General features: G+C 69.5%; 113 protein-coding genes (2 of these 113 only partly in view). 72 read left to right on the plus strand and 41 right to left on the minus strand.

The window, feature by feature from the left end:
* The 3 genes from ACYVIO_RS38965 to ACYVIO_RS38975 all read left to right on the plus strand — a co-directional run.
* A protein-coding gene (locus tag ACYVIO_RS38965; RefSeq protein WP_460656031.1) for a DUF2330 domain-containing protein crosses the window boundary here: on the plus strand, nt 1-658 show its 3' portion. 362 nt of this gene lie to the left of the window's left edge; only the last 658 of its 1,020 coding nucleotides appear in the window; its start codon lies off the left edge, out of view; it ends in the stop codon at nt 656-658.
* A 54-nt stretch (nt 659-712) separates the two neighbouring features.
* Nucleotides 713-1,411 (plus strand): prepilin peptidase, encoded by a 699-nt coding sequence (locus tag ACYVIO_RS38970; RefSeq protein ID WP_460656032.1) that lies wholly within the window; start codon nt 713-715, stop codon nt 1,409-1,411.
* Between the two features lie 101 nt (nt 1,412-1,512).
* Nucleotides 1,513-3,099 (plus strand): FAD-binding oxidoreductase, encoded by a 1,587-nt coding sequence (locus ACYVIO_RS38975; RefSeq protein ID WP_460656033.1) that lies wholly within the window; start codon nt 1,513-1,515, stop codon nt 3,097-3,099.
* Between the two features lie 93 nt (nt 3,100-3,192).
* Here the strand turns inward: ACYVIO_RS38975 and ACYVIO_RS38980 are convergent, their stop codons facing one another.
* Complete coding sequence (locus tag ACYVIO_RS38980) at nt 3,193-4,317, minus strand: ADP-ribosylglycohydrolase family protein (RefSeq protein WP_460656034.1); 1,125 nt, start codon at nt 4,315-4,317, stop codon at nt 3,193-3,195.
* Nucleotides 4,318-4,413: 96 nt separating this feature from the next.
* Here ACYVIO_RS38980 and aroC point away from each other — a divergent pair, with 96 nt between their 5' ends.
* From aroC to aroB, 3 genes are read left to right on the plus strand one after another with little or no spacing between them, the layout of a single operon-like run.
* Nucleotides 4,414-5,619, plus strand: a complete 1,206-nt coding sequence (aroC, locus tag ACYVIO_RS38985; protein WP_460656035.1) for a chorismate synthase — start codon at nt 4,414-4,416, stop codon at nt 5,617-5,619.
* Nucleotides 5,616-6,119: a shikimate kinase gene (locus tag ACYVIO_RS38990; protein ID WP_460656036.1), complete on the plus strand. Its 504-nt coding sequence runs from the start codon at nt 5,616-5,618 to the stop codon at nt 6,117-6,119. The genes aroC and ACYVIO_RS38990 overlap by 4 nt, the downstream gene beginning before the upstream one ends.
* Nucleotides 6,116-7,210 carry a 3-dehydroquinate synthase gene (gene aroB, locus ACYVIO_RS38995; RefSeq protein WP_460656037.1) on the plus strand — a complete coding sequence of 365 codons (1,095 nt, stop codon included), beginning with the start codon at nt 6,116-6,118 and terminating at the stop codon, nt 7,208-7,210. The genes ACYVIO_RS38990 and aroB overlap by 4 nt, the downstream gene beginning before the upstream one ends.
* 3 nt (nt 7,211-7,213) lie before the next feature.
* Here the strand turns inward: aroB and ACYVIO_RS39000 are convergent, their stop codons facing one another.
* From ACYVIO_RS39000 to ACYVIO_RS39010, 3 genes are read right to left on the minus strand one after another with little or no spacing between them, the layout of a single operon-like run.
* Nucleotides 7,214-8,218 carry a hypothetical protein gene (locus ACYVIO_RS39000; protein WP_460656038.1) on the minus strand — a complete coding sequence of 335 codons (1,005 nt, stop codon included), beginning with the start codon at nt 8,216-8,218 and terminating at the stop codon, nt 7,214-7,216.
* The gene (locus tag ACYVIO_RS39005) at nt 8,215-8,853 is read right to left on the minus strand and encodes an RNA polymerase sigma factor (protein WP_460656039.1); all 639 of its coding nucleotides are present in this window, start codon (nt 8,851-8,853) and stop codon (nt 8,215-8,217) included. Before ACYVIO_RS39005 ends, ACYVIO_RS39000 begins: the two co-directional genes overlap by 4 nt.
* Before the next feature lie 37 nt (nt 8,854-8,890).
* Nucleotides 8,891-10,891, minus strand: coding sequence for a HelD family protein (locus ACYVIO_RS39010; RefSeq protein WP_460656040.1), 2,001 nt, complete (start codon nt 10,889-10,891; stop codon nt 8,891-8,893).
* 75 nt (nt 10,892-10,966) lie between these two features.
* On the opposite strand from ACYVIO_RS39010, the gene ACYVIO_RS39015 reads away from it, so the two are divergent.
* Both ACYVIO_RS39015 and aroQ read left to right on the plus strand, forming a co-directional pair.
* Nucleotides 10,967-11,551, plus strand: a complete 585-nt coding sequence (locus ACYVIO_RS39015) for a TetR/AcrR family transcriptional regulator (protein ID WP_460656041.1) — start codon at nt 10,967-10,969, stop codon at nt 11,549-11,551.
* A 31-nt stretch (nt 11,552-11,582) separates the two neighbouring features.
* On the plus strand, nt 11,583-12,023 hold the full coding sequence (aroQ, locus tag ACYVIO_RS39020) for a type II 3-dehydroquinate dehydratase (RefSeq protein ID WP_460656042.1): 441 nt from the start codon (nt 11,583-11,585) through the stop codon (nt 12,021-12,023).
* On the opposite strand, the gene ACYVIO_RS39025 is transcribed toward aroQ, so the two are convergent.
* Complete coding sequence (locus tag ACYVIO_RS39025) at nt 12,020-12,490, minus strand: MarR family winged helix-turn-helix transcriptional regulator (RefSeq protein ID WP_460656043.1); 471 nt, start codon at nt 12,488-12,490, stop codon at nt 12,020-12,022. The two genes, aroQ and ACYVIO_RS39025, sit on opposite strands and share 4 nt — an antisense overlap.
* A 132-nt stretch (nt 12,491-12,622) precedes the next feature.
* Here ACYVIO_RS39025 and ACYVIO_RS39030 point away from each other — a divergent pair, with 132 nt between their 5' ends.
* Nucleotides 12,623-13,048 (plus strand): Rid family hydrolase, encoded by a 426-nt coding sequence (locus ACYVIO_RS39030; RefSeq protein ID WP_460656044.1) that lies wholly within the window; start codon nt 12,623-12,625, stop codon nt 13,046-13,048.
* 385 nt (nt 13,049-13,433) lie between these two features.
* Entirely contained in the window at nt 13,434-14,102 is a 669-nt protein-coding gene (locus tag ACYVIO_RS39035; RefSeq protein WP_344173415.1) for a response regulator transcription factor, read from the plus strand.
* Between the two features lie 196 nt (nt 14,103-14,298).
* Here the strand turns inward: ACYVIO_RS39035 and ACYVIO_RS39040 are convergent, their stop codons facing one another.
* Nucleotides 14,299-17,268 (minus strand): ATP-binding protein, encoded by a 2,970-nt coding sequence (locus ACYVIO_RS39040; RefSeq protein ID WP_460656045.1) that lies wholly within the window; start codon nt 17,266-17,268, stop codon nt 14,299-14,301.
* Nucleotides 17,269-17,419: 151 nt separating this feature from the next.
* On the opposite strand from ACYVIO_RS39040, the gene fxlM reads away from it, so the two are divergent.
* Together fxlM and ACYVIO_RS39050 are read left to right on the plus strand one after the other, a co-directional pair.
* Nucleotides 17,420-18,655, plus strand: a complete 1,236-nt coding sequence (fxlM, locus tag ACYVIO_RS39045; RefSeq protein WP_460656046.1) for a methyltransferase, FxLD system — start codon at nt 17,420-17,422, stop codon at nt 18,653-18,655.
* A 9-nt stretch (nt 18,656-18,664) separates the two neighbouring features.
* Nucleotides 18,665-19,099: a VOC family protein gene (locus tag ACYVIO_RS39050; RefSeq protein WP_460656047.1), complete on the plus strand. Its 435-nt coding sequence runs from the start codon at nt 18,665-18,667 to the stop codon at nt 19,097-19,099.
* Between the two features lie 22 nt (nt 19,100-19,121).
* On the opposite strand, the gene ACYVIO_RS39055 is transcribed toward ACYVIO_RS39050, so the two are convergent.
* Nucleotides 19,122-19,970: a hypothetical protein gene (locus tag ACYVIO_RS39055; protein WP_460656048.1), complete on the minus strand. Its 849-nt coding sequence runs from the start codon at nt 19,968-19,970 to the stop codon at nt 19,122-19,124.
* Between the two features lie 140 nt (nt 19,971-20,110).
* On the opposite strand from ACYVIO_RS39055, the gene efp reads away from it, so the two are divergent.
* On the plus strand, nt 20,111-20,674 hold the full coding sequence (gene efp / locus ACYVIO_RS39060) for an elongation factor P (RefSeq protein WP_460656049.1): 564 nt from the start codon (nt 20,111-20,113) through the stop codon (nt 20,672-20,674).
* Between the two features lie 33 nt (nt 20,675-20,707).
* The gene (gene nusB, locus ACYVIO_RS39065) at nt 20,708-21,118 is read left to right on the plus strand and encodes a transcription antitermination factor NusB (RefSeq protein WP_184795649.1); all 411 of its coding nucleotides are present in this window, start codon (nt 20,708-20,710) and stop codon (nt 21,116-21,118) included.
* Between the two features lie 464 nt (nt 21,119-21,582).
* Here nusB and bldD read toward each other — a convergent pair whose 3' ends face one another.
* Entirely contained in the window at nt 21,583-22,098 is a 516-nt protein-coding gene (bldD, locus tag ACYVIO_RS39070; protein ID WP_184795648.1) for a transcriptional regulator BldD, read from the minus strand.
* 216 nt (nt 22,099-22,314) lie between these two features.
* Here bldD and pyrR point away from each other — a divergent pair, with 216 nt between their 5' ends.
* The 15 genes from pyrR to coaBC all read left to right on the plus strand — a co-directional run bounded on the left by pyrR (nt 22,315) and on the right by coaBC (nt 36,429).
* Nucleotides 22,315-22,947 (plus strand): bifunctional pyr operon transcriptional regulator/uracil phosphoribosyltransferase PyrR, encoded by a 633-nt coding sequence (pyrR, locus tag ACYVIO_RS39075; RefSeq protein ID WP_460656050.1) that lies wholly within the window; start codon nt 22,315-22,317, stop codon nt 22,945-22,947.
* Nucleotides 22,947-23,891 (plus strand): aspartate carbamoyltransferase catalytic subunit, encoded by a 945-nt coding sequence (locus ACYVIO_RS39080; protein ID WP_460656051.1) that lies wholly within the window; start codon nt 22,947-22,949, stop codon nt 23,889-23,891. The genes pyrR and ACYVIO_RS39080 overlap by 1 nt, the downstream gene beginning before the upstream one ends.
* Before the next feature lie 76 nt (nt 23,892-23,967).
* A complete protein-coding gene (locus ACYVIO_RS39085) occupies nt 23,968-25,260 on the plus strand; it encodes a dihydroorotase (RefSeq protein WP_460656052.1) in 1,293 nt (430 codons plus the stop codon).
* Complete coding sequence (locus ACYVIO_RS39090; RefSeq protein WP_460656053.1) at nt 25,257-25,748, plus strand: PH-like domain-containing protein; 492 nt, start codon at nt 25,257-25,259, stop codon at nt 25,746-25,748. The genes ACYVIO_RS39085 and ACYVIO_RS39090 overlap by 4 nt, the downstream gene beginning before the upstream one ends.
* Nucleotides 25,745-26,866: a glutamine-hydrolyzing carbamoyl-phosphate synthase small subunit gene (carA, locus tag ACYVIO_RS39095; protein ID WP_460656054.1), complete on the plus strand. Its 1,122-nt coding sequence runs from the start codon at nt 25,745-25,747 to the stop codon at nt 26,864-26,866. Before ACYVIO_RS39090 ends, carA begins: the two co-directional genes overlap by 4 nt.
* The gene (gene carB / locus ACYVIO_RS39100) at nt 26,866-30,189 is read left to right on the plus strand and encodes a carbamoyl-phosphate synthase large subunit (protein ID WP_460656055.1); all 3,324 of its coding nucleotides are present in this window, start codon (nt 26,866-26,868) and stop codon (nt 30,187-30,189) included. Before carA ends, carB begins: the two co-directional genes overlap by 1 nt.
* Nucleotides 30,190-30,193: 4 nt before the next feature.
* A complete protein-coding gene (locus ACYVIO_RS39105) occupies nt 30,194-31,243 on the plus strand; it encodes a quinone-dependent dihydroorotate dehydrogenase (protein ID WP_460656056.1) in 1,050 nt (349 codons plus the stop codon).
* Nucleotides 31,240-32,097 carry an orotidine-5'-phosphate decarboxylase gene (pyrF, locus tag ACYVIO_RS39110; protein ID WP_460656057.1) on the plus strand — a complete coding sequence of 286 codons (858 nt, stop codon included), beginning with the start codon at nt 31,240-31,242 and terminating at the stop codon, nt 32,095-32,097. Before ACYVIO_RS39105 ends, pyrF begins: the two co-directional genes overlap by 4 nt.
* Entirely contained in the window at nt 32,097-32,522 is a 426-nt protein-coding gene (locus ACYVIO_RS39115) for a hypothetical protein (protein WP_460656058.1), read from the plus strand. The genes pyrF and ACYVIO_RS39115 overlap by 1 nt, the downstream gene beginning before the upstream one ends.
* 186 nt (nt 32,523-32,708) lie before the next feature.
* Nucleotides 32,709-33,077, plus strand: a complete 369-nt coding sequence (locus ACYVIO_RS39120; protein ID WP_460656059.1) for a hypothetical protein — start codon at nt 32,709-32,711, stop codon at nt 33,075-33,077.
* Nucleotides 33,078-33,209: 132 nt separating this feature from the next.
* On the plus strand, nt 33,210-33,581 hold the full coding sequence (locus ACYVIO_RS39125; RefSeq protein WP_460656060.1) for a hypothetical protein: 372 nt from the start codon (nt 33,210-33,212) through the stop codon (nt 33,579-33,581).
* A gap of 59 nt (nt 33,582-33,640) precedes the next feature.
* Nucleotides 33,641-33,955: an integration host factor, actinobacterial type gene (mihF, locus tag ACYVIO_RS39130; RefSeq protein WP_184795637.1), complete on the plus strand. Its 315-nt coding sequence runs from the start codon at nt 33,641-33,643 to the stop codon at nt 33,953-33,955.
* 44 nt (nt 33,956-33,999) lie between these two features.
* Entirely contained in the window at nt 34,000-34,692 is a 693-nt protein-coding gene (gene gmk, locus ACYVIO_RS39135) for a guanylate kinase (RefSeq protein WP_460656061.1), read from the plus strand.
* A gap of 2 nt (nt 34,693-34,694) precedes the next feature.
* Nucleotides 34,695-35,009 carry a DNA-directed RNA polymerase subunit omega gene (gene rpoZ / locus ACYVIO_RS39140; RefSeq protein ID WP_460656062.1) on the plus strand — a complete coding sequence of 105 codons (315 nt, stop codon included), beginning with the start codon at nt 34,695-34,697 and terminating at the stop codon, nt 35,007-35,009.
* Between the two features lie 10 nt (nt 35,010-35,019).
* Nucleotides 35,020-36,429, plus strand: coding sequence for a bifunctional phosphopantothenoylcysteine decarboxylase/phosphopantothenate--cysteine ligase CoaBC (gene coaBC, locus ACYVIO_RS39145; RefSeq protein ID WP_460656063.1), 1,410 nt, complete (start codon nt 35,020-35,022; stop codon nt 36,427-36,429).
* A 157-nt stretch (nt 36,430-36,586) separates the two neighbouring features.
* On the opposite strand, the gene ACYVIO_RS39150 is transcribed toward coaBC, so the two are convergent.
* Nucleotides 36,587-36,985: a VOC family protein gene (locus ACYVIO_RS39150; RefSeq protein ID WP_460656064.1), complete on the minus strand. Its 399-nt coding sequence runs from the start codon at nt 36,983-36,985 to the stop codon at nt 36,587-36,589.
* Between the two features lie 89 nt (nt 36,986-37,074).
* Between ACYVIO_RS39150 and ACYVIO_RS39155 the strand changes: the two genes are divergently transcribed.
* Both ACYVIO_RS39155 and ACYVIO_RS39160 read left to right on the plus strand, forming a co-directional pair.
* A complete protein-coding gene (locus ACYVIO_RS39155; protein ID WP_460656065.1) occupies nt 37,075-38,055 on the plus strand; it encodes a helix-turn-helix transcriptional regulator in 981 nt (326 codons plus the stop codon).
* Between the two features lie 91 nt (nt 38,056-38,146).
* Nucleotides 38,147-39,118: a hypothetical protein gene (locus ACYVIO_RS39160; RefSeq protein WP_460656066.1), complete on the plus strand. Its 972-nt coding sequence runs from the start codon at nt 38,147-38,149 to the stop codon at nt 39,116-39,118.
* Here ACYVIO_RS39160 and ACYVIO_RS39165 read toward each other — a convergent pair.
* The 3 genes from ACYVIO_RS39165 to ACYVIO_RS39175 are packed head-to-tail and all read right to left on the minus strand — an operon-like array spanning nt 39,115 to nt 41,629.
* Complete coding sequence (locus tag ACYVIO_RS39165) at nt 39,115-39,891, minus strand: ABC transporter permease (RefSeq protein ID WP_460656067.1); 777 nt, start codon at nt 39,889-39,891, stop codon at nt 39,115-39,117. The two genes, ACYVIO_RS39160 and ACYVIO_RS39165, sit on opposite strands and share 4 nt — an antisense overlap.
* Nucleotides 39,888-40,652 carry an ABC transporter permease gene (locus ACYVIO_RS39170; protein ID WP_460656068.1) on the minus strand — a complete coding sequence of 255 codons (765 nt, stop codon included), beginning with the start codon at nt 40,650-40,652 and terminating at the stop codon, nt 39,888-39,890. The genes ACYVIO_RS39165 and ACYVIO_RS39170 overlap by 4 nt, the downstream gene beginning before the upstream one ends.
* Nucleotides 40,649-41,629: an ABC transporter ATP-binding protein gene (locus tag ACYVIO_RS39175; RefSeq protein WP_460656069.1), complete on the minus strand. Its 981-nt coding sequence runs from the start codon at nt 41,627-41,629 to the stop codon at nt 40,649-40,651. The genes ACYVIO_RS39170 and ACYVIO_RS39175 overlap by 4 nt, the downstream gene beginning before the upstream one ends.
* A gap of 63 nt (nt 41,630-41,692) precedes the next feature.
* Between ACYVIO_RS39175 and ACYVIO_RS39180 the strand changes: the two genes are divergently transcribed.
* From ACYVIO_RS39180 to ACYVIO_RS39190, 3 genes are read left to right on the plus strand one after another with little or no spacing between them, the layout of a single operon-like run.
* Nucleotides 41,693-42,613, plus strand: coding sequence for a helix-turn-helix transcriptional regulator (locus ACYVIO_RS39180; RefSeq protein WP_460656070.1), 921 nt, complete (start codon nt 41,693-41,695; stop codon nt 42,611-42,613).
* A 42-nt stretch (nt 42,614-42,655) separates the two neighbouring features.
* On the plus strand, nt 42,656-43,663 hold the full coding sequence (locus tag ACYVIO_RS39185) for a 1-aminocyclopropane-1-carboxylate deaminase (protein ID WP_460656071.1): 1,008 nt from the start codon (nt 42,656-42,658) through the stop codon (nt 43,661-43,663).
* Nucleotides 43,664-43,700: 37 nt separating this feature from the next.
* Entirely contained in the window at nt 43,701-44,864 is a 1,164-nt protein-coding gene (locus tag ACYVIO_RS39190; protein WP_460656072.1) for a winged helix DNA-binding domain-containing protein, read from the plus strand.
* On the opposite strand, the gene ACYVIO_RS39195 is transcribed toward ACYVIO_RS39190, so the two are convergent.
* Nucleotides 44,842-45,393, minus strand: coding sequence for a carboxymuconolactone decarboxylase family protein (locus ACYVIO_RS39195; protein ID WP_460656073.1), 552 nt, complete (start codon nt 45,391-45,393; stop codon nt 44,842-44,844). The genes ACYVIO_RS39190 and ACYVIO_RS39195 overlap by 23 nt on opposite strands.
* 91 nt (nt 45,394-45,484) lie before the next feature.
* Here ACYVIO_RS39195 and ACYVIO_RS39200 point away from each other — a divergent pair, with 91 nt between their 5' ends.
* The 4 genes from ACYVIO_RS39200 to ACYVIO_RS39215 all read left to right on the plus strand — a co-directional run bounded on the left by ACYVIO_RS39200 (nt 45,485) and on the right by ACYVIO_RS39215 (nt 50,711).
* Nucleotides 45,485-45,823: a winged helix-turn-helix transcriptional regulator gene (locus tag ACYVIO_RS39200; RefSeq protein ID WP_460656074.1), complete on the plus strand. Its 339-nt coding sequence runs from the start codon at nt 45,485-45,487 to the stop codon at nt 45,821-45,823.
* A gap of 202 nt (nt 45,824-46,025) precedes the next feature.
* Entirely contained in the window at nt 46,026-47,219 is a 1,194-nt protein-coding gene (gene metK, locus ACYVIO_RS39205; RefSeq protein WP_460656075.1) for a methionine adenosyltransferase, read from the plus strand.
* Between the two features lie 119 nt (nt 47,220-47,338).
* Complete coding sequence (locus ACYVIO_RS39210; RefSeq protein WP_460656076.1) at nt 47,339-49,369, plus strand: primosomal protein N'; 2,031 nt, start codon at nt 47,339-47,341, stop codon at nt 49,367-49,369.
* 727 nt (nt 49,370-50,096) lie between these two features.
* On the plus strand, nt 50,097-50,711 hold the full coding sequence (locus ACYVIO_RS39215) for a hypothetical protein (protein ID WP_460656077.1): 615 nt from the start codon (nt 50,097-50,099) through the stop codon (nt 50,709-50,711).
* A gap of 1 nt (nt 50,712) precedes the next feature.
* On the opposite strand, the gene ACYVIO_RS39220 is transcribed toward ACYVIO_RS39215, so the two are convergent.
* Nucleotides 50,713-51,786: an ArsR/SmtB family transcription factor gene (locus tag ACYVIO_RS39220; RefSeq protein WP_460656078.1), complete on the minus strand. Its 1,074-nt coding sequence runs from the start codon at nt 51,784-51,786 to the stop codon at nt 50,713-50,715.
* Between the two features lie 93 nt (nt 51,787-51,879).
* Between ACYVIO_RS39220 and ACYVIO_RS39225 the strand changes: the two genes are divergently transcribed.
* On the plus strand, nt 51,880-53,109 hold the full coding sequence (locus tag ACYVIO_RS39225) for an MDR family MFS transporter (RefSeq protein ID WP_460656079.1): 1,230 nt from the start codon (nt 51,880-51,882) through the stop codon (nt 53,107-53,109).
* 79 nt (nt 53,110-53,188) lie between these two features.
* Nucleotides 53,189-53,431: a hypothetical protein gene (locus ACYVIO_RS39230; protein ID WP_460656080.1), complete on the plus strand. Its 243-nt coding sequence runs from the start codon at nt 53,189-53,191 to the stop codon at nt 53,429-53,431.
* A 41-nt stretch (nt 53,432-53,472) separates the two neighbouring features.
* Here ACYVIO_RS39230 and ACYVIO_RS39235 read toward each other — a convergent pair whose 3' ends face one another.
* Nucleotides 53,473-54,729, minus strand: coding sequence for an MFS transporter (locus ACYVIO_RS39235; RefSeq protein ID WP_460656188.1), 1,257 nt, complete (start codon nt 54,727-54,729; stop codon nt 53,473-53,475).
* Nucleotides 54,726-54,854, minus strand: coding sequence for a hypothetical protein (locus tag ACYVIO_RS39240; RefSeq protein WP_460656189.1), 129 nt, complete (start codon nt 54,852-54,854; stop codon nt 54,726-54,728). The genes ACYVIO_RS39235 and ACYVIO_RS39240 overlap by 4 nt, the downstream gene beginning before the upstream one ends.
* 97 nt (nt 54,855-54,951) lie before the next feature.
* Here ACYVIO_RS39240 and ACYVIO_RS39245 point away from each other — a divergent pair, with 97 nt between their 5' ends.
* Nucleotides 54,952-55,929 (plus strand): Lrp/AsnC family transcriptional regulator, encoded by a 978-nt coding sequence (locus ACYVIO_RS39245; protein ID WP_460656081.1) that lies wholly within the window; start codon nt 54,952-54,954, stop codon nt 55,927-55,929.
* Nucleotides 55,930-55,939: 10 nt separating this feature from the next.
* The gene (locus ACYVIO_RS39250; RefSeq protein ID WP_460656082.1) at nt 55,940-56,563 is read left to right on the plus strand and encodes an HAD-IA family hydrolase; all 624 of its coding nucleotides are present in this window, start codon (nt 55,940-55,942) and stop codon (nt 56,561-56,563) included.
* On the opposite strand, the gene ACYVIO_RS39255 is transcribed toward ACYVIO_RS39250, so the two are convergent.
* Both ACYVIO_RS39255 and ACYVIO_RS39260 read right to left on the minus strand, forming a co-directional pair.
* Nucleotides 56,560-57,741: a hypothetical protein gene (locus tag ACYVIO_RS39255; protein ID WP_460656083.1), complete on the minus strand. Its 1,182-nt coding sequence runs from the start codon at nt 57,739-57,741 to the stop codon at nt 56,560-56,562. The two genes, ACYVIO_RS39250 and ACYVIO_RS39255, sit on opposite strands and share 4 nt — an antisense overlap.
* Nucleotides 57,738-59,165, minus strand: a complete 1,428-nt coding sequence (locus ACYVIO_RS39260; RefSeq protein ID WP_460656084.1) for a C39 family peptidase — start codon at nt 59,163-59,165, stop codon at nt 57,738-57,740. Before ACYVIO_RS39260 ends, ACYVIO_RS39255 begins: the two co-directional genes overlap by 4 nt.
* Nucleotides 59,166-59,377: 212 nt before the next feature.
* Between ACYVIO_RS39260 and def the strand changes: the two genes are divergently transcribed.
* The 4 genes from def to ACYVIO_RS39280 are packed head-to-tail and all read left to right on the plus strand — an operon-like array spanning nt 59,378 to nt 63,315.
* A complete protein-coding gene (gene def, locus ACYVIO_RS39265; protein ID WP_460656085.1) occupies nt 59,378-59,926 on the plus strand; it encodes a peptide deformylase in 549 nt (182 codons plus the stop codon).
* Nucleotides 59,923-60,852, plus strand: a complete 930-nt coding sequence (fmt, locus tag ACYVIO_RS39270; RefSeq protein ID WP_460656086.1) for a methionyl-tRNA formyltransferase — start codon at nt 59,923-59,925, stop codon at nt 60,850-60,852. The genes def and fmt overlap by 4 nt, the downstream gene beginning before the upstream one ends.
* Nucleotides 60,849-62,270, plus strand: coding sequence for an RsmB/NOP family class I SAM-dependent RNA methyltransferase (locus ACYVIO_RS39275; RefSeq protein WP_460656087.1), 1,422 nt, complete (start codon nt 60,849-60,851; stop codon nt 62,268-62,270). Before fmt ends, ACYVIO_RS39275 begins: the two co-directional genes overlap by 4 nt.
* 49 nt (nt 62,271-62,319) lie before the next feature.
* A complete protein-coding gene (locus tag ACYVIO_RS39280) occupies nt 62,320-63,315 on the plus strand; it encodes a DMT family transporter (RefSeq protein ID WP_460656088.1) in 996 nt (331 codons plus the stop codon).
* Between the two features lie 22 nt (nt 63,316-63,337).
* On the opposite strand, the gene ACYVIO_RS39285 is transcribed toward ACYVIO_RS39280, so the two are convergent.
* From ACYVIO_RS39285 to ACYVIO_RS39315, 7 genes are all read right to left on the minus strand, one after another.
* Nucleotides 63,338-64,117: an SDR family NAD(P)-dependent oxidoreductase gene (locus ACYVIO_RS39285; protein ID WP_460656089.1), complete on the minus strand. Its 780-nt coding sequence runs from the start codon at nt 64,115-64,117 to the stop codon at nt 63,338-63,340.
* A gap of 4 nt (nt 64,118-64,121) precedes the next feature.
* Nucleotides 64,122-64,922 (minus strand): alpha/beta hydrolase, encoded by an 801-nt coding sequence (locus ACYVIO_RS39290; RefSeq protein WP_460656090.1) that lies wholly within the window; start codon nt 64,920-64,922, stop codon nt 64,122-64,124.
* 82 nt (nt 64,923-65,004) lie between these two features.
* Nucleotides 65,005-65,328, minus strand: coding sequence for a YciI family protein (locus ACYVIO_RS39295; RefSeq protein WP_460656091.1), 324 nt, complete (start codon nt 65,326-65,328; stop codon nt 65,005-65,007).
* A 31-nt stretch (nt 65,329-65,359) separates the two neighbouring features.
* Nucleotides 65,360-66,181, minus strand: a complete 822-nt coding sequence (locus tag ACYVIO_RS39300; RefSeq protein ID WP_460656092.1) for a phosphotransferase — start codon at nt 66,179-66,181, stop codon at nt 65,360-65,362.
* A gap of 60 nt (nt 66,182-66,241) precedes the next feature.
* Nucleotides 66,242-66,898 carry a hemerythrin domain-containing protein gene (locus ACYVIO_RS39305; protein WP_460656093.1) on the minus strand — a complete coding sequence of 219 codons (657 nt, stop codon included), beginning with the start codon at nt 66,896-66,898 and terminating at the stop codon, nt 66,242-66,244.
* Nucleotides 66,899-66,947: 49 nt separating this feature from the next.
* Nucleotides 66,948-67,925 carry a DMT family transporter gene (locus ACYVIO_RS39310; protein ID WP_460656094.1) on the minus strand — a complete coding sequence of 326 codons (978 nt, stop codon included), beginning with the start codon at nt 67,923-67,925 and terminating at the stop codon, nt 66,948-66,950.
* A gap of 76 nt (nt 67,926-68,001) precedes the next feature.
* Nucleotides 68,002-68,796, minus strand: coding sequence for an NAD(P)H-binding protein (locus tag ACYVIO_RS39315; protein WP_460656095.1), 795 nt, complete (start codon nt 68,794-68,796; stop codon nt 68,002-68,004).
* A 94-nt stretch (nt 68,797-68,890) separates the two neighbouring features.
* Here ACYVIO_RS39315 and ACYVIO_RS39320 point away from each other — a divergent pair, with 94 nt between their 5' ends.
* The 6 genes from ACYVIO_RS39320 to ACYVIO_RS39345 are packed head-to-tail and all read left to right on the plus strand — an operon-like array spanning nt 68,891 to nt 75,826.
* A complete protein-coding gene (locus ACYVIO_RS39320; RefSeq protein WP_460656096.1) occupies nt 68,891-69,262 on the plus strand; it encodes a winged helix-turn-helix transcriptional regulator in 372 nt (123 codons plus the stop codon).
* Nucleotides 69,263-69,311: 49 nt separating this feature from the next.
* Nucleotides 69,312-70,502: a cysteine desulfurase-like protein gene (locus tag ACYVIO_RS39325; RefSeq protein WP_460656097.1), complete on the plus strand. Its 1,191-nt coding sequence runs from the start codon at nt 69,312-69,314 to the stop codon at nt 70,500-70,502.
* 18 nt (nt 70,503-70,520) lie between these two features.
* The gene (locus ACYVIO_RS39330; RefSeq protein ID WP_460656098.1) at nt 70,521-71,540 is read left to right on the plus strand and encodes a hypothetical protein; all 1,020 of its coding nucleotides are present in this window, start codon (nt 70,521-70,523) and stop codon (nt 71,538-71,540) included.
* A 24-nt stretch (nt 71,541-71,564) separates the two neighbouring features.
* The gene (locus ACYVIO_RS39335) at nt 71,565-73,166 is read left to right on the plus strand and encodes an alpha-amylase family protein (RefSeq protein ID WP_460656099.1); all 1,602 of its coding nucleotides are present in this window, start codon (nt 71,565-71,567) and stop codon (nt 73,164-73,166) included.
* Between the two features lie 30 nt (nt 73,167-73,196).
* Nucleotides 73,197-74,522: an ROK family transcriptional regulator gene (locus ACYVIO_RS39340; RefSeq protein WP_460656100.1), complete on the plus strand. Its 1,326-nt coding sequence runs from the start codon at nt 73,197-73,199 to the stop codon at nt 74,520-74,522.
* A gap of 32 nt (nt 74,523-74,554) precedes the next feature.
* Nucleotides 74,555-75,826, plus strand: coding sequence for a glycoside hydrolase family 125 protein (locus tag ACYVIO_RS39345; RefSeq protein ID WP_460656101.1), 1,272 nt, complete (start codon nt 74,555-74,557; stop codon nt 75,824-75,826).
* Here the strand turns inward: ACYVIO_RS39345 and ACYVIO_RS39350 are convergent.
* The 6 genes from ACYVIO_RS39350 to ACYVIO_RS39375 all read right to left on the minus strand — a co-directional run bounded on the left by ACYVIO_RS39350 (nt 75,823) and on the right by ACYVIO_RS39375 (nt 80,994).
* Complete coding sequence (locus tag ACYVIO_RS39350) at nt 75,823-76,617, minus strand: PIG-L deacetylase family protein (protein WP_460656102.1); 795 nt, start codon at nt 76,615-76,617, stop codon at nt 75,823-75,825. The two genes, ACYVIO_RS39345 and ACYVIO_RS39350, sit on opposite strands and share 4 nt — an antisense overlap.
* A 2-nt stretch (nt 76,618-76,619) precedes the next feature.
* Complete coding sequence (locus tag ACYVIO_RS39355; RefSeq protein WP_460656103.1) at nt 76,620-77,465, minus strand: ABC transporter permease subunit; 846 nt, start codon at nt 77,463-77,465, stop codon at nt 76,620-76,622.
* On the minus strand, nt 77,455-78,372 hold the full coding sequence (locus tag ACYVIO_RS39360; RefSeq protein ID WP_460656104.1) for an ABC transporter ATP-binding protein: 918 nt from the start codon (nt 78,370-78,372) through the stop codon (nt 77,455-77,457). The genes ACYVIO_RS39355 and ACYVIO_RS39360 overlap by 11 nt, the downstream gene beginning before the upstream one ends.
* A 90-nt stretch (nt 78,373-78,462) precedes the next feature.
* On the minus strand, nt 78,463-79,128 hold the full coding sequence (locus ACYVIO_RS39365; RefSeq protein ID WP_460656105.1) for a response regulator: 666 nt from the start codon (nt 79,126-79,128) through the stop codon (nt 78,463-78,465).
* 25 nt (nt 79,129-79,153) lie between these two features.
* On the minus strand, nt 79,154-79,813 hold the full coding sequence (locus tag ACYVIO_RS39370; protein WP_460656106.1) for a response regulator: 660 nt from the start codon (nt 79,811-79,813) through the stop codon (nt 79,154-79,156).
* 14 nt (nt 79,814-79,827) lie between these two features.
* Nucleotides 79,828-80,994 (minus strand): sensor histidine kinase, encoded by a 1,167-nt coding sequence (locus ACYVIO_RS39375; protein WP_460656107.1) that lies wholly within the window; start codon nt 80,992-80,994, stop codon nt 79,828-79,830.
* A gap of 161 nt (nt 80,995-81,155) precedes the next feature.
* On the opposite strand from ACYVIO_RS39375, the gene ACYVIO_RS39380 reads away from it, so the two are divergent.
* Entirely contained in the window at nt 81,156-81,587 is a 432-nt protein-coding gene (locus ACYVIO_RS39380; protein WP_460656108.1) for a DUF6069 family protein, read from the plus strand.
* 13 nt (nt 81,588-81,600) lie between these two features.
* Entirely contained in the window at nt 81,601-82,152 is a 552-nt protein-coding gene (locus ACYVIO_RS39385) for a class I SAM-dependent methyltransferase (protein WP_460656109.1), read from the plus strand.
* Here ACYVIO_RS39385 and ACYVIO_RS39390 read toward each other — a convergent pair.
* The gene (locus ACYVIO_RS39390) at nt 82,142-83,014 is read right to left on the minus strand and encodes a FadR/GntR family transcriptional regulator (protein WP_460656110.1); all 873 of its coding nucleotides are present in this window, start codon (nt 83,012-83,014) and stop codon (nt 82,142-82,144) included. The two genes, ACYVIO_RS39385 and ACYVIO_RS39390, sit on opposite strands and share 11 nt — an antisense overlap.
* An 81-nt stretch (nt 83,015-83,095) precedes the next feature.
* On the opposite strand from ACYVIO_RS39390, the gene ACYVIO_RS39395 reads away from it, so the two are divergent.
* The gene (locus ACYVIO_RS39395) at nt 83,096-84,307 is read left to right on the plus strand and encodes an alpha-hydroxy acid oxidase (RefSeq protein ID WP_460656111.1); all 1,212 of its coding nucleotides are present in this window, start codon (nt 83,096-83,098) and stop codon (nt 84,305-84,307) included.
* Here the strand turns inward: ACYVIO_RS39395 and ACYVIO_RS39400 are convergent.
* From ACYVIO_RS39400 to ACYVIO_RS39410, 3 genes are all read right to left on the minus strand, one after another.
* On the minus strand, nt 84,287-85,438 hold the full coding sequence (locus ACYVIO_RS39400) for a sensor histidine kinase (protein WP_460656112.1): 1,152 nt from the start codon (nt 85,436-85,438) through the stop codon (nt 84,287-84,289). The two genes, ACYVIO_RS39395 and ACYVIO_RS39400, sit on opposite strands and share 21 nt — an antisense overlap.
* A 78-nt stretch (nt 85,439-85,516) precedes the next feature.
* Nucleotides 85,517-86,155, minus strand: a complete 639-nt coding sequence (locus ACYVIO_RS39405; protein ID WP_460656113.1) for a pyridoxamine 5'-phosphate oxidase family protein — start codon at nt 86,153-86,155, stop codon at nt 85,517-85,519.
* On the minus strand, nt 86,155-87,381 hold the full coding sequence (locus ACYVIO_RS39410; protein ID WP_460656114.1) for an MFS transporter: 1,227 nt from the start codon (nt 87,379-87,381) through the stop codon (nt 86,155-86,157). The genes ACYVIO_RS39405 and ACYVIO_RS39410 overlap by 1 nt, the downstream gene beginning before the upstream one ends.
* A 119-nt stretch (nt 87,382-87,500) precedes the next feature.
* Between ACYVIO_RS39410 and ACYVIO_RS39415 the strand changes: the two genes are divergently transcribed.
* On the plus strand, nt 87,501-88,016 hold the full coding sequence (locus ACYVIO_RS39415; RefSeq protein ID WP_460656115.1) for a hypothetical protein: 516 nt from the start codon (nt 87,501-87,503) through the stop codon (nt 88,014-88,016).
* A 22-nt stretch (nt 88,017-88,038) separates the two neighbouring features.
* Here the strand turns inward: ACYVIO_RS39415 and ACYVIO_RS39420 are convergent, their stop codons facing one another.
* Nucleotides 88,039-88,683: an alpha-ketoglutarate-dependent dioxygenase AlkB gene (locus ACYVIO_RS39420; RefSeq protein WP_460656116.1), complete on the minus strand. Its 645-nt coding sequence runs from the start codon at nt 88,681-88,683 to the stop codon at nt 88,039-88,041.
* 175 nt (nt 88,684-88,858) lie between these two features.
* Between ACYVIO_RS39420 and ACYVIO_RS39425 the strand changes: the two genes are divergently transcribed.
* From ACYVIO_RS39425 to ACYVIO_RS39445, 5 genes are all read left to right on the plus strand, one after another.
* The gene (locus ACYVIO_RS39425) at nt 88,859-90,193 is read left to right on the plus strand and encodes an amidohydrolase (protein ID WP_460656117.1); all 1,335 of its coding nucleotides are present in this window, start codon (nt 88,859-88,861) and stop codon (nt 90,191-90,193) included.
* Between the two features lie 76 nt (nt 90,194-90,269).
* Nucleotides 90,270-90,716 carry a hypothetical protein gene (locus ACYVIO_RS39430; RefSeq protein WP_460656118.1) on the plus strand — a complete coding sequence of 149 codons (447 nt, stop codon included), beginning with the start codon at nt 90,270-90,272 and terminating at the stop codon, nt 90,714-90,716.
* Complete coding sequence (locus ACYVIO_RS39435; protein WP_460656119.1) at nt 90,706-91,212, plus strand: hypothetical protein; 507 nt, start codon at nt 90,706-90,708, stop codon at nt 91,210-91,212. The genes ACYVIO_RS39430 and ACYVIO_RS39435 overlap by 11 nt, the downstream gene beginning before the upstream one ends.
* Before the next feature lie 154 nt (nt 91,213-91,366).
* On the plus strand, nt 91,367-91,960 hold the full coding sequence (locus tag ACYVIO_RS39440; RefSeq protein ID WP_460656120.1) for a dihydrofolate reductase family protein: 594 nt from the start codon (nt 91,367-91,369) through the stop codon (nt 91,958-91,960).
* Between the two features lie 76 nt (nt 91,961-92,036).
* A complete protein-coding gene (locus ACYVIO_RS39445) occupies nt 92,037-92,927 on the plus strand; it encodes an aminoglycoside phosphotransferase family protein (protein WP_460656121.1) in 891 nt (296 codons plus the stop codon).
* A 63-nt stretch (nt 92,928-92,990) separates the two neighbouring features.
* Here ACYVIO_RS39445 and ACYVIO_RS39450 read toward each other — a convergent pair whose 3' ends face one another.
* Nucleotides 92,991-95,840, minus strand: coding sequence for a S8 family serine peptidase (locus tag ACYVIO_RS39450; protein WP_460656122.1), 2,850 nt, complete (start codon nt 95,838-95,840; stop codon nt 92,991-92,993).
* Nucleotides 95,841-95,998: 158 nt separating this feature from the next.
* Between ACYVIO_RS39450 and ACYVIO_RS39455 the strand changes: the two genes are divergently transcribed.
* Together ACYVIO_RS39455 and ACYVIO_RS39460 are read left to right on the plus strand one after the other, a co-directional pair.
* Complete coding sequence (locus tag ACYVIO_RS39455) at nt 95,999-96,340, plus strand: YciI family protein (RefSeq protein WP_460656123.1); 342 nt, start codon at nt 95,999-96,001, stop codon at nt 96,338-96,340.
* Between the two features lie 80 nt (nt 96,341-96,420).
* Nucleotides 96,421-97,227, plus strand: coding sequence for a dienelactone hydrolase family protein (locus ACYVIO_RS39460; RefSeq protein WP_460656124.1), 807 nt, complete (start codon nt 96,421-96,423; stop codon nt 97,225-97,227).
* On the opposite strand, the gene ACYVIO_RS39465 is transcribed toward ACYVIO_RS39460, so the two are convergent.
* Nucleotides 97,228-98,445: an epoxide hydrolase family protein gene (locus ACYVIO_RS39465; protein ID WP_460656125.1), complete on the minus strand. Its 1,218-nt coding sequence runs from the start codon at nt 98,443-98,445 to the stop codon at nt 97,228-97,230.
* A 7-nt stretch (nt 98,446-98,452) separates the two neighbouring features.
* Entirely contained in the window at nt 98,453-98,884 is a 432-nt protein-coding gene (locus ACYVIO_RS39470) for a MarR family winged helix-turn-helix transcriptional regulator (RefSeq protein ID WP_460656126.1), read from the minus strand.
* A 334-nt stretch (nt 98,885-99,218) separates the two neighbouring features.
* On the opposite strand from ACYVIO_RS39470, the gene ACYVIO_RS39475 reads away from it, so the two are divergent.
* Nucleotides 99,219-100,301 carry a hypothetical protein gene (locus ACYVIO_RS39475; RefSeq protein WP_460656127.1) on the plus strand — a complete coding sequence of 361 codons (1,083 nt, stop codon included), beginning with the start codon at nt 99,219-99,221 and terminating at the stop codon, nt 100,299-100,301.
* A gap of 9 nt (nt 100,302-100,310) precedes the next feature.
* Here the strand turns inward: ACYVIO_RS39475 and ACYVIO_RS39480 are convergent, their stop codons facing one another.
* Nucleotides 100,311-101,189 carry an AraC family transcriptional regulator gene (locus ACYVIO_RS39480; protein ID WP_460656128.1) on the minus strand — a complete coding sequence of 293 codons (879 nt, stop codon included), beginning with the start codon at nt 101,187-101,189 and terminating at the stop codon, nt 100,311-100,313.
* 132 nt (nt 101,190-101,321) lie between these two features.
* Between ACYVIO_RS39480 and ACYVIO_RS39485 the strand changes: the two genes are divergently transcribed.
* On the plus strand, nt 101,322-102,395 hold the full coding sequence (locus ACYVIO_RS39485; RefSeq protein WP_460656129.1) for an aldo/keto reductase: 1,074 nt from the start codon (nt 101,322-101,324) through the stop codon (nt 102,393-102,395).
* Between the two features lie 49 nt (nt 102,396-102,444).
* Here ACYVIO_RS39485 and ACYVIO_RS39490 read toward each other — a convergent pair whose 3' ends face one another.
* On the minus strand, nt 102,445-103,968 hold the full coding sequence (locus ACYVIO_RS39490; protein ID WP_460656130.1) for a glycoside hydrolase family 71/99-like protein: 1,524 nt from the start codon (nt 103,966-103,968) through the stop codon (nt 102,445-102,447).
* 216 nt (nt 103,969-104,184) lie between these two features.
* Between ACYVIO_RS39490 and ACYVIO_RS39495 the strand changes: the two genes are divergently transcribed.
* From ACYVIO_RS39495 to ACYVIO_RS39525, 7 genes are all read left to right on the plus strand, one after another.
* Nucleotides 104,185-105,465 carry an ROK family protein gene (locus ACYVIO_RS39495; RefSeq protein WP_460656131.1) on the plus strand — a complete coding sequence of 427 codons (1,281 nt, stop codon included), beginning with the start codon at nt 104,185-104,187 and terminating at the stop codon, nt 105,463-105,465.
* A gap of 38 nt (nt 105,466-105,503) precedes the next feature.
* Entirely contained in the window at nt 105,504-107,012 is a 1,509-nt protein-coding gene (locus ACYVIO_RS39500) for a sugar ABC transporter ATP-binding protein (protein ID WP_460656132.1), read from the plus strand.
* Nucleotides 107,012-108,106, plus strand: a complete 1,095-nt coding sequence (locus tag ACYVIO_RS39505; protein ID WP_460656133.1) for an ABC transporter permease — start codon at nt 107,012-107,014, stop codon at nt 108,104-108,106. Before ACYVIO_RS39500 ends, ACYVIO_RS39505 begins: the two co-directional genes overlap by 1 nt.
* 44 nt (nt 108,107-108,150) lie before the next feature.
* Nucleotides 108,151-109,203, plus strand: a complete 1,053-nt coding sequence (locus tag ACYVIO_RS39510) for a substrate-binding domain-containing protein (RefSeq protein WP_460656134.1) — start codon at nt 108,151-108,153, stop codon at nt 109,201-109,203.
* 17 nt (nt 109,204-109,220) lie between these two features.
* The gene (locus ACYVIO_RS39515) at nt 109,221-110,384 is read left to right on the plus strand and encodes a Gfo/Idh/MocA family protein (protein WP_460656135.1); all 1,164 of its coding nucleotides are present in this window, start codon (nt 109,221-109,223) and stop codon (nt 110,382-110,384) included.
* Complete coding sequence (gene xylA, locus ACYVIO_RS39520; RefSeq protein WP_460656136.1) at nt 110,381-111,541, plus strand: xylose isomerase; 1,161 nt, start codon at nt 110,381-110,383, stop codon at nt 111,539-111,541. The genes ACYVIO_RS39515 and xylA overlap by 4 nt, the downstream gene beginning before the upstream one ends.
* Nucleotides 111,542-111,642: 101 nt before the next feature.
* Nucleotides 111,643-111,749, plus strand: the 5' end (the start) of a protein-coding gene (locus ACYVIO_RS39525; RefSeq protein ID WP_460656137.1) for a ThuA domain-containing protein. Its footprint extends 5,287 nt past the window's final position; only the first 107 of its 5,394 coding nucleotides appear in the window; it begins with the start codon at nt 111,643-111,645; the stop codon falls past the right edge of the window.

Consider the following 111,749-nt stretch of genomic DNA (forward strand, 5'->3'; position numbering starts at 1 on the left):
TGACACCGCGGGCGCGGCGCCGGGTGCCGGGGTCGATGTGCGCGAGCAGATGGTGCTCGGGCCGTTCCAGGTCGTGCGGCTCGGTGGATCGAGCGCGGCCGAGGTGACCGGCTGGCTGCGGACCAACGGGTACACAGTGCCGCAGACGCTTGGAGACAACCTCACGCCGTACCTGGCGGAGAAGTGGGAGATCGTCGCGGTCAAGCTCGCGCCGAAGGAGACCGACGGGTCGCTCGGCGGGGAGACGCCGCCGCTGAAGCTGTCGTTCGCATCGAAGCGGATCGTCTACCCGATGCGGCTGAGCAAGGGCGCCACGACGAGCCAGGCCGTCACCGTGTACGTCGCGGCGCCGTACCGGGTCGACGCCTCGACCGTGCCGGACGCGTCGCTCACGCCGGAGCTGCTGTACGCCGGGAAGGTCGAGGGCAAGCAGTTCGCGGCGCCGGCGAACTTCCTCACCGCGTACTCGGCCTACTTCGAGCAGCCGGGGCGGATCACCAGCGACTACGAGTTCACCCGGGCCGCGACCGACGACGCCTTCCAGCGGACGACGTACGTGACGAACAACGAGAGTTTCTGGAGCACGCTCGGCGTGGTCGTGCTCGGGCTGCTCCTGCTCGGCGGCGGTGCCGCGGCGGTCGCCCGCCGGACCCGCTGACGTTGTCCACAGGGTCACCCCTGCGGGCTTCCGGATCGTCTAGGCTGCGGCATCGTGCCTGATCTGATCGCCGGAGTCGTCGCAGCGGTGATCTGTGCCGTGGCGGCGTACGCGCTCGGCCCTTGGCTGCTGCGCCGGATCCCCGAGCCGATCCTGGACGAGGGTCAGACCAAGCTCCTGTACGCCGAGCTGGCGACGCCGCGCGCTGCCGCCTGGTGTGCCGCGCTCGCCGGAGTCGCGGGCGGGCTGATCGGCTGGCGGATCGGGTTCTCGAGCGGCTACGTGGCGTGGATCGCGCTGGCGATCTCCGGGGCGGTGCTCGGGTACATCGACGCGCGGACGCGGTACCTGCCGTCCGCGATCATCTGGCCGACGTACGGCGTGGTGTCGGTGGTGCTCGTCGTCGCGGCGGCGGTGACGGGGGAGTGGGGCTCGCTGCGGCGGGCCGCGATCGCGGGGCTGATCGGCTTCGGCGTGTTCTACCTGCTGTGGTTCGTGTTCCCGCGCGGCGTCGGGTTCGGGGACGTGCGGCTGTCGGGGCTGCTCGCGATCGCGCTCGGCTGGCTCGGGTGGGGCGAGTTCGTCACCGGCCTGTACGGCGGGTTCTTCCTCGGCGCGGTGCTCGGCATCGTGCTGACGGTGGCGAAGGTCTTCAAGCGCAAGGAGATGTTCCCTTTCGGGCCGTTCATGCTCGCGGGTGCGGTGGCCGGCGTACTGGTCGGTGGACCGCTGGAACGCCTTTATCTGGGGTGAAACACGCCTGATGGCTGACCCCCGGAATCCGCCGTCCGGTTGATGTCGCGGCCGGGTGGCGCCGACTACGGTCGATAGCTCCACCGACCTAGGAGTCCGCCGTGCCGAACCTCAGTCGTCGCGGGCTGCTCGCAGGCAGCGCCGCCCTGATCGCCGTCCCCGCCACCGCATCCACCGCAGCCGCCGCCGTGAGTGGCCCGAGCGGCGAGAAGATCCTTCCCGACGACGTCCGGTTCGCCGACCTCGTCCAGCGCGGCACGAACCGCCGGTTCGTCACCGCACCCGACTACGCCCGGGTCGTCCGCTCGCCGCAGGACGCCGTCGACGCCGTCCAGGAGGCGGTCCGCGCCAACAAGCGGATCGCGGTCCGCGGTGGCGGCCACTGCTTCGAGGACTTCGTCGACCACAGTGACGTCGAGGTGCTGATCGACCTCTCGCAGTACGACGAAGTCACGTTCGACGAGCGCCGGCGCGCGTTCTCGGTCGGCGCGGGCGCGACGCTCGAGACCGTCTACAAGGCGCTGTTCTACGGCTGGGGCGTGACCGTGCCCGGCGGTGGCTGCCTCGGCGTCGGCGTCGGCGGGCACTTCAGCGGCGGCGGGTACGGCCCGCTCTCGCGCCGGTACGGCTCGGTCGTCGATCACCTGTACGGCGTGGAGGTGGTCGTCGTGGACGCCCGGCGCCGCGCCCGCCTGGTGCTGGCGACCAGGGACAACGAGCACCGCGACCTGTGGTGGGCGCACACCGGCGGCGGTGGTGGCAACTTCGGCGTCGTCACGCGGTACCTGCTCCGGACCGTGGGCGCTCGGGGCTCGGACCCCGCGAAGTTGTTGCCCAAGGCCCCTTCATCGCTGCTGTCGACGATCACCGTCTACGACTGGAACACGGTCACCAAGGCGGGCTTCCTGCGGACGCTGCGGAACTTCTTCGACTTCTACGAGCGCCACAACGCGCCGGGTTCGCCGTACGCGACGCTCTACAGCCCGTTCATCCTGACCCACAAGTCGGCGGGCGGGTTCCTGCTGTCGACCCAGATCGACGCCGGCGTACCGAACGCGGCGCAGCTGCTGAAGGACTTCAACGCCGCCATCGTCGAGGGCGTCTCACCGGCGCCGCAGCTGATCGACCAGGGCGAGGGGCCGTTCCTGCAGCGGACGATCCAGCGGTCGATCGCGGAGGACGTCGCGCCGAACCGCGCCAAGTACAAGGCCGGCTACCTGCGCAAGAGCTACACCGACGCGCAGCTCGAGACGATCTACGAGCACCTCACCGACCCGTCGTACCAGGGGCCGGAGAGCAGCCTGCTGTTCGTCCCGTACGGCGGCCAGGTGAACACCGTGCCGTCGGACGCGACGGCGACCGCGCAGCGCGACGTGATGATGAAGATGGTGATGGCCGCGAGCTGGGACGACCCGGCGCAGGACGCTCAGCACCTGGAGTGGACGCGGGCGACGTACCGCGACATCTACCGGGAGACCGGCGGCGTACCGGTGCCGAACGCGGCGAACGCGGGGTCGTACATCAACTACCCGGACGGCGATCTGGCCGACCCCGCGCAGAACACGTCGGGGGTGCCGTGGCACGCGCTGTACTACCTCGGCAACTACCCGCGACTGCGGCGGATCAAGAAGGCCTGGGACCCGAACAACCTCTTCCGGCACCGGCTTTCCATCGAACCCGCCGAGTGAGAAGCTGTCCCGGCCCATCGCGCAGGTGGGCCCGCTGACCGGCCGGGGCGCCGGGCCTGATCCTCGGGGGACGGGCCGGACGCCCCGGTCTTTTCACCAGCCTGGGTAGCGATTCCGCCAGGTGGTCTCGGGGCCGTAGTCGCCGTGCAGACGGTCGCGTCGGGTGTACTCGAGCACGAGATCGTCGGCCAGTTCCAGGATCACGCCACGGCCCTCGACGGCGAACACCAGCTCAGCCGGGAGAGCAGTCTCGCCGTGCAGAGCGCCGAGGATGTTCCCGCAGATCGCACCGGTCGAGTCACTGTCACCGGAGTGCGTGACCGACAACGCGAGCGCATCGAGAAACTGCTCGGGCGCTCTGTACGCGAGTGCGGCATACAGGCCGATCGCCAACGCCTCCTCAGCGATCCACCCGCCGCCCAACAGCTCAACCGTCGCCGGCCCCGGCGCCGGCACAGTCCCCGCCGCCAGCTCCCGCGCCCTGATCAGCGCCGCACTGGTCTCCTCGTGCTGCTCTTTCCTTACAAGTAGTTCCAGCGTGGCATCCAGCGCACCCTCAAGATCAGCCCCCTGAACAATCAGATGGATCAGCAACGCCAACGCCCCACTGGCCAGCTTCCCCGTCGGATGCCCATGCGTGTACCCCGCCGACTCAGCAGCAGCATCGAACACCCACTCAGCATTCCCCTCGTACGGCAGCAGCCCGAACGGCGCCGACCGCATCACCCCACCGCACCCCTTGGAGTCGTTCACCGCCTGCGCCCCGAACTGCGCGATCCGGTCGCTGCCCTTCCGCGCCTCGGTGAGCGCCGTCAGACACGTGTTCCCCGGCGCCCGCCGTACGTACAACCACTGCTCACCCTGCAACCACCCGTCCCGCTCCCCACTGGGCCCCGGCAGCAGTTGCGTGTCCAACCACCGGTCGAACGCGTGCTGCGTGACCGCCACGGTCAGCCCCAGCCCCCGATCGGTCCGTACGCCGGCCCGGATCAGCCCCTCGACCGCGAACAGCGTCATCTGCGTGTCGTCGGTCACCGTCCCCGGCGGCCAGTTGTTGCCGCCAGCAAGAAACGTCCGGACCCCGTCCGGATGCTCCGCGACGATGCTCCGCCCGTCCCGGAACTCCACCGGCCCACCCAGCGCGTCCCCGATCGCCCCACCGAGCAGACACCCTCGGACCCGCGCCCGGTACGCCTCTTCCACCTGCCGTTCGACCATGCGAGCGACTGTAGTTCGGCCAGGAGGGCACCCCGCGGAGTGCTCCAGGTGAGACTGGCGACGGGCCGTGACCGGCGCCGTGAAAGAATCGGCCTCATGCTGCGCTGGCTCACCGCCGGCGAGTCGCACGGACAAGCGCTCGTCGCCGTACTCGAAGGTCTTCCCGCAGGCGTTCAGGCCACCACGGATCACGTGGCCGACGCCCTGGCTCGTCGTCGGCTCGGCTACGGCCGAGGCGCCCGGATGAAGTTCGAGCGGGACGAGGTGACCTTCCTGGGCGGATTCCGGCACGGGCTGTCACTCGGCAGCCCGATCGCCATCCAGGTCGGCAACACCGAGTGGCCGAAGTGGGAGCAGGTGATGGCTGCCGACCCGGTCGACCCGGAGACGCTCGCCGACCTGGCCCGCAACGCGCCGCTGACCCGGCCGCGGCCCGGTCACGCGGACCTGGCCGGGATGCAGAAGTACGGGTTCGACGAGGCGCGGCCGGTGCTGGAGCGGGCGAGCGCGCGGGAGACCGCCGCCCGGGTCGCTCTCGGTGAGGTCGCCGCTCGGTTCCTGCAGCAGGCGTACGGTGTGACGATCGTCAGCCACGTGGTCGAGCTCGGGACCGTCAAGGCGCCGTACGGCGTACTGCCGTCGTACGCGGATGTCGAGAAGCTGGACGCCGACCCCGTGCGCTGCCTGGACGCGGACGCGAGCAAGGCGATGGTCGCCGAGATCGACGCCGCGCAGAAGGCCGGCGACACGCTCGGCGGCGTCGTCGAGGTCGTCGTCGACGGTCTGCCGCCGGGCCTCGGCAGCTACGTGCACTGGGACCGGCGGCTGGACTCGAAGCTGGCCGGCGCGCTGATGGGCATCCAGGCGATCAAGGGCGTCGAGCTCGGCGACGGGTTCGAGCTGGCCCGGACGCCGGGGTCGCAGGCGCACGACGAGATCGTCGCCGAGGACGGGACAGTACGGCGTACGAGCGGACGCTCGGGCGGCACCGAGGGTGGCATGAGCACCGGCGAGACGCTGCGCGTGCGGGCCGCGATGAAGCCGATCGCGACCGTTCCGCGCGCGCTGCGGACGATCGACACCTCGACCGGCGAGGCCGCCGCGGCTCATCACCAGCGGTCGGACGTGTGTGCCGTGCCGGCGGCGGGGATCGTCGCCGAGGCGATGGTGGCGCTGGTGCTGGCCGATGTGTCGCTGGAGAAGTTCGGCGGGGACTCGGTCGTGGAGAGCTCGCGGAACCACCGGTCGTACCTGGACGGTCTGCCGGGGACGATCCAGCCGCGTACGTGGGGTGCGGAGTGAGCGGACCGGTCGTCGTACTGGTTGGTCCGCCCGGGTCCGGCAAGTCGACGGTTGCGGAGCTGCTGGCCGCCAAGCTGAATGCTGTGCACCGCGACACCGACACCGATGTGGAGACCGGCACGGGGAAGCCGATCTCGGACATCTTCGTGGACTCCGGTGAGCCGGTGTTTCGGGAGTTGGAGCGAGCGGCGATCGTCGCCGCGCTGAAGGCTGACGGCGTCATCCTGTCGCTCGGTGGCGGCGCGATCCTCGACGCGGACACCCGCGCGGACCTGGCTGGGCACACCGTTGTCTTCCTGGATGTGTCGGTCGGCGAGGCTGCGAAGCGCGTCGGTCTGGGAGTCGCTCGGCCGCTGCTGCTGGGCAACGTGCGGACCCAGCTGAAGAACCTGATGGACGCCCGGCGCCCGCTGTACGCCGAGGTCGCCAAGCACACGGTGACCACCGACGGCCGGACCCCGGAAGAGATCGCCCACGAGATCGCGGAGCACCTGGGATGACGAACCAAACGATCACCGTCGCGGCGGCTTCGCCGTACGACGTGGTGATCGGGAACAACCTGCTCGGTGAACTGCCCGGGCTGCTCGGCGACGGGGTGCAGCGGGTCGCGGTGATCCACCCGCGCGCGCTGCGGACCAGCGGGGACACGATCCGCGACGACCTGGTCGCGGCCGGGTACACCGCGCACGCGATCGAGATCCCGGACGCCGAGGAGGCCAAGTCCGCGGAGGTGCTCGCGTACTGCTGGACGGTGCTCGGGCAGGCCGGTTTCACCCGCTCGGACGCAGTGGTGTCGATCGGCGGCGGTACGACGACTGACCTGGCCGGGTTCGTCGCGGCGACCTGGTTGCGCGGGGTGAAGGTCGTGCACATCCCGACCACGCTGCTCGGCATGGTCGACGCGGCCGTCGGCGGCAAGACCGGGATCAACACGGCCGAGGGCAAGAACCTGGTCGGCGCGTTCTGGGAGCCGGCCGGCGTGCTGTGCGACCTGGCCGCGCTCGAGACGCTGCCGCGCAACGACTACGTGAGCGGGCTGGCCGAGGTCGTGAAGTGCGGCTTCATCGCCGACCCGGTGATCCTCGACCTGGTCGAGAAGGATCCTGCCGGTGCCATCAGCCCGGCGTACGAGCACACCGAAGAGCTGATCGCCCGCTCGATCCAGGTGAAGGCCGACAGTGTCGGCGCCGACCTGCGCGAGCGGACGACGACCGCCGGGGGAGCGATCGGGCGCGAGGCGCTCAACTACGGGCACACGCTCGGGCACGCGATCGAGCGCACCGAGCGGTACAAGTGGCGCCACGGCGCCGCGATCAGCATCGGCATGGTCTTCGTCGCCGAGCTCGCCCGCGCCGCCGGGCGGTTGGACGACGCCACGGCTGATCGGCACCGCGAGGTCCTGCAGTCCCTCGGCCTGCCGATCTCGTACCGCCCCGACGCCTGGCCCCACCTGCAGGACGCGATGAAGCTCGACAAGAAGACCAGGGCCGATCGCCTCCGCTTCGTCATCCTCGACGCCCTCGCCAAGCCGACGATCCTGGAAGCCCCCGACCCCAGCCTCCTGGTCGCCGCGTACGCCGAAGTCAGCTGACAACTATTTGAAGACGACGTTCGGCTGGTCGCCGAGCGTCGGGTCCTTCGCGACCACCGTGCCGACGTCCACGCGGGTGGTCCCCGGGCTCGGCTTCAACCCGCCGCCGCCCTTCTGGTCCGCGGGCGCGTCCAGCAGGTTGCCGTTGCGATCGAGCACCTGCGTCTCGACGCGCACCGTCTCGCCCGCCTTCAGTACCGCGGACTCGTCCCACGACCGCAGGAACACGTACCGACCGACAGGATCCGCGACGAACCACGGGCCGACCCGGTCCGCGAACACGAACCGTTGCCGGACCTTCGCGACCCGCCCGTCGACCTCGTACCAGCAGTCCCGGATCAGCAGGTCGGGTTTGCGGTCGAGCTCGACGAACGCCAGCACCGCACCGCCGTCGCGCGTCGCCGCCGGGTGCGTTGCGTCCGGGCGATTGAGCACCGTCTTGCCGGATTCCTTGCCGTCCAGCAGGACCGCGTCGAACCCTTGGACGGTGTTCCCGGACCGGTCCTTCACCGTCGGTACGCCGACACAGCCCCAGGTCAGTCCGGTCAGCACCTCCTTGACCACGACGCTGTTGTCGACAGTTCGTTGCCTGCCCCAGGACGGCACCTTGACCGCCCGCGTGATCGGCCCGATCTGCGCCGGACCATTCGGGTCCGTAGCGGTCGAGTCGATACACGCTTCGGCCAGCGCGCTCGCCTCGGCCGAGTTCACCGGTCCGAGGTTCACCGAGATGTCCGCCGCCTGCTGACTGATCCCGGACGGCGCCGTACTCGGCGTACGGGCCGTCGTCGTCCCCGCGGCCGGCGCCTCTCCACTGCCATCGCTCCGATTGCCGCCCAGGACAACCACTCCGCCGACGATCACGGCGATTCCCGCCGCGGCCGACACCGGCACGAGCCAGCCGCGGCCGCCCGTACGCCGTACGGACTGCTCCTGATCGGCCAGGACGCGTTCGAGGATCTCCTGCTTGTGGGGGAGCGTGCGCTCCGCCGGGATCCGCGTGCTCATACCAGTCCCTCCGTGTCCGTGCCGAGATCGAGCAGCCCTGCCAGTGATTTGCGCGCGCGGCTGAGCCGCGACTTGACCGTGCCCTCCGGTACGCCGAGCGCGCGGGCCGCCTCGGCCATCGAGCAGTCCGACCAGATCACCAGTTCGACCACCTCGCGCTGCTTCGCGGGGATCCGTTCGAGAATCCTGCGCACGTTGCTCATCGCCCGCTCGTCGTCGACCTTCGCCACGGCCGCCGCCGAATGGTCGGGCACGGTGCCTTCGTGATCGACCAGCTCGAGCCGCCCGACCAGCGCCGACTGCCGCCGCGAGGAGCGCAGCACGTTGCCGCACTCGTACCCGGCCATCACCAGCAGCAGCGGCCGCGCCGACTCCAGTTCCAGCGCGTCGACCTTTCGCGCCCGGGCCCGCCGCCACAACGCGGTGAACGTCGCCTGGACGACATCCTCAGCCGCCGACCAGGACGACGTACGCCGGAACGCGAAGTTGTACACGGCATCCGCGTGCCGCTGGAACAAGGCGGTCAACGCGCCCTCGTCGCCTTCGCGCAGCCCGGCCCAGACCTCCCGGTCCGACATCACCCCGGCTCTTCGCTCCATCCACCGCACCCCCAGCGCCGCCGTTTGTGTGCTCATACCCCGGAAGAGTCCGGCACCCGGCGTACCGGTTCGCCTACCGCAGTGCTTCCGGCAACGGCCGCCGATGCAGCACCTCGAGCCGGGACACCGCCCGGGTCAGCACAACATAGAGCCGGTTCAGCCCGCGCTCCTCGGAGTCGACGATGTCGGCCGGCTCGACGACGACCACATGATCGAACTCCAGCCCCTTGGCCAGGCTCGCCGGTACGACGGTCACTCTCTCGTCCTCCACCGGCAACGACGCCTCGATCCTCGCCGCACTCTCATCAGCGACGATCACGCCGATCGAACCCTCCTCCTTCAACGCCATCCGTACGGCGTCCGAACAACTCGTCTCCAGGTCGTTCACCTGCTCGACCCTCAACCACCCGTCGCTGCGGAACGACCTCGTCGGCGGCACCTCGACCTTCAATGCCTCCAGCAACCTGTTCGCCAGCGCGACCACCGCGGCCGGCACCCGATACCCGGTCGTCAGCGTGACGACCTCGGCCTCCGGCTTCCCCAGATGACCGAGCTGCTCGCGCCAACTCCGCGCCGCCCACGGCGTCGTCCCCTGCGCCAGATCGCCCAGCACGGTCAGCGACCCGTGCTCACTCCGCCGAGCGATCGCGCGGCACTGCATCGGCGAGAGATCCTGCGCCTCGTCGACAATCACCTGCCCGTACCCCGGCACCCGACTCACCAACGCACTCAGCTCATCCAGCAGCACCGCATCCGCCGCCGTCCATCGCGCCGACGTCGCCTTCCGCCTGCGGGGCCAGCTCAGGGCAGTCAACTCGTCAGCACTCAACGCCTCATCCATCGGCTCACTCAGGAACTCCGCCAGCACTTCGTCCGCCTTCACCACCGGCCAGACCGCATCCACCGCAGGCGTCACCGCGCGCGCCATCCTCCGCTGCCAGACCCGATTGCAGTTCTGCCCCCGCGCCTCGGCCTGCCGCTGCAGCGCGGCAATCACCCGCGAGAACACCCGCTCCCGGCCGAGCCCGTACGACGTCGCCTCCAGCTGCGCCTCGTCCACCATCCGCGCGAACTCAACCTGATCGACCCGCCATCGGTACGAGCTGTCCGGCACGACCACCGCCTCGACCGGCGCCGAGATCCTCGCGTAGAGCGTTCGCTTCAGGATCCCGGCCATCCGCGCGTCGTGCTTCACCGCCGCTGCCTCCGGGCTGTCCACCGCATCGGTGCCCACGGCAAGCAGTTCCCCGATCGTCGTCTGCTCGACGTCGACTTCACCCAACGTCGGCAGGACCGCCGAGATGTACTCCAGAAACGTCGCGTTCGGCCCGAGCACCAGCACGCCGCTGCGCTTCAGCCGCTTGCGATGTGCGTAGAGCAAGTACGCCGCCCGATGCAGCCCGACGGCTGTCTTCCCGGTCCCCGGCGCCCCCTGCACACACACGGACTCCTCCAACCCAGCCCGCACCAACCGATCCTGCTCCGGCTGAATCGTCGCCACGATGTCCCGCATAGGCCCCACCCGAGGCCGCTCGATCTCCGCCCGAAGAATCCCACCCACCCCACCGCTGCCCACCTCACTCCAAGTACCGACCCCCGTTTCGGTTGAAGTCCCCGACCCAGCCCCCACGTTCCTGTCGAGCGCCTCGTCCTCGAGGCTCGTCAGCTTCTCGCCGCCCCACCCGAACCTTCGCCGTACGGCAACACCCCGCGGATCCTCCGCGGTCGCCTGGTAGAAGCTCGTCGCCACCGGCGCGCGCCAGTCGATCACCAGCGGCGGCCGCCCGATCGCATCCGACACGTGCCGCCGCCCGAGGTAGTACCGCTGCCCCCGATGCTCCTCGGCAGCCTCGTCGTCCCGATACCCGATCAACCCGAAGAACGGCGGCCCACCCAGTTCGTCCGCCAACTCCCGCGCCAGGCTCTTCAGGTAGTACCCGAGCCGCTCAGCCGTATAGCGATCACCCCAGGTGTCCTCGCCGACCACCACGTTGTCCCGCGCACCGGAAACCATCGCCAGCAGCGCCTCGCGACAGCGTTCGGCGTACTGGCGTTCCTCCTCCAGCCCCCGCATCCCACTCCTCAAAACTCAAAAGATTAACCCGGTTAATATTTTGTCCAGGTTAACACCCGAGCTAGAGTCGACGCTGTGACCGGACTGCGAGAGCGCAAGAAGCAGCAGACCCACGACGCGTTGTCCCAGGTGGCGATCGACCTGTTCCTCGCCCACGGCTTCGACCAGGTGTCGGTCGCCGACATCGCCGCGACGGCGAACGTCTCCAAGCCGACCCTGTTCAAGTACTTCGCCACCAAGCAAGACCTGGTCCTCCACCGCTTCGCCGATCACGCCCACGAGGCAGCCCGCGTCGTCACGGCGTCCTCGTCGTCACCCTCCGAGGCGCTGCTGCAGCACTTCCTCGGCGGCCTCGACCGCCGCGACCCGGTCACCGGCCTCAACGACCACCCCGACGTGATCGCCTACTACCGCCTGGTCTTCGGCACGCCCGCTCTGGCGACCCACCTGCAGCAGTTCATCACCGCCGACCAAGCAGTCCTCACCGAGGCGCTCGGTGGAGACCTGAAGGCGGAACTGCAAGCGGCGTACCTGATCTCCACCCAGCAGATCCTCGCCCAACGCAACTGGCAAGCAGTCGCGAACGGCCAACCCGCCGCCACCCGCCACCCCGTCGCCATCGACGAAGCAACCCAAGCCTTCACCACCCTCGCCCGCTGAAGCAGCGCAGGCGCCCACTAGGGTTGGATCCGTGACCGCGCGCAAGGTGCTAGTACTCAACGGACCCAACCTCGGCCGCCTCGGCTCCCGGGAGCCCGACGTGTACGGCGCGACGACGTACGCCGACCTCGTGGCTGACTGCGAGAAGACCGGCGCCGACCTCGGCCTGACCGTCGAGGTCCGCCAGACCGACGACGAGTCCGAACTCGTCGGCTGGCTGCACGAGGCCGCCGACCACAAGTACCCGGTCGTCCTCAACCCGGCCGCGTTCACGCACTACTCGTACGCCCTCCGCGACGCCTGCGCCCAACGCACCGCCCCGCTGATCGAGATCCACATCAGCAACCCCGCCGCCCGCGAGGAGTTCCGCCACACCAGCGTCGTCGCTGCGGTGGCCACCGGCACCATCGCCGGCTTCGGCCTCGACTCGTACCGCCTGGCCCTACGCGCCCTCACCACCCTGAAGGACTAGCCGAAGTCGTCGGGGACGATGTGGAGCTTCTCCGCGATCCGGGCGAGTGCCTTCTGATCGGTCGGGTTCAGCGAGTCGAGCACGGTACGGCGTACAGACCGTAGGTGCGTCGGCGCCGCCTGCTGCACGAGGTCGAAGCCGGCGTCGGTGAGCTCGGCGAGGGTGTAACGGCCGTCCGCCGGGTCGGGTGTCCGGACGATCCATCCGCGCTGTTCACAGCGTTTGACGACGTTGGACAGCCGCGAGAGCGACCCGCTGGCGAGGAAGGCGAGCTCGCCCATCCGCAGCTTGCGCTGCGGCGCCTCGGAGAGATGACTGAGCACGAGGTACTCGAACAGGGTGATCCCGTGCTCCTGCCGCAGCGGCGACTCGAGCTTGCCGGGCAGCAGCAGGACCAGCGAGATCAGCCCCGTCCAGGCCGCCTTCTCCTGCTCGTCGAGCCAGCGCGGCTCGTCGTCCTCGTTCATGCCTTCTCCTGTGCCGCTCATCGCCCCGGTGTTCCGGGTGCAGTCTGCCATGACTTTGTGCTTGAAGTCATCGCGAGCTACATTAACTTCAAGCATGAAGTCATAGACGCTACGAACACGAAGAGGAACACCATGAGCACCGTCACCTTCGGCATCACCCCCGGCTTCGGCGAGAAGCTGCACGACGCATGGGGCTACAGCGGCGCCGTCCGCGTCGGCGACCGCGTCGAGACCTCCGGCCAGGCCGGGGTGGACGACGACCTGGTCGTCCCCGACGCGCTGGAGGACGAGATCGTCCTGGCCTTCGACAACGTCGAGCGCACCCTCGCCACCGTCGGCGCGACCTGGGCGGACGTCATCCAGGTGAACTCGTACCACAAGGTCGCCCCCGGCGACGACGCCATCGGCGAAGACCACAACACCGTCATGGCCGCCCAGTACCGCCGCCGCATGAACGGCCGCGCCCCCATCTGGACCGAAACCGGCGTCACGGTCCTCGGCCTGCCCACCATGCGGGTGGAGATCCGCGTCACCGCGATCGTTGGCTCGAGGGACTGATTCCGGACGGTGCGGCCCCAGCCAGGCTGTTGTGGAGGGTTGCACCGGCCGGCCGATTGCCCGATGGGCTGGCTCCGCGGGCAGGTCGCCCGGGCAGACCCGGCGTCCGGGAGGGCATGAAACGGGTGTGAGACGCCGGTGAAACGGGGAGCGGGCAGGGTTTGTTTCAGGTCGGGGTCCCGGGGGAACGGCGCAAGCCGCCGGCCGCGGCGGTCGAACCTTGCGGTGGTCCTCGGGGGACCACAGGGCACGACCGCGGCGGCCGGTGGTGAGCGTCGGAGTTGCCTGAAAGGGCAGCGCGCTCGGGACCACGACGGAATCGACGAGCTTGGGGGTTCCCGTGACTGCGGATGCGATCCGTTCCGTTCAACACTCCGGGGGAGTGATGCCTGTGAAACAGCGCCGGATACCCGTCTGGGTGAAGGCGGCCGACCCGCTCTCGCAGTTCGGCCTGGTGCACGCGCTCAGGCCACGGCCGGAGATCGCTTTGGTGAGCGACGCCGACCTGCCCGGGATCCAGCAGCCGAACGACCAGCGCCCCGCCCCGCCAGTGGTCGCGCTGATCGCCGTCGACTCGCTCGACCCGGTCGCGGTCCAGGTGCTCCGGTCGGCGACGCAGCGCGGCTGCCGCCGTACGGTGCTGATCAGCAGCACGATCGACGACGACGCGTTGATGACCGCGGTCGAGCTGGGCGTCTCCGGCGTACTACGGCGCGCCGAGGCGACCGCCGACCGGATCGTCCACCTGCTGCAGACCGCCGCCGCGGGTGACGGCAGCCTGCCGCCGGACCTGCTCGGCCGGCTTCTCGGCCAGGTCTCCCGCATGCAGCGCCACGTCCTGGCGCCGCGCGGCCTGTCCCGGACGGGGCTGTCCGACCGCGAGACCCAGGTCCTGCGACTAGTTGCTGACGGCAAAGACACGCAGGAGATCGCCCGCGAGCTGTCGTACTCCGAACGCACGGTGAAGAACGTGCTGCACGACGTCACCAGCCGCCTGCAGCTCCGCAACCGCTCGCACGCGGTCGCCTACGCCCTGCGCGAAGGCCTGATCTGAACCCGCAGCCGTCGGCCACCACCGGCGGCTGCGCTCCATCTCCACCCGGCGCTGGAGGGTGACGCCGGGAGGAGCGAACCTGGACGACGTCGAGTACGCCGTCCAGCTGGTACGACGGGACGCCCGGCTGGCGAGGGCCGGCACGGGGAGGCCGGTGCGGTGGGCCGACGCGGCCGGGCGTCCCGGAGGTGGGCTGCTAAGCGAGGTACCGGTCAGCAAGCGTGTTCAGCGGCAGTTCCTGAGCCGAGGCCGCGATCTGATGGACCGCGGAGCCCAGAGCCTTGTACGCCGTGGTGCGAGCGGTGGCCAGGTCTTCCAGCTCGTCGGGGACCTGGACGGGGAGGCCCAACTTGTCTCGGTGGTGTGCGGTAGCGGACAGGAGCTGGAGGGCTTCTTCGGGGCGGCCCTGGGCTACGGCCAGGCAGGCGATGGACTCCAAGGCGCCGCACATGCCCATCGAGAATGCGCTCTCTCGGGCTCGGCGGAGGCTTTCGATCGCCCAGGTGCGGGCCAGGTCGTGCTGGCCGGTCTGGCGGGCGACGATGGCCAGGTTCTCCATCGCGATGGCTACGCCGCCGAAGTCCTCGATCTCTTGCCAGTGGTCGCGGGCTGCTTCGAAGAGAGCGGTTGCCTGGGGAGCGTGGCGGAGGTTGCGGTGGGCCAGGCCCATGTAGTTGAGGGCCGAGGCGCGGGCTCTCCGAGTGACGCGGTCGTCCGCTCGGCAGCGCTGTTCGACCTCCTCCGCGTGGGTGAGCGTCGCGACCATGTCGCCTTGCGCGAGGCAGGTGCGGGTGAGGGACATCAGGCCGATCGTCACGCGTTCCTCGTCGCCGAGCGCTCGGAACGCTGCGAGGGAGCGCTCTCCGATCGCGCGGGCTTCGGGGATCAGGCCGCGATTGCGGGTCAGACTGGCGAGCGTGCTCAGGCCGGCGGCGTACTCCTCGGAGTCCGGCGCCAGCTCCTCCAGGGAACGCTCGAGCCAGTGCGACGCTTCGACCATCAGGCCGCGGCCGGGCCAGTACCACCAGAGAGGTGAGACGAGGGCGCTGACCTTCTCGGCCTGGGCGCCGTCGCCCAGGCACCAGTCGACGGCGGCGAGCAGGTTGGCTTCCTCGGCGCCGACGCCGGTGTTGTTGCGCGCGCCCATGCCCTCGTACTGGCGGACGAAGAAGCCGTACCACTCGACGTGCCGCCCGCGCAGCACTTCCTCTTCACCGGCCTCACGCAACCGCTCGAACGCGTAGTCGCGCACCGTCTCCAGCAACCGAAAGCGGATCCCCTCGGCGCCACCTTCGACCGTCAGCACACACCGCTCGACGAGCTCGGCGAGGATCCCGCCGATGTCGTCAGGAGCCAGTACGTCGGGGAGAGCGCTCCCGGGCGGGGCGGAGGAGGAGGCGCTCGCCGCGGAGGACGAAGCAGTCTGCGCGCCGCCAGGGTCCGCGATCACCGCGGAGGACGAAGCAGTCTGCGCGCCGGCAGGGTCCGCGATCACCGGGGAGGATGAGGCAGTCTGCGCGCCGGCAGGGTCCGCGCTCGCCGCGGAGGATGAGGCAGTCTGCGTGCCGGCAGGATCCGCGATCACCGCGTGGGCGGCTTCTGCCGTGAAGCCGCCGGCGAAGACTGCCAGGCGTCTCAGCGCTACTCGTTCGGGGGTTTCCAGGAGTTCGTGACTCCAGTCCAGAGCGGCGCGCAGGCTGGTATGGCGGATGCCGGCGTCTCGCGGGCCTCGAACCAAAAGCCGGAGGCGGTTGTCGATGCGTTCGGCCAGCTGGGCGACCGAGAGGGTGCGGGTCAGACCGGCCGCCAGTTCGATCGCCAGGGGGAGCCGGTCGACGGCCGCGCAGATCGCGTCGACCTCGGGGCCGGGTTCGGCGGCGCTTCGGTCGCAGAAGAGTTCGGCGGCCGCGGCTGCTTCGAGGGGGCCGACGCGGCGTTCGACCTCGGCGGAGATGCGGAGCAGGCGTTGCGAGGTGACGATGATCGACGTCGCCTCGCCGTACTTCAGGAGCGCCTCGACCAGCGCAGCGGTGTTCTCGACCAGGTGCTCGGCGTTGTCGAGGATGAGCAGCCCGCCGGCCAGCTCGTCGGCGCACCGCGCGAGCGGGTCCTCGGAGCTGCCGTCGACGCCGAGGATCGCAGCCAGTACGGCGACCAGGCTGTCCCCCGTACCCAGCGAGCCGAGGTCGACCCAGCCGACGCGGCGCCCGCGAGCGCTCTCGCGCCAGGCGACCTCGCGGGCGAGGCGGGTCTTGCCGACGCCGGCGCCGCCGGTCAGCGTCACCACCCCGGCGTACGGGGTCTCGCCGCTGACCTGCGCCAGCAGATCGGCGTACTCGAGATCGCGCCCGACGAACGCTTTGTGGGCCTGAGGCAACGACACGGTGATCGGTGGTTGCTCCGGCCGGCGAGCACCTGGAGGGTTGTCGCGGAGCTGGCGCTCGAGGGCGACGGTCTCCGGCGACGGGTCGATGCCGAGCTCGTCGGCGAGGCGGGCCTGCAGGGCGGAGAGGCGGGAAAGCGCTCCCGGGAGATCTCCGGCGCGTACGGCGGCGGTCGCGGCCAGGCGGACCAGGCGCTCGTGCAGCGGGTACTTGCCGATCAGCAGTTCGAGCTCGTCGTCGATGCCGGTCGCGCCGACCTCCAGGCCGCTCTCGACGCGGTCGAGCCGGAGCTCGACCCAGAGGGACTCCAGGCGCTGGCGTTCGGCGAGTACGAAGGGGAGATCGGGCAGGTCTTCGAGCGGATCGCTGCGCCAGCAATCGAGTGCGGCAGCGGCCGCTGCGTGCACGTCGGACCAGCGGTTCGTACGGCGTGCGGCTTCCAGTTCGGCGACGCGGCGCTCGACTTCGGCGAGGTCGGCGGCGGAGGCGTCGAGGCGGAATCCGGCTGCTGTTCTTTCGAGGGTCGCGCTCTCTTCGCCGAGAGCACCGCGCAGGCGGGACGCGAGGACTCGCAAGCGGGCGGACGGCCGGGACAGTTCCTCGTCGCCCCAGAGGTCGCGGACGAGGATCTCGTCGGAGAGCGCCTCACCGCGAGCCAGTGCGAGCCGGACAGCCAACGCCCGCACGAGCGGCTGCCGTACGACGACGGCAGGAGAGCCGGCAGCAGTGATCTCGACGGGCCCCAGAACCCGGAAATCGAGTCGGTGATCACCTGGTCGCACTGTTCTCACCGCCTAGCCGGGCCGCCATCTGGAGATCCTCCCACGGTCGGCGCCAGGGGAGTCAGGGGTGATCGCGTCATCTTCGTCACGGGGTGCGGCGCGCCGGTCGCGCCGCGTGCGAGTGCGGGAACCGCCGGGCGGTGCTACTAGGGTGGACAGCACCCCGAACGGTCTGGTGAGCGCGATGGATGCTGTAGGCAACGACTCTGAGTACGCCGGAGCGTTGCGCGCGGGCCTGGTCGTGGGCCTGCGGCAGCAGGGAGCGCTCTCCGACGAGCGCGTCGCGGCCGCCTTCGAGGCGGTGCCGCGGCACGTGTTCGTGCCCGATGTGCCGGTGGAGACCGCGTACGCCGACGACGTCGTACTGATGAAGCAGAACGCGGCCGGCGTCGCGATCAGCTCGGTCTCGCAGCCCTCGATCGTCGCGTTGATGCTGCAGCAGGCCGGCATCGAACCGGGCCACCGGGTCCTGGAGATCGGCTCCGGCGGCTACAACGCGGCGCTGCTCTGGGAGCTGGCCAAGCCCGACGGCGAGGTGACGACGATCGACATCGACCCGGACGTGACCGCGCGAGCGTCGGCGACGCTGCAAGCCGCCGGGTACGAGCACGTCAAGGTCGCCAGGACCGACGGGATCGAAGGCTGGAAGCCCAGAGCGCCGTACGACCGGATCGTCGTCACGGTGACCGCCAACGACCTCACCCCGGCCTGGCTGGAGCAGCTGGCCCCAACCGGGCGCATCGTCGTACCGCTGCGCATCCGCGGCCAGACCCGCTCACTCGCGCTGGATCTCCAGCCCGACGGGAGCCTGAAGAGCCGCTCCAGCGTGATCTGCGGATTCGTCGAGATGCAGGGCGCGGGCGCCGGGCACGAACGCGCCGTACAGGTCGCGGGGGAGGACGTCTTCCTGCGGATCGACGCGGACCAGGAGATCGAGCAGCCGGCGCTGGACGGCGCGGGGTTCGCGCAGTGGACGCGCGTGCTGATCGATCGCGAGGAGCCGTACTGCCAGCTCGATCTGTGGCTCGCGTCGGTCTTCGAGGAGTACTGCGTGATGCACGCCAGCCGTGCCGCGGTGAAGAAGCGGCTCGTCCGGCCGGCGCTGCGCTGGGGCGGTTCGGCCGTAGTCCGCGACGGCACGCTCGCCTACCTCACCTCGCAGCCGGGGCCGAAGCGCAACCTCCTGGAGATCGGCGTTCGCGCCCACGGTCCGGCTGCCGTGCTGCTCGCGGCGGAGGTCGCCGAGCAGGTCCGCGTCTGGGACGCCGTACGCCGTGGCAAGCCTGACCCGGTCTTCCTTGTCCATCCAGCCGGTACGACGGACCTGCCGCCCGGCCCGCACTTCCGGACCAGAAACACCGTCGTCACGCCGATCTGGACCGAATAGTCTGACCCGATGGCAGAGGTCAAGCAGTTCCAGGTCACCTTCGACTGCGCCGATCCTGAGCGCGTCGCCCGCTTCTGGTGCGAGGTGCTCGCGTACGTCGTACCGCCGCCTCCGGAGGGCTTCGCCAGCTGGGACGAGTTCTCCGCGTCGCTGCCGCCCGAGGCGCAGGGCTCGGCGTTCGCGTGCGTCGATCCGAACGGCGTGGGGCCGCGGCTGTTCTTCCAGCGGGTTCCCGAGGGCAAGGTCGTCAAGAACCGCGTGCACCTCGACGTACGGGTCGGCACCGGGCTCGTCGGTGAGGAACGCCTCGCCAAGCTCGAGGCCGAGTGCACCCGGCTGGTCGCGCTCGGCGCGGTCCGCGAGCGGTTGCTGAAGGCCGACGGGATCAACGAGTCGTGCATCGTCATGCAGGACGTCGAGGGCAACGAGTTCTGCCTCGACTGAGAGCGGAAGCGCTGAGAGCGGGCTAGCCGGGACCCGGGCGGCCGTGGTCGCGGACGGTCTTCCACAGCTCGTCCATGTCGGAGCGGTCCTCGACCTCGGGGACTTCGGTCCAGCCGCTGGCCCAGGTCTCCTGGTCGTCCCGGTTGGTGTCGAAGAGCGAATCGGCGAACGCGGCCGATCCGACGTACCGGGTCTCCTGCTCGGGCGTGTCAGCGGGGGAGCGCGACGCGCCCTCCCGGTCCCGCTCCGGCGAGCCGCCGCCGTTGCCGCCGTTTCCACCGTTCCCAGCGGCCGGCGCGACCAGCGACCGCGCCCGCTTCTGCGCGTCGATGATCCCGAGGTCCTGCTCGTCGCACAGCAGCCGGACCGCGCCGACCTCGTTGCCGGCCTTCATCATCTCGCGGACCCGGCTGTCCAGATCGCGCTGCGACTGCTTGGGATGGGCCGCACGACCCTGCGGCGCCGGCGGGTTCCAGATCGCAGGCGCCTGGAACTGGCCCTGCTGGAACGGCGTCTGCTGGATCTGCGGCGGCTGGAACTGGCCCGGCTGCGCGAACGGCATCGCCTGCGTCGGAGCACCCGCGTACGGCGCGGGCCCGTGGTACTGGGTGTTGTGCTGACCCGCCATCTGCGCCGAGCTCTGCACGGTCGTGCCCGCATGCCCCGGGCTGCCGTGGCCGCTGGCCGGCTGCGTGTACTGGCCCTGCGGCGTCGGCGGCTGGAAGCCCTGCTGGGCCTGCATCTTCTCCAGCATCCGCTGCATCCGCGGGGTCAGGGTGCCCGGCGGCCGGTTGCCGTTGGCCTGCTTCTTCATCCGGTTGCCGGCCAGGATCACGATGGCCACCAGCACCGGGACAATGATCTCGAACATCGTGCGGACCCTCTCTCGGCGGTGCTGACGAACCTGCCACCTACAGCGTAGAGCCCGCCGGGTGCGCACGAATCGGCCGATCGGCATCCCGACCGCTACAATCCGGTGTACCGCTGATCGATTTCGAAGGGTTCCCACGCGTGGCATCGACGAACGACCTCAAGAACGGCATGGTGCTCAACCTGGATGGGCAGCTGTGGTCCGTCGTCTGGTTCCAGCACCACAAGCCCGGTAAGGGCGGTGCCGTGATGCGGACCAAGCTGAAGAACGTCCTGTCCGGCAAGGTGGTCGACAAGACCTTCAACGCCGACGTCAAGGTCGAGGTGGCCAACGTCGACAAGCGCGACATGACCTACCTGTACAACGACGGCGCGGCGTACGTCTTCATGGACAAGCAGACCTACGAGCAGCTCTCGATCCAGCCGGACACGGTCGGCGAGGCCTCGCACTTCCTGCTGGAGAACCAGGACGCCATCGTCGCGGTGCACAACGAGCTCCCGCTGTACGTCGAGCTGCCGGCCTCGGTCGAGCTCACCGTGGAGTACACCGAGCCCGGCCTGCAGGGCGACCGCTCCACCGGCGGCACCAAGCCCGCCAAGCTCGAGACCGGGTACACGATCAACGTCCCGCTGTTCCTGACCACCGGCGAGAAGGTCAAGGTGGACACCCGGACCGGGGACTACCTCGGCCGCGTCACGTCCTGACCGCCCGTCATCGGCTGGAGCTGACAACCGAACATGTCTGCCCGTAGCAAGGCCCGCAAGCGCGCGCTCGACGTGCTGTACGAGTCGGAGGTGCGTGGCCTGCCGGTCGGCGGCACGCTGTCCGACCGCGTGGCCGACAACGACCCGCCGGTGAACGAGTTCACCGTGGCGCTGGTCGAGGGGGTCGCGGAGCACATCAGCGCGATCGACGACCTGCTCGGGACGCACTCGGTCGGCTGGACGCTGGACCGGATGCCCGCCGTCGACCGCAACATCCTGCGGATCGGCGTGTACGAGCTGCTCTTCGACGAGCAGGTGCCGGACGTGGTCGCGGTCAGCGAGGCGGTGTCGCTCGCGCGCGACCTGTCGACCGACGAGTCGCCGGCCTTCGTGAACGGGCTGCTGGCCCGTTTGCTGCAGCTGAAGCCGACACTGGGAGTTTGAGCGCCTGAAGGTGGTCGCTACCTGAGATGGATCAGGTGGCGACTACTTGCTCGACGGGCGTACGGCGTACAGAAATGGATCGAGCCCGGTACCGCCTCGGTGCGGTGCCGGGCCGACTCTGCGTCCCCGTGTGCGGCGCGGGGGGAACGGCCCCGGCCTGGCCGAGCTGCCACCGCGAACGGTGCCGGCTCGTGCTGCCTGTGTGCAGCTCTTCCTCACTAGGTCCTGCGTTCAACGTCGACCCGTGCGTCGCGGCGCGGATTCAGGGTCTGCGCCTGGCGTGCGACAAAGGTGGTTCCCCGGCCGTGGAGCGCCGAGGACTTGCGGGTCAGCTGGGCGAGCGACGGGCACGTCCAGCTGCTGATTGCAGATCGTTCAGGTGGCCCACCACAGTGAAGTGGGGCGGGCAGGCGGCCGTGGGCAAGCTGCTACGAGCCCCGACCGTCGTGGTCACGCCGTACTGCTCAGGCTCCGGCGGCCTCGGACGCGTCGTCGACGTCGCCCTTCGCCTCCGGGTTCAGCACGCCCCACGAGATGAAGCGCTCGGTGAGTGTGGTCGGCGACTCGTCGTAGATCACGGCGAGCGTGCGCATGTCGTCCTGCCGGATCGACAGCACCTTTCCGTTGTAGTCCCCACGCTGAGCCTGGATCGTGGCCGCGTACCGCGTGAGCGGACCGGCCTCACTCGCGTCGAGGTGCTGCAGAGCCTCCAGGTCGAGCTTCAACCTGGGCGGAGCCGCTGCCGCGGCGGCCGCGCTGGCTGATCCAGGAAGCAGCTCACGGATCGGCACGCCGTAGAAATCGGCGAGCTCCGCGAGCTTCTGGACCGTGACGGCCCGATCGCCGCGCTCGTACGAGCCGACGACGACCGCCTTCCAGCGACCCTTGGACTTCTCTTCCACGCCGTGCAGCGACAATCCTTGCTGCTGGCGGATGGCGCGTAGCTTGCCACCCAGTGTCTTCGCGTATTCGCTAGGCACGCTGGTTCTTCCCTCCGACTCGTGGTCATTTCGTGGTGAAAACCAACGGCCTCTAGGTATGGGCCGTTGGCCGAACCCCCCACGGTTACACAGAGTAACAATATTCCGGGCAGGAGGCCAGCGTCAAGACGGCGTGTCACTTCCGATAGCATGTCAAGTGGTCCGAACGTCCTTTAAAGACCCGTCCGGTGAGGCGGGAAAGGAGGAACGGTTGCGATGAACCCTGCCCCGACGACGCACGAGTCGCCCGACTCGCACGCAGCGCCGCGCACAGTTCTTGATGCATCCGACATTTCCCGGGCACTGACCCGGATCGCGCACGAGATCCTCGAGCGCAACCGGGGAGCCGACCCGGTCGTCCTGCTCGGCATCCCCACCCGTGGAGTGGGTCTGGCGACCCGCATCCGCGACCGCATCGCCGCGGTCGAAGGGCGCAGCGTGCCCACGGGATCACTCGACGTGACGATGTACCGCGACGACATCGGTCTGAAGCCGGCGCGTGCGCTGGAGCACACCGACATCCCGCCGGGCGGGATCGACGGCAAGGTCGTCGTCCTGGTCGACGACGTGCTGTTCTCCGGCCGGACGATCCGCGCCGCGCTCGACGCGATCGGCGACATCGGCCGGCCCAAGGCGGTCCAGCTGGCGGTCCTGGTCGACCGCGGCCACCGCGAACTGCCGATCCGCGCCGACTACGTGGGCAAGAACCTGCCGACCTCGCTCGTGGAACGCGTCACAGTCCACCTGAGCGAGTACGACGACGCAGATGCCGTCGTCATCGCCGACAAGCCCGCGGCCGCCGACAAAACCCCTCGTAAGTCCGCCGATGCGACGGGAGCGAATGTCTGATGCGTCACTTGCTGAGTGCGGGAGACCTCTCCCGCGACGACGCCCACCTGATCCTGGACACCGCGGAGGAGATGCGGTCGCTCGCGGACCGGCCGATCAAGAAGCTGCCCGCGCTGCGCGGTCGCACGGTGGTGAACCTGTTCTTCGAGGACTCCACCCGGACCAGGATCTCGTTCGAGGCGGCGGCCAAGCGGCTGTCGGCCGACGTGATCAACTTCTCCGCCAAGGGCTCGAGCGTGAGCAAGGGCGAGAGCCTGAAGGACACCGCGCTGACCCTGCAGGCGATGGGCGCCGACGGTGTCGTCTGCCGGCACGGTTCGTCCGGCGCGCCGCACCTGCTGGCGACCTCCGGCTGGCTGAACGGCTCGGTCGTGAACGCCGGCGACGGCACCCACGAGCACCCGACCCAGGCCCTGCTCGACGCGTTCACGATGCGCCGCCACCTCGGCTCGCTGGAAGGCCGCCGGATCACGATCGTCGGCGACGTCCTGCACTCCCGGGTCGCCCGCTCGAACGTGCTGCTGCTGTCCACGCTCGGCGCCGACGTCACGGTGGTCGCGCCGCCGACGCTGCTGCCGGTCGACATGACCAGCTGGCCCTGCTCGACGTCGTACGACCTGGACGCGACGCTGCCCAAGAGCGACGCGGTGATGATGCTGCGGGTCCAGCGTGAGCGGATGGGCGACGCGTTCTTCCCGAGCGCCCGCGAGTACACCCGGCGCTACGGGCTCGACGTGCACCGGATGGCGCAGCTGCCCGACGAGGCGATCGTGCTGCACCCCGGCCCGATGAACCGCGGCATGGAGATCAGCGCCGACGTCGCCGACTCGACCCGCTCGGTGATCGTCGAGCAGGTCACGAACGGCGTGGCGATCCGCATGGCCGTGCTCTATCTGCTGCTGTCAGGAACGAACGAAACCACGAACGAGGAGCCGACCGCGTGAACGAGCGCAGCGAGTTCACCAAAAAGCACAGCCCGCGTCGCACGTCCTCGGTGCACGCAGCGGAACGAGGAGAGCGATGAACCCGTACCTGATCACCGGAGCCAAGATCGTCGGCGGTGAGGTGGCGGACATCCTCCTCGACAACGGCGAGATCGTGGCCATCGGCAACAACCTGCCGACCCCGGAGGGCGCCGAGACGGTCGACGCCACCGGCCTGATCGCGCTCCCCGGCCTGGTCGACCTGCACACCCACCTGCGCGAGCCCGGCCGCGAGGACGCCGAGACCGTCCTCACCGGCACCCGGGCCGCCGCGGTCGGCGGGTTCACCGCGGTGTTCGCGATGGCCAACACCGACCCGGTCGCCGACACCGCCGGTGTCGTCGAGCAGGTCTGGCGCCTGGGTCGCGAGGCCGGGTACGCCGACGTCTTCCCGATCGGTGCCGTCACGGTCGGCCGCGCGGGCACGCAGCTCGCCGAGCTGGGCGCGATGGCCGACTCGGCCGCGCGCGTCCGGGTGTTCTCCGACGACGGCGACTGCGTCTGGGACGCCGCGCTGATGCGCCGCGCGCTCGAGTACGTGAAGGCCTTCGGCGGCACGATCGCGCAGCACGCGCAGGAGCCGCGGCTGACCAAGGGCGCGCAGATGAACGAGGGCGCCCTGTCCGGCGTCCTGGGGCTGACCGGCTGGCCGAGCGTGGCCGAGGAGTCGATCATCGCCCGCGACATTCTGCTGAACGCGCACGTCGGATCGAAGCTGCACATCTGCCACCTGTCCACCAAGGGCTCGGTCGAGATCGTCCGGGCCGCCAAGAAGCGCGGGCTCGAGGTGACCGCCGAGGTCACGCCGCACCACCTGCTGCTGACCGAGGACCTGGCCGCGTCGTACAACCCGGTCTACAAGGTGAACCCGCCGCTGCGCACCAAGGCCGACGTCGAGGCGGTCCGCGAGGGCCTGGCCGACGGCACGATCGACATCGTCGCCACCGACCACGCGCCGCACCCGGTCGAGGACAAGGACTGCGAGTGGAGCGCGGCCGCGTTCGGCATGACCGGGCTCGAAACCGCGCTGAGCGTCGTCCAGCACGCGATGATCGACACCAAGCTGCTGACCTGGGCCGACCTGGCCGAGCGGATGAGCTACCGGCCGGCCGCGATCGGGCAGATCAGCGACCACGGCCAGCCGCTCGAGGCCGGCGCCGCGGCGAACCTGACCCTGGTCGACCCGGCCGCGCAGCGCACCGTCGTACCGGCGGAGAGCACGTCGCTGTCGCGGAACACGCCGTTCGAGGGGATGACCCTGCCGGGGCGGGTGGTCGCGACCTTCCTGCGCGGCACACCAACCGTCCTCAATGGGAAGCCGACCAAGTGAAGACCGTCCTGGGCATCGCCGGCACGCTGCTGGTGATCGCCGCCGCGTACTACGGCATGCTGCGCGGCTGGCGGAACCGCAAGGCCCGCCAGGCCGACCTCGCGCCGCTGCCGGTCGCGCCGGCCGACGACAAGACCGACGGCGTCGAAGGCGTGTACGTCGCGACGACCACCGCGGGCGACTGGATGGACCGAATCGCCGTGCACGAGCTGGGCGTCCGCAGCAACGCGGACCTGGCCGTGTCACCGGCCGGTCTGATCTTCCACCGCCAGGGCGCGGCGGACGTGTTCATCCCGGTCGACCACCTGACCGGCGTACGGACCGACAAGGGCATCGCCGGGAAGGTCACCGCCGACCGTTCCGGGCTGCTCGTCGTCACGTGGCAGCACGACGGCCGGGACCTGGACACCGGGTTCCGCCCCCGGCACAAGGCCGACACCGCCGCCCTGACCGCATCCATCACCACCCTGATCGGAGCCGAGAAATGAGCCAGAACGCACTGCTGGTCCTCGAGGACGGCCGCGCGTTCGCGGGGACGTCGTACGGAGCGACCGGTGAGACCTTCGGCGAGGCCGTCTTCACGACCGGGATGACCGGGTACCAGGAGACGCTGACCGACCCGTCGTACCACCGCCAGATCGTCACCCAGACCGCGCCGCACATCGGCAACACCGGCGTCAACGACGAGGACGACGAGTCGCAGCGGATCTGGGTCGCCGGGTACGTCGTGCGCGACCCCGCCCGCGTCTCCTCGAACTGGCGCGCCACCCGCTCGCTCGACGACCAGCTGAAGGCGCAGGGCATTGTCGGCATCTCCGGGATCGACACCCGGGCGCTGACCCGCCACCTGCGCGAGCGCGGCGCGATGCGCGCGGGGATCTCGACCGAGATCCTCGACCCGGACACGCTGCTGGCCAAGGTGCTCGAGCAGCCGGCGATGGCCGGCTCGGACCTGGCCTCGGAGGTCACCACCTTCGAGCCGTACGTCGTACCGGCCGAAGGCGACAAGCGCTTCACCGTCGTCGCGCTCGACCTCGGGATCAAGTCGATGACGCCGAAGCGGATGGCCGAGCGCGGCATCGAGGTGCACGTGATGCCGGCCACCACGACGCTGGAGGAGGTGCTGGCGGTCGACCCCGACGGCATCTTCATGAGCAACGGGCCGGGTGACCCGGAGACCACCGAGCACCCGACCGAGCTGCTCAAGGCGCTCCTGGCGCAGAACAAGCCGTACTTCGGGATCTGCTTCGGCAACCAGGTCTTCGGCCGGGCGCTCGGGCTGGGCACGTTCAAGCTCAAGTACGGGCACCGCGGCATCAACCAGCCGGTGCTCGACCGAGCCACCGGCAAGGTCGAGATCACCTCGCAGAACCACGGCTTCGCGGTCGATGCGCCGATCGACGAGAAGGTCGAGACGCCGTACGGCACCGCCGAGGTCAGTCACGTGTCGCTCAACGACAACGTCGTCGAAGGGCTCAAGCTGACCGGAAAGGACGGCCGCGTGCTGGCCTTCTCGGTCCAGTACCACCCCGAAGCGGCGGCAGGTCCGCACGACTCCGCCTACCTGTTCGATCGTTTCGTAGAGCTCATGGAAGGGCGCAACTGATGCCACGCCGTACAGATATCGACTCGGTGCTGGTGATCGGCTCCGGCCCGATCGTGATCGGCCAGGCCTGCGAGTTCGACTACTCCGGGACCCAGGCCTGCCGGGTGCTCAAGGAGGAGGGGTTCCGGGTCATCCTGATCAACTCCAACCCGGCCACGATCATGACGGACCCGGAGTTCGCCGACGCGACGTACGTCGAGCCGATCACCCCGGAGTTCGTCGAGAAGGTGATCGAGAAGGAGCGCCCGAACGTCCTGCTCGCGACCCTGGGCGGCCAGACCGCGCTGAACGCCGCGATCTCGCTGCACGAGAACGGCGTCCTGGAGAAGTACGGCGTCGAGCTGATCGGCGCCTCCGTGGACGCCATCCAGCGCGGGGAGAACCGGCAGTCGTTCAAGGGCATCGTCGAGAAGCTCGGGGCCGAGACGGCCCGCTCGGTGATCTGCCACACGATGGACGACGTGCTCGGCGCGGCCGGCCAGCTCGGCTACCCGCTGGTCGTCCGGCCGTCGTTCACGATGGGTGGCGTCGGCTCCGGCATGGCGTACGACGAGTCGGACCTGCGCCGCATCGCCGGTGCCGGCCTGTCCGCCAGCCCAACCACGGAGGTCCTCATCGAGGAGTCCATCGTGGGCTGGAAGGAGTATGAGCTGGAGGTGATGCGCGACAAGGCCGACAACGTCGTGATCATCTGCTCGATCGAGAACGTCGACCCGATGGGCGTGCACACCGGCGACTCGGTCACCGTCGCCCCGGCGATGACGCTGACCGACCGCGAGTACCAGACCATGCGGGACCTCGCGATCGGCATCATCCGCGAGGTCGGCGTCGACACCGGCGGCTGCAACATCCAGTTCGCGGTCAACCCGGCCGACGGCCGGCTGATCGTGATCGAGATGAACCCGCGGGTCTCGCGCTCGTCCGCGCTGGCCTCGAAGGCGACCGGCTTCCCGATCGCCAAGATCGCCGCCAAAGTCGCGATCGGCTACACGCTCGACGAGATCCCGAACGACATCACCAAGCAGACGCCGGCGAGCTTCGAGCCGACGCTGGACTACGTCGTGGTGAAGGTGCCGCGGTTCGCGTTCGAGAAGTTCCCGGCCGCCGACGCGACGCTGACCACGCACATGAAGAGCGTCGGCGAGGCGATGGCGATCGGCCGCAACTACACCGAGGCGCTGCAGAAGGCGCTGCGGTCGCTGGAGAAGCCGGAGGCCCGGTTCTCCTGGCTCGGCGCTCCCTCGACCGACCTGGAGTCGTTGCTGGAGGCCATCAAGACGCCGCACGACGGCCGGCTCCGCACGGTCATGGACGCGATCCGCGCCGGCGCGACGCCGGAACAGATCTTCGACGCGACCAAGATCGACCCGTGGTTCGTCGACCAGATGTACCTGATCCACGAGACCGCCCTGCAGGTCGCGGCCGCGCCGCGGCTCACGCCGGACGTGCTGAAGCTGGCCAAGCGGCACGGCTTCTCCGACCTGCAGCTGGCCGAGATCCGTGATCTCACCGAGGACGTCGTCCGCGGCGTCCGGCAGGCCCTCGGGATCCGGCCGGTCTACAAGACCGTCGACACCTGCGCGGCCGAGTTCGCGGCCACGACGCCGTACCACTACTCGTCGTACGACGAGGAGACCGAGGTCGCGCCGCGCACCGAGCCCGCCGTGCTGATCCTGGGCTCCGGCCCGAACCGGATCGGCCAGGGGATCGAGTTCGACTACTCCTGCGTGCACGCGTCGATGGCGCTGCGCGAGGCCGGCTACTGCACCGTGATGGTCAACTGCAACCCCGAGACGGTCTCCACCGACTACGACACCTCGGACCGGCTCTACTTCGAGCCGCTGACCGCCGAGGACGTGCTCGAGATCGTGTACGCCGAGATGCAGGCCGGCCCGGTCGCCGGTGTCATCGTGCAGCTCGGTGGCCAGACCCCGCTCGGCCTGGCCCAGCGGCTCGCGGACGCGGGCGTGCCGATCGTCGGTACGTCGCCGGCCGCGATCCACCTGGCCGAGGAGCGCGGCGCGTTCGGCAAGGTGCTGGCCGCGGCGAACCTGCCGGCCCCGAAGCACGGCACCGCGATGTCGTCGGACGAGGCGCTGACGATCGCCGAGGAGATCGGCTTCCCGGTGCTGGTCCGGCCGTCGTACGTGCTGGGCGGGCGCGGGATGGAGATCGTCTACAGCGAGGCGGAACTGACCGCGGCGCTCGGACGGCTGAGCGGCGGGCTGGGGACCTGGGAGCACCCGGTCCTGGTCGACCGGTTCCTGGACGACGCGGTCGAGATCGACGTCGACGGGCTGTTCGACGGCGAGGAGCTGTTCCTCGGCGGCGTGATGGAGCACATCGAGGAGGCCGGCGTGCACTCCGGCGACTCGTCGTGCGCGCTGCCGCCGATCACGCTCGGGAACGCCGACATCGAGAAGATCCGGCAGTCGACCGAGGCGATCGCGCGTGGCGTCGGCGTACAGGGTCTGCTCAACGTCCAGTACGCGCTCGCCGGGGACGTGCTCTACGTCCTGGAGGCGAACCCGCGCGCGTCGCGGACCGTGCCGTTCGTGTCGAAGGCGACCGCGACCCCGCTGGCCAAGGCGGCCGCGCGGGTGATGCTCGGCGCGACGATCGCGGAGCTGCGGGCCGAGGGCATGCTGCCGGCCGTCGGTGACGGTGGCACGCTGCCGCCGTCGACGCCGATCGCGGTCAAGGAAGCGGTGATGCCGTTCAACCGGTTCCGGACCATCGACGGTGGTTCGGTCGACACGCTGCTCGGGCCCGAGATGCGCTCGACCGGCGAGGTGATGGGCATCGACGACACCTTCGGTACGGCGTTCGCCAAGTCCCAGGCGGGGGCCTCGCAGCCGCTGCCGGGTGAGGGCAAGGTCTTCGTGTCGGTCGCCAACCGGGACAAGCGGCACATGATCTTCCCGGTCAAGCGGCTGGCCGACCTGGGCTTCCAGATCTACGCGACCGAGGGGACGGCCGACGTCCTGCGGCGCAACGGCGTCGAGGCGGTCACGGTCCGCAAGAGCTCGCAGGGCCCCGGCCCGAACGGCGAGCCGACGATCGTCCAGATGGTCCAGGACGGCGAGCTGAACCTGATCGTCAACACCCCGATCGGGATCACCCAGGGCGGGTCGCCGCGGATCGACGGGTACGAGATCCGCAGCGCGGCGGTGGCGCGGAACATCCCGTGCATCACCACCGTGCAGGGGCTCGCCGCCGCGGTCCAGGGGATCGAGGCCCAGCGGGCCGGCGACATCGGCGTACGGTCCCTGCAGGACTGGGTGCCGCGGATCCGGGGTGCGGTTGCTCCGGCCGAGGACTGAGCGCGTGTACCGCAAGCTGATCCGCCCGGCGCTGTACCGGCTGGGCCGCGGGGACGCCGAGGTGGCGCACGAGCAGACGCTGCACGGGTTGCGGCGGCTGTCTCGGGTGCCGGGCGCGGTGCCGGTGCTGGCGTCGACGTACGGCGCGCTGCCGGCCGGTGTGGACCGGACCGTGTTCGGGGTGCGGTTCCCGAGCGCGGTCGGGCTCGCCGCCGGGATGGACAAGAACGGGGTCGCGCTGCCGGCGTGGCGCGCGCTCGGGTTCGGGTTCGTCGAGGTCGGCACGGTGACGGCGCAGCCGCAGCCGGGCAACGAGAAGCCGCGGCTGTTCCGGTTGGTCGACAGCGAGGCCGTGATCAACCGGATGGGGTTCAACAACCTCGGTTCGGCCGCGCTGGCCGAGCGGTTGGCGGCGTACGGCGACCTCGGGTACCCGCTCGGCATCTCGATCGGGAAGTCGAAGGTCACGCCGTTGGAGGACGCGGTCGAGGACTACGTGACCTCGCTGCGACGGCTCTACGCGTACGGCGACTACTTCGCGGTGAATGTCAGCTCGCCGAACACACCCGGTCTGCGCGAGTTGCAGGATGCCGGACATCTGCGGGAGCTGCTCACGGCCCTGCACACGGAAGCATCATCACTGGGTGATCCGAAACCGATCCTGGTGAAGATCGCTCCCGATCTGACCGAGGCGGCGATCGACGAGCTGCTCGGTGTCTGCACCGACGTCGGGGTCGCCGGGATCATCGCCACCAACACGACCATCGGCCGGCCGGGGCTCGCTCCGGCCGACCAGGCGCTGGCCGCCGAGACCGGCGGGCTCTCGGGCCGGCCGCTGACCGAGATCGCGGCCAAGACCGTCGCGCACATCCACGCCGAGACCGGGGGAGCGCTGCCGATCATCGGGGTCGGCGGCGTACTGGACCCCGACGACGCCGACCGGTTGTTGGACGCGGGTGCGAGTCTGGTCCAGATCTACTCCGGTCTCATCTACCGCGGCCCAGGCCTGGTCCGGCGGACCAACCGGCTGCTGGCCTCGAGGAACCCTTCATGAGAGAGCGTGATCGAACGATGAGCAACCAGCCCTTCGGGACGCGCCTGCGCGCGGTGATGAACGAGCGCGGGCCGCTCTGTGTGGGGATCGACCCGCACGCCCACCTCCTGGACGCCTGGGACCTGCCGGACACGGCCGAGGGTCTGGCGTCGTTCACGTACGGCGTGGTCGACGCGCTGGCCGACCGGGTCGGCGTGTTCAAGCCGCAGTCGGCGTTCTTCGAGCGCTTCGGCTCGGCCGGCATCGCCGTCCTCGAGCAGGCCACGATCCGGCTGCGCGAGGCCGGCGCGCTGGTGATCATCGACGCCAAGCGCGGCGACATCGGGACGACGATGGCCGGGTACGCCGCGGCGTACCTGGCGGAGAAGGCGCCGCTGGCGTGCGACGCGCTGACCGTGAGCGCGTACCTCGGGTTCGGCTCGCTGCAGCCGGCCTTCGACGTGGCGCGGGAGTCGGGTGCCGGGCTGTTCGTGCTGGCGCTGACGTCGAACCCGGAGGGCCCGCAGTTCCAGACCGCGCGCACCGCTGACGGGTCGACCGTCGCCGGCGCCGTACTGGACGGGCTGCGGTCGTTGAACGCCGACGCCGAGGACCTGGGGTCGTTCGGAGCGGTGGTCGGGGCAACGATCTCGAAGACCACCGAGAACCTCGACATCCGGGGGCCGCTGCTGGCGCCGGGGCTCGGGGCTCAGGGCGCGACCGCTGAGAGCCTCGCTGACGTCTTCGGGCCCGCCGTACGCAACGTCGTACCGTCGAGCTCCCGGGAGATCCTGGGGGCCGGTCCGGACGCCGTAGCGCTGCAGGACGCGGCTGCCCGCGCCAACGACGCCTACCGCACCGTCCTGGGCTACTGATGGCCGCCTCGGGCCGGACCCGGAAGGTCGCGGCCGGTGTGGCCCTGGTGGTCGCCCTCGCGATGGGCGTGACGGCGCTGATCGGGCCGGTCGCGGGTGGGCCGAGCAGCAAGGAGACGTACTGCAACGGGCTGCAGACGTACGTCGGCCAGCTCAACTCGTTCCAGGACCCGACCGACACCGCGCAGCTCGACCAGCTGATCTCGGACGGCAACAACTTGTCGAAATCGGCCCCGGACGGGCTGACCGACGAGTGGGGCCTGCTGGTCAAGTACCTGGAGCAGATCAAGGGCACGGGCGGCGACCAGGCCAAGCTGCAGGCGCTCAACGCCACCATCGACCCGGCCACCGGCCAGGCGCTGCAGACCATCGCCGCCGACGGCCAGCAGAACTGCGCCGCCTCGGGCTCGGGCGAAGACGCCTGACGTCGTACCCCGGAGGACGCGTGCGACGTTCTCCGGGGATGCCTGACGCGTCACGTCACGGGCTGGTTCCGGTTGGCGGGTGCGACGTTGTTCACGGCGTGCCGTGCCCGGTGTTGACCCCGGGATTCGGAACTGTTGCGTCGACGGGCGGCGAGGGGCCGCCCGCGAGCGACAGTTAGGAACGCAATGCGCAAGGTGGCAGCCCTGGTGGCAGCGGTGACGATGAGCGCCGGGGTACTGACGGCGTGCTCGGGCGGCGACTACTGCAGCGAACTGCAGAACTACGCCGAGGCGGTGAAGAACCTCGACGTCAAGGACACCGACGCGGTGGACAAGATGCAGGGCGAGGCGAAGAAGCTGTCCAAGTCGGCGCCGGACGACCTCAAGGACGACTGGAAGACCGTGCTCGACTACGCCGACAAGGCCAAGGACGCCAAGGGCGACACGGCCAAGCTGCAGGAACTGGCCAAGGCCGACGGCACCAAGATCGCCGCCGCGTCGGAGGCGATCGCCAAGCAGGCCAAGGACACCTGCAAGGTGAACATCGAGGGCTGATCGCTCTCAGCTATGAACTTTCACCCGCTGGTACGGCGTACCAGCGGGTGAAAAGTATCTGTTCCCGATGGTTTGGTCACGGCCGGTAACGTCGTGGCCAACACCGCTCCCGACCCCCTGAGGACCCGAACGATGCGCACCGCAGTGATGACCGCGACGATGCTCGCCGCGGCCGCCGGCCTGACCGCCTGCACCGAGGAGCAGGCCTACTGCGTCGACCTCGCCGGGTACGTCGCCTCCGCGGCCGACGTCGACCCGACCAACGTGGCCGACTACCCGAAGATCCTGGACGACGCCAAGAAGCTGCGCGACAGCGCGCCGGCCGACGTCAAGGACGACTGGGCCGCGGTGATCGCGTTCGCCGAGAAGGCGCGGAAGGCCGGGACGGATCGTGTCGAGCTGGCTCGGCTGAGCAAGGAGACCGGCTCGGTCACCACGGCGTACACCGCGATCGCGGCACACGCCAAGGACGCGTGCAAAGTCGACGTCCCGGCACTGGGTTGAGCCTGCCTGGTGCCGTGTTAGGTTCACCTGCGAAGCCATACAACGGGACAGGTGAAACGGTGCCACTTCCTTCTTTGACCCCGGAGCAGCGCGCGGCTGCTCTGGACAAGGCCGCGGCCGCACGGCGTGAGCGTGCGGAGATCAAGAACCGGATCCGGCACTCCGGAGCGTCTCCCACCGAGGTGCTGCACGAGGGGCAGACCAACGAGGTGATCGGCAAGATGCGGGTGAGCGCGCTGCTGCAGTGCGTTCCCGGCGTCGGCAAGGTGCGGGCACAGCAGATCATGGAGCGGGCCGGGATCTCCGAGACCCGCCGGGTCCGCGGCCTGGGTTCGAACCAGATCGCCGCGCTGATGCGCGAATTCGCCGAGTGAGCCGAACCGAAATCCTCGCTGCTTCGTTGGACACTGGTGTGAAGATGACCATGGACAGGCCCAACGACCTCCCCGCTGCCGACGAGGAGCCGACGGCCGCCGTACCGGCGTCCGGTACGAGCGTGCCCTCTTCGGCTGCCCCGACGGGTAGTGGTGAGGCGCCGGGGGAGGCTCGGCTGACGGTGCTGGCCGGGCCGACGGCGGTCGGCAAGGGGACCGTGGCGGCGGAGATTCGCGAGCGGTTCCCCGACGTCTGGATCTCGGTGTCGGCGACCACCCGCAAGGCGCGGCCGAACGAGGTGCACGGTGTGCACTACCTGTTCGTCTCCGACGAGGAGTTCGACCGGATGATCGCGGACGGCGAGTTGCTCGAGTGGGCCGTCGTCCACAAGGCCGCCCGGTACGGGACGCCGAAGCAGCCGGTGCTCGACAAGCTGGCCGACGGCCGCCCGGCGCTGCTGGAGATCGACCTGCAGGGCGCCCGCCAGGTCCGCGAGACGATGCCGGAGGCGCACTTCGTCTTCCTGGCCCCGCCGAGCTGGGACGAGCTGGTCCGCCGGCTGGTCGGTCGCGGTACGGAAACCGCTGAGGAGCGGGAGCGTAGGCTGGAGACAGCGGTGCTCGAACTGGCCGCCGAGAAGGAGTTCGACGTGACGATCGTGAACGCCTCGGTTCGGGAGGCGGCCGATCAGTTGGTAAAGTTGATTCGATCACCCAACATCTCTGGAAAGAGCTGAACTTGTCTGGCAACCAGCCTGTCGCCATCGGCATCACCTCCCCGCCGATCGACGACCTGCTCACCCACACCGACTCCAAGTACAAGCTCGTCCTGTACTCGGCCAAGCGTGCGCGGCAGATCAACGCCTACTACTCCCAGCTCGGCGAAGGCCTGCTGGAGTACGTCGGTCCGCTGGTCGAGACCCACGTCCAGGAGAAGCCGCTGTCGATCGCGATGCGCGAGATCAACGACGGCGTGCTGACCTGCACCGACATCGACCCCGAAGCCGAGGCGGAGGCCGCAGCCGCCGCCGCGGAGAAGTCCGCCTCCGAGTAGTTCCGCGTCGATGAGCGCGCCCGGGGGCAACCCCCACGGCCCTGGTGACGACACGCCCAACCAGGCGCAGAAAGTCACCGGGGCTTCTGGCGCGCCCGGAACACGGGACCTCGACTCCTCGGCAGGCCCGGCGAGCGACCCCAAGTCTTCCCCGCACTCCTCACTCACGGCTGGATCGGGGAGTGCGCCGAAGCGCCCGTCTGTCGTCCTCGGTGTCGGGGGCGGCATCGCGGCGTACAAGGTGTGTGATCTGCTCCGCCGGCTGACCGAGTCGGGGCACAGCGTCCGCGTCGTACCGACCGCCGCCGCGCTCGAGTTCGTCGGTGCGGCGACCTGGGCGGCGTTGTCCGGGCAGCCGGTGACCGCGGACCCGTTCGACAACGTGCAGGAAGTGCCGCACGTACGGATCGGGAAGGGCGCCGACCTCGTCGTCGTCGCCCCCGCGACGGCGAACCTGATCGCCAAGGCCGCGCACGGCCTGGCCGACGACCTGCTCACCAACACGCTGCTTACCGCGCGCTGCCCGATCCTGTTCGCGCCCGCGATGCACACCGAGATGTGGGAGCACCCGGCCACCCAGGCGAACGTCGCGACCCTGCGTTCACGCGGCATCACCGTGCTCGACCCCGCCGTCGGCCGCCTCACCGGCGCCGACACCGGCCGCGGCCGCCTGCCCGAGCCGTCGGAGATCTTCGCGATCAGCCAGCTGATGCTCGCCGACTCCGCCGCCCGCGCGGCCGGTGAGCGCGTCGCTGACCTGACCGGCAAGCACGTCCTGGTCAGCGCCGGCGGCACTCGCGAACACCTCGACCCGGTCCGCTACCTCGGCAACTCCTCGTCCGGCAAGCAGGGCTACGCCCTCGCCCGGATCGCTGCTGCCCGCGGCGCGAAGGTCACGCTGGTGGCCGCCAACTCCGAGCTCGCCGACCCGGCCGGCGTCCACGTCGTACCGGTGACGTCGACGCAAGACCTGTACGACGAGATCACCGGCCGCGCGGCCGACGCCGACGCGATCGTGATGGCCGCCGCGCCCGCCGACTTCCGGCCCGCGGCGTTCGCCGAGCACAAGATCAAGAAGACCGACGACGGCGCCGTGCCGGCGGTCAGCCTGGTGCAGAACCCGGACATCCTCGCCACCGTCGCCCACGACCGCCAACGCGACGACCAGGTCATCGTCGGCTTCGCCGCCGAAACCGGCGACGCCCAGCACTCGGTCCTCGACCTCGGCCGCGCCAAGCTCGAACGCAAGGGCTGCGACCTGCTCGTCGTCAACGACGTCTCCGGCGGCAAGGTCTTCGGCAGCGACATGAACGAGGCGGTCATCCTCGACCGCGACGGCACCGCGCTGCCCGTCCCGTCAGGCAGCAAGGACGCCCTCGCCGGCGTCATCTGGAACCTGGTCGCCACCCACTGGCACTAGCGGTCACCCGCACGCACCTCTCAAGTACCGAGCTGCGTCAGGTGGCTGGTACCTGAAATCCGCGCACCCTCGAGTGCCTTTCAAGTACCGAGCTGCGTCAGGTGGCTGGTACTTGAAATCCGCGCACCCGTGAGTGCCTTTCAAGTGCTGAGCTGCGTCAGGTGGCCGGTACTTGTTGTCCGCCGGCCTCACCCGGGGCGAACAGGTTGACCAGGTTGCCGTCCGGGTCGCGCAGTACGGCTGAGCGATTGCCCCAGGGCATCGTGGTCGGCTTCTGAACGAACTCCAGCTCACGCAGCCGGTCGAACTCGGCGTCGACATCCGGCACCTGGAACTCGAGGAACACCGTGCGGTTGGACGCGGCCTGTACGACAGCTTCGCCGTACAGGGAGTCCGTCAGTTGGCTGCTGGAGATCGCGAGCGTGCCTGCGGTCGTGCGGAACTCGGCGAAGACCGGGACGGGACGCGTGGCGGTGAGGCCGGTGACGTGTTCGTAGAAGGCGGTCAGTCGGTCGACGTCGTCGGTGACGATGCGGACCGAGGCGAAGGTCGTCATGGTGGGTTCTCCTGTGCTCGAGGTTCTGTGAAGAGGCTAGGAGTGATACCGGACAGCATCCGCCCGGTATTCGTGAGAATCTGGGGAGTGTGACGAGGCCGACTTCCCGCGTGCTCGCCCTGCTGGAACTGCTGCAGGGCGGTGGGACGCGTCGCGTCGGCGATCTCGCCGAGCGACTCGGGGTCGACGAGCGGACGGTACGCCGGTACGCCGAGCACCTGATCGACCTCGACATCCCCGTCCGTTCGATCCGCGGCCGGTACGGCGGCTACCGGCTCGCGCCCGGGTACCGGATGCCGCCGCTGATGCTGACCGACGACGAAGCCGTCGCGCTGGCGATCGGTCTCGTGGTCGGTCGCCGCGCGGGACTCGTACCGGAATCCACCGCGTCGGAGAGCGCGCTCGCAAAGCTCCGCCGGGTGCTGCCGGCCCGCCTGTCCGACCGGCTCGGCGCCTTCCTCGCGACCTCGTCCTTCACCGCCCCGCCGCGCTCAGCGCTCCCCACCGACACCGGCGTCCTGCTCACCCTCGCCGAAGCCGCGCGGGATCGCCTCCCAGTCGAACTCGAATACACCGACCGCCACGGCCGATCCAGCACCCGCACGATCTCCCCGTACGGCGTGGTCGCCCACGCCGGCCGCTGGTACGTCGCCACCGCCGACCGCACCTTCCGCCTCGACCGCATCACCGCAACAAAGTTGCTAACAGCAACAACTGGAGCAGTGCCCGCCGAAGACCCGGCTGATGCCGAGCACCGGGCAGCCGCCGAGGATCCGGCCGGCGCCGTACTCCGCTCACTCGCCTCGACCCCCTGGACCCACCAGGTGTCAGTCCGCGTCACGGGCACCGTCGACGACGTCGAGCGACGCCTCCCACTCGGTCTCGCGGTCGTCACTCCACTCAACAATGAACCAGCCGAGGTCCGCGTCGAGTTCCGCGCCGAGCGGCTCGACTGGGTGCCGGCCTTGCTGGCCGGGCTCGATCGCCCGTTCGTCATCGAGGAGCCGGCCGAGCTGCGGCAACAGATGGCCGACTTCGCCGGCCAACTCCTGAAGTGGGCGAACGTTTGAACCCCTTCCACTGGCACTGACCCGCCAGCCACCGAGCGCAACATCGCGCGAAAGCTCAGCATCGTGCGTGGTGAGACCAGGAGGTCCCATCATGAGATGTTCTTTTCCACAACGGCTCCTTGCCGTGCTCCTCCCACTGGCCGCGGTGCTCGTACCAGCTTTGCCGGCGGCCGCCGATTCGACGACCTGTCCATTCCCCTCCACCTTCGATGTGTACGCGTACCAGCAGACGCCTGAGGCGACGATGCTGAGCGGACGCGTCGATTCCGGCCCCGAGTGCCCGACCGAAGGCGTCCTCACCTCGATCGACGACGGCGAGCAGATCTTCGTGGGCCAAGGGTTCTTCGAGGTGCCACTCGGCACCGAGTCCGGTGACTGGTACCTGTCGTCGTTCACCGTCTACGAGCTGGGGACCGGTGCGTCAGAGACCCGCACCTTCCAGCCGGTCGCGCCGTACCTGCTCCGGGTGCTCGACCCGACGCGGATCACCTCGACCGAGCCCGCGGTGCTCGTCGGCTACGGCGACCGCGTCGCCGTCTCCGGCTACCTCGAAGGCTGGACGGCGGACGACGGCTGGCGACGCCTGCCCGGGCGCGCGCTGTCCATCACCACCGGCGACGCGCACCCGAGCGTGCCGACCGTCACGGACGCGACCGGTGCGTACCGACTGAGCGTGCGGATCTACAACAGCTCCGGCGGCGGTGCCATGTACGCCGGGAGCAACCATTGGCTGCGCAGTTCCGGGGGCAGCTACAACCAGGTGCACGGCCTCGTCAGCGTCGACGTCGGTGACCGCACGCCCGCTGTCGGTCAGCGGATCGCCATCACCGGCAAGGTTGCGCCGGGCGCCGTACCGGTGTGGCTCGAGCGTCTGGTCGGCGAGGAGTGGATCAAGGTGAGCCCCACCGTCACCGCGACGGCCAACGGGCACTACCGGCTGACCTACCGCCCGACCAGCCGCGGCGTGCAGCAGTTGAGGGTGTGGAACGCCGGCACCGACCCGATGGAAATGACGGCCGTCCTCTCGTACTCCAAGGAGTTCAAGCTCGCGGTCCATCGCTAGGACGTCGCCCCCGTGTAGCGGCGCAGGCCCAGCCGCCAGCAAGTGACGGCGAGCAGGCAACTGATGGCGGCTCCGGCGACTGTCGACGCCAGGACGAGGAGCCGCGGCCCGTCGAGCAGCGTGCTGGTGGGGACGGTCGCGATGAGGGTCAAAGGCAACAAGTACGTGAGCACCAGCCGGAGCGGCCGCCGGTAGATGTCGGTCGGGTAGCCGCCGAGCTGCCAGGCCGAGCTGTAGAACACGTCGAGCTGCAGGCGTGGCGCCCAGAACGCGAGGCAGGCGAGCAGCACCCCCATCGCCCAGGTCACCGTCAACGCGGCGGCGAGAGTTATAAGCCAGGCGACGATCGCCGCAGGTGCGGGAAGCTCGGCCAGGCCGAACGCTATAACGCCGAGCCCGAGCACAAGGTGGACCAGCAACAGGGGAGTCGACTTGCCCAGACTGGCCAGGTAGAGCGTCGGCGCAGGCTGCAGCAGAAACGTGTCGAGCATCCCGCGGCGGATTCCGTTGTCCGGGAACCAGGCGAGGTTCGGATCGATGAACGTGCTCTTCAGACTGCTCAGCACCTGGAAGGTCCCGATCAGGACGTACGTCTCGGACTCGGTCCAGCCGGCCAGCGAGTCCGTTCGCGCGTACACGATGAAGACGGTCGCCAGACTCGCGACCATGCCGACGATCGACAGGCCGACGTCGAACAGCAGGTTGACCCGAAACGTCAGCGTGGCCTGCAGCGACCGGGCGAAGCCCGCGGCGGAGAGTCGGAGCAGCTTCATGCGCCCACCACCGTGTAGCGACGGATCCCGGCCCGCCACAGCAGTACGCCGAGACCGCCGAACGCCGTGATCCACGCCGCCTGGTAACCGATTCCGGAGAGCAGCCCATCGGTGCGCCCGGCAACAATGTCCGCCGGCAGCCCGAGCATCCCGTAGAACGGCAGCACCTGACCGACCTCGCGCAACGGCCCGGGCAGGAACGCCAGCGGCGCGATCGTCCCGCCGAGCAACGAGGTCAACGTCCACCCGAACCCTGCGATCGCGTGCACCCGCTCGGTCCAGAACGCGGCCATCGACAGCAGGAACACCCAGCAGAACCTGAGCACAGCGGCGAGCACCAGCACCGGCACCGCCGCCAGTACGGCGACCCAGCTCAGCGAGACGTCGAACGCGAGGCCCGCCAGCAGCGCGAGCGGAATCCCCATCACCGTCAACCAGATCCGGATCGCGAGGTTGGCGCCGATCACGTCGACGACCACAGGCTGCGGCCGGAGCAGGTCGTGGCTGATCGTCCCGTCGTACAGCTTCTCGGAGAACGTGTGCTGCTCGAATGACTCGGTCATCACGGTGACCAGCAGCAACGCAACGTAGTACGTCGCGACGTACGGATCGGCCGGGTAGACCGCCGACCAGACGAACATGCCGATCAGCGGCCCGAGCGCGGCCTGGATCACCAGCGTGAGCAGGAACCACCAGGTGCCCGACCACTCGTGCACCTCGCGACGGACCCGCAGAGCGATCAGGAACAGCAGCCGGTTCACTCGACACCCTCGCGATACGCCTGGTCGATGACGACCTCGAGCGGCGCCTCTTCGACCGACAGGTCCGCGACCTCGAGGTCGGTGAGCAAGGAAGCGGTCGTCCGGGCGACGTCCGCGCGCGGGACGCGGATCACCCACGTGCCGTCGGAGTGCTCGACCAGTTCGCCGGCGTCGCGCAGCCGTTGCTCGTCGGCGCCCGGCGCGGTGATCCGGAGCAGCTTGTACGGCGAGAGCTTGGCGGCGAGCGCGTCGAGCTTCCCGTCGTACCGGATCGTGCCTTTGTCGATCAGCACGAGCCGCGGGCAGAGCGTGGAGACGTCGGCCATGTAGTGGCTGGTCAGGAGCACGGTCGCGCCGGTCTGTTCGGCGTACTGGGCCACGAAGCGGCGCATGGTGGTCGCGCCGGTGACGTCGAGGCCGAGGGTCGGCTCGTCGAGGAACATCACCTCGGGGCGGTAGAGCAGCGAGAGCGCGAGGCCGGCGCGCATCTTCTCGCCGAGGCTCAAGGCTCGGAGTTGGCGCTCCAGGAGCTCGCCGAGGTCGAGCATCGCGGTCAGTTCGGCGAGGTTCTGCTCGTACTGCGCCAACGGCACCTCGTAGAGCAGGCGTTGGTACTGGAGGCTGTCGAGCACGGTGAGTTCCTGCGGCCCGCCGACCGGTTGGCTGCCGCGGATGAACGCGATCCGGCGGAGGAAGTCGGTACGGCGTTGCCAGGGCGAGTGGCCGAGCACGCGGACCTGGCCCGACGTCGCGTGCAGCAGGCCGGAGAGGATCTTCATCGTCGTCGTCTTGCCGGCGCCGTTCGGGCCGATGAAGCCGACCACCTCGCCGGGACTCAGGTTGAACGAGATGTTCTGGACGGCGGGGACGTCCTTGTACTGGCGGTTGAACACCGAGCCGAGGGTCGCCCGCCAGCCGGATCCGCGGACCGGCGCCCGGTAGGTCATGCAGAGGTCTTCCACCACGACAGCTGTCATGAGGAGGACCGTAGGAAGAAAAGACGCCACCTGTTGGCTTGTTTTGCTGGGATAGTTCTCGGCATGCGTGCGGAACGGTTGCTGAGGCTTCTGCTGCACCTGCAGACGCGCGGTCAGTCGACCGTGGCGCAGCTCGCGCAGCACCTGGAGGTGTCGCCGCGGACTGTTCAGCGGGATCTGGACGCGCTGAGTCTCGCGGGGGTGCCGGTGTACTCGATGCGCGGGCGGGGTGGTGGATGGGCTCTGCTGCCGGACTACCGGACGCGGCTGACCGGGCTCACGCCGTCCGAGGTGATGTCGGTATTCGTCGGGGCGACGGCGCATGTGCTGGCGGACCTGGGCGTTGATGCGTCGAGTGATCAAGCCATTGCCAAGCTGATCGCGGCCTTGCCGGAGCCGGCGCGCAGGGACGCGGAGTTCGCTCGGCAGCGGCTGCTGATCGACCACGCCGGGTGGGACGACCGGCGGGAGACGCCGCCCTGGCTCGATCTCTGCCGGCAGGCGATCTGGGAGGAGCGGCTGATCGCGATCACGTACCGGGATCCGGCTGAGCCGTTCGTGGTCGCGCCGCTCGGGCTGGTCGCGAAGAGCAGGACCTGGTACCTGGTCGCGGCCCGGCCGGACGGCGCGTTTCGTACGTACCGGCTGAGTCGGATCGGTCTGGTCGACCTGACCGGCGAGACGTTCCGGCGGCCGAGTGGGTTCGAGCTGACGGCGTACTGGGCGGAGGCGCAGCTGCAGTTCCGGGCCAGCCGGCCGTCGTACCCGATCGTGCTGCGGGTGCGGGGGAGTGCTGTCCGGCGGTTCAGTGCGACGGGTCCCGTGGTGGACGGGTGGTGTGTGGTCGAGGCCGACCTGGAGAACGCGGCCGAAGCCTGCGCCGCCGTGCTCGCCCAAGCCGGCGACGCGGTCGTGATCGCGCCGCCGGAACTGGCGGCCGCCGTACGCCGGGCTGCGGACGAGGTTGCTGCAGCTCACACGTGACAGCACTGGACAGCGCCGTGTTTGCAGTGTGCAATATATTGCATGCCAATCAGCGATTTTGAGCGTTACCCGTTGCTCTTCGGGCCGAGCCCGGTGCACCCGCTCGACCGGCTTACCGCGCACCTCGGGGGAGCGCGGATCTGGGCCAAGCGCGAGGACGTCAACAGCGGGCTGGCGTTCGGCGGCAACAAGACGCGCAAGCTCGAGTACCTGCTCCCGGAGGCGCTCGCCCAGGGTGCCGACACGTTGGTGAGCATCGGCGGCATCCAGTCCAACCACACCCGCCAGGTCGCCGCCGCGGCTGCGAAGTCGGGGCTGAAGGCCGTGCTGGTGCAGGAGAGCTGGGTCGACTGGCCGGACCCGGTCAACGACAAGGTCGGCAACATCCTGCTGTCGCGGATCATGGGCGCGGACGTGCGGCTGGTGCGCGCCGGGTTCGGGATCGGGTTCAAGGAGAGTTGGCAGCAGGCGCTGGACGACGTACGAGCAGCAGGCGGTACGCCGTACGCGATCCCTGCCGGTGCCTCGGACCACAGGCTCGGCGGGCTCGGGTTCGCGAACTGGGCCGATGAGGTCGCGGCGCAGGAACGCGAGTTCGGCGTCTTCTTCGACACGATCGTCGTCTGCAGCGTCACCGGCAGCACGCACGCCGGGATGATCGCCGGGTTCGCCGGGCAGGACCGGCCGCGGCGCGTGCTCGGGATCGACGCCTCAGCCAAGCTCGACGAGACGCGGGCGCAGGTGGCGAAGATCGCGCACGCGACGGCGGCGCTGATCGGGCTCGGGCGGGAGCTGCGCGACGACGAGATCACGGTGCTGGAGGGGTGGGCCGGCGAGAAGTACGGGATCCCGGTCGAGTCGACGATGGACGCGATCCGGCTGAGCGGGCGGCTCGAGGCGATGATCATCGATCCCGTGTACGAGGGGAAGTCGATGGCCGGCCTGATCGATCTGGTGAAGTCGGGGGAGATCCCGAAGGACTCGAACGTTCTGTACGCGCATCTCGGCGGGCAGCCGGCGCTCAATGCGTACAGCGGGCTGTTCCAGTAGGCCAGGAACTGACCGCTACTCCTCATAACCTGATCGCATGAAGCTCTCCTGGCCCGCCGTGGTCGCGCGACGGATGCGACGGCATCACCTGCACGCCGGTACGGCGAACAGCCCGGCCGGCGTCGACTCGCCGGCGCCCGCTGACGTCGTACGGGCGATGTCGGGCGCTCACGCCCAGGTGCTGTCGGCCGCGGAGATCTCCGTCGCCCTCCGGTTGGAGAAGGCGACCCGCGTCGACGTCCAGCGCGCCCTCTGGGAAGAGCGCTCTCTGGTCAAGACCTTCGGCCCCCGCGGAACCGTCCATCTCCTACCCACCGACGACCTGCCGCTGTGGACCGGAGCACTCTCCGCGCTCCCACGTTCAGGCGGCGTCGCGACGCCCGAGATGCGGATGACCGCCGAGCAGATCGCGGAGGTGATCGAGGCCGTCGGGGGAGCGCTCTCCGAGGACGATCTCACCGTCGACGAGCTGACCGACGAGGTCGTCGCGCGAACGGGTCCGTGGGCGGGCGAGCTCGTGATGCCCGCGTTCCAGGACTACTGGCCGCGGTGGCGTCAGGTGATTCCGCAGGCCGCGACCGCGGGCGTGCTCTGCTACGGCCCGAACCGCGGCCGCAAGACGACGTACACCAACCCCCATCGCTTCACCCCGCCGTTCCAGCCCGAGAACGGCGAGAAAGCGCTCCCCGAACTGCTCCGCCGCTACCTCCACTCGTACGGACCGGCGACCCCGCAGCAGTTCGCGAAGTGGCTGAGCACGTCGCCCGCCTTCATCACCAAACTCTTCGCGCAGGACGGCCTGGAGCAGGTCGAGCTCGACGGCCAACCGGCCTGGCTGGTCGAGGGCGACACCGACTTCCCCGACGAGCGGGTCCGCGGCGTCCGACTGCTCCCGTACTTCGACGCGTACGCCGTCGGAAGCCATCCGCGTGACCTCGTCTTCCCCGGCGAAGCCTCGACCCGCGCACTCGCCGGCGGCCAGGCCGGCAACTATCCCGTCCTCCTGGTCGACGGCGTCGTCGCAGGCGTCTGGCACCAACGCCTGTCCGGCCGCAAACTCCACGTCACGGTCGAATCCCTCCGCACGTTGAAACCAGCCCAACTCCGTGCCCTCGACAACGAAGTCGACCGTCTCGCCGAGATCGTCAACGCCCGCCCGACCCTCGCGCTGGACAAGATCACGGTCGGCGCGCACGCCTGAACCGCGCTCCCCAGTTCTCCAACGGGATCTCCAGCGCGTTGATCACGGTCGACAGCGTCCGGTACCAACCGGCCAGGAGCAGCAGCTCGACCACCTGTGCGTCGTCGTACCGCTCCCGCAACGACGACCAAGTCGCCGTACTCCACGTCGCCTCGTCGTGCAGCTCGTCGACCGCGGTCATGAGTACCGGATCTGGCCAGACAGCACCAGCGGCAACGGCGTCGAACACCTCGCGCTCCAGCCCGACCGCGGCGCCGAAGACCACCACGTGCACGCCCCACTCGTACTCAGCGCCGGCGCGGGCCGTGGTCCGCGAGATCACCAGCTCCCGGTCGCAAGCGGGCAGCAATCCCTTGTTCAGCAGGCCTGACGCCATCGGCCGCGTGCGGTCGGCCAGGTCCGGGTGCACCGCGAGCATCCGGAACAGCAGCAGCGGCTCGTACGGCGTACCAGGCGGCATCAACTTGCCGAGCAGTGCCTGGATCCGTTCTGGATAAGGGGGTTCCACCGGTCTGATCCGTGCGGACATGCGACCTCCCGATCTGGCGCTACGGAATGCGTAGCAGTATGCTGCTACTGATTCGGTAGCGCAAGATCCCTGCAGGTCAAGGAGGTCGACGATGGCGGCTGGTACGCCGGTCCCGGGACGTCCGGTCCGCGGTTCGCAGACCGGCCGGCCGATCATGGCGGCGTTCGACCTGCTCGGGCGGCGGTGGGCGTTGCGGGTGCTCTGGGAGCTGCGCGACGGTCCGGTCGGGTTCCGAGCCTTGCAGGAGCGGTGTGACGACGTGTCGCCGACGGTGCTGAGCGCGCGACTGGCCGAGTTGAGGGAGGCCGGGCTGCTCTGGCAGGACGAGTCGAAGGCTCATCAGCTCACCGCGACCGGGCGCGATCTGTCCCGTTCACTCAAGCCCTTGCTGGCCTGGTCCGAGCGCTGGGCGGCCGAGACGCGTCGGTGAAACGTTCGCCCCAGCACGCTCACCTGAGTCGCTCTGCCCACGATGTAAGACGCATGTCCCACTAAGTGGGCGATTCCGGTGTCTGGCTCCTCACCCGGCCCGAACTGCTGGCATACTGCCGAGAAGCATCGCCGGTGGCGGTGCGTGTGGGGCGGGGCTCAGGCCCCGTCGTGTGGACACCAAGCAACCCTGAGGGAGAACCGTGGCACGGCGCCTTTTCACGTCCGAGTCGGTGACGGAAGGTCACCCGGACAAGATCGCTGACCAGATCAGCGACTCCATCCTCGACGCCCTTCTGGCCGAGGACCCGAAGAGCCGCGTCGCGGTGGAGACCCTGATCACGACCGGTCTGGTGGTCGTGGCCGGCGAGGTCACCACGTCGGCGTACGTGGACATCCCCGGGATCGTCCGCGCCCGGATCCTCGAGATCGGTTACGACTCGTCGCTGAAGGGCTTCGACGGCGCGTCCTGCGGTGTGCAGGTCGCCATCGGCAGCCAGTCGCCCGACATCGCGCAGGGCGTCAACACGGCGTACGAGACCCGCGCCGACGCCTCCGTCGACGCGCTCGACCTGCAGGGTGCCGGCGACCAGGGCCTGATGTTCGGCTACGCGTCGAACGAGACGCCCGAGCTGATGCCGCTGCCGATCACCATCGCGCACCGGCTGTCCGAGCGGCTGTCCGCGGTCCGCAAGGACGGGACGATGGCCTACCTGCGTCCCGACGGCAAGACCCAGGTCACGGTCGAGTACGACGGTGACAAGGCCGTCCGGATCGACACCGTCGTGGTCTCCAGCCAGCACGCGGCCGACATCAGCCTCGACGAGATGCTGACCCCGGACGTGAAGAAGCACGTCGTCGACCCGATCCTCGAGCAGTTCGAGATCGACTCGTCGGACTACAAGCTGCTGGTCAACCCGACCGGCCGCTTCGAGATCGGCGGCCCGATGGGCGACGCCGGCCTGACCGGCCGCAAGATCATCATCGACACCTACGGCGGCATGGCCCGTCACGGTGGCGGCGCGTTCTCCGGCAAGGACCCGTCGAAGGTCGACCGCTCCGCGGCGTACGCGATGCGCTGGGTCGCCAAGCACATCGTCGCCGCCGGCCTGGCCGCGCGCGCCGAGTGCCAGGTCGCCTACGCGATCGGCAAGGCCGCCCCGGTCGGTTTCTACGTCGACACCTTCGGCACCGAGACCGTCCCGGTCGACAAGATCACCGACGCCGTCCTCGAGGTCTTCGACCTCCGCCCGGCCGCGATCATCCGCGACCTGGACCTGCTCCGCCCGATCTACACCCAGACCGCCGCCAACGGCCACTTCGGCCGCACCGGCGACGACTTCACCTGGGAAAAGCTCGACCGCGTAGACGCCCTCAAGGCCGCCGCCGCAAAGTAGCCCGTACGCCGATCGCCCGCACCCCGCTCGGGGGTGCGGGCGATTGTCGTTTCCAAGGCTTTGTCGTGTTGTCCACAGGCCTCCGGCGGGTTGTCGGGTGATCGGACTAGAGTTCCCGAGTGGCACCGAACGAATCTCCTGAGCAGCTGACGCTGCTGCGTGAGACTGTTCGGCGCTCGCGGACGAAGGCGCCGGCCGACATCACCAGCACCCTGCCGATCGCCCGGGTCGCAGTCGACGTCTCGCTGCCGCATCTGGATCGCCCGTTCGACTACCTCGTCCCCGACGACCTCGCCGCGACGGCGCAGCCGGGGGCGCGGGTGAAGGTGCGGTTCGCCGGCAAGGACCTCGACGGATTCATCCTCGAACGGCTCGAGACCTCCGAGCACGACGGCAAGCTCGCGCGCATCCGCAAGGTCGTCTCACCCGAGCAGGTCCTCACGCGAGAGGTCGCCGACCTCTGCCGCGCGGTCGCCGACCGGTACGCCGGCGTCCTGGCCGACGTCACCCGCCTCGCCGTGCCGCCCAGACTCGCGAAGGTCGAAGCCGAAGCCCTCCGCTGCACCCAGCCCACCCGCCCGGTCGAATCCACCTCGACGACCGAGTGGTCGCCGTACCCGCACGCCGAAGGCTTCCTCGACGCAGTACGCCGTACCGAAGCCCCCCGCGCGATCTGGACCGCCGTGCCCGGCGCCGACTGGGCGCTCGCGTTCGCCCAGGCCGCCGCGGTCTGCGCGTCGACCGGCCGCGGCGCGCTCCTGCTCGCCCCCGACGCCCGCGACCTCGAGCGCCTCGCCAAGGCCTGCGAAAAAGTCCTCGGCCCCGACGGCTTCGTCACGCTCTCGGCCGACCTCGGCCCGACCGCCCGCTACCGCGCGTTCATCTCCGCCCTCCGCGGCTGCACCCGCGTCGTCATCGGCACCCGCGCCGCCGCGTTCGCTCCGGTCACCGACCTCGGCCTGGTCGCGCTGTGGGACGACGGCGACGACTCGTACGCCGAACCGCGCGCGCCGTACCCGCACGCCCGCGAGGTCCTGCTCCTCCGCGCCCACCGGCAGAACTGCGCCGCGCTGCTCGGCGGATTCGCCCGCTCCGCCGAGACCGCCGCGCTGCTCGAATCCGGCTGGGCCAACGAACTGATCGCCGACCGCGCGGTCACCCGCGCCGCCGCACCCGCCGTGCACATCGCGGGGGAGTCGGACCGCGACCTCGCCCGCGACCCCGGCGCGCGCGCCGCGCGGTTGCCGCACCAGGCGTTCGAGGTCGCGCGGGAAGGGCTCAAGACCGGGCCGGTTCTCGTGCAGGTTCCGCGCGCTGGGTATCTGCCGAGCTTGGTGTGCCAGACCTGCCGCACGCCGTCGCGCTGTACGACGTGTGGGGGATCGCTTCGGCGTACAGGCTCGTCCGGCCCGGCGAGCTGCACCGTCTGCGGCCGGCCGGCGGCCGACCATCGGTGCCCCGAGTGCGGCGACACGAGGATGCGTGCGGCCGTCGTCGGCGCCCGCCGTACGGCGGAGGAGCTGGGCCGGGCGTTCCCGGGAGTCGTCGTCCGGACGTCGGGCGGCGACCACATGCTCGACGAGATCCCGGGCGACCCCGCGCTGATCGTCACGACGCCGGGCGCCGAACCCATCGCGGAGAACGGCTACTCGGCGGCGCTCCTCCTCGACACCTGGCTGCTGCTCGCCCGCCCCGACCTGCGCGCGCCCGAGGAGGCCGTGCGCCGGTGGTTCAACGCGGCCGCGATGGTCCGCTCCGCGCGCGAGGGCGGCAAGGTCATCATGGTCGGCGAACCCTCGGCGATGCCGCTGCAGGCAGTCGTCCGCTGGAGCCCCGAGGGCTACGCAACCCGAGAACTCGACGAACGCCGTACCGCCCGCCTGGCCCCCGCCGCCAAGCTAGCCGAGCTCGTCGGCTCCTCCGACGCCGTCGCCGACATGGTCGTCCGCGTCCGCGACCTCGTCGACCCAACAGCCGGACTCGAGGTTCTCGGCCCGGTCGACGTAGACGACGAAACCGTCCGAGCCGTCGTCCGCACGCCGCGCGCGTACGGTCTTGCCCGCGTACTCAAGGAAGCCCTCGCCGCCCGCGGCACCAAAAAACTCCCCGGCCCACTCCGAGTCCAGGTAGACCCAGCAACCTTCGGCTGACCGCAACCCGCCCACCCACTCGCGCTGTACGCCGGTCCACCCGTTCATGCCTCCAGCCACTGCAGCCCAGCAACCCGTTCCTGCCTTCACCCCGCTGCAGGCCCAACAACCTGTTCCTGCGCTCAGCCAGTGCATGCCCCCACGCGCGGCGCCCCGTTCTTGCACCCAGCCGCTCCTCGCCCAACCACTCGATGCCAGCACGCGCGCCCACCCGCTCCTGCGCCCAACCACGGCATGCCGGTTCGCCGGCAGCACGCGCGCCGACCCGTTCCTGCGCCCGACCACGGCGTGCCGAGTCGCGGGCTGCACGCGCGGCAACCCATTCCCACGCCCAGCCGCTCCTGCTCTCGACCACCGCAGCCAGCACGCGCGCTCACCTGCTCCTCGCCCGACCACGGCATGCGGATTCGCCGGCAGCACGCGCGCCGACCCCGTTCCTGCACCCAGCCACGGCGTCCGGGGTCGCCGGCTGCGCGCGTGGCGACCCGTTCCTGCGCCTACCCCGCCGCTCGCCCGGCCACTCGCCTCTGCCCCGCCTGTTGCCCAGACCGAAGCTCGCCGACTGACCAACTGGACGACGGCGAACGCGTCAAGGACCTGGTCGCCCACCTCCGCCGACTCTGCCGCGCCTACCGGCGTACGGGCTTGTCGATGTCCACCGGATGGGGGACCTAGTTCCCTCCGGCGGGGGATCCGGGGGTGGGGATGCACTGGAAGGGTTGTCGGTATGTCGAGCTCAATCAAGTTCAGTGCCCGCTCCGGCTCCCGGGACGGCATCCGTTCCGAGACCGGCGTTCGCTCTGGCGCTGGCATCGACGCCGGGGCGAACGTCCACCCCTGGGACGGTCGGCGGCCCGCCCGCTGGGTGGTCGGCGCGGCGCATGTGGCGGCGTTGGCTGCTCTTCCCTCCTGCGTCTGGCGGCTCGCGCTCGCCGCAGGGTTCTCGATGGGCTACCAACCCGAATGGATCGCCGACAACGCCGCCAGTGCGACCGACAAGATCTATCTCGTCGCGTTGAGCCTGCTCACCGAAGGCCTCGCCCTGCTGACCCTCGGACTCGTCCGGCCCTGGGGCGAGGTCGCTCCCGCCTGGCTCCCGATCATCGGCGGCCGCCGCGTGCGCCCGCTGGCGGCCGTCGTACCGGCCACCCTCGGAGCGATCGCACTGACACTCCTGTGGGGCCTCAACCCCCTGATGTACACCGACCTCTTCCACGACCCGCTCGAACCGCAAGGCGGCTGGCAGCTCCTCATGGCGACCGCCTACCTGCCACTCATCTTCTGGGGCCCGCTGCTCGGCGCGGTGACCTGGGCGTACTACCGCCGCCGCTGCACCGACTGAATCAAGCCGTCTCGGACAGCTGGCTGGTTCCCGACGCCGTCAGCAAGTGATTGCCCAGCGGCGTCCGGAAGTACAGCACCGTCCGACCATCACGGCGAGAGTCCACAACACCGGCGTTCCGCAGGATCCCGAGATGGACGCTCAACGTCGGCGCCGACACATCCAGCGCGTGCGCGAGATGCGTCGTCGACATCGGCAGATCCAAATGGCTCACGATCGCCGCCCGCGTCCGCCCGACCAGCTCGGCCAGCGGCGATCCGACGGTCTCCTGCTGGCTCTCCCACAAGCGCCCGAGCCCGCGCGGGGGATACGTGATCGTCGGTACGTGCGGCGCACCCGTCACCGGCAGCGCCGCCGGCCAGGTGAACACACACGGCACCAGCAGCACGCCCTGCCCAGCCGTCGGCACCCCGTCCGGACAGACGAACGGCCGATCGATCTCGATCCGATCCCCGCTGAGCCGCACCGACGGATGCAGATTCCGGAACAGCCGGTCCAACCCACCCGCCGCCAACTCATCGAGCCGGAAGGCGAGATCCTCCTGCAGCAACGCCCGCATCCGCCGCCAGTCCGGCTCGACCGCGCGCTGCCAGTACGTCCGCAGCGCGCCGGTGATCCGCGAGAGCGCTTCCCCCGGATCAGCGATCAGCCCCGGCAGCAACGGGTTCGGGTTCCCCCGGTGCACTCGACTGAGCTCGTCGACCACCAGCTCGTACGGCGTAGCCTCGATCGCCGCCAACCCCGCGTCGAACCCGGTCGATCGCCGAGGCGGCGCCGGCGTCATGAAGTCCGCGATGTACCCGATCCGCGGGATCAGTGCTTGCAGCAACCGCAAAGCATCCGCGACCTCGTCCCCGCCCTCCGCGGCGCCGGTCCTACCCGCGAGCTGGCGCTCCGCGCCCGGGCCTTGCGCGGCCTCACCCAGCAGCGGGCGCACCTTGCGCAGCCACGGTCCGTGCACGCTGCCCGACGAACTGTTGCTCAGGGCACGCACACTGGTGACCGTCTCCCAGACCGGCGAGAACGCGAACCTGATGCGGCTGACGTCGTCGGTGTTGAGCCTGATGCTGATCACCTCCACGACTTTAGTGACCGGCGACCACGCGCGCGAGGATTAGTGCAGAAACTAATGTTCGACACCGACCGCGACCGCCGCCAGGCTGGCTTCATGACATCGATCGGTGCCCCCAGGGAGCGCTCTCCACTTCCACCGGCGTTCTGGGCGCTTTGGGTCTGCCAGCTGGTCAATCGCCTCGGCAGCTTCGTCCAGCCGTTCCTCGTGCTCTACCTGACCCAGGACCGGCACCTGTCCGCCGGTACGGCGGGCGCCGTCGCCGCGGCCGTCGGCGCCGGCTCGGTCGTCTCGCAGCTCGTCGGCGGCTGGCTGTCCGACCGGATCGGCCGCCGCCGCACCATGCTGATCGGCTTCTTCGGCACCGCGGCCGCGCTGATCCTGCTCGGCTCGGCCCGGTCGCTCGAGATGATCGCCGTCGCGGCCTTCGTGGTCGGCCTGATGGGCGACCTGTTCCGCCCGGCGGTCCAGGCGACGGTCGCCGATCTGCTCCAGCCGAGAGAGCGCGTTCGCGCGTACGGGCTGCTGTTCTGGGCGATCAACCTCGGCTTCTCGGTCTCGACGGTCAGCGCCGGCGTCCTGGCGAGCATCGGTTACAACCTGCTGTTCTGGATCAACGCCGGTACGTCGGTTGTCGCGGCGCTCGTTATATGGCGGATGGTCCCCGAGACCCGGCCGGTGCTCGACGAGGGCACGTCACGCCGTGCGCTGCTGCCCGTCGTACTGCGGGATACGACGTTCCTGCTGATGGTGCTGCTCCAGATCGGCTACGCGACGATCTACTTCCAGGGGTACTCCACGCTGCCGCTCGCGATGGCCGCCGACGGGTTGCCGAGCTCGACGTACGGGCTGGTGATCGCGCTGAACGGCGTCGTGATCGTCGTCGTCCAGCCGTTCGTGAACCGGCGCCTCGCCGCGCTGGACCGCCCGAAACTGCTGGCCGGCTCGATGCTGGTCGTCGGGCTCGGCTTCGGCGTGGGCGCGGCCGTCGACAGTTGGTGGGGTTATGCGCTGTCGGTCGTGGTTTGGACCATCGGCGAGATCGGCTTCGCCGCCGTTATAGGCGCGGTCTTCGCGGACCTTGCGCCGGTCGATCTGCGCGGTGGGTACATGGGGCTGGCGGGCAGCATGTCCTTCGGCCTCGGCAGCGTGATTGGTCCGCTGGTGGGGACCAACACCTTGGAGCACGCGGGCGCGACCACGGTTTGGCTCGGCTGCGCCGTGCTGGGAGTCGTGCTCTTCCTGGGTCAACTGGCTCTGGCCCCAGCCCTCCACGCCCGTGCCGCCTCCAACGCTGCCACTCAGGACGCCGTACCGACGCCCTGAAGTAGTAGTGAGCCTCTCATCGGGGAACCTGTCCGGCATGCGCTCGAAGTCGAACGCACCTCGGACAGGAGAGGAAACGATGAGTGGCAATCAAGAACCGGACCGTGACGAGCCGACCGAGCAGGACAAGGCCGACGGGGCGAACACTTCGTTGGCGACCGGGATCGCGATCGGAGTAGCACTGGGCGCCGCGTTCGGCCTGCTGCTCGACAACCTCGCCCTCGGAATGGGCGTCGGCATCGCGCTGGGTGTCGCCATCGGCGCCGGTACGTCGGCCCAGACCCGCAAGAAGAACACCAAGGATCCCGAACCGCCGGAGTAAGCCGACCCGGCCGAACCACGCCTGGGCAGCCGCGCCGGTGGTCAGGTCCTGCGCATCAGGGTGGTCGCGACCACCGTCGCGGCGAGCAGTGCCAGGGCTACGGCGAAAGCGCTCTCCGCCGCGATCTCGGGACGGGCCGGGTCGAGGTGGTGGAGGAACACCGAGCCGAGCAACGCAACCCCGACGGTCCCACCGAACTGCTGCACCGCGTTGAGCAGACCGGCCGCCGATCCCGTCTCCGCGGGCCGTACTCGCTGCAAAGCGGCCGTGAAGAACGGTGTCGTGAACAGACCCGCCCCGACGCCTGCGATCCCCAGCGCGACCGGCACCTGCCACCCGGTCGGGTTCGCGCCGTACGCCGCGATCGTCGCCAACAGTCCGGCGCCCGCGACGGCCAGCCCCGTGACCATCGTCCGGCCCGTCCCGTACGCCGGGATCAACCGGCTCCCGGCGTACCAGGACGCGATCCCGGAAGCCGTTGACCAAGGCAACAAAACCAGGCTGGACTCGAGGACCCCGCGGTGCAGACCGACCTGGAGGTGCAGGACGACGACCAGCGTGCACCCGGTGACGACCGCGAAGAACAGGGTCGACGTGACCAGTGCAGCGCCGAATCCACGGTTCTCGAACAGGCTGAACTCGACCAGCGGCGTCCGCCCCGACCGGTTGCGGCGGCGCTGCTGCCAGAGCCAGCCCAGGATCACGACAAGCCCGGCCGGGAGCAAGAACCAACGGCCGTTCCGGATCAGCGGGTAGACGAGCAGCGCGGTCGCCAGCACGAGGAGAGCGCTCCCCACAAGATCCGGCCGCGGCCGGCTGGACGAGCGGTCCTCGAGGAGCAACGGCGTCGCGGCCAGCACCGCCAGCCCCAGCGGCAGGTTCACCGCGAAGACCGACCGCCAGGAAGTGCCGAAGAGGTCGGCATGGGTGAGCAGTCCACCGAGCAGAGGCCCGCTGACTGCCGCGAGCCCCATCACCGGGCCGATGCTGCCCAGCGCCTTCGGGAGTTCGTCCTCGTCGAACATCGCGCGGATCAACCCCATCGTCTGCGGGATCACCAGCGCCGCGGCCGCGCCCTGGACGACCCGGGCCGCGATCAGGACGCCGGCCGACGGCGCCACGGCGCAGGTGAGCGAGCCGAGCAGGAACCCGATCATCCCGATCCGGAACAGTCGCCGGCGCCCCACGATGTCGCCCAGCCGCCCGGCGGTGATCAGCAGCGCGGCGAACGGCAGGGTGTACGCCGCACCGAACCACTGGATGTCGGACCGCGGTCCGCCGAGATCGGTGTGGATCAGGGTGCGGCGACCTGGACGATGGTCGCGTCGAGCAGGTTCATCGCCTCGGCCGTCAGGAGTGCCGCGAGCGCGGCCCAGCGTCGGCGGTAGCGGGTCCGGGGCGCGGTCTTCGAGAGTTCGGTCATGTCGCGAGCTTGCGATCCAGCCGCCGATCGCACCCACTTCCGGTCCGGAATCTGTCGATTAGTTCCATCAGGACCGATCAGGATGCAGAATCGTCACATGCTGGATGAGCTCGACCGCGGGGTGCTGCACGCGCTGAGAATCGACGGCCGAGCGCCGTACAGCAGGATCGGTGCCGTCCTCGGGGTCTCGACCCAGACTGTCGCGCGCCGCTTCCGCCGCCTGGTCTCGGAAGCCGGTCTGCGCGTGGTCGGCCTGGCGGATCCACACCGGGCGGGCCAGGCGCAGTGGCTCGCCCGCCTGACCGCGGCGCCGCAGGCCGCCCAGGACCTGGCCAGGGCACTCGCTCGTCGAGACGACACGTCCTGGGTCCGGCTCGCGTCCGGCGGCACCGAGATCGTTGCTGTGATCAACACCAAGCCGGACGCGGGCAACACGCTGCTCCTGCACGACATCCCCCGGACGGCCGGCATCACCGGTGTTTCCGCGCACTACCTCCTCCACATGTACCGGGGTGGCCCGACCGCGTGGCCCGCCCACACCAAGGCGCTGACGCTCGACCAGCAGCAGCAACTCGCAGTCGATGACCCGAGTGCGCAGGCGGCCGGTGTCGGGCCGGCGGATCGCGAGCTGCTCGCCGTACTGGGGCGGGACGGACGGGCGAGCTACGCCGAGCTGGCGGTCGCGACGGGATGGTCGGCGGCAACCGTGGCGCGGCGGGTGGGGGAGTTGCAGGCGAGCGGGGCGATCTACTTCGACGTCGATCTCGATCCGGTCCAGTTCGGGGTCACGACCGGTGCGCTGCTGTGGATGTCGGTCGCGCCGGCCCATCTCGACAAGGTCGCCGGCGCGCTCGCCGAGCACGAGGAGCTCGCGTTCGTGGCCGCGACGACCGGGCGGACCAATCTCGCGGCGCATGCGCTCAGCCCTGGTCCGGACGCGCTGCACCGCTACCTGACCCAGCGGCTGGCCGCGTTCCCCGAGATCACGACGCTGGAGAGCGCTCCGGTGTTGCGAACCGTCAAGTCGGCCGCGCCGTTCCTGCCCGGACTGCGCACTCGGCCCGGCGTTTCGTAGGGTTACGGGCATGAGCGAGCGCAGCGTCGACAACGTGGTCTTCGATATCGGTGGGGTTCTGCTGGACTGGAACCCGAACTACCTGTACGCCGAACTGATCCCTGACGAGGCACAACGTCAGCACTTCCTCACCAACATCGCCACCCCCGACTGGAACATGCAGCAGGACGCCGGCCGCCCGTGGGCCGAGGCCGTCGAGGAGCTCACCGCGCTGCACCCGGAGCACGCCGAGTGGATCGCGGCGTACGACACCGGCTGGCTGAAGATGGCCAAGGGCCTGCTGAACGACACGGTCGACCTGCTGACCGAGCTCCAGGCGCTCGACGTCCCGACGTACGCGCTGACGAACTTCTCCGGTGAGAAGTGGGCCGTCGCCAAGCAGGCCTTCCCGATCCTCGACAGCTTCACCGGCGAGATCGTCTCCGGCCACGAGCAGGTCGTGAAGCCCGACGAGAAGATCTTCCGCCTCCTCGTCGACCGCTTCACCCTCGACGCGTCCCGCACCTTCTTCACCGACGACGTCCAACGCAACGTCAACGGCGCACGCGCGGCAGGCCTCGACGCCGAACTCTTCACCTCAGCCGCAACGCTCCGCACGCAACTCCGCGACCGAGGGATTCCGCTCAAGGCCTAGGTGGTCCCGGTTGCCAGAGCTTCTGTGTACTTCGTGCCGCCGCCCAGGTGGGCGGCTTCGACGATGATCGTGTTGTCCTGGCAGGTCGGTGCGGTGATGGCCGTGTCCGGGGGAGTGGTGTAGATGACCTGCGGGCGCGCCAGACCGGGCTGCCAGCGGTGGAGTTGGAAGGTCTCCACACCTTTGGTCATCGTGCGGACTTCCCAGTGGATCCAGTTGCCGCAGGCAACGATGGTGTCGGTGACGATCGAGCCGAGTGAGCGGGCGGCGCCGCCGGGGGCGTCGCGGACGTAGGCGCGACTCTGGTACTGATCGGGATCGTCCGCGCCGATCTCCGACCAGACGGTTGCGCCGCGCAACGTTGCGCCGCTCCACTGGATGCAGTTGCGGCTGGCAACGACAGGTGTCGCGGCACCGCCGGCGAGCGGCGCGGTGAACAGCCGCTTGCAGCGTTGCGGGCTCTGTGGCGCGGTGATCGCGCTGTACGTGACCGAGTCCGCCGACACGATCGGGTCCGCGATGTAGCCCGGGTCCGCCACGCACGTCACCGTCCGCGCGACCAGTGTGTCCAGCGACGCGACGATCAGGCACGAGCGCTTTCGCGCGTCGGTGCTGCTGTAGGCGAACGTCCCGTCGTACGCGCCGATCTCGGGCTCGGAGATCCGGGGGAGCGCTTTCTGCGTCGCCAGATCCGTCTTCGCGCCGGTGCTGAGGTTGTAGCGGTACGCCCGGATCTCCGGGTTGGGTCCGTCGGAGCGGATGTCCTCGATCAGCGCCCAGCGGTCGTCGATCACCACCGGCGACTGCGCGACGAACCCGGCCGGCGGAGCGTGCCGTACGACGACCTTCCGGCTCGCTCGATCGGTCACCGTCGTGACGCCGGCCTCGTCGCTGCCGCGGGTGACCAGGTACTTCCGCTGCTGCGTGACGATGTGCTGACCGTCGACCGGCTGCCGCAGGATCTTCGTCCAGGTCGGCTTGCCCGACGGCGTCCCGGGACTGGAGGTCGGCGGGCCCGAAGGCGGTCGGCTCGGAGTGTCGCGCGGCGGCGTGCTGCTCGACGTACTGGAAGAAGGAGCCGAGGGAGCGCTCTCCGGCGATCCCGAGCACCCGGCCGCCAGCAGCGCGACCGCGGTGATCGGGATCAGCAGGTGCCGCCCACGGCGATCAGTGTTCACAGCCCGATGTTCTTGAACGAGTTCGCCAGCGTCGCGTTGAACATCGCGGTGGCCGGGATGTTGCGCGGCCCGTCGGTGACGTTGCCGCGGCTGTTGAAGCGACGCTCGTTGAACACCTCGAAGATGCCGACCGTCTTGGCCTTCATGTCGTAGCCGCGGCCGACTTGGTAGTGCCCGCTGTGGTTGAAGGCGAGGTACGGGAAGTACCGCTTCAGCAGCTGCACGTGCTCGATCACCGGCGCCGGGGCGCCGTCGCCGAGGTGGTTCTGGTGCACCTGCAGGAACTTCGCCGGCGTCCAGTGGCTCACGTTCTGCACGATGTAGGTGCCGGCGGCAAGGTCCCAGTCGGTCTTCACGTTGGTCTGCTTGACCATCGACGAGATCGCCGTGCCGGACGTCGTCGCGCCGAGGTCCTTGGCCCAGGACGCCTGCGTGTCCTTCTGCTTGTCGTCGGCCCAGTCGATCGACTGGAAGGTCGCCGGACCGCACCAGTACCCCTTGTCCTGCGAGGTCTGGAAGCCCTTCATGATGTAGTTCGCGGCCGGCTTCGGCTTCGACACGGTCGGCGGCTTCAGTGGCGGCGGCGTCGGCTTGGTCGACGGATCGCCAGGCTTCGGTACGACGGTCTGCCCGCCGCTCGGCTCACCGGCAGCCGGTACGCCGGTCCGCGCGGCATCGTCCGTCGCCGGCGCGGTCGTCGTACCGGACCCAGGCGCGGTCGTCGTCCCGGACCCACCCGAGGAAGCCGGCGGATTCCCCTCGGCGTCGAGCTCACGCAGCGCCCGCGCCTTGTCCCGCCCGTCCCACGCCGCCTGCATCTCCTCCAGCTCGGCGTTGGTCCGCTCGCCCTTGGTCATCTCGGCCCGCGCGGCCACGAACGCCGCCGGACTCAACGCCCCGGTCGCGATGTCCTGCTCGGCCGACACGCCGGCCCGCAGGTCGTCCCGTGCGACGTCCGGCTCGGCGACCGTCGAACTGATCTCGGCGCCGGTCGGGAGCTTGTCCACGAACCCGAGCCCGAGGCAGTAGTTCTCCGTCTCCAGCTTGAAGCAGCGCATCACCTGCTTGGACTGCTCCGCCGCGGTGACCCGCAGCGTCAGGTTGCTCGGCGACGTCGCCGCCACCTGACCCGCCAGCTCACTCCAGTTCCGAGCGGCCGGCAGCTCGGCGACGGTCTCGTCATCGGCAGTTGTCGGTACGGCGGTCGGCGGAATCGACGGCTCGGTCGGAGTCGAATCATCCGACGGCTCGACCCGGTCCGAAACCTCGCTCGAAGGCGCGGCCGTCGGCATAACCTCCGAAGGCCTACTCGTCGGCGCGGCACCGTCCCTGGGCTCGAACTCGTAGGCCCGGGCCAGGGGTGCCTGCGAGAGCAGGACCCCCAGGGTGATCAGTGCGGCAGCCCCCCGTGTCGCTGTGCGCATTGTTAACTCCCGTTGGGCGTGTGGCTTGTGTGACTGTAGGTACGCCTGAGGCCACACTACGTGCTCATAGCAACAACTGGGAGTGGGGTCGGCGAATTACAACGGTGTGATCGCCCGGACCCCGAACGCTCAGCGGACGCCCCAGGAGGCGGCGCAGCGCGCCGTACGGCCGCCACTAGACTTGGCTGGTCCTGTGCTGCGAAGGAGTCTGTGTGTCGGTCCAACCCATCCGCCTGTTCGGCGACCCTGTTCTGCTGACCAAGGCGGACCCGGTCGTCGACTTCGACGCCGAGCTGCGCCGCCTGGTCGCGGACCTCACCGACACGATGCAGGCCGCGCCCGGCAGCGGCCTAGCCGCTCCGCAGATCGGTGTCGGCCTGCGGGTCTTCACGTACAACATCGAGGGCGAGATCGGTCACCTGGTGAACCCGGAGCTCACGCTCGGCGCCGAGGAGCAGTTCGGCCCCGAGGGCTGCCTGTCGATTCCCGGCCTGACCTTCGACTGCCGCCGTGCCGAGCACGTGATCGCCCGCGGCTTCAACATGTACGGCGACCCGGTGCTGATCGAGGGCGACGACCTGCTGTCGCGCTGCATCCAGCACGAGACCGACCACCTGGACGGCGTCCTGTTCGTCGACCGGCTCGACCGCGAGACCCGCAAGGCCGCGATGAAGGCGATCCGCGAAGCGGAGTGGTCGGGCCTGTCCGGCCCGCCGCAGATCAAGGTGTCACCGCACTCGATGAACGGATTCGGCCTGTGAGACTCGTCTTCGCCGGCACCCCCGAGGTGTCCGTCACCGCGCTCGAGGCGATCGTTGCCAGCGGCCATGAACTCGTTGCCGTCGTCACCCGTCCCGACGCCCCCGCGGGCCGCGGCCGCAAACTCGTTGCCTCGCCCGTCGCCCAGTACGCCGAACAGCTCGGCGGCGTCGAGATCCTCAAGCCGGTCAAGCCGAGCGACCCCGAGTTCCTGGCCCGGCTCAAGGAGATCGCGCCCGATTGTTGCCCCGTCGTCGCGTACGGCGGGTTGTTGCCGCAGGCAGCGCTCGACATCCCGCGGCACGGCTGGATCAACCTGCACTTCTCGGTACTGCCCGCCTGGCGCGGCGCGGCACCGGTGCAGCACTCGATCATCTCCGGCGACGACGTCACCGGCGCGAGCACGTTCCGGATCGTCAAGGCGCTCGACGCGGGTCCCGTGTTCGGCGTACTGACCGAGCCGATCGGCGCGAAGGACACGGCGGGCGACCTGCTCACCCGGCTGTCCGTGTCCGGCGCGAAGCTGCTCGTCGACACGCTCGACGGCATCGAGGCCGGCGTGCTGCAGGCGGTCGAGCAGCCGGCCGACGGCGTCACGATCGCGCCGAAGCTGACCGTCGAGGACGCCGAGATCAACGTGAAGCACCCGGCCCAGCAGATCGATCGCCTGGTCCGCGGCTGCAACCCGGCGCCCGGCGCGTGGACGATGTTCCGGGGTGAGCGGCTCAAGGTGCTGGCGACCGCACCGACCGACGACGAGCTGGCGCCCGGCGTACTGGAAGCCACGAAGTCCTCGGTCAAGGTCGGCACGGGCAGCAAGGCGATCGAGCTGGTCACCGTCCAGCCGCAGGGCAAGAAGCCGATGGCCGGGGCCGACTGGGCCCGCGGCGTACGGATCACCGCAGACGATCAGTTGGGTTCCGAGTGAGCGACCGCAGTCCCCGTAACCGCGCCCCGCAACGGCGTCCCGACAAGGTCCGGCAGGTCGCGTACCGGGTGATCCGCCAGGTGAACGGCGAGGACGGCTACGCCAACCTCACGCTCAACAAGGCGTTGCGCGACCAGCGCCTCGGCGGCCGCGACGCCGCGTTCTGTACCGAGCTCGTGCACGGCACGCTGCGCTGGCAGGGGACGTACGACGCGTTCCTCGCGCGCAGTGTGTCGCGCCCGCTGGCCGACCTCGATCCCGAGCTGCTCGACCTGCTCCGGCTCGGCGCGCACCAGCTGCTGCGGATGCGGGTCGACTCGTACGCCGCGGTGAACGAGATGGTCACGCTGACCCGTTCCGAGGTCGGCCAGAGCCGCAGCGGTCTGGTCAACGCGGTGCTCCGCAAGATCAGCCAGCGGACCCTCGACCAGTGGATCGCCACGGTCGCCCCGAAGCTCGAGGAGGACCGGCTCGGGTACCTGTCGATCGCCAAGGCCCATCCCCGATGGGTCATCGAGGCCTTCGCCGACGCTCTCGCCGCGCCGCCGTCCGCCCCGACCGCCGACTCGGCGGAGGCGCTCGAGCGAGCCGTCGAGGACCTGCTGGATGCTGACAACGAACCCCCGAAGGTCACGCTCGTCGCGCGCCCCGGCCTGTCCGACATCGACGAACTGATCGAGGCCGGCGCGAGCCGAGCCCGCTGGTCGCCGTACGCCGCCGTGCTGCAAGGCGGCGGCGATCCCGGCCGGATCCAGGCCGTCGCGACCGGTCGTGCCGGCGTCCAGGACGAGGGATCCCAGCTCGTCGCGACCGCGCTGGCCACCGTGAAGGTCGACGGCAAGGACGCCCGCTGGCTCGACCTGTGCGCAGGCCCGGGCGGCAAGTCCGCACTCCTCGCGGCGATCGCCAACCAGGGCGAGGCCGTCCTGACAGCAGTCGAGCCGCTCGAGCACCGCGCCGAGCTCGTCCGCTCCAACCTGCGCGCGATCCCCGGCGAGCACCAGGTCCTCGTCGGCGACGGCACCAAGCCGACCTGGCCGGGCGGCTGGTACGACCGAGTCCTCGCCGACGTGCCCTGCACAGGTCTCGGCGCGCTCAGGCGTCGACCGGAGGCGCGTTGGCGTCGTACGCCGGAAGACGTGGCCGAGCTGCGCCCGTTGCAGGAGGCGCTCCTCGCGTCGGCGATCACATCGGTGCGGCCGGGCGGGGTCGTCGCGTACGTGACGTGCTCGCCGCATCCGGGGGAGACGCGCGAGGTCGTCGACGCCGTACTGGCCCGCCGGCCGGACGCCGTGCTGGAGGACGCACGGGAGCTGTTCCCCGGCGTACCGTCGCTCGGAGACGGCCCGGACGTGCAGCTGTGGCCACACCTGCACGGCACCGACGCGATGTATCTCGCGCTGATCCGGCGGTCCTGATCCCTGGACCGGTGTCAGGCGCATTGAGCTGAACGGTCATGATGGAGGGGTGACAACGACCGACACCCGCCCCGTCCGCAGCGCCCAGCAGTACCAGATCCTCGGGCTCGCGGCGTCCTTCGGGATCGGCATGCTGGTCGCGCTGCAGTCCCGCGTGAACGGGGAGCTCGGCCATCGGCTCGCCGACGGCGTGGCGGCCGCGCTGATCTCGTTCGGGACCGGGCTGGTCATCCTGCTGCTCGCCACGGCGCTGGTGCCGCGGATCCGCCAGTCGCTCGCGACCGTCTGGCACACGATCCGTACGCCGTCCGAAGGCGCCGGCGGTCCGCTGCGCTGGTGGCAGTGCATCGGCGGTCTGGCCGGCGCGTTCCTGGTGGCGACGCAGTCGATCACGGTCGCGACGATCGGCGTCGCTGTCTTCACCGTCGCGGTCGTCGGCGGCCAGGCGGTCAGCAGCCTCGTCGTCGACCGCCTCGGCTTCGGACCCGCCGGTCCGCAGGCGTTCACGACGCTCCGGGTCGTCGGCGCGGCCGTCGCGCTGATCGCCGTCGTACTGGCCGTGTCGGATCGCCTCAGTCACCCGTCGGGTCTGCTCCTCGCGATCCTCCCGGCCCTCGGCGGAGTCTTCACCGCGGTCCAGCAGGGCATCAACGGCCGAGTCGCCCGCGCAGCCTCCGGCGACTCGTACGGCGCGGTCGCCGCGGGCGTCATCAACTTCCTCGTCGGCACCAGCGCCCTGCTGGTCGTCTTCCTCGTCGACCTGGCGCTGCGCGGTGCACCGAGATCCCTGCCGACCGATCCCTGGCTGTACGTCGGCGGCGCCTGCGGCGTCGTCTTCATCAGCTCCGCCGCCGCAGTCGTCCGCATCGTCGGCGTGTTCGTGCTGGGCCTCGGCACGATCGCCGGTCAGTTGATCGCGAGCCTGTTCCTAGACCTGTTCGCCCCAGCAGCCGGCACCGAGGTCACCTTCCCGGTAGTCGCCGGCACCCTGCTCGCCCTCGCCGCCGTAGTAGTCGCCGCCCTCCCCAACCTCCGCCGAGCCTGACCAGGCACTCGGCCGACTCCTGTCAGAGGGTGTCGATCAAACCGCCGTCGATGATGACGTCGGTGCCAGTGATGTTGGCGGAGCGGTCACTGGCGAGTAGAGCGACGACGTCGGCGACTTCGTCGGGGCGGGTGAATCGGCCGGTGGCCGCGGCCGCGGCTTGCTGCTTGGCGACGTCGACCGCGTTCGCCTGACCGGCCTTGGCGACGGTCTCGGCAACGCCGTGGTCGCCCAGCCAGAGCGCGGTTTCGACCGGACCGGGACTGACGGTGTTGGCGCGCACCCCGCGAGCGCCGTACTCCTTGGACACCGACTTGCTGAAGTTGAGCAGCGCCGCCTTGGCCGCGCTGTAGTCGATCACGGTCGGGTCGGGCAGCACGGCGTTGACCGAGGCAACCGTCACGATCGACGACGCCGAACGCTCGAGCAGGTGGGGGAGAGCGGCCCGCGTGGCCCGTACGGCGGTGAGGAAGTTGATCGTCAGCGCCCAGTCCCACTCGGCGTCGGTGACGGCGAGGAAGCCGTCGAGTCGCGGCCGGACGGCCCCGACGTTGTTCACCAGGATGTCCAGCCGCCCGAACTGCCGTACGGCCTGCTCGACCAGCCGCGCCGGCCCGTCCGGAACACTCAGATCGACCAGTACGACGTGAACGCCGTCCAGCGCCGACAGCGCCTCACTGGCCGTTCGAGTGCCGGCGGCAACGTGAGCTCCTTCGGCGGCGAGAACCTTGGTGATCGCCAGGCCGATGCCCTGGCCGGCGCCTGTGACGACCGCGACCTTGCCGCGTAGGTTCAGGTCCACGAGATCACAGGCTCTGCCTGGCGAGCCAGGTCAGTACAGCGTCGGCGACGTCGGGCCAGCCCGCGTCGATCGTCAGCGAGTGGGCGCGGTCCGGGAAGTCGAGCAGATCGGTCACCGCGGAGGAGTGCCGGTACTGCTTCAGCGTCGCGCGGGTGACGGCCTCGGGAACCGTGTGGTCCTTGCCGCCGCTGATCAGCAGCAACGGCCCGCGCAGCTCGTTCTCGGTGTCGACCTTGGCCGGCGAGTGCGGGTTGAAGTTCGCCGCGGCCGCCTCGAACAACGGTTTGCCGGGCGCCGGGATCGTCCACAGGTCGAACAGCCGCTGGGACTCCTCCTCAGTGATCGCGTTGCCGAACGCGAACCGGAACTGCTCTGCGGTCAGCGACACCGCCTTGTTCTTGTTGGCTGGGTTCTTGAAGACCGGCAGTGTCGCGCGCAGTGCCGAGAGCGGCAGCGGGAGCACACCCTTGATCTGGGCGGCGTCGATCGCGACCGCCGCGACGGCCAGGTCCTGGCCGAGCAGCTTCTGCGCGATCATGCCGCCGAAGGAGTGGCCGACCAGGATCGGCTTGGTGCCGCTGTCCTTGATCAGCCGTGCGTAGTGGTCGACGACGTCGTCGATGCCGTGGCCGGCGATGGCGTCCGGGTTCGCTCGGGCGTCCTCAACGGTGCCGGGGTCACCGGGCCAGCCCGGGGCCTGGGCCGGGTAGCAGGCGGCCTCGAACCGTTCGACCCAGGGAGTCCACGACGTGGCGTGCAGCCAGAGGCCGTGGATGAAGACGACGGGAGTGCGTTGCTCTGTCATGGCTCGAAGCTATGCCCGGCTCACCCGGACCACCAGGCCCGCGCCATGTTCACCCGCCTGCTGCCGGGCAGAGGTGTCAGGATCACTGGAACGGGCGCAGCTCGATCTTCCGGTCGCAGGCCTTGGAGGCCTCGGTGGCGAGCTTCCGCGCCGTCTCCAGATCAGGGACCTCCCAGACCCAGACGCCGGCCAGGTACTCCTTCGACTCCACGAACGGCCCGTCGGTGAACACCGGCTGCTCGCCGCGGTTGTCGACGACCGCGGCGTCGTCGGTGTCCGCGAGCCCGCCCGCGAACACCCAGTAACCATCGGCGATCAACCGCTCGTTGAACTCGCTGATGACCGGCTCACGGTCGGTGCTGCCGGGGTTGCTCTTGTCGTCGATCACGGAAACCAGGACCTGCATCTGGAGATCATCTCCTGTCGAGAGGGTGTCGTCAGCTCGGGACGTCGTTGCCCAGCGCCGTACGGAGGTCGGCCAGCCACTCGTCGGCCAGGTGGCGGCCGTTGGGGAACTCGTCGGCTTTGTCCCAGCGCCAGGTGGTGACCATGGCGAGGACGAGCAGGCGGCAGTCGCGGAGCACGGCGTCATCGATGCCTGGGTAGTGGGCGCTGACCTCGTCCGGAGCATGGGCGAGGTCGAACTCGACCGGCCCGCGGCAGCAGGTCTCGAGGTCGATGAACACCGGCCCCGACGCCGTGTTCAGGAGATTGCCCGGGTGGGGCTCGCCGTGCAGGAGCTGCTCGGCAGAACCGCCCTCCGCGATTGCCTTGCTCAACCGGAGCAACGTATTGCTGAGGAGCTCCCGGTCCGCGTCGGCGAGCTCCGGGGTGAGATCGCGGTCGGCCAGGAGCCGCTGAGCATCCGCGACACGATCCGTGAAGTGCGGCGTCGGGAAATCGACCTTGCGCATCCCGGCGTGCAGTTGCTCGAGCGCTTCGGCGTACAGGGTCGGCGGCATCGGGCCGATCGGTGCGTAGTACCTCCACAACGTGACCTTGAAGCCGTCGCGCTCGAAGACCTGCGGTTCCACGAGCGCGGCCACCGGGCTGTCGACCGCCGCGAGACTCTGCGCGAGGTCCACCTCGAACTGCGCGATCTGCTCGGCGACAGGTGCCACGCGAGCCAGTACGTCGCAAGGCAGCAGCCGCAGCGTGAGCTTGTTCGAGTTGTGCAGCTCGATCGCTTCGTCGACCGATAGTCCGAGCGACGCCGCGATCGCCGTGGCCGCGGTCACCGCAGGTTCAGTCGGCTGCATGGAGCCCCTTTCCAGGAATCGGTAGCAGCCCCGATCCTGGCAGAGGTTCTCCGGACAAGCTCAGGAATTTCTGATCAGCCGCGTGTACCCGCCGTACGCACGGCGTCCCGCGATCTTCCACAGCACCCGCACCGGCGGCGGCAGTTCACCCAGGAAGTTCCGCTGCTCGGCAGGCGAAGCGTCCTCGAGGATCGCGCCCAGGAACAGCAGCCGTTTGCGCTTGTCCTGAATGGATTTCCCGCCGCGCTCGCCGACCTTGGCCCACTCGTCGACGCTCAGGTGCTCGGCGATCACGGGCAGGATCTCGCGCTCCTCCTCGTCGATGTGCTCGCGCAGAATCGCCGACGCGTCGCGGACGGCGGCCGCCAACTCCCGGCCCTCCACCAGGCTCGCGCTGCGTCGCCACTGCGGCGTGAGCTTGTCGACGCGATCGAGCGCCGCACCGAGCGCCGTGTGCTGCGCCTCCATCCGGTGCACGAGCTCGACGTGCAGCGTCGCGCGCTCCAGCAGCAGCGGCCAGACCAGGTCGTCCTCGGCCTGGTGATGGTGGTGCAGCGCGCCGACGATGTCGGTCAGGTGCTCGGTCAGTACGGCGGCGCGCTCGGTGTCACCCGCGCGTACTCCTTCGATCAGGTCCGGCAGGAGATCGAGCTCCCGCCGGAACACCCGGTGCACCACGACCATCGCGTGCGTGTCGGGTTTCGTGCCAGTACTCATCGTGTCGCCCCCTGTGCGTGAAGCCGGCGACCGGGGCCGCCGATTCACCTCACGGTACCGGCGCAACCTCTGGCTGTAGAGGCTTTTTCGGCTTCCTGCCCGAACGGACCGGACGCCGTACGACGCCCTGTGACACCGCGACTCCGGTGAGCACCACCAGCGCACCGACCGGCTGGTACCAGGTCAGGTGCTCGTCGAGGACCAGGACGCCGACCGCGATCGCGAAGATCGGCATCAGGTAGGTCACCATCGACGACATGCTGGCGCCGATCAGCCGGATGTTGCGCATGCTCAGCACGAACGCGATCCCGCTGCCCAGCCCGCCGAGCGCGAGCACGCTGCCGATCACCTCCGGCGACAGGGTCCACGGCATCGGCGGCGCCGCGCCGGTGACGATCGGCGCGACGATCGCCAGCTGAATCGTTGCGCACAGCAACAAGCTTGCGGACAGCGCGGTGCCGGAAACGGTGCTCCCGGCCACGAAACGCTTCTGGTACGGAACGGCGAGCCCGTAGCAGACGGCCGCCGCCATGCAGAGCAGCTGGCCGGTCAGGTCGGCGCCACCCTGCATGTTCCAGGCGCCGAGCACGACCAGCATCCCGAGGAACCCGATCAGCAGACCGGCCACCCGCTGTGCGGTGAACTTCTCCGTCCTGAACACCAGGACGGCGACCGGCAGCACGACCAGCGGGGTGATGCCGTTCCAGATGCCGGCCAGCAGCGAGGGGACGCGCTGCTCGCCGTACCCGAAGAGCGTCCACGGGAGCGCCGAGCCGATCGCGCCGATGACGAAGGTGTGAGCCCACAGGCGCGGATCGCGGGGGAGTGCTTCCCGCTTGAACGCCAGGACCACCAGCAGGACGGCGGACCCGGCGATCACCCGCCCGAGCGCTAGGTACATCGGGTGCAGCTCGCGCACGCCGACCGAGATGAACAGGAAGCTGCAGCCCCAGATCGCGGCCAGCGTCAACATGGTGGGAAGCCAGGCCCGGACCGGCGGCTTGTCAGGAGTCGTCAAGGTGCTCACTCCTGACATCCTGCAGTACGCCGGGGACATTGTGCGCTTTTGGTCCGAAATTGGGCAGGAACTGACCGCCGCGCGATCAGCGGAACGCGGCGACGTGCTCGGTCAGCCAGTCGGCGTAGCTGCGCGCGGGCTTCCCGAGCACCCGCTCCACGTCTCCACTGACCGCCCGCTCGGCGTCGGTCGGCTGCCCGAGAATGTCGAGCGTGCTGTCCGCGACCTGCTCGGGCAGGAACCGCAGGAAGCGCTCTCTCGCGCTCTCCCGCGTCAGCTCCTCGAACCGCACCGGCTCGCCCAGTGCTTCCGCGATCAGCGCGGCCTGCTGCCGCGGCGACACCGCCTCGGGGCCAGTCAGTTCGAGCGTCGTACCGGCGTACGAGGGGTCGAGCAGCGCCGCCGCAGCGACGTCCGCGATGTCCGCCGGGTGGATCTGGGGGAGCGCGATCTCGCCGTACGGCGCCTCGACCAGCCGGTGCTCGCGAACCGATTGACTCCATCCGAGCGTGTTGCTCTGGAAGCCGGCCGGGCGCAGGATGCTCCACTCCAGGCCCGACGCCTTGACCGCGTCCTCGATCCCGGCGGGGTGCCGGCCGGTGCCGACCCCTTGCGATGACACCAGCACGATCCGCCGTACGCCGGCCGCCTGCGCCTTCGCGATAACGCCTTCCGCGTCGAACCATCCGCCGGGCAGGAGAAGGAAGAGCGCCTCCGCGCCGGTCAGGTCCAGGTCGGACAGATCCACCGCCTGATGCCGTACGCCAGTCGGCAGGTCCGCCGCCTTCCGCGACACCGCGGTCACCTCTTCGCCGGCCGCGGCCAGCGTGCGGACGAGCGGTCGTCCGATGTTCCCAGTTGCTCCAGTCACCACGATCACGTCGTACTCCAGTTTCTGTAGGGGACTGGTGAAGACGCTACTGTCGTGGTGATAGTAGGTACCTAGGGGAAAGTATTGGCCGAAAGGGGAACTGGTGACCGACGTCACGCCCGAGCTCGCCTGCCCGATCGCACCGGTGGTCGACATCGTGTTCAGCCGCTGGACGACGCCGATCCTGTGGGCGCTGAACGAGTACGGCCGCCAGCGGTTCGTCGAACTGCAACGCCGGATCGACTCGATCACGCCGAAGGTCCTGACCCAGCGCCTGCGCCAACTGGAACGCGACGGCCTGGTCGTCCGCACCTATCACCGCGAGGTCCCGCCAAGAGTCGAGTACGAGATCAGCCCCCTCGGCCTGACCCTGGCCCCGCTCTTCGCCAACCTCGCCGACTGGGCCAAGGCCAACCTCCCCACCGTCGAGACCAACCGAGACACCTACGACGCCAGCGACCGCCCCCTCCCCTGACGCGCCGCATCTCTTCCTTCCTTGCCAAGTAGCAAGGAAGGATGGCCTCATGCCCGACTTCGACGTGGATGCGGTCCGCAAGCAGTTCCCGGCACTGACCGAAGGCGCCGCGCACTTCGACGGCCCCGGCGGTTCCCAAACCCCCCAGGCGGTGGCCGACGCCGTCGCCGCGACGATGACGTCCGCCCTCGCGAACCGCGGCCAACTCACCCCCGCCGAACGCCGAGCCGACGAGATCGTCGTCGAGGCCCGCCAGGCGATGGCCGACCTGCTCGGCTCCGACCCACAGGGCATCGTCTTCGGTCGCAGCATGACGCAGCTGACCTACGACTTCTCCCGCGCCCTCGCCAAGACCTGGTCGCCCGGCGACGAGGTGATCGTCACCCGCCTCGACCACGACGCCAACGTCCGCCCGTGGGTGCAAGCCGCCGAGGCCGTCGGCGCGACCGTTCGCTGGCTCGACTTCGATCCAGCGACCACCGAGCTCGACGACATCACCCCGCTGCTGTCGCCGCGCACCAAGCTCGTCGCCGTCACCGCCGCCTCGAACCTCCTCGGCACCCGCCCGGACCTCGACGCGATCGCCGCCGCAGTCCGTACGACGAAGGCCTACCTGTACGTCGACGGCGTGCACCTCACCGCCCACTCGCCGATCGACACCTCGTTCGCCGACTTCTACGCGTGTTCGCCGTACAAGTTCTTCGGCCCGCACTGCGGCGTCCTCTCGGCCTCGCCGGCGTTGCTCGAGACGATCCAGCCGGACAAGCTGCTCCCGTCCAGCAACGCCGTCCCGGAACGCTTCGAGTTCGGCACCCTGCCGTACGAACTGCTCGCCGGCACGACCGCCGCGATCGACTTCATCGCCGGTCTCGGGGGAGTCGGGGAGACCCGGAGAGAGCGGTTGCTGAGTTCTCTCGTGCAGCTGGAGATCCACGAGGACGCGCTCCGCGCCGAGCTCGAGTACCGGCTGGCCGCGATCGACGCGATCACCCTGCACGGCAAGGCCCAACGCCGTACGCCGACGCTGCTGTTCAGCGTCGCCGGGTACGAGCCGGTCGCGGTCTCGACCAAGCTCGCCGAGTACGGCGTGAACGCGCCGTCCGGTTCGTTCTACGCGATCGAGACCTCCCGGCACCTCGGCCTCGGCGACACCGGCGCGACCCGCGCCGGCCTGGCGCCGTACACGAACCAGTCGGACGTCGACCGCCTCGTGGAAGCGGTCGAGCAACTGATCAGCTAACCAAGGAGGCACCGCCCCATGCCGACCAAACCGATGCTCGTCGCCGCCCTCGCGGCCGCCCTTCTCGCGACTGCACTGACGTCTCCAGCCGATGCAAGCCCCACCGCAGCCTCTGACCCAGCACGCGCCGAGCTCCGCGGCCTGCTCGAGAACGTAGTCGGTGCCACCGGCAAGCGGTACAACACCCGCGACGACGCCGGCCACGTGATGGACACCGTCAAGATCATCCAGGACACCACCGGCGGCTACCTGGCCGTCTCGCACCACATGGCCCCCGACGGCCACTTCCGCGTCAACCTCGCGACGTCGACCGACCTGCTCAACTGGCACTGGGAACGTGAACTTGCCGGAAGCAACACCGGCCCCGCGTCCCAGCCCACCATCGCGCAGGCCTCGAACGGCGGCTTCGTCCTCGCCTGGGAGCAGGAGAAAGCAGGCGGCGGCGACAACCATCTCGCCTTCCGCTACTACGCCAACCGCGCCGACCTGCTGGCCGGCCGGGTCGGCCGTTCGTTCGACGCGCCGCGACGCCTCTCGTCCTGCGCCGAGGGAACGCCGAACATCTACAAGGTCACGCTCTCCCCGGACATCGACCACTCCACGATCGAGCTCGGCGGCCACTACTGGTGGAACTGCGACCGCGACCGTCAGCAGCGCGGCACGCTGACCAACTTCAGCTCCTGGTCGACCTCGGCCCAGCCGAACTTCGACAACGCCCTGCTGCACTGGGGAGTCGGAGGCAACATCGGCGACCGCGATCAGGTCGCCTTCCGCAACTTCAGCTTCGGCCTGATCGAGGGCCAGTTCACCAAGGGTGACTTCGGCTCGTGGCGGACCTTCGTCTACGACTACCAGACCGGCAACGCCGACCAGACGACGATCCGCACCGACGGCGGCAGTACGGCGTTCGCGAACCCCACGGTGAGCGCTCTCCGGGCTCCGAACGGCGCGCCCGCGCTGCTCTTCACGCTGTTCGTCCCGAGCGAGGGTGCGGCCCCGGGAGAATCAGGAGAACTCGTCTACTACAAGACTTACTAAAGTCTGTGGGGTAAATTCGCCCAGGTGAACGAACCGACCCACGTCTTCGTGCAGCCCGCCCCGGCCGACGGGCTGGTCCAGGCCGTCCGCGACGGCCACCGCTGGACGGCGCCGCGCACCGAGATCACCTGGTCGGAGGTCCCGGGCGCCGGCCTGTCCAGCGCTGCCGGCGGGGAGATCGTCGTCGTCGCAGACGACGCGATCTCCCGCGTCGCCCTCCGCTGGGAGCGCGCTCTCCCGGAGAACGCGCTCGTTCTCGGTGACGCCTGGGAGCGCTCGTACGGCGACCTGCAGTGGCGCCACCTCCAGCCCGAGCGCCTGCTCCCGTGGTACTGGCTCGCCCACGACCAGCAGACCGGCGCGACCACCGGCATGGGCGTCGACGTCCACCCCGGCGCCTTCTGCTCGTGGACCGTCGACCGCACCGGCGTCACGCTCTGGCTCGACCTCCGCAACGGCGGCGGCCCGACCCAGCTCAACGGGCGTCGCCTGACGGCGGCCGTCGTGCGGGAGTTCGCAGACGCCGGTACGCCGTGGAAGACGCTCGAGGCGGCGACCGACGCGATGAGCTCGCACCTGCCCGACCGCCCCGACATCGGCCCGGTCGTCGGCGCGAACAACTGGTACTACGCGTACGGCGAAGGCTTCGACGAGAAGGCGGTTCTCCAGGACGCGGCCACGATCGTGGAGCTGGCGGACGGCCATCCGGTGAAGCCGTTCAGCGTCGTCGACGACGGCTGGAACCCGGGCGGCAACGGTTCCGGCGGTCCCTGGGAGAGCGGGATCCCGGGGCTCTTCGACGACATGGCCGCGACCGCCGCCGCGGTGAAGCAGTTCGGCGCCCGTCCCGGCCTGTGGTTCCGCCCGTTGCTGTCGCGAGAGACCGGTCCGTGGGGACATCCGCTCGGCGGCGAGGCGCCAGGGCGCGCGCTTGATCCGACGTACCCGGAAGTCCTCGATCTGGTCCGCGGCGACCTGCAGCGGTTCAAGTCCTGGGGCTTCGAACTGGTGAAGCACGACTTCAGCACGTACGACGTGTTCGGCCGCTTCGGCCCGGCGATGGGCGCGCGGCTGACCGACGCCGGCTGGCAGTTCCACGACCCGACCCGGACCACCGCCGAGATCGTGCTCGACTTCTACCGCGAGATCCGCACTGCCGGTGAGGACCTCGTCCTGATCGGCTGCAACACCGTCGGGCATCTCGCGGCCGGGCTGGTCGACGTACAGCGCAGTGGTGACGACACATCCGGTCGCGAGTGGGAGCGGACCCGCAAGATGGGCGTCAACTCGCTCGCCTTCCGGCTGCCGCAGCATCGGCGCTTCTTCACACTCGACGCGGACTGTGTCCCATGCACGCCGCAGACTCCGTGGGAATTCAATGCGCGATTCCTCGATCTCGTCGCCCGGTCGGGGAGCGCTCTCTTCGTCTCCGTCGATCCGGCCGCCCGAACTGCGCAGACCGATCGGCAGCTTGGCGACGGTATACGGTTGGCGCTCAGTGGTGGTGAACAGCTCGAACCGCTGGACTGGCTCGTGAACACGACGCCCAACACCTGGGGGACCGGCACCGGCACCATCCACTACGACTGGTCGCTGCCGTGGGGCGCAGACCCGGCTTCCGGGTGAGGTGAGCGCGGTGCGAGGACAGGGGGAGTGGTGAGCACCGAGCAGCCACCGGCTGTGGTCCGCCGGGGGACGAATCTGGACCGCGTCGGAGGATTCAACGACAGCGTCGTCCTGGACGCGATCCGCCGCGCCGAGCAGCTCCTGAGCCGGGTCGAACTCGCCGCCGCGACGGGACTGTCCGGCCAGGCGATCTCCAACATCACCCGCCGCCTGCTCGACGCCGGCCTGGTCCGCGAAGCCGGCCGCCAGAAGAGCACCGGCCTCGGCAAACCCCGCACCCTGCTGGAGCTGGAACCCACCGGCCAGTACGCCGTCGGCGTCCACCTCGATCCGGCCGTCGTCACCGTCGTCGTACTGGACCTCACGGGCCAAGTGGTCGCCCGCCGCCGAGCCGCGACAGAGGTCATCGCAAACTCTGCTCTTGAGCCTGATGCTCTCATCAACGGCATCGCGGTGATGGTCGAGCAGGTCATCACCGAAGCCGGCGCACCAAGGGATCGCGTTGTAGGCCTCGGCATCGCCGCCCCCGGCCCGATCGACGTCGCCCGCGGCGCCGTCGTCGACCCACCCAATCTCACCGCCTGGCACCGAGTCCCGCTCCGCGACGCCCTGCGCGACCGCACCGGCCTCCCCGTCCTGCTGGACAAGGACGTCACCGCCGCAGCATCAGCCGAGAAGTGGGCCGGCGGCCCCAACGGCCGCGGCAGCTTCGTCTTCTTCTACCTGGGCACCGGCGTCGGCGCCGGCCTGGTGATCGGCGACGAGGTCGTCCGCGGTACGTCGGGCAACGTCGGCGAGATCGGCCACGTCATCGTCGACCCCGACGGCCCGCTCTGCTTCTGCGGCCGCCGCGGCTGCGTCGGCGAGACCAGTCAGCCGCGGTACCTGGTCCAGCAAGCAGTCCACGCCGGAGTGATTGCCCAAGGCATCGATCTCGACGACCGCCACGCCGTCGACGTCGCCTTCGGTGACCTCTGCGCCCAAGCCACCGACGCGCCAGGCGCGGCCCGCGAGATCGTCACCGCGCTGGCCGGCCGGATCGCCAAGGTCGTCGAGGACATCGCGAACCTGCTCGACCTGGAGCGCGTCGTCTTCGGCGGACCGCACTGGGACCGGCTCGCGCCGTTCTTCGGCGACACCGTCCGGGAGGCGCTGCGAGAGCGCTTCCTGATCCGTTCCGTGCACCCGTTCGACGTCGCCGGTACGGCGCTCGGCGCCGACGTCGGAGCAGTCGGCGCCGCGAGCCTGGTCCTCGACCACACCTTCTCCCCGAACCCGTCCGTCCTGCTGCTCGGACCTCCGGAGGGCGCTCCCTCCGGATCCCGTCCGGCGCCCGCCGTAAATACTGCCGGATGAAAGCTCCGGTCCCGCTGAAAGGTGAAGTGTTGATGATCGACCCCGACGTGCTGGCCCGCGCCACCGAGGAGGTCCGCCAGGCCACCGGCGACCCGGTGATCGCGACGATGTTCCAGCAGTCGATGGCGCAGAACCTGCCGGCCGTGGCCGAACGGCTGGCCGACGGTACGACGTTCGTGCTGACCGGTGACATCCCGGCGATGTGGCTGCGCGACTCGGCGGCCCAGCTGCGCCCGTACCTGGTGCTGTGCGCCGACGACCCCGGCCTGCAGGACGTGCTGATCGGCGTACTGCACCGCCAGCTGGAGTACATCGCGCTCGACCCGTACGCGAACGCCTTCAACCGGGAGGCCAACGGCGCCGGACACACCACCGACCTGACCGAGATGTCGCCGTGGGTGTGGGAGCGCAAGTACGAGATCGACTCGCTGTGCTTCCCGCTCGACCTGGCGTACAAGCTGTGGCGGATCACCGGTCGCGACGACGTGATCGACGAGCGGTTCCGGACCGCGGCGATCGCGACGCTGGACCTGTGGACCGTCGAGCTCGACCACGAGGCGAACTCGCCGTACCGGTTCGAGCGGCACGGTGAGCCGGTCACCGACACGCTGGTCCGCGAGGGCCGGGGCCGGTGGACGCAGCCGACCGGCATGACGTGGAGCGCTTTCCGGCCGAGCGACGACGCGACCGAGCACGGGTTCAACGTGCCCGGCAACATGTTCGCGTCGGTCGTGCTCGGGTACGTCGAGGCGATCGCGACCGAGGTGCTCGGCGACCCGGCGCTCGGCGCCCGTGCCAAGGAGCTGCGGGTCGGCATCGACGAGGGCATCGCCCAGCACGGCACGGTCGACCACCCGACGTACGGGCGGGTCTACGCGTACGAGGTGGACGGCGCGGGGGAGCGGCTGTTGATGGACGACGCGAACATGCCGAGCCTGCTGTCCGCGCCGCTGAGCGGGTACGCCGCGATCGACGACCCGACGTACCTGGCAACGCGCAAGCTGCTGCTGAGCCCGGACAACCCGTTCTACTACAGCGGAACGCACGCGTCGGGGATCGGCAGCCCGCACACTCCGCCGAACTACATCTGGCACATCGCGCTGGCTGTCCAAGGCATCACCGCGACGTCGGCCGAGGAGCGCGCGCAGATCCTCGAGACCCTGCGCGACACCACCGGCGGCACCGGCCAGATGCACGAGGGCTTCCACGTCGACGACCCGAACCAGTACACCCGCGAGTGGTTCTCGTGGGCGAACGCGATGTTCTGCGAGCTGGCTCTGGCCCACGCGGGGCGCCGGCTCTAACTCCGCTCGAACAGGTCGCGGTCCCACCCAGCGACATCGAGGACGGCTCGGAGCAGCACCGAATCCCCGAGCCGTCCTCCCAGCACTTGCTCGAGCGGCAACGTCCCCAGCCCGGCCCGATACACGTCCAACGCCCGCCGCCGACGCTCCTCCGCCTCGCCACCGGCCCGCCGACCCTCGCTGGGGACCTCCTCCAACACGACCTCGCCGCCGGCCCGCCGACCCTCGCCGGGGACTTCTTCCAGCACGACCTCGTCCCCAACTCCAAGTACCCGCCCCGATCCCACCTGCCGCTCGCCGCCAACGAGCCCCACCAGACGCTCCCGAGCGGCGACCACATCGGCCGCCCTCAACCGAGCTCCCAGCACGTTGTCAGCCGCCGCCCGCACAGCCGCCCCGATCGCCACATGATCCGGATGCCCGGTCAGCCCGTCGCTCCCAACGGTCAGCACCAACTCCGGCCGCACCTCACCCAGCGCCCGCCGTACGGCGCCAACCAAGACAGCGCTCTCCTCGTCAGCAACGGTCCCCGGCCCAGAGCCCCCGCGATCCACCCACTCACCAAGCCATCCCCACTCGGCGATCCCCAGCAACTCGCACGACCGACTCAGCTTCTCGCTCCGAACCCGCCGAGCCTCCGCCTCACCCAGCGCCGGATCCTCCGAAGCCTCCCCACCCGTAGCGACGCGCAGCACAACCCGCCAGCCCGCGTCGGAGAGCGCGATCGTCGCCGCTCCCGTCGCGAACACCTCGTCGTCCGGATGGGCGTGCACCACCAAAGCTGTCCTCACGCCTACACGACATCACGCCGCCGGGTCGTGAACATCGCCAGTCCCACAAACACGATGCTGTACGCCGCCAACGTCGCCAGCGCGCGCCCACCACCGACAGCATCCCGTACGCCGGGCGGCGCGTCAGTCGCCATCATCCCCGTCACGCTGAAGACCAGCGCCCCGGCATTCGCCCCAGGCAACGCATCCGACAGCACCTCGAGATCCGGCAGGAGGCTGCTCACCACACCGGCCAGCAGCGTCTCGATCCCCAGGATCCACACCACCCCGAGCCCGATCGGCAACGCAACGTTGCGGAAGGCAACAGCCAGGACGGCGCCCGCGAGACACCACATCGTCAGCACCAACCACCCACCGGCCAACCCCTCGACGATCTCCAGCACACTCGGCCAGGCCATCGATCCACCCTCGGCCGCCGCGATCCCGACGCTGCACAGCGAGCACGCCACGAAGATCCCGAGCACCCACACCGCGACCATCGTGAACAACCCGAGGAACTGCCCACCCAGCACCGAGATCCGCCCCGGCCGCTGGGTCAGCACGGTCTTCAGCGTGCCCCACGTGTACTCCCCGCCGACCACGATCGCCCCGAGCACGAGAGCGAGCGCTCCCGCGAACACCGGGAACCCGCCGATCGTGTTGTCCAGCACGCGTTCCGGCAGCAACCCGCGCAGCACCTCGGCCCGCGGGATCCCGTCGGTCTGCGGGTTGTCGTCGCCGGTGAGATAGCCGACGTACGGGAGCACGTAGCCGAAGATCAGGCTCAGCACGAGCCCGGCCCCGAACAGCACCCAGACAGCCGACCGCTTCCGCAGCTTGATCAGCTCCGCGCGATAGCTACCCAGCATGGGTCTTCTCCTCCGTGGTCAGCTCGAAGAACACGTCCTCGAGCGCTCTCTCCGTACTGCGCAGTTCCGACACCGCGATGTCCGCCTGAACCAGCAAGCGGTTCAGCTCGGCCGCGCGATCGGGCGAGACCTTGGCGCGCAGCGTGTCGTCGTACAGGTGCACGGCATCGGCGCCGAGAACCTCCCGGAGCACCGAGTGAGCGCTCTCCAGCGGTCTCGCGCGGATCACCAGTTCCTGCTGGCCGCGCAGCTCTTCGACGTCGTGCTCGGCAACCATCCGGCCCGCGTTGATGATCCCGACCCGGTCGCAGACCTGCTGGACCTCGCCGAGCAGATGACTCGACAGCACCACGGTCCGCCCGTCCGAGCCGAGCTCGCGGATCAGCCGGCGCATGTCCCGCATCCCGGCCGGATCCAGCCCGTTCGTCGGCTCGTCGAGGATCACCAGCTCGGGATCCTTGAGCAACGCCGCCGCGACGCCGAGCCGCTGCTTCATGCCCAGCGAGTACGTCGAGAAGCGGTCCTTCGCGCGGTCGGCCAGATCCACCAGCTCGAGCACCTCGCGGACCCGGGCGCGCGGCATCTCGGCGTACTCGGCGAGCAGCCGGAGGTTGTCGAGCCCCGACAGGTACGGGTAGAACGCGGGCGACTCGATCATCGACCCCGTTCGTGCCAGCACCTTCGCCTGTCCCGGCGCACCGCCGAGCACCTCGACGCTTCCGCTGGTCGGAGCGATCAGCCCCGTCAGGATCCGCAGGGTCGTCGTCTTCCCGGCGCCGTTGGGCCCGAGGAACCCGTAGACCTCACCCGGCCGGACCTCCAGATCGACACCGTCGACCGCGAGGGTGTCGCCGTAGCGCTTGGTCAGGCCGTGCACCTGAACCATCGGGGCAGCTGTCGTTTCCATAGGAAGACAGTGCCGCCTGCGAGCCACCCGCCGCGTCGCCCTGCGGGAGGCATCGCCACTACCGCCAGGGGAGTAGCGCCCCGGCTCAACTCACCCCAACCAGCCCGGCCGCACCAGCCCGGTTTGGTAGGCCAGCACAACCAGCTGCGCCCGGTCGCGCACGCCGAGCTTCACCATCGCGCGGCTGACATGCGTCTTGGCCGTCGCCGGGCTCAGCACCAGCCGGGCCGCGATCTCGTCGTTCGACAGGCCCTCGCCGACCAGCGCGACGATCTCCTTCTCCCGCTCGGTCAGGACGTCGAGCTCCTTGCTCGCGTGCGGCTGCCGGCTCCGCGTCGCGAACTCGGCCACCAGCCGCCGCGTCACGCCCGGCGACAACAACGCGTCTCCGCGGGCCACCACTCGTACGGCCTGCAACAGCTCCACCGGCTCGGTGTCCTTTACCAGGAACCCGCTGGCCCCGACCCGCAACGCCTCGAACACGTACTCGTCCAGGTCGAACGTCGTCAGGATCACCACGTGCACGTCGGAGAGCGCTTCGTCGGCGCCGATCTGCCGCGTCGCCTCCAGCCCGTCGGTCCCCGGCATCCGGATGTCCATCAGCACGACGTCAGGCTTCTCCGCCCGCGCCACCGCGACCGCCTCGGCGCCGTCCGCGACCTCACCGATCACGGTGATGTCGTCCTCGGCGTTCAGCAACGACCGGAACCCCGCCCGCACCAACGCCTGGTCGTCCGCCAGCAACACCCGAATCATGCGCCCACGCTAAGCCATCGCCCGGTCAGGCAAGGCCTGCATCATGAGCCAGCAAAGCAATCTGGGTCCGGTTGCCCAGTTCCAGCTTGGTCAGGATGTGCGAGATGTGCGCCTTCACCGTGGCGAGGCTCATGAACAACTCGGCCGCGATCTCCGCGTTCGCCTTGCCCTGCGCGACCGCCAGCATCACGTCGTACTCGCGCGGACTCAACCGGGAGAGCGCTCCCTGCGCCTCCGTGTGCGCGTCCGCCTGCGTCGCCGCCTGGTCCATCAACCGCCGCGTGATCGCCGGCGACAGGATCGGATCCCCAGCAGCAACCCGCCGTACGGCGTCGACGATCTGTGCCGGCGGCGTGTCCTTCAACAGGAACCCACTGGCCCCCGCCCGCAGCGCGTGCAGCACGTTCTCGTCGGTGTCGAAGGTCGTCAGCACGATCACCTCCGGCGGGTTCTTCCGCGCCCGCGCCCGCCGCGTCGCGACGATCCCGTCGACCCGCGGCATCCGCAGATCCATCAGCACCAGGTCGGGGAAGTGCGCGTCGATCGCCGCCGGCACCTCGTCCCCGTCGGCCGCCTGCGCGACCACGGCGATCCCGTTCGCCCCGTCGAGCATCATCTCCAAACTGGCCCGGACGAGCGCGTCGTCGTCCACCACCAGCACCCGAATCGCCGCACTCTTACCCATAGGCGTCACCGTAGTCACTCCGGCCACGGCAACGCAGCATGCAGGCGGAACTGGCCTGCCGCCTTCCCGTGATCCAGCGTCCCGCCCGCCAGATTCACCCGCTCGGTCAGCCCGACCAGCCCGGTCCCACTCCCAGGAGCCGCCGGTACGCCGTTCCCGCCGGGATTCGTCAGCTCGATCACCAGCCCGTCACCCGGCCGCCCTCGCACGGTGACCTTCACCGGCCGCCCAGCCGCGTGCTTGCGCGCGTTGGTCAGCCCCTCCTGCACCACCCGGTACGCCGTGCGCCCGGTGGCCGGCGGCAACGACTCCGCCGCGCTCACCTCGGCGTCGTACGAGATCGCGCTCCCCGCGTCTCTCGACTCCTGCACCAACGCGTCCAGATCCCCGAACGTCGGCTGCGGCCGCCCGCCCGGCAGCTCGTCGATCTCGCCGTCCCGCAGCACGCTGATGACCTCGCGCAGCTCGTCGAGCGCCTGATGTACGCCGGTCCGGATCACGCCGGCGGCCTGCGCGAGCTTCTCCGGCGACGAGTCCGGCCGGTACTCGAGCGCTCCGGCGTACGTCGCCAGCAACGAGAGCCGGTGCGCCAGTACGTCGTGCATCTCGCGCGCCATCTTCGTCCGCTCCAGCGTGCGCGCCTCGGCCACGCGTCGGCCCTGCTCGTTCTCAGCGCGGACAGCGCGTTCTCGCAGGGAGACGAGCAACGCGCGCCGGGCCTGCGCCCACTGACCCCACGCCAGCAGCGCGGCATGAACGGCGATGTCCACGACGACGTACCAGAACAGGTTCAGCCCCTCGATGGGCCGCCAGAGGAACTGGATCAGATGCCCGGCCGCTCCCGCGAGTGCCACCAGCGCGGCGGTCTTGAACGGCCGACGCTGTGCCACCGTCAGCGTCCCGACCGTCGACGGCGGCGTGGCGGCGGGGGAGAGGGTGGCGAGCACCGCCAGCGCCAGCGCCGACTGCACCGGCCGCGGCCCGAGCGGCAGAACGAGGCCGACGGCAACGAGTCCGACCACGACGTCGAAGATCAGCCAGCCGTTCCCGTCCTGGCCGGTCTGGCGTCCGAAGATCGTCGCCGCGGTGAGCACCGCGACGGAGCCGACCCCGATCACGTTCTCGATCAGCCGCGGCGGCCGGTGCGCACCGCCACGATCGGTGTCGCACGTCGTGTCCATGACCCTGAGACTAGAGCGCGCCCGAGCGTCCGGACCACCGACCAAAGTCGATGCCGGACCGACTTCCGGGCGGGCTGCCGCAGCCCCGCGGCCGATGCCCAAGAACGCGCTCTCCCGCGACGCTGTGTCTCACATCGACCAGCCCACCGGAAGGCACCAAGATGACCATCACCGCGAACAAGCCCGTCACCCGGGTCCCTGGCAAGAGCCGCCTGGCGGTCGTCGGCGCGACCTCGGCGGCGGCCCTCGTCGCCTGGGCCGTGCTCGGTCCGCTCGCCGGAATCGACCTGAAGGCCGAGCAGGGCACCTCCACGATCGACGTCACCGGCGTCTCGGTCTTCGTCGCGGCGACCGCGATGGCCTTCGCCGGCTGGGGGCTGCTCGCGCTGCTCGAACGCCGTACCGTCAATGCCCGCAAGGTCTGGACGATCGTCGCAGCCTGCGCCTGCATCATGTCGCTCGGCAGCCCGCTCGTCGGCGGGATCGGCCTCGGCGCCAAGCTCGGCCTGGCGTCCCTGCACCTGATCGTCGGTGCCGTGGTCATCGTAGGCCTGCACCGCACAGCTCTGTCTCCCTGCGACCGCTGCAACTAACATGACGACCGAGATGAGGAACTGGAGCGACTACCGGACAGCGAAGCGAGACCTGATCCGTTCGCTGTCCGGCACGGTCCTCGAGATCGGCGCCGGCAGCGGCGCCAACTTCGCCGACCTGCCCGACCACGTCGAGTGGATCGGCCTGGAGCCCAATCGCCGCGCCCGTGCTCAACTCACCCGTACGGCGGCCGGACGGCGCGTCCTGGCCGCCGGCGCCGAGCAGATCCCGTTGCCCGAGGCAAGCGTCGACGGCGTGCTGTCGACCGTCGTACTGTGCTCCGTCGCTGATCTCCCGGCCGCGCTCGCGGAGCTGCGTCGCGTCCTTCGCCCGGGCGGCCGTTTCGTCTTCGTCGAGCACGTCGCCGCAGCACGCGGCACGTGGACGTACCGCCTGCAGAAGCTGGCCGCGCCGTTCACCCGACGCTTCGACCGCGGCTGCAACCCGGCCCGCGACATCGCCGCCGCCATCGAGGCAGCCGGCTTCACCACGACCGAGCTGGACCACTACACGATGCCCGGGCTGATTCCCATCCCGTTCATCGCCGGTGCAGCTACCAGGTAGGCGACGACAACCGAGCAGCGCGGTAGAACCCCTCGATGTGCTCGGTCACCAGCCGCGCCGCATCCTCACCCCGCCCGTCCCGAATCGCCGCCACGATCCCGTGATGCTCGGCCCTGAGCGCGACCGCCGTAGCGTCCCAGTCCGGCAGATTCGGTACGGCGGCCAGCACGTACCCATGAATCGCCGACCGCAACGACCCCATCACTGCCGCAATCAACACATTCCCCGCCAGCCCCGCCAACGCCACATGGAACTCGGCATCGAGCAGATGAAACTCCTCGGGCGACAACCCATCAGCATCCATCCGCTCGAGCAACTCGTCAGCAACCGCCAACTGCCCGACCAACGCCTCAGCCCCGGCCTCAGCCCCGGCCCCGCCCTCAGCCCCGGCCCCGGCCTCAGCCCCGGCCCCGGCCCCGGCCTCAGCCCCACCACGCCGTACGGCATCCCCCGCGTCAGCAAGTAGTCCGGCGCTCTCCACGCCAGCCAGCCCGACCGGCTCTCGCGCCGAAGCTACAAACCGCCCAGCCGCCTCCCGCGCCGACCACGACTCCAGCAGCACCCGCGTCTGCACGATGTCCTCCATCGGCAGATGACTGGTCGCCAGATGCAACCGCAGCAACGCCGTCAACGGCGCCGACGGCTCAGCAACGATCACCGCCCCCGCCTCCGGCCCAGACCCAGTAGCCGTCCGCACCACCCCCAGTGCCTCCAGCACCCGCACAGCCTCCCGCACCGACGGCCGGCTGATCCCCAACTGCTCAGCCAGCGCCCGCTCTCCAGGCAACCGCCCGCCCAGCCGCAACCGCCCAGCCGCAAGGTCTGCCTCGACCTGCTGCAGCACCAGCTCGTAGTTCTTCACAGCCGCGAGCCTACCTGTGTGGTCGGACCACAGGCTATGCTGTGGTCCGACCACACTCGCGCGACCCACGAGGAAGCCCCGATGACCGACCGCCAGATCCCCCGCTGGTCCGAGCTGAAGCCTCTGCTGCGCGCCAAGCCGATCACCACGAACCCGACCGAGCGCCGCCTGGAGAAGGCCCTCACGATCGCCGACCTGCGCCGGATCGCCAAGCGCCGTACGCCGCGCTCGGTGTTCGACTACACCGACGGCGCGGCCGAGTCGGAGATCAGCCTGCAGCGTGCCCGGCAGCTGTTCTCCGAGATGGAGCTGCAGCCGTCGATCCTGCGCGACGTCTCCGACATCGACCTGAGCACCGACATCCTCGGCCGGCGTTCCGAGCTGCCGTTCGCGTTCGCGCCGACCGGCTTCACCCGGATGATGAACCACGAGGGCGAGAGCGCTGTCGTCAAGGTCGCCCAGCAGGTCGGCATCCCGTACGCGCTGTCCACCATGGGCACCACCTCGATCGAGGACGTCGCAGCGGCCGGCCCGGACGCACGCAAGTGGTTCCAGCTGTACGTGTGGCGCGACCGCGAAGCGGGGGAGGACCTGGTCAAGCGCTCGGCCGCCGCCGGGTACGAGGCACTGATGCTGACCGTCGACGTACCGGTCGCCGGTGCGCGGCTCCGCGACGTCCGCAACGGCTTCACCATCCCGCCGTCGCTCACGGCCAAGACCGTGCTCGACGCGTCCATGCACCCGGCGTGGTGGGTCAACCTGCTCACCACCCGACCGCTGACGTTCGCCTCACTGTCCAGCTGGGGTGGCACGGTCGCCGAGCTGCTGGACCAGCTGTTCGACCCGACCATGACGCTCGACGACCTCGCCTGGATCCGCTCGATCTGGGACGGCCCGCTGATCATCAAGGGCATCCAGACCGTCGAGGACGCACGCCGCGTGGTCGATGCGGGTGCTGACGCCGTCGTACTGTCCAACCACGGCGGCCGCCAGCTGGACCGTGCTCCCACGCCGCTGCGCATCCTGCCAGACGTCCGCAAGGCCGTCGGCACTGACGCCGAGGTCTACCTCGACACGGGCATCATGAGTGGCGCGGACATCGTCGCCGCGCTCGCTCTGGGCGCCGACGCCTGCCTGGTCGGCCGTGCGTACCTGTACGGGCTGATGGCCGGCGGGCAGCGCGGTGTCGAGCGCGCCGCGCAGATCCTCACCACAGAGGTGAAGCGGACGATGGCTCTGCTCGGCGTACGGAGTGTGGAGGACCTGAACCCCTCACACGTCCGCTTGCCCTGACGGACGAGCCTCCAGCGGCAGGTGGGCGACAACGCGTAGCCCACCTGTCGGCGTACGGCTGGCAGTCAGGGTGCCGCCGAGAGCCGTCGCACGTTCCCGCATCCCGCTGATCCCGTTGCCCTCGTGCGGCGGCCCGGTCAGCGACTCCCCGTCGTCGTCCACCTGCAGCACGAGCGACTCCTCGCCGTACTGGATGCGCACGGTCGCCGCGGTCGCCTTCGCATGCCGTACGACGTTCGTCAGCGACTCCTGGATGATCCGGAACGCGGCCCGGTCCAGCCCGGTCGGCAACGGCCGCGGGTCGCCGTGCACGATCGTGTGCACCTCCAGCCCGGCGCGCGACGTACCGCTGATCAAGTGGTCGAGCCGCTCGAGCCCGGCCACCGGCTGTCGAGGCGCCGACTCGTCGGTCTGCCGCAGGATGCCGACGATCGACCGGAGCTCGACCAGCGCTTCCTTGCTCGCGTCCTTGATCGCCGACAGTGCCGGCCCGGCCTGCTCCGGCTTCCGATCGACCAGGTGCAAGGCCGTGGAGGCCTGCACGTTGATCAGCGAGATGTGGTGCGCGACGACGTCGTGCAGCTCCTGAGCGATCCGCAGCCGCTCCTCGCCGGCCCGGCGTAGCTCGGCTTCCTCACGAGTCTTGTTGGCTGCTGCCACGCGGTCCCGATGCGCTCGGAACAGCTCCGCGAGGAACCCGAGTACCAGGAAGCACGTGCCGACCAGGAGGATCTGGTAGACGTTCTGATCGTTGATGCCGAGCACGAACCGGCCGAGCACATGCCCGGTGTAGAGCGCCGCGATCGCCGTCCAGCCGGCGCTTCGATGCCCGGCCCGGATCGCCGCGAACACCGCGATCACGAAGGCGAAGATCACCGGGCCGTACCCGTACTCGCGCAGCATGTACACCAGCGTCGAGGCGGCGGTCGCCCACAGAACCGGCACAGGGTGGGTCTTGAGCCAGTAGAGCGACACCGATCCGATCAGGACGAGCACGACCAGCAGCCAGTCGGCGTGGCGCCGGTCCGGCTGGTTGTTGCTCGAGCCCATCGACCCGACCACGGCCACGACCGAAACGACCGCCGGCAGGGCGATCCGTCTCACCTCGGGCCAGAACGTAGTGGTGCTCACCCTCAGAACACTAGAGGCCTTGGTGACCCGCTGTCGTCGTCGCCACGGAGTACTCGCGCCTGCTTCACCCGGAGTACGTCAGTACTTGACGTTGTAGATGCCCGCCTCGTACTTCGGTCCGTAGTACTGCTCCAGCTCGGCGAGATCGTCTTCCGGCCGGTCCAGCGCCTTGGCGATCTGCGCGCGGCTCGGCACGGCGTCCGGCTCCCAGGTCTCCGGCTTCCAGATCTTCGACCGCAGGAACGCCTTCGAGCAGTGGTGGAAGATCTCCTCGATGTCGACCAGCAGCGCCAGCTGCGGGCGGTTGCCCTTGACCACCATGTCGTCGAAGAACGGCGCCTCGCGGACGATCCGCGCCCGGCCGTTGATCCGCAGCGTCTCGCCGCGGCCCGGGATCAGGAAGATCAGCCCGACGTTCGGGTTGCTGACGATGTTGATGAACCCGTCGATCCGCCGGTTGCCGGCCCGCTCGGGGATGGCGATCGTGCTGTCGTCGAGGATCAGCGGGAAGCCGGCCGGGTCGCCCTTGGGGGAGACGTCGCAGCTGCCGTCGGCCGCGGAGGTCGCGATCAGGCAGAACGGCGATGCGGCGAGCCACTCCTTGTCGAGGTCGTGCAGCTCCTTGCGCACCTTGCCGGAGACGCTTGCCAGAGGCTCCGGGACGACCTCGCGAAGCTCTTCGTAGGTAGTGATCTCGACCAGTCCGGGGATGTCCATCAGGCGGCGTACTCCTCTACGGAAGAAGGCCGGACCGCCTTGCTGGCGGGCCGAGTCCGTGCAGCCCATCGTACGGCGGGACCAGTTGCACAACTGGTCCCCAGGAACAGTGCACCGACCACCATCCACCCGATCGGACCCCAGCCGAGCACCAGCGTCGTGAGCAGCACCGGACCCAGCATGCGAGCGACCGCGGGGCCGGTCCCGAAGAAGCCCTGGTACTGACCCTGCTGGTCGGCCGGCGCAAGACCGAAGCTGATCTCCCAAGCGCCGGAGGCGAGTTTCATCTCGCCGAAGGTCAGGAGCGCGGCAGCCGCAGCCAGTACGACGGCGGTCGCGGCCGGGGGAGCGCCGATCGCGGAGAGGGCGAACACCGCGCAGGCCGCGAGCATCGCGACTCCTGCAACTCGTACCGACCGCGTCGCCGTCTTCAGGTTCGTGACACTGCGAGCGATCCGGACCTGGAACGCGGTGACGCCGAGTGTGTTGATCACCAGCAACGACGCGACGACCCAGCCGGGAGCGTTGGTGCGCTCGACGATCCACAGCGGCGCCACCAGGCTGAGCAGCGGCATGAACATCAGCATCACCGCGTTGAGCAGCGCCAGTACGGCGTACGGACGATCCCGCAGCACCGCGAGCCGCGGCTCGCCCTTGGCGTGGACCTTCACCGCGGCGACCGGCGGCACCCGGTGGATCAGCGCGGCCGCCACCAGAAAGCTCACCGCATCGATCGCGAACACCGTCAGGTACGCCGCGGTGGTGTCGAACTTCAGCGCGACACCTCCGAGCGTCGCTCCGACCGCGAGCCCACCGTTCGCCGTCGCCTGCAGCGTGGCGCGGATCCTCGTCCGTTCCGCGGGGGAGACCAGGCCGGCCAGCAGCGCCTGTCGCGCCGCGGTCAGTCCGGTCTGGCTGCTCGCATAGGCGATCGCGGCGATGATGAAGAGCGGAAAGCTCCGAACCACCAGGAACGATCCCACCGAGAGCGCCGTGGACAGCGCCAGCAGAATCGCCACCGCCCGCGGTCCCCGCCGGTCGGCGAGATGCCCGAGCGGAACGCCGGTCAGGAACCCGACCAGCCAGGCGATGGTCAACCCGAGACCGACCTGAGCGGTCGACAGTCCCACCACCCGGGTGAAGAACAACGCCGACGTGACGATGAAAGCTCCATCGCCCACCGAGTTCGCCAACTGCGCCGCCGCAAGCCGCTTCGAGGTCGTCATACATCGACCCTAAGGCGCACCGGCCCAACAGTCAGGTCCACTTTGACGCGCCCTACTTGGGCCAATTTTCCCCTGTGGACAACCGCCGAACCAGGTCCCAACGACGGCATCTTCTAGGCATGACCTTCTTCGACCTCCCCCCGAACTGGCGCGACAGCCCCCTCACCAACCAGCCCCTGGCGACCAACGTCGCCGACCTCTACTCCACCGCCGGCGACCGCAGCCGAGGCGCCCTCACCCTCATCATCTGCGACGAAAAAGACCACTTCAAAGGAGCCATCGCCATCGACCTCCAGGACCTCATCCCGGACCCGCCGCCGACGAACTCACCCGCGCGCTCAGCGCCGCACCGGCCCCCAGCCACGACCAGTGCCTCTCGCTCCACCAGACGAGCCGCCGCCCTGCGCCCCGTAATCCGACCGCTACAGGTGTATCCCGGCGGCGCCCTAATCCTCACCCTCGGCCGCCGAGGCCCCTCGGTCACCACCACCTCCGACCGCGAATGGGCCGAAGGCGCCGCCCGAGCCTGCCGCTCCCTAGGAGTCCGCCTACTCGCCTTCTACATAGCCTCCCGAGACACCGTCTTCCCCGCCGACCTCACCACGTGCGCAGCCGACCTACCCACCGCAGCCTGACCAGGAGCGCCCTATGCCGTCTTCACCGCACCCCGCGCGGCCTGAACTGCACGCTGATCCGCGGCCCGATCCGCCCGGACGCCTTGGGGATCGCATGCTCCCAGGTCCGCTGGCAGGACCCACCCATCACGATCAGATCCCCGTGCCCCAACGGATACCGGAGCGTCGACCCAACCGGCCCACTGACGGACCCCGGCCGCGGCCGCAGCGCGAGCACCCGGGGCTCACCCACCGACAGGATCGCGACCATCGTGTCCTCGCGTTCCCCACGCCCGAGCTTGTCCCCGTGCCAGGCAACGCTGTCCCGCCCGTCGCGGTAGTAGCACAATCCAGCCGTCCGGAACGGCTCACCCAGCTCGTCCGCATAGTGCTCGCTCAGCATCTCCCGAGCCTCATCCAGGATCGGCAACGGCAACGCGGCACTCTCCCCGTAGAAGCACAGAAGCCGCGGCACCTCGACCACCCGGTCGTACATCTGCCGCCGCTCGTCCCGCCAAGGAACATCGACCGCCAGCCGCTCGTACACCTGATCGGCTCCCGACAACCACCCCGGCAGCACGTCGATCCATGCCCCGTGGCTCAGCTCCGTCCGCTGCAGCGCGTCCAGCGACCCCAGCTCCGGATCAGCGAACGCATCCAGCAAGGACGCTTGAAGGTCAGCACCCATACCGCCACTGTACCCGAGATTCGAACATATGTTCCCCTGACCGCGACCCCTCTCACGGACGCCCACGCCCACCTGAAACCAGTGGTGCCCATGAGGCGAATGAGGCGTCTCCCGCCCTGGCCCTCACCTACGAAAGACTGCCAACCCGGAAGCCGCGGACCGCATCGGAGCCCCCATGTCACCCTTGCTGATCCAGAACTGCTCGGTCCTCGTAGTCCCCGACACAGGGGAGTGCCGAGTCGACACCGCCCAGGACATCCTGATCACCAACGGCCAGATCACGTCGATCAACCCGACGGCCCCGCAGGCCCCAGCCGATGACCTCGAAATCCTCGACGCCACCGGCCTCCTAGCGGTCCCCGGCCTCACCAACGCCCACACCCACAGCCCCATGGTCATGATGCGAGGCGCCGCCGAGGACCTCTCCATCGACAACTGGTTCAACCAGAAGATCTGGCCCATGGAAATGAACCTCACCCCAGACCGCGTGAGAGCGGGAGCCCGCCTGGCCTGCGCCGAAATGCTCCTGGCCGGCGTCACCACCTTCGTAGACCACTACTTCCACGCCGACAAAATAGCCCAAGCCGCCGTCGAGCTAGGCATCCGAGCCGACCTGGCCCCCACCTTCTTCACCTCCACCGGCCCCGAGTCCCGCGAAGCCGCCTTCGACACCGCCCGCCAAATCCGTGCCCTAGGCAACAACCGCATCACCGCCAGCCTGGGCCCCCACGCCCCCTACACAGTCTCCGAAGAAGACCTGGCGCGCACCGCAGAAGTAGCCCGGTCCGAGAACTTCCGAATCCACCTCCACGCCGCCGAGACGATGGACCAAACCACCTCGTCCCAAACCCAACACGGCGCCACCCCCATCCAAATCCTCCACCGCACCGGCATCCTCGAGTCCGGCTCCCTCCTAGCCCACGCCTGCGGCCTCCTCGAAGAAGACCTGCCTCTCCTCCACGAGTACGCCGACCGCACCACGGTCGCCACCTGCCCCAAGGTCTACCTAAAACTAGCCATGGGCAACACCACCCCCATCAAGCAACTCCACTCCATCGGTATCCCAGTAGCCATCGGCACCGACGGCGCCGCAGTCCACAACACCCTCGACGTCTGGGAGTCCCTCCGCCTGACAGCCCTCACCGAAAAACACCAACAAAACAACGCCGAATGGCTGCCCGTCGATGACGCCCTCCGCCTAGCCACCCACAACGGCGCCAAAGCCTCAACCCACAACACCGGCACCCTGAACCCAGGCAGCCAAGCCGACATCACCCTGGTCGACCTCTCGTCCCCCCACAACCAACCCCTCCACAACCCCCTAGCCGCCCTCGTCTACTCAATCCGCCCCACAGACGTAGTCCACGTACTAGTAGACGGCCACCTGGTAGTAAAAAACCGAACCCTAACCACAGCAGACCTCACCGAAATCCTCACAAAAGCCAACGAGGTAGCCCACACCCTCGTAGACCTGACAAACCCCGGTGCCGTCCAGCACTACGACCCGTAACGCTTCAGCGGACCTGCGCCCGTCCGCCCCTCTATGCTTTTCCCGCCAGCTCCGCAGCCAACCCGCGGAAGGTGCCATGCCTCACCTGGACTTTCCCTTCACCCTCGATCGCCGTGTACAGCTCTGGTCCTACGAGATCTCACACAGCGTCCTGCTCCTCCGCGCGAACCAGACCGCCGACCTGAACACGCGGGTCGATTTCATGTTCCGCGTGGTCCACCTGATCCGCCTTCCTCACGCATTCGAGAACCTGACGATCTCGTTGCTCCCCGATGCCAAGTCGATCGATGCACCGGAGCTTTCGGACGGAGTTCCGGACGGGTACCAGCTTTACGGGCTGACATCCGCAGGAGCTCCCGCGCGTTCCTTCGTGCTGGCCGGCTCCTTCCACGTCTGCGAGGACACCCGCGACTTCGGCGACCCGACCTCACTAGGAGACCGCGCCGCAGAAGCCGACGCCCGCTGGAACGCGACGCACCACGCTCCCGCCGTGCGGACAGGACCTGACTCAGATGGGCACTGACCGACGCTTCGAGTGCCTGCTGTCGTCAGCAAAGCCCGGTTACGGCAGGGAGGCACTCCCGTCGTACCTCGACGGCAAGCTCCGCGACCTCCTGCTGAGCACCGCCGCCAACCTGTCGTACGACGACCTGAAGACCCTCATGCCACCAGGCGCCGACCGAGTCCTCTCGACGTTCGCCGAACGAGCCGCCTCCATCGCAGTCCGCCACGAAGCCCCCCAAGAAATCCAGGCCGGCGTGATAGCCACCGCAGTCGCCCTGGATCTCACCACCGATCCCCGCGAAGTACTCCCCGCCCTAGCCCTCCTGTATCGAGCCGGAGAACTGATCGACCACGACCCGATCCAGCAGTTCTCCGCAGCCAACGATCTGCTGGGTGGCCAGGCCCCCGAACTCACCAAATTCGTCCAGCGCACGCCCGCTGACAGGTCGATCCAGGCGATGGCCTACGTCGAAGGGACCGACCCCCAGGGGTTCAGGTTCCTGCGGACCTGGTGACACCGGACTCGTGATCGCGGTTCACGGCACCGATTCGAACAGTCGAAGCCAAGCTTCGAATGGTCCGCTGCGTGGCCTCCCGATTGGTTCTTCAGACCGGACCGGTGATCGTCGAGGATCTAGGGACAGACAACGAGAACAGCAGGAGGCTCCGATGACCACCGCACTTCCGGATACCGAACCGCAGACCGCCACCGGCAAGGTGCTCTGGCACTTCACGATGTCGCTCGACGGATTCATCGCCGGCCCGAATCACAGCATGGGCTGGATGGGCGGCATCACCAACCCGCGTCCCGACATCACCCAGGAGTACATGGACACCACCGGCGCCATCCTCGGCGGCCGGGACGGTTTCGAGGCTTTCCCCAACGCCGACTCCACCTACGACGGCGCTTGGCAAGCCCCCGTGTTCATCCTCACCCACCATCCCGAAGACGCCCCGCCCACGCCCAACACGACGTTCCTCAACTGCGACCTGGCTGAGGCGGTCCGGCTCAGTCTCGAAGCCGCAGGCGGGAAGAACGTAGAGGTTCTCTCGGCCTCGATCGGCCGCCAACTCCTCGCACTCGGCCTGCTCGACGAGATCGACCTGCACATCGCGCCCGTCCTGCTCGGCGACGGGATTCGCCTGTTCGACAACCCCGGCGGCTCGCCCGTCACCCTCCAACTGGTCAACGGCACCAACCCCACGGCCGAGATCAACGTCCGCTACCGCCCAGCCCCGGCCAACCAGCACCCAACAGCGTAAAAGGAGTGCCGGTTGTGATGACGGTCGTGTAGGTATGGGCCACATCGAACTGCTGGAAGGCCCCGCGAGAATGACCATGCACGACGACCAAGTGGACGTGACGACCGACATCGTCGCGACCTTGATCCACGAACAGTTCCCTCAGTGGAGCGGCGAGCAGATCCGGCTCCTGCCGTCGACCGGGACGGTCAACGCGATCTTCCGCATCGGGAACGAGCTCTCCGCACGTTTCCCGCTGCGTCTGACCGATCCAGCTGAGGCGCTGGCGGTTCTGGAACAGGAAGCCCAGGCGAGTGCAGAGCTGGTGCAGGTGTCGCGGTTCCCGGTCCCGGAGCCCGTCGCCTTAGGAAAGCCCGGAGCGGTTTACCCCATGCCATGGTCGGTCCAGACCTGGCTGCCGGGAACGATTGCCTTCGAGGCCGACCCGAGCGCTTCCGACGCATTCGCCGAAGACCTCGCGGCCTTCATCGCAGCCCTCCGGGGCGCCGACACGCGAGGGCGGCAGTTCAGTGGTGGAGGTCGCGGCGGCGTTCTCACTGACCACGACGAGTGGATGGCCAAGTGCTTCGAGGAGAGTGAGGGGCTGCTCGACGTACCCCGACTGCGCCAGCTGTGGAGCCAGCTCCGGGCGCTACCACGCACGAGCGCCGACGTGATGAGCCACGGCGACATGATCCCCGGCAACGTCCTAGTCACCGACGGCCGCCTCAGCGGCGTACTCGACACCGGCGGCTTCGGCCCGGCCGACCCCGCCCTGGATCTCGTCGGCGCCTGGCACCTGCTGCAGCACGGCCCGCGGGAAGTCCTCCGCCAAACGCTGGACTGTGACGACCTGGAGTGGGAACGCGGCAAGGCCTGGGCGTTCCAACAGGCGATGGGCGTCGTCTGGTACTACGTCGAAAGCAACCCGACGATGAGCACCATGGGCCGCCGGACCCTCGACCGCATCCTGAAGTCGACGGCCTGACGAACAACAGCAACGCGCCCCGCCCGGGAGCTCCCGGACGAGGCGCGTTGTGGCTGGATCAGGTCAGCTGACCGTGAAGCTCTTGCTGGGGCTGACTCCGGTGGCGTGGTCGCCGTCGGACTGGAAGACGACTCGGTAGGTGTAGCTGGCTCGGGCGGTGGGCTTGATGGAGAAGCCGTAGTTGCCCGTCGAGTTCAGCTTGGTCGACGTGATGGTCGTCCAGGTGGTGCCGGTGGAGCGCTGGAGGTAGACCGCCGAACCGGCGTGCTGCGGGCGGACGTAACCGTAGAACGTGGTCGAGGCGCCGAGTTTGATCGACGTCGCGGACAGGCTCGCGGTCAGGGTCGGACGGATGTCCGTCGTCCAGTTGCCGGTGCGGGAGCCGAGCAGCTCCGGCGAGCCGTTGTAGCCCCAGGCAAAGATCGTGGAGTACGTCGGCTGGTAGGTCACGGAGTACGTGCCGGTCGCGCTCGTCGTGACGCGGGTGATCTCGCGCCAGGTCGAGCTGTTCTTGTTCCGGCCGTACAGCGAGACCAGTACGCCGGCCAGCGGCGCCTTGGTGTCGACCCGTACGACGCTGCCGTTCAGCGTGACCTTGCCGCCGAAGTCGAGCGCGGTCGCGTTGCCGGTCATCGTCGTGTAGGTCCCGGTGAGGTTCGCCGCGACCGACGAGCTCCACTTGCCGCTGCGGTCCTTGACCCACGCGCGGAACGCGTAGCTCGTCGCGTTCGCCAGCCCGGTCGCCGTGGCGCTCGAGGCCGGACCCATGTACGCCGAGGTGCCGGTGTTCGGCGCCCCCGGAGCGACGGTGCCGGCGTTACGCCGTACGACGACCTGGTCGAGGTCGGTGATGCCCGGCAGCGTCCACTTCATCCCCGCGGCGGCGTACTGCCCCGTCACGGTGAAGTTGGTGATCGGCGCCGGCGCGACGTCGACGGTGCGGAAGAAGACGAAGTACGAGCCCGGCATCGTCGCGCCGTTGATGTCCTTCACTCCGCCGACGATCGCCCGGTACGGCGTGTTGTCCTGCAGCGTCGCGGTCGGGTCGATCGTGAGCTTCTTGGTCGCCGGGTCGTACGACGCGGTGCTCGGGACGACGGCGCCGGTCTTGCCGTGCAGCAGGCGGACCGTCGTCGACGTCACGCTCGCCGGAGCGAGCTCACGCTCGAACGTGAACGTGGGGGAGGCGGTCTGCGAAACGCCACCGGCCAGGTCGGCCGGGGAGGTGTCGCGGACCCAGTACCGCTCGCCGACCAGAGATCCGCCAGTGCTGCTGGCACCGACGGACAGCGTGTACGGACGGCTGTCGCGCGAGCCGTTGAAGTTGCTCACCTTGAAGTACGCACGCCCCGCGGGCAGCGTCAGCCGGACGGACTCGGCCTGCTTGTCGCCGATATCGCTGAAGCCGATGAGCTGGAGCTGGTCGTTGTAGATCGACAGGACCGGGTCGAGGTTCTGGGTCTGGGTGTCGGCGTGGTACTCCGGCGGAGTCAACGTCACCAGGACGTTGCGCGCGGTACCGGACTGCGCGGAGTACCAGTCCTCTTCGCCCTCGGTGCCGATCGCGCCGGTGATCGACGCGTGCGCCATCGCGGTCGCGCGAACCGGTACGTCGTTGCCGTCCGGGCCGGCGGCCCAGAACTCCGGGGCCCAGGTCGCGCCGAGCGCGTTCGCGGCGTCGAGGATGCCCGCGCCGTAGAACGGGTCACGGCCGCGAGGACCTGCGTCGCGGGCGGTGTTCTTGAGCTGCGCCTCGATCTGCGCCGGGGTCCAGCTCGGGTACTTGTTCCGCAGCATTGCCGCCACACCCGCCACGATCGGCGCCGAGAACGACGTCCCACTGGCGTTGGCGTAAGGCAGGTAACCCGGGTCGGTCAGCCGCCGCGGGTAGGCCGACATGATCTTCCAGCCCGGGGCAGCGAGATCAACGTTGTCGCCCCAGGAGCTGAACGTCACCAGGGCGCCGTTCGAGTCCGTGGCCCCCACCGAGATCACCTCGGGCAACGAACCCGGGTAGTGCGGCACGTTCGAGTACTCGTTGCCCGACGACACGACCACGACGATGCCCTTGGCAACGGCCGCCTTGATCGCGTTGTGCATGACGGCGTTGTAGCTGGGACCGCCGAGCGACATGTTGATCACCCGGGCGCCGTGCGACGCGGCCCAGTTGATGCCGTCGACGATCGCCGAGTCGCTGCCGCTGCCGTTGGCCTGCAGCACCTTGACCGGCAGGATGCGCGCGTTCCACGCGACCCCGGCGATACCTCGCGAGTCGTTGGTGCTCGCGGCGATGATGCCGGCGACCATCGTGCCGTGGTAGTGGTCGTCGTTGGTCGAGGCGTTCTTGGTGTACGCGTTGTAGCCGCTCAAGACTCGGCCGGCCAGCTCGGGGTGGCCGGCGTCGACACCGGTGTCCAGCACCGCGACCGTCTGGGCCCCCGCGGACTTGCTCAGGTCCCAGGCCTGCGGCATCCGGATCGTCGAGAGGTAGCCCTGGTCCGAGCGGTAGAACTGGTCGTTCGGCGTGGCATCGACATGACGCGTGTAGTCCAGTGACGCGGCCTCGACGCTCGGTTCGGCCTTCAGCTTCTTCAGCAGGTCGGCGGCGGGCGCGTTGCTGGACACGGTGACGAAATCACCGGTCGACAGCGAGGCGGCCTGGCGACTGTTGTGCTTGGCAAGCACCGTGCTCCGCGAAGCGGCGCTCGACTTCGCGGAGAACTTGACCATCACGGTGTGTGGGTCGAAGGTCTCCGGCGCGGTGCCCTTCGCGGGCGCGGCCGGCGCGGGCAGGTGGATGAACGCGGTCGGTTCGGCGGCGGTGACGCTCGACGAACTGAGCACGACCAGCCCGGACGCGACGAGCGCGGCCGGTAGGCCCAGTTTCAGGAGGTGGGACGGGCGGATGGGCATTGCAGGACCCCCCCAAGGGTCTCAGAGTGACATTCTGGGCGGAGTATGTCAGAGCTTGGGGACGGTTTCGGGGGCGCTGGGATGTCAATAGATGCAATGTTGTCCCGACGTTACCGGTGGGACGCCCAGCGGGGGCTGGTCCTGGGAAGAGGTTGGCGATGAAGTACATGCTGTTGATCCGGCCGGACGTCGAGTTCGTCGGGCCGATACCGGCGGAGATGGTGGCCGCGACCGAGGCGTGGGTGGCGGAGATGACCGCCCGCGGTGTGCGGCTGCACGGGGATGCGCTCCGGCCTGCATCGGAGGGGACCGGCGTGAGTCGGCGTCAGGGGCGGGTGGTGACGACCGACGGGCCGTTCGCGGAGGCGAAGGAGCAGATGGGTGGGTACGACATGATCGACTGCCGCGACCTGGACGAGGCGATCGAGATCGCCTCCAAGCACCCGGTCGCCGAGATCGGCGTGGTCGAGATCCGCGCGGTCAAGACGATGACCGAGTAGGACGACCCGGTACGACGTACGCAGGAACCGCGGCGCGCGGTTCTAGGGTGGAGGTCCCACCTGTTGAGGAGCGCGCGCCGATGGCTGATGGTTCTGCACCGAGGTCCGAGTTGTCCGGGTGGCGGAAGGCGCCGTTCACCGGGGGTGGGCTGACCTTCGACTGCTACGAGAAGGGGTCCGGGCCGGGCGTCGTACTGATTCCGGAGATTCCCGGGATCACGCCGGAGGTGCTCGGGCTGGCGGAGCACCTGGTCGCCGAGGGGTTCACGGTCGTCGTACCGTCGCCGTTCGGCACGCCTGGGCGCGAGGAGTCGGCCGGGTACGCCGTCGGCGTGTTCGCGCGGTTGTGTGTGTCGAAGGAGTTCCGGGCGTTCGCGGTCGACGCCGAGCGGCCGATCACGCGGTACCTGCGCGCAGTCGCCGCCGACCTGGCAGCCCGTACGCCGGGACGCGGCGTCGGCGTGATCGGTATGTGCTTCACCGGTGGGTTCGCGCTGGCGACGGCGGTGGACGACGTGGTGCGGGCGCCGGTGATGAGCCAGCCGGCGACGCCGTTCCCGCTGGGTGCTGCCCGGCGCCGCGATCCCGGCGTCTCGCAGCAGGAGCTGGAGCGCGTCGCCGAACGCACGCGCACCGACGGCCTCTGCGTCCTCGGCCTGCGCTTCACCAACGACCGCGCGGTCCCCGCCGAACGCTTCGCCACCCTGCGCGCAAGCCTCGGCGACGCGTTCGAGGTGATCGAACTGGACTCCAGCCCCGGCAACCCCGGCGGCTTCTCCAAGGGAGCCCACCAGGTCCTCACCGCCGAAGTCCGCGAGACCCCAGGCCACCAGGCGCTAGCAGCCCGCACCCGCATGGTCGAGTTCCTCCGCGAAAACCTGACCTGATCAGCGAAGGTCGCGGAAGGTTCGGCGTACATCCTCCGTCCACTCCGCCGGGATCTCCCAAGGAATGAAGTGCCCACCCCGCGGGTGACAAGTGATGTGAGTGTGGTTGTACCAATCCGCCCGATCGCCCGCCAGGAAGTTCGCGATGCGCTCCTCGCCCGACGAAACACCCGGCGGGTTCTCGTAGTCCACGAACGTGATCCCGGTCGGCGCCTCGACCACAGGCCATCGATCATGCGACGGCGTCCACGGGTAGCGGTTGTTGTTGGAGTACGTCCGCATCGACGTTTCGATCGAGTCGCCGACCCAGTAGATCGTCGCGTGCGTCAGCAACTCGTCCTTCGAGAACACGCTCAGCACGTCACCCCCGTCGTCCGACCACTTGTCCCACCGCTCGAGCAGCCACGCGAGCAGCCCAGCGGGGGAGTCCGACAGTCCAAAAGCGAGTGTCGACGGCGCAAGCATCTGCGCGGACAGGTGGACGGCGAAACGACGTTCCACCTCGAGGATTCGCGAGCGGATCTCGGAAGGGACATCAGAAGGGATCGCCCGCCCGCCGGTGATGTCCCACGCGCGCTCACCCTCGAAGAACGACAGCTTCAGCGCCGACCCGATGTGGATCCCGTACAACTCGTCGGCGTACTTGTGCCCGAGCTGCCCGGTCACCAGCGCGCCCACGTCGTTCCCCGCCGCGGCGTACCGCTCGTACCCCAGCACCTCCGTCATCAGCGAGTGCCACACGTCGGCCATCTTCCAGAAGTTCATGTCCGGCCGCTCCAGCGGCGTGGAGAACCCGAAGCCCGGCAGCGACGGCACGATCACGTCGAACGCGTCGGCCGGATCACCCCCGTACGACGCGGGGTCGGCGAGCCGGTCGATCACCTTCGACCAGTGCCAGAACGTCCACGGCCAGCCGTGACTCAGGATCAGCGGCACCGGCCGCGGCCCAACTCCCGCGCGACGCAGGAAGTGCACCGGCACACCGCCGACGTCGACGCGGTAGTTCTCGAAGCCGTTGATCGCGCTCTCCGCGGCTCTCCAGTCATACGACTCGGCCCAGTACGCGACCAGCTCCTGCAGCTCAGTACGCCGTACGCCGTAGTGCCCGTCCTCGTTGCCGGCGTCCAGCGGCCACTTCGTGGCACGCAGCCGAGCACGCAGATCGTCGAGCACCGAGTCGGCGATGTGGATCGGGGTCGGTTCGAGGGGGAAGGTCATCGTGTCCTCACAAGGTGGCGATCTCGGTCAGGCGTTTCAGGACCCGCGCGGAGTCGCTCAGGAGAGCGCGTTCTTCGTCGCTCAACTGGTCGACCAGTTCGGCCAGGCGCTCGACGCGGCTGACGCGGCGGGAGGCGACGATCGCCTGCCCGGCGTCGGTGAGCGAGAGCAGCACCGCGCGTCCGTCCCGCGGGTCCGGAGCGCGGGAGACCAGGCCGTCGCGTTCGAGCCTGGCGACCAGGCTGGTCAGAGCCGGCTGCTTGAGCTGCTCGGTGGCGGTCAGGTCGGTCAGCCGCAGCGGGCCCTGGCGCGCGAGCGTGTGCAGGACGGACAACGTGGAGAAGTTGAACCGGCGGACCGAGGGCAGCCGGATGAAGATCGTGGTGAAGTCCTCGATCGCGGTGGTCAGGTCGTCCAGGTCAGGCGTCGGTTCCGGCACGGCCAAGACCATATCAATTTTCGATGTAACTCAGAGCGGTGGCCGGGCGGGTGATTCCGCAGCGTGTAGTTACCGACACGTGCTGACGGCAAGTGTTAAAGACGTGTTGGGAATTCTCCCGGTGTGACTACTCCCTGAGCGGTGCGGGCATCGTTTCCGGTGGACGAGGTGTCTGACGCGCCAAGGCATTCACGGCGGGTTGCACCGGCTGGGGTCGTTGCTCTGCGCAAGGCTTGTTCAGCCCTGTGTGACGCTCGGTGATTTGCTCTGGTCGCACCCCCTGCGGGCATGGCACCATCGGCCACCGGGGAGACACGTCATCAGGGGGCGGCGAATGGCGAGAGCCAAGCGAGCGAACCGCGGCGACACCGAGAGGTCGCGCTGGTCGAACGGTACGGCGGACGCAGGCCACCAGGGAGAACCTGGGTGGGGCGCCCAGGTCGTCGTCGACGGCAATCAGCCTCGACCGAACGGTCCCGGTACGCCGGGCAACGGCTTCTTCGGCGACGACGGCGGCCCGGCGAACGGTGGGCCCGCGAACGGTGCGCCCGCAAACGGCGGGCCTGCGAACGGCGGTCCCGCAAGCGGTAGGCCCGCGAACGGCGGTCCTGGTGAGACCACCGCTCAGCCGACCGCCGAGGACAAGACGGGCGCCGGCGACAAGCCGGCCGGACCGCCCGGCAGGAAGCCCCCCGGCCAAGCGCCCGGGAGCACCACGGCCACGAGCAGAACGGCCGCGAGCAGGACGGACGAGACCGCCGGAGCCAAGACCGGTCAGGCCGCCGCAGCGAGAACAGGTGAGACCGCCCGAGTGAGCACGGTTGAGACGGCCGGCGTCAAGCCGCCCGAGAACGCGGGGGAGCGACCTCCCGAAACCCCCAGCTGGCAACAGATCGCCACAGCCAACGGGCGCCCGGTCGCGGTCGCCCCACGCCAGGCAGGATTCGGTACGCCGGTCCGCGTGGACGAGATCGCCCTGGCGGCGAAAGCCCTCTCCGAGGATCTGCTCGCCGCGACCCAGGGCATGCCCGAGTCGGTCGCGTCGCGTCAGCTACGGCGGGATCTCGACAACGCCGTCGAGACGTTCCGTGCGGTCGCCAGCGAGCTGCAGTCGACGGCCGGCAGCCTGGTCCGCCTCGCCGCGAGCGAAGGCCAGGTCTGTGGCGTGACGTGGGGCGTCTGCCCCGACCACGGCCTCACGCTGATGAACGTCGGCGACGTCGCCACCTGCCATGTCCTCGGCTGCCACCACGAGCAGCAGGGCCCGACCGAGCACTGCGCACAGCCCGTCGCCTACAAGGTCGTCGACGTCGCCGGCCCGGCGTTGTTCACCTGCGCCGGCCACGCCATCGCCTGCCGCCTCCACCTCGACGGCGCCGTCATCACCCTGGCCACCGACAGCCTGGAACTCCTCTGACAGCCCGGCCTACTCCTCAACGATCGCCATCGTCTGCAGCCGTACGGCGTCCCGTCCCGGCGGAGCGCCGTACATTCGCCGGTACTCACGGCTGAACTGCGACGGATTGTCGTACCCGACGGCGTAGCCGACGGCCGCAACATCGTGCGGCGCCGCCAGCAGCGCGAGCCGAGCCTTCTGCAGCCGGATCTGTTTCTGGTACTGCAGCGGGCTCATCGCCGTCACCGTGCGGAAGTGCCGGTTCAGCGACGAGACGCTGGTCCCGACTGCCGCCGCCAGATCCGCGATCCGGATCACCCGGTCGTACCGCTCCCTGATCCACGCGGTCGCCAGCGCGACCAGCGCCAGCCGGCTGTCCGCCGAACCGGCCTGCCGGATCAGCGCTGCCTGCGGACCGTTGAGCAACCACCAGTGGATCTCACGCCGTACGCCGGCCGACAGCACCTTCCGGTCCCGCGGTGAGTCCAGCAGCCGTGTCAGCCGGACCAGGGCGTCCAGCAGCCTGTCGTCCGCGTCGCTGACCGCGAGCCCCGGGCCGTCGTGCGGCCGGATCGCGGTCGGGCCGCCGTCGACCAGCAGTTGCGCGATCGTGGTGGGCTCGAGCCGGAGCCCCAGCGCGAGAAAAGGCGCCTGGACGATCCGCCCGGTCAGCGGAAGGTCGACGGTCACGACCGCCACCTGACCCGGCCCGTGCTGGAAGACGTGGTCGCCGAGAATCGTCTGCTTGACCCCCTGCACGACCAGCGTGAGCATCGGTTCGGAGACCGAGATCATCGGCTCGGTCACCCGGTGGGCGGCGAACACCAGTACGCCGTCGACCCACCGCGGCCGCATGTTGCCTCCGGCAAGCGACTCGATCCGGCGGCCGAGCTCGGGCAAGTGATCCATGGTTCGAGTGAAGCACACGCGGTCCACCGAAGTTGAGCCGATCGTGCAACCGATCGCCCGCATCGGTCTAGGGGCCGGCAGCTGAAGGCGATCCACTGGAGCTACCACTGAAAAGCCTGGAGGCTCGCACTCATGTCGCTCGATTCCTACCGCACCCTCGGTCGCTCCGGCCTGCGGGTCAGCCCGCTCACCCTGGGCACGATGACCTTCGGGGACGACTGGGGCTGGGGCAGCAGCCCTGAGGAGTCCACGAAGATCCTGGCGACGTACCTGGACCGCGGTGGGAACTCCGTCGACACCGCGAACCTCTACACCAACGGCCACTCCGAGCAGATCGTCGGCGACCACCTGCACGCCCGGTCGTCGCTGCGCGATCGCGTCGTCCTCGGGACCAAGTTCTTCGGCAACCTCTACCCGAAGGATCCGAACGGCGGCGGACCGGGCCGTAAGGCGATCGTGCAACAGCTCGAGAACTCGCTGCGCCGCCTGCGCACCGACTACGTCGACCTCTACTGGCTGCACAACTTCGACCCGGTCACGCCGGTCGAGGAGACCCTCCGCGCCCTCGACGACCTGGTGGCCGCCGGCAAGATCCGGTACGTCGGTTTCTCCGACGTACCGGCCTGGGCGACCGCGCAGGCGGCGACGATCGCGCAGCTGCGCGGCTGGTCGCCGATCATCGCGCTCCAGCTGGAGTACTCCCTGCTCGAGCGGACCTCCGAAGGTGAGCTGATCCCGATGGCCGAGGCGCTGGGGATGGGAGTCATGCCGTGGTCACCGCTCAAGGGCGGCTTCCTGTCCGGCAAGTACTCCAGCAGCGACGCCACCGAGGTCGACACCACCCGCGGACGGATGCCGAGCGAGGCGGAGTACGTCGTGATCGACGCCCTCAACGCCGTGGCCGAACAATCCGGTACGACGGCCGCCGAGATCGCGCTCTCCTGGGTGACCGGGCGGCCCGGCGTCACCTCCACCGTGATCGGAGCCCGCCGGATGGATCAGTTCGAGACCAACCTCGGCGCGCTGGACGTCACCCTCACCGACGCGCAGCGCACCACGCTCGACGAGGTCTCGGCCCCGACGCTGAACTTCCCCGCCGAGAACAACCGGGTGCTCGCCCCGAGCCTGCAGTTCGCCGGCGCCACCGTGGACGGCCGGACCTCGGCCGGCAACCCGTTGCTCGAGGCCAACGACACCCGCTACTGACGAGCGAGCCCGGCCTCAGACACCGATTGCTGAGGCCGGGTTCGAGAAGCTACGAGATCCGGCAGGACGTCAGGTGGTCGTTCGCGTTCGGGGACAGCGTCGTGAAGTTGGGCGTGTTCGACGACCACGTCCACGACTGCCCGCCGAAGTTGTCCTCGGCGTACGCCGTCACCGTCCACCCGGAGGGGATCCGCACCGACGAAGCCCAGTTGTCCTGCACGCCGGCCGCCTGCAGCTGTGCCCGCGTGTAGTTGCCCTTAGCAAGCGCCGCACCCGCCGTACCGAGGTAGTCGACGTGCTCGAAGAACACCACCCCGCCCGTTCCCTGCGAAGGCATCGGCTGCGTCGGCCGGTTCGGGGTCACGGCGATCTGCCCCTTGAACATCCGCCCGCCGTCGTTGGTCAGCCGCAGGTAGTAGTCCGAGGAGCACGCCGTACCGTCCTCGTCGAGTGCCCGAATCCCTGACCCGTTAGGGATGAAGGCCGAGCTCTCGGCGGTCTTGGCGATCTGGTTGCCCTCGTTGTACTCGTCGAACATCGAGATGTACATGCCCTGCACGCCGACCCGGGTCAGGTTGTAGAACTGCCGCCACATCAGGTCGCCGTGCCGCCGGTGACCGGACTGCAGATCACCCGGGATCACGCACGGCTGATAGTCGATCCCGAACGCGTTGCAGTCGGCCTGGTCCTGCTGGTTCACGTTGTTGTAGTAGTGATCCGCGCCGGCGACGTCCTGGATGCGGCCGACCATCCACGGCGACAGCATGTTGAACGCGTGGTAGACGTCCAGGTAGCCGGCCCGCGAGTCCTCGACCCCACGCCGCCAGTGCGTCGGCACGCCACCGATCACGTAGCAGCCCTGGCTCTTGAACCAGTTCACGACGTCCAGGCAGACCGAGGCCGGCCACGCCTTGTTCGCCTCGTCGAAGCCGAAGCCCCAGATGCAGACGACCGGTTTCCCGTTCTGCTTCGCGTACGCCGGGGACGACGTGTACGCGCGCATCTTGTTCGTCCAGTCCTGCTTCATCTCCGACTGCATGTTCTGCCACGCGGTCGCGTCGTACATGATGTAGAACTTCCGCCCGTACTGCTCGGCGGCCTGGCGCACCTTCGCGGCCATCGCGTCGCGGGTCGGGCCCTCGCCGCCGAACGGGTTGAACCGCTGCAGCGCCGCGGTGTCGCAGCCGTTCTGCTGCATCCACTGGAAGTGCGTGTTCACCGTCTGCTGGTCGTACGACGAGAACAGCTTCGCGGGCTGGCCGTTGCCGAGGTTCGCGTACGCCGTCTGGTACGTCGCCGTGTAGTCGCGGACGTCCGGCCAACTGCCGAGCGCGTTGTTGGTCGGTGAGGGCGGCTGGCCCCAGTTGCTGCTCCAGTGCCACCAGCCGTTGATCGGGGCGCCGTCGCCGGCGCAGGCGAACCAGCCCTGGTAGCCGACGGTGATCTTGCCGACCACGTCGCCGGGCGGACTGGCGGAGGCCGCCGCGGAGGCGGAGAGAGCGGTTCCGGCCGACGAGGCGGCGGCCGCTGCGGCCGCGGAGGCGGCCAGGAAGGTACGTCGTGTGAGTGCCATGTGTGCAGGCTCCTGGTGGGGGCGGGACAGGACTGCGGAGAGTGGCCGCAAAATATCAACAAACCGATGAAAGACCAAGACCAGAAATCTCTTACGGCTGACATCTTGACGCCGCGTGACCCTGTACTTAGTTTGTTGGCTCAACAGACAAAGTCTGTGACCGGCGTCACAACGCCGGTGCCGTTCTCCTGTCGGGGGAGAAGGGGTGGGGGTTCTGTGACGTTGACCGACGGCAGTCGGCCGGGCGGTGGAGTGGTTGCCGCCGACCACGTTTCGCTGCGCCGCAACAACCTCTCCGTCGTGCTGCGGCACGTCCGGTCCGAGGGCCCGAAGTCACGGGCCCGGATCGCCGCGGACACCGGCCTGAACAAGGCCACCGTCTCCAGCCTGGTGGCCGAGCTCGTCGAGCGCGGTCTGCTCCGGGAGGGCCGGGCCGAGTCCGAGCGCGGCGCGCTTGGTCGCCCTGGGCAACTGGTCGAGCTCGACGGCAGTGCGGTCTGCGGCGTCGGAGCCGAGATCAACGTCGACTACCTCGCCGTCACCGCGCTCGACCTCAGCGGCGACACCGTGATCGAACGCCGGGTCCCGCTCGACGTCGCCCACCTCGAACCCGGTACGACGCTCGACCACCTGGCCGAGCTGGTCCAGGACGCCGTGACCGCGGTCAACGCGCGCGGCGGCCAGACCGCCGGCGTGACGCTGGCGGCGCCGGGCCTGGTGCAGAGCACGACCGGTTCGCTCAAGCTCGCGCCGAACCTGGGCTGGGGTGAGCTGGAGATCGTCGACGAGATGCGCGAGCGGCTCGGCGGTCCGGCGTACGCCGTGCGCGTGGACAACGAGGCGAACCTGGCCGCGCTGGCGGCGTACTCGGAACTGCGCAAGGAAGCCGGGAGCCAGGTCGAGGACATCGTCCTGCTGACCGGCGCGATCGGTGTCGGTGGCGGCATGGTCGCCGGCGGGCACCTGCTGCGCGGCGGCCGCGGGTTCAGTGGCGAGGTCGGGCACATGCCGGTCGCGCCGGCCGGCGGGATCTGCGGCTGCGGCCGGACCGGTTGCTGGGAGACCGTCGTCGGGCTCACAGCCCTTCTGAACAAGGCGACCGACGCCGACGACCCGGTCCGGGACCCGTCGCTGGACGTCGAGCAGCGCCTCGCGGAGATCACGCGCCGGGCCGAGGCTGGGGGAGCGCGGACGCTGCGCGCTCTCGCCGAGGTCGGGACCTGGCTGGGCATCGGCGGCGCGATTCTGGTGAACATCCTGAACCCGGACGTCCTGGTGCTCGGCGGGTACTTCGCCGTCCTCGGCCCCTGGCTGAAGGAACCGTTGGAGAACGCGATCCGCGACCGCGTGATCGCTCCCGACGGCGGCGGCTGCCGCGTCGTGCAGTCCGAGCTCGGGTTCACCGCGGCGGTCCGGGGCGGGGCGCAGATCTCGCTCGACCAGGTCTTCCTGGACCCGACGCTGATCGGCCGCGAGGCCACCGGAGTCGCGCAATGAGCAGTCAATCCACCGGGGTGAGCAGGAAAGGTGATGGGGTGGCCGACGAAGAACTGTTGCGGATGATCGGGATCGTGAAGGAGTTTCCCGGTGTCCGGGCGCTGGACGGCGTCGATCTCGACGTACGCCGGGGGGAGGTGCACTGCCTGCTCGGCCAGAACGGCGCCGGCAAGTCGACGCTGATCCGGGTGCTGACCGGCGCGCACCAGCCGGACGAGGGCACGATCGTTGTCAACGGCAACGAGGTCGCGCTGAACAGCCCGACCGCCGCGATCGATCTCGGCATCGCCGCGATCTACCAGGAGCTCGACCTGGTGCCCGACCTGACGGTCGCCGAGAACGTGTTCCTCGGTCACGAGCCGGCCCGGTTCGGGCTGACCCGGCGGCACGAGGCGAACACCAAGGCCCGCGAGCTGCTCAAGGGGCTCGGCCACGGTGAGATCCCCGTCGGCCGCACGGTCGGGCTGCTCCCGGCCGCGGGCCAGCAGGTGGTGAGCATGGCCAGAGCGCTCTCCCGCGAGGCTCAGCTGATCGTGATGGACGAGCCGTCCGCCGTACTGGACTCCGAAGAGGTCGGCAACCTGTTCCGCGTGATCCGCGACCTGACCGCCCGCGGCGTCGCGGTCATCTACATCTCGCACCGGCTGGAAGAGATCCGCGAGATCGGTGACCGGGTCACCGTGCTCAAGGACGGCGCCACCGTCGCCACCGGCCTGGACGCGCGCCAGACACCGACGTCCGAGCTGATCCGCCTGATGACCGGCCGCTCGATCGAGTACGTGTTCCCGCCCCGGGCCACCCTCCCGAAGGACGCGCAGACGGTGCTCGAGGTGACCGGCCTGTCCCGGCCGCGCGAGTTCGAGGACATCGGCTTCGAGGTGAAGGCCGGCGAGATCCTCGGCTTCGCCGGGCTGGTCGGATCGGGGCGTTCCGAAGTACTGGAGACCGTGTACGGCGCACGCAAGGCCGCGACCGGGGAGGTACGCGTCGACGGCGTCACGCTGCGGCCGGGCCGGGTCCAGGCCGCGGTGAAAGCCGGCGTCGGACTCGCACCCGAGGAGCGCAAGAGCCAGGCGCTGCTGCTCGACGAAGCGGTCTACAAGAACATCACGGTCTCGACCATGCAGCGGTTCGCCAGCGGCGGGTTCCTCAACGGGCATGCCGAGAAGAAGGCGGCCGAGGAACTCACCAAGGCGCTCGACGTACGGCCTCCTGGGGTCGAGCACCCGGTCCGCAACCTGTCCGGCGGCAACCAGCAGAAGGTCGTCCTGGCCCGCTGGCTGCTCCGCGACTGCCGGGTGCTGCTGCTCGACGAACCGACCCGAGGGGTCGACGTCGGGGCGCGGTCGGAGATCTACGCGCTGATCCGCAAGCTGGCCGCGAACGGTGTCGCGATCGTGCTGGTCTCCAGTGAGGTCGAAGAAGTGCTCGGTCTGGCCGACCGGGTCGTGGTGATGCGGGAGGGGCGGGCCGTGCACACCGGTCCCGCGCACGAAATCGACGAGCACCGGGTGCTCGACCTGGTGATGGAAGGAAGTGCCGTGTGATGAGTGAGGAAGTCGCACGACCGGAGACGGCAACAGCAAGTGGGGACAAGGTGCAGGACGCGGTACCGACCACCGCGTCGACCCAGTCCACCACCCGCCAGCCCGGCGCGCCACGCAACGGCGGGGGAGTGGCGAGCGTCCTGCGCACCGGCATGGGCCGCAACGTCGGACTCGTCGTCGCACTGGTCCTGCTCTGCATCGTCGGGGTCATCACCGCCGGCGACACCTTCGCCACCAGCGCCAACCTGCTCACCATCCTGCGGCTGGCCGCGGTGGTCGGTGTGGTCAGCATCGGGATGACCTTCGTCATCACCGGCGGCGGGATCGACCTGTCGGTCGGCGCGATGCTCGCGCTGGCCTCGGTCTGGGCGACCACCCTGGCCACCCAGCAGATGGCCGCCGACTACGGCGTGATCTTCATGGTCTCGACGGCTCTCCTGGTGGGTGCCGCCTGCGGTCTGGTCAACGGCCTGCTCGTTGCCTACGGCAAGGTCGTGCCGTTCATCGCGACGCTGGCGATGCTGGCCGGAGCGCGCGGTCTGGCCGAGATCATCTCCGACCGCAAGACCCAGATCATCACCGTCAACCCGTTCCTCGACTTCTTCGGTGGCTCGTTCATCGGCGTACCGGTCCTGGTCTGGATGTTCGTGATCGTCGCCGCGCTCGGCTGGGTCCTGCTCAACCGGACCACGTTCGGCCGCCGGACGTTCGCGGTCGGCGGCAACGCCGAAGCGGCCCGCCTGGCCGGCATCAAGGTCCAGCGGCACACCGTCGCGCTCTACGTCCTCGCGGGCCTGTGCTGCGGCATCGCCGCCGTCATGCTGATGGCCCGTACGACGACCGGCAGCTCGACCCACGGCCAGCTGTACGAGCTGGACGCGATCGCGGCGGTGGTGATCGGCGGCACGCTGCTGTCCGGCGGCCGCGGCACGATCGTCGGCACTGTGTTCGGCGTCCTGATCTTCACGACCCTGAACAACGTCTTCACCCTGAACAACCTGAGCATCTCCGCGCAGTCGGTGGCGAAGGGCCTGATCATCGTGATCGCGGTCCTCCTCCAGCAGCGCCTGGCCGCCCGCGCCACCACACCATGAGTTTCGTAACCCCTGTAGAGCAGTTCGCACATTGGAGGACGATGATGTCCGCACGACCCGCGCGGTTCCTGAAGGTTGCCGGTATCGCCGGCCTGAGCTCGCTGGCGCTGATCGCCTGCACCAGCAACACCCCGGAGGCCGAGAAGACCTCCGACACCGGCGCCACCCAGGCCGTCGCCGGTGGCAAGAACGACGAACCGGGCAAGAAGGTCAAGATCGGCTTCTCCGCACCGGCCGCCGACCACGGCTGGATGGGCGCGATCACCAAGGCCACCCAGGCCGAGGCGAAGAAGTTCTCCGACGTCGAGCTGGTGGTGGCCGAGGGCACCAACGACGTCAACCTGCAGATCAGCCAGGTGGAGACCTTCATCAACCAGAAGGTCGACGCGATCGTGCTGCTGCCGTTCGACGGCGCCGCGCTGACCGCGGTCGCCACCAAGGCGATGGACGCCGGCATCATCGTGGTCAACGTCGACCGCGAGTTCGGCAGCACCTTCGCCGCCCGGACCACCGTGCTCGGTGACAACAAGGGCATGGGCGTCTCGGCCGGCACCTACATCTGTCAGGAGCTGAAGGGCAAGGCCGACGCGGTGGTCGCCGAGATCGCCGGCATCGACTCGCTGCCGCTGACCCAGGCCCGCAGCCAGGGCTTCAAGGAAGCGCTCGCGGACTGTGGCCTGAAGGTCAGCAACCGCGTCCCCGCCGAGTTCACCGTCGAGTCCGGTGAGAAGGCCGCCGCGAACCTGCTCCAGGCCGCGCCGAAGATCGACGCGATCTGGAACCACGACGACGACCAGGGCGTCGGCGTGCTGGCCGCGATCAAGAACTCCGGCCGCAAGGAGTTCTTCATGGTCGGCGGTGCCGGCTCGGCGAACGTGATGCGCGACATCAAGGCCGGCAACACGGTGATGCGGGCCACCGTCATCTACCCGTCCACCCAGGGCGCCGACGGCGTCCGGCTGGCCCGCCTGCTGGTGCAGAAGAAGTCGCTCGGTGACCTGGTCGAGGTCGAGGTCCCGCGCACCGTCCAGCTGTTCGCGCCGGTCGTCACCAAGGACAACGTGGACCAGTACCTCCCGACTGCCTTCGAGAGCTGAGAAAGGGAACACACGGTATGACGAACCTGGGCATCGGCCTGATCGGCTACGCCTTCATGGGAGCCGCCCACTCGCAGGCCTGGCGCAACGCACCGCGCTTCTTCGACCTGCCGCTGCACCCGGACCTCAACGTCCTGTGCGGCCGCAACGACGAAGCGGTGCGGGCGGCAGCCGGCAAGCTCGGCTGGAGCACGACCGAGACGGACTGGCGCGCGCTGCTGCAGCGTGACGACGTCCAGCTGGTCGACGTCTGTACGCCGGGTGACAGCCACGCCGAGATCGCGATCGCCGCGCTCGAGGCCGGCAAGCACGTGCTCTGCGAGAAGCCCCTGGCCAACACCGTCGCGGAAGCCGAGGCGATGGCCGCCGCGGCGGCGAAGGCGGCGGCCAACGGGGTCAGGTCGATGGTCGGGTTCACCTACCGGCGGGTCCCGGCGATCGCGCTGGCCCGCAAGCTCGTGGCCGAGGGCAAGCTCGGCACCGTCCGGCACGTCCGGGCGCAGTACCTGCAGGACTGGATCGCCGACCCCGAGGCGCCGCTGTCGTGGCGCCTCGACAAGGAGAAGGCCGGCTCCGGCGCGCTGGGTGACATCGGCGCGCACATCGTCGACCTGACCCAGTTCATCACCGGCGACCGGATCGCCGAGGTCAGCGGCCGGCTGGAGACGTTCGTCAAGGAGCGTCCCAAGGCCGAGGCGCACAGCGGCCTGTCCGGTACGGCGAGCGCCGAGCGCGGCCCGGTCACCGTGGACGACGCGGCGGTGTTCATCGCGAACTTCCGCAGCGGCGCCCTCGGTGTCTTCGAGGCGACCCGGTTCGCCACCGGCCGCAAGAACGCGATCCGGATCGAGATCAACGGGTCGTTGGGCAGCCTGGCCTTCGACTTCGAGGACATGAACCTCCTCCACTACTACGACGCGACCGAGGACCCCGAGACCGCGGGGTTCCGGCGCATCCTCGCGACCGAGCCCGTGCACCCGTACGTCGCCGCCTGGTGGCCGCCCGGCCACCTGCTCGGCTACGAGCACGGCTTCACCCACCAAGTGGTCGATCTCGTCACGGCGATCGCCGAGGGCAAGGACCCGGAGCCGTCGTTCGCCGACGGCCTGCAGGTCCAGCGTGTGCTCGCGGCCGTCGAGGACAGCTCGAACTCCCGACAATGGCAGGAGATTGCTGAATGAACGCGTACACCCCGAGCAAGGCCGACAAGTTCTCGTTCGGACTGTGGACGGTCGGCTGGGAAGGCGTCGACGTCTTCGGTACGGCGGTCCGCGCGCCGCTCGACCCGGTGCTGGCGGTCGAGAAGCTCGCCGAGCTGGGCGCCGCCGCGGTCTCCTTCCACGACGACGACCTGGTCCCGGACGACGCGCAGCGCCAGGCGGTGCTCGCGCGGTTCGGCAAGGCGCTGGCCGACACCGGCCTGGTCGTCGAGATGGCCACCACGAACCTGTTCGCCCACCCGGTCTTCAAGGACGGCGGCCTGACCGCCAACGACCGTGACGTCCGCCGCTACGCGCTGGCCAAGATCCTGCGCAACGTCGACCTGGCCGCCGAGCTCGGCGCCACGACGTACGTGCTGTGGGGAGGCCGTGAGGGCTCGGAGTCCGGCGGTTCGAAGGACGTCCGGGCCGCGATGGACCGGTACAAGGAGTCGATGGACCTGCTCACGTCGTACGTGCGTGACCAGGGCTACGACCTGCGGTTCGCGCTGGAGCCGAAGCCGAACGAGCCGCGCGGTGACATCCTGCTGCCGACCATCGGGCACGCGATCGCCTTCATCAACGACCTCGAGCACCCGGACATGGTCGGGATCAACCCCGAGGTCGGGCACGAGCAGATGGCGGGCCTGAACTACGCGCACGGGATCGCCCAGGCGCTGTGGCACGGCAAGCTGTTCCACATCGACCTCAACGGGCAGCACGGGCCGCGCTTCGACCAGGACCTGCGTTTCGGCGCCGGCAACCTGCGGGAGGCGTTCTGGACCGTCGACGTGCTGCAGGGTGCCGAAGGGCAGCCCGGGTACGACGGCTACGTCCACTTCGACTACAAGCCGCCGCGCACCGAGGACCTGGAAGGCGTCTGGGAGACCGCGCGCGGCTGCATGCGCAACTACCTGATCCTGCGCGAGAAGGTGGCCGCGTTCCGGGCCGACCCCGAGGTCCAGGAAGCCCTGTCCGTGGCCCGCGTCGCGGACCTGTCCCAGCCGACGCTCGGCGCGGGGGAGTCCCTCGACGAGTTGCGCAAGGCGACCTACGACCCCGAAGCACTGGCGGCTCGTGGCCTCGGCTTCGAGAAGCTCGACCAGCTCGCCATGGACCACCTGCTCGGCGTCCGCTGACGCACCTCTGCAAGGAATAGCTGTACCAGGGCCGACGCCCGGGGACCCGCCCCGGAAACCGATGGAGCGCGCACCTTATCCGACCCATAAGGAGCACCCTCATGCACCAGCTCCGCAGGCGCCTGCACGGCACGGTTGTCCGTGCCGTGCTGCTGGCGCTGATCGCCGCCTTGGCGATCCCGCTCAGTGCTACCCCCGCGCGCGCCCA

Source organism: Kribbella endophytica (assembly GCF_054781295.1).

What these genes read in the sequence shown, in the direction of transcription:
- ACYVIO_RS38980 (WP_460656034.1), bottom strand. Translation starts at nt 4,317, where the DNA reads ATGGTCGAACGGCAGGTGGAAGAGGCGTACCGGGCGCGGGTCCGAGGG.
- aroC (WP_460656035.1), top strand. Translation starts at nt 4,414, where the DNA reads ATGCTGCGCTGGCTCACCGCCGGCGAGTCGCACGGACAAGCGCTCGTC.
- aroB (WP_460656037.1), top strand. Translation starts at nt 6,116, where the DNA reads ATGACGAACCAAACGATCACCGTCGCGGCGGCTTCGCCGTACGACGTG.
- ACYVIO_RS39000 (WP_460656038.1), bottom strand. Translation starts at nt 8,218, where the DNA reads ATGAGCACGCGGATCCCGGCGGAGCGCACGCTCCCCCACAAGCAGGAG.
- ACYVIO_RS39005 (WP_460656039.1), bottom strand. Translation starts at nt 8,853, where the DNA reads ATGAGCACACAAACGGCGGCGCTGGGGGTGCGGTGGATGGAGCGAAGA.
- ACYVIO_RS39010 (WP_460656040.1), bottom strand. Translation starts at nt 10,891, where the DNA reads ATGCGGGGGCTGGAGGAGGAACGCCAGTACGCCGAACGCTGTCGCGAG.
- ACYVIO_RS39025 (WP_460656043.1), bottom strand. Translation starts at nt 12,490, where the DNA reads ATGAACGAGGACGACGAGCCGCGCTGGCTCGACGAGCAGGAGAAGGCG.
- ACYVIO_RS39030 (WP_460656044.1), top strand. Translation starts at nt 12,623, where the DNA reads ATGAGCACCGTCACCTTCGGCATCACCCCCGGCTTCGGCGAGAAGCTG.
- ACYVIO_RS39035 (WP_344173415.1), top strand. Translation starts at nt 13,434, where the DNA reads ATGCCTGTGAAACAGCGCCGGATACCCGTCTGGGTGAAGGCGGCCGAC.
- ACYVIO_RS39050 (WP_460656047.1), top strand. Translation starts at nt 18,665, where the DNA reads ATGGCAGAGGTCAAGCAGTTCCAGGTCACCTTCGACTGCGCCGATCCT.
- ACYVIO_RS39055 (WP_460656048.1), bottom strand. Translation starts at nt 19,970, where the DNA reads ATGTTCGAGATCATTGTCCCGGTGCTGGTGGCCATCGTGATCCTGGCC.
- nusB (WP_184795649.1), top strand. Translation starts at nt 20,708, where the DNA reads ATGTCTGCCCGTAGCAAGGCCCGCAAGCGCGCGCTCGACGTGCTGTAC.
- pyrR (WP_460656050.1), top strand. Translation starts at nt 22,315, where the DNA reads ATGAACCCTGCCCCGACGACGCACGAGTCGCCCGACTCGCACGCAGCG.
- ACYVIO_RS39080 (WP_460656051.1), top strand. Translation starts at nt 22,947, where the DNA reads ATGCGTCACTTGCTGAGTGCGGGAGACCTCTCCCGCGACGACGCCCAC.
- ACYVIO_RS39085 (WP_460656052.1), top strand. Translation starts at nt 23,968, where the DNA reads ATGAACCCGTACCTGATCACCGGAGCCAAGATCGTCGGCGGTGAGGTG.
- carA (WP_460656054.1), top strand. Translation starts at nt 25,745, where the DNA reads ATGAGCCAGAACGCACTGCTGGTCCTCGAGGACGGCCGCGCGTTCGCG.
- carB (WP_460656055.1), top strand. Translation starts at nt 26,866, where the DNA reads ATGCCACGCCGTACAGATATCGACTCGGTGCTGGTGATCGGCTCCGGC.
- pyrF (WP_460656057.1), top strand. Translation starts at nt 31,240, where the DNA reads ATGAGAGAGCGTGATCGAACGATGAGCAACCAGCCCTTCGGGACGCGC.
- ACYVIO_RS39115 (WP_460656058.1), top strand. Translation starts at nt 32,097, where the DNA reads ATGGCCGCCTCGGGCCGGACCCGGAAGGTCGCGGCCGGTGTGGCCCTG.
- ACYVIO_RS39120 (WP_460656059.1), top strand. Translation starts at nt 32,709, where the DNA reads ATGCGCAAGGTGGCAGCCCTGGTGGCAGCGGTGACGATGAGCGCCGGG.
- ACYVIO_RS39125 (WP_460656060.1), top strand. Translation starts at nt 33,210, where the DNA reads ATGCGCACCGCAGTGATGACCGCGACGATGCTCGCCGCGGCCGCCGGC.
- gmk (WP_460656061.1), top strand. Translation starts at nt 34,000, where the DNA reads ATGACCATGGACAGGCCCAACGACCTCCCCGCTGCCGACGAGGAGCCG.
- coaBC (WP_460656063.1), top strand. Translation starts at nt 35,020, where the DNA reads ATGAGCGCGCCCGGGGGCAACCCCCACGGCCCTGGTGACGACACGCCC.
- ACYVIO_RS39150 (WP_460656064.1), bottom strand. Translation starts at nt 36,985, where the DNA reads ATGACGACCTTCGCCTCGGTCCGCATCGTCACCGACGACGTCGACCGA.
- ACYVIO_RS39160 (WP_460656066.1), top strand. Translation starts at nt 38,147, where the DNA reads ATGAGATGTTCTTTTCCACAACGGCTCCTTGCCGTGCTCCTCCCACTG.
- ACYVIO_RS39165 (WP_460656067.1), bottom strand. Translation starts at nt 39,891, where the DNA reads ATGAAGCTGCTCCGACTCTCCGCCGCGGGCTTCGCCCGGTCGCTGCAG.
- ACYVIO_RS39175 (WP_460656069.1), bottom strand. Translation starts at nt 41,629, where the DNA reads ATGACAGCTGTCGTGGTGGAAGACCTCTGCATGACCTACCGGGCGCCG.
- ACYVIO_RS39180 (WP_460656070.1), top strand. Translation starts at nt 41,693, where the DNA reads ATGCGTGCGGAACGGTTGCTGAGGCTTCTGCTGCACCTGCAGACGCGC.
- ACYVIO_RS39185 (WP_460656071.1), top strand. Translation starts at nt 42,656, where the DNA reads ATGCCAATCAGCGATTTTGAGCGTTACCCGTTGCTCTTCGGGCCGAGC.
- ACYVIO_RS39190 (WP_460656072.1), top strand. Translation starts at nt 43,701, where the DNA reads ATGAAGCTCTCCTGGCCCGCCGTGGTCGCGCGACGGATGCGACGGCAT.
- ACYVIO_RS39195 (WP_460656073.1), bottom strand. Translation starts at nt 45,393, where the DNA reads ATGTCCGCACGGATCAGACCGGTGGAACCCCCTTATCCAGAACGGATC.
- ACYVIO_RS39200 (WP_460656074.1), top strand. Translation starts at nt 45,485, where the DNA reads ATGGCGGCTGGTACGCCGGTCCCGGGACGTCCGGTCCGCGGTTCGCAG.
- ACYVIO_RS39215 (WP_460656077.1), top strand. Translation starts at nt 50,097, where the DNA reads ATGTCGAGCTCAATCAAGTTCAGTGCCCGCTCCGGCTCCCGGGACGGC.
- ACYVIO_RS39225 (WP_460656079.1), top strand. Translation starts at nt 51,880, where the DNA reads ATGACATCGATCGGTGCCCCCAGGGAGCGCTCTCCACTTCCACCGGCG.
- ACYVIO_RS39230 (WP_460656080.1), top strand. Translation starts at nt 53,189, where the DNA reads ATGAGTGGCAATCAAGAACCGGACCGTGACGAGCCGACCGAGCAGGAC.
- ACYVIO_RS39240 (WP_460656189.1), bottom strand. Translation starts at nt 54,854, where the DNA reads ATGACCGAACTCTCGAAGACCGCGCCCCGGACCCGCTACCGCCGACGC.
- ACYVIO_RS39245 (WP_460656081.1), top strand. Translation starts at nt 54,952, where the DNA reads ATGCTGGATGAGCTCGACCGCGGGGTGCTGCACGCGCTGAGAATCGAC.
- ACYVIO_RS39250 (WP_460656082.1), top strand. Translation starts at nt 55,940, where the DNA reads ATGAGCGAGCGCAGCGTCGACAACGTGGTCTTCGATATCGGTGGGGTT.
- ACYVIO_RS39260 (WP_460656084.1), bottom strand. Translation starts at nt 59,165, where the DNA reads ATGCGCACAGCGACACGGGGGGCTGCCGCACTGATCACCCTGGGGGTC.
- ACYVIO_RS39290 (WP_460656090.1), bottom strand. Translation starts at nt 64,922, where the DNA reads ATGACAGAGCAACGCACTCCCGTCGTCTTCATCCACGGCCTCTGGCTG.
- ACYVIO_RS39295 (WP_460656091.1), bottom strand. Translation starts at nt 65,328, where the DNA reads ATGCAGGTCCTGGTTTCCGTGATCGACGACAAGAGCAACCCCGGCAGC.
- ACYVIO_RS39300 (WP_460656092.1), bottom strand. Translation starts at nt 66,181, where the DNA reads ATGCAGCCGACTGAACCTGCGGTGACCGCGGCCACGGCGATCGCGGCG.
- ACYVIO_RS39305 (WP_460656093.1), bottom strand. Translation starts at nt 66,898, where the DNA reads ATGAGTACTGGCACGAAACCCGACACGCACGCGATGGTCGTGGTGCAC.
- ACYVIO_RS39325 (WP_460656097.1), top strand. Translation starts at nt 69,312, where the DNA reads ATGCCCGACTTCGACGTGGATGCGGTCCGCAAGCAGTTCCCGGCACTG.
- ACYVIO_RS39330 (WP_460656098.1), top strand. Translation starts at nt 70,521, where the DNA reads ATGCCGACCAAACCGATGCTCGTCGCCGCCCTCGCGGCCGCCCTTCTC.
- ACYVIO_RS39345 (WP_460656101.1), top strand. Translation starts at nt 74,555, where the DNA reads ATGATCGACCCCGACGTGCTGGCCCGCGCCACCGAGGAGGTCCGCCAG.
- ACYVIO_RS39355 (WP_460656103.1), bottom strand. Translation starts at nt 77,465, where the DNA reads ATGCTGGGTAGCTATCGCGCGGAGCTGATCAAGCTGCGGAAGCGGTCG.
- ACYVIO_RS39360 (WP_460656104.1), bottom strand. Translation starts at nt 78,372, where the DNA reads ATGGAAACGACAGCTGCCCCGATGGTTCAGGTGCACGGCCTGACCAAG.
- ACYVIO_RS39365 (WP_460656105.1), bottom strand. Translation starts at nt 79,128, where the DNA reads ATGATTCGGGTGTTGCTGGCGGACGACCAGGCGTTGGTGCGGGCGGGG.
- ACYVIO_RS39370 (WP_460656106.1), bottom strand. Translation starts at nt 79,813, where the DNA reads ATGGGTAAGAGTGCGGCGATTCGGGTGCTGGTGGTGGACGACGACGCG.
- ACYVIO_RS39375 (WP_460656107.1), bottom strand. Translation starts at nt 80,994, where the DNA reads ATGGACACGACGTGCGACACCGATCGTGGCGGTGCGCACCGGCCGCCG.
- ACYVIO_RS39380 (WP_460656108.1), top strand. Translation starts at nt 81,156, where the DNA reads ATGACCATCACCGCGAACAAGCCCGTCACCCGGGTCCCTGGCAAGAGC.
- ACYVIO_RS39385 (WP_460656109.1), top strand. Translation starts at nt 81,601, where the DNA reads ATGAGGAACTGGAGCGACTACCGGACAGCGAAGCGAGACCTGATCCGT.
- ACYVIO_RS39395 (WP_460656111.1), top strand. Translation starts at nt 83,096, where the DNA reads ATGACCGACCGCCAGATCCCCCGCTGGTCCGAGCTGAAGCCTCTGCTG.
- ACYVIO_RS39405 (WP_460656113.1), bottom strand. Translation starts at nt 86,155, where the DNA reads ATGGACATCCCCGGACTGGTCGAGATCACTACCTACGAAGAGCTTCGC.
- ACYVIO_RS39410 (WP_460656114.1), bottom strand. Translation starts at nt 87,381, where the DNA reads ATGACGACCTCGAAGCGGCTTGCGGCGGCGCAGTTGGCGAACTCGGTG.
- ACYVIO_RS39415 (WP_460656115.1), top strand. Translation starts at nt 87,501, where the DNA reads ATGACCTTCTTCGACCTCCCCCCGAACTGGCGCGACAGCCCCCTCACC.
- ACYVIO_RS39420 (WP_460656116.1), bottom strand. Translation starts at nt 88,683, where the DNA reads ATGGGTGCTGACCTTCAAGCGTCCTTGCTGGATGCGTTCGCTGATCCG.
- ACYVIO_RS39425 (WP_460656117.1), top strand. Translation starts at nt 88,859, where the DNA reads ATGTCACCCTTGCTGATCCAGAACTGCTCGGTCCTCGTAGTCCCCGAC.
- ACYVIO_RS39430 (WP_460656118.1), top strand. Translation starts at nt 90,270, where the DNA reads ATGCCTCACCTGGACTTTCCCTTCACCCTCGATCGCCGTGTACAGCTC.
- ACYVIO_RS39435 (WP_460656119.1), top strand. Translation starts at nt 90,706, where the DNA reads ATGGGCACTGACCGACGCTTCGAGTGCCTGCTGTCGTCAGCAAAGCCC.
- ACYVIO_RS39440 (WP_460656120.1), top strand. Translation starts at nt 91,367, where the DNA reads ATGACCACCGCACTTCCGGATACCGAACCGCAGACCGCCACCGGCAAG.
- ACYVIO_RS39445 (WP_460656121.1), top strand. Translation starts at nt 92,037, where the DNA reads ATGCACGACGACCAAGTGGACGTGACGACCGACATCGTCGCGACCTTG.
- ACYVIO_RS39450 (WP_460656122.1), bottom strand. Translation starts at nt 95,840, where the DNA reads ATGCCCATCCGCCCGTCCCACCTCCTGAAACTGGGCCTACCGGCCGCG.
- ACYVIO_RS39455 (WP_460656123.1), top strand. Translation starts at nt 95,999, where the DNA reads ATGAAGTACATGCTGTTGATCCGGCCGGACGTCGAGTTCGTCGGGCCG.
- ACYVIO_RS39460 (WP_460656124.1), top strand. Translation starts at nt 96,421, where the DNA reads ATGGCTGATGGTTCTGCACCGAGGTCCGAGTTGTCCGGGTGGCGGAAG.
- ACYVIO_RS39465 (WP_460656125.1), bottom strand. Translation starts at nt 98,445, where the DNA reads ATGACCTTCCCCCTCGAACCGACCCCGATCCACATCGCCGACTCGGTG.
- ACYVIO_RS39475 (WP_460656127.1), top strand. Translation starts at nt 99,219, where the DNA reads ATGGCGAGAGCCAAGCGAGCGAACCGCGGCGACACCGAGAGGTCGCGC.
- ACYVIO_RS39480 (WP_460656128.1), bottom strand. Translation starts at nt 101,189, where the DNA reads ATGGATCACTTGCCCGAGCTCGGCCGCCGGATCGAGTCGCTTGCCGGA.
- ACYVIO_RS39485 (WP_460656129.1), top strand. Translation starts at nt 101,322, where the DNA reads ATGTCGCTCGATTCCTACCGCACCCTCGGTCGCTCCGGCCTGCGGGTC.
- ACYVIO_RS39490 (WP_460656130.1), bottom strand. Translation starts at nt 103,968, where the DNA reads ATGGCACTCACACGACGTACCTTCCTGGCCGCCTCCGCGGCCGCAGCG.
- ACYVIO_RS39505 (WP_460656133.1), top strand. Translation starts at nt 107,012, where the DNA reads ATGAGTGAGGAAGTCGCACGACCGGAGACGGCAACAGCAAGTGGGGAC.
- ACYVIO_RS39510 (WP_460656134.1), top strand. Translation starts at nt 108,151, where the DNA reads ATGTCCGCACGACCCGCGCGGTTCCTGAAGGTTGCCGGTATCGCCGGC.
- ACYVIO_RS39515 (WP_460656135.1), top strand. Translation starts at nt 109,221, where the DNA reads ATGACGAACCTGGGCATCGGCCTGATCGGCTACGCCTTCATGGGAGCC.
- xylA (WP_460656136.1), top strand. Translation starts at nt 110,381, where the DNA reads ATGAACGCGTACACCCCGAGCAAGGCCGACAAGTTCTCGTTCGGACTG.